The 110,105-nt window shown below is 37.4% G+C and carries 89 protein-coding genes, 1 rRNA gene, 2 pseudogenes and 1 riboswitch; of the genes and pseudogenes, 24 read left to right on the top strand and 68 right to left on the bottom strand.

The window, feature by feature from the left end; genetic code table 11:
- Positions 1 to 92, bottom strand: a 16S ribosomal RNA gene (locus D8M06_RS20050); the annotation flags it as partial.
- 908 nt (positions 93 to 1,000) lie between these two features.
- Here D8M06_RS20050 and D8M06_RS12415 point away from each other — a divergent pair.
- Positions 1,001 to 2,290, top strand: coding sequence for a C40 family peptidase (locus D8M06_RS12415; protein ID WP_241558944.1), 1,290 nt, complete (start codon positions 1,001 to 1,003; stop codon positions 2,288 to 2,290).
- Positions 2,291 to 2,662: 372 nt separating this feature from the next.
- Here the strand turns inward: D8M06_RS12415 and D8M06_RS12420 are convergent, their stop codons facing one another.
- A complete protein-coding gene (locus tag D8M06_RS12420; protein ID WP_121204734.1) occupies positions 2,663 to 3,619 on the bottom strand; it encodes a DMT family transporter in 957 nt (318 codons plus the stop codon).
- 239 nt (positions 3,620 to 3,858) lie between these two features.
- On the opposite strand from D8M06_RS12420, the gene D8M06_RS12425 reads away from it, so the two are divergent.
- A complete protein-coding gene (locus D8M06_RS12425) occupies positions 3,859 to 4,248 on the top strand; it encodes a host-nuclease inhibitor Gam family protein (protein WP_121204735.1) in 390 nt (129 codons plus the stop codon).
- 172 nt (positions 4,249 to 4,420) lie between these two features.
- Entirely contained in the window at positions 4,421 to 5,917 is a 1,497-nt protein-coding gene (locus tag D8M06_RS12430; protein WP_121204736.1) for a putative bifunctional diguanylate cyclase/phosphodiesterase, read from the top strand.
- A gap of 100 nt (positions 5,918 to 6,017) precedes the next feature.
- Here the strand turns inward: D8M06_RS12430 and D8M06_RS12435 are convergent, their stop codons facing one another.
- From D8M06_RS12435 to D8M06_RS12525, 19 genes are all read right to left on the bottom strand, one after another.
- The gene (locus D8M06_RS12435) at positions 6,018 to 7,064 is read right to left on the bottom strand and encodes an aldose epimerase family protein (protein ID WP_121204737.1); all 1,047 of its coding nucleotides are present in this window, start codon (positions 7,062 to 7,064) and stop codon (positions 6,018 to 6,020) included.
- Between the two features lie 225 nt (positions 7,065 to 7,289).
- Positions 7,290 to 8,729 carry a D-xylose transporter XylE gene (gene xylE / locus D8M06_RS12440; RefSeq protein ID WP_121204738.1) on the bottom strand — a complete coding sequence of 480 codons (1,440 nt, stop codon included), beginning with the start codon at positions 8,727 to 8,729 and terminating at the stop codon, positions 7,290 to 7,292.
- Positions 8,730 to 8,900: 171 nt separating this feature from the next.
- Positions 8,901 to 10,334 carry an MFS transporter gene (locus D8M06_RS12445; protein ID WP_241558945.1) on the bottom strand — a complete coding sequence of 478 codons (1,434 nt, stop codon included), beginning with the start codon at positions 10,332 to 10,334 and terminating at the stop codon, positions 8,901 to 8,903.
- Between the two features lie 188 nt (positions 10,335 to 10,522).
- Complete coding sequence (gene xylA / locus D8M06_RS12450; RefSeq protein ID WP_121204739.1) at positions 10,523 to 11,848, bottom strand: xylose isomerase; 1,326 nt, start codon at positions 11,846 to 11,848, stop codon at positions 10,523 to 10,525.
- A 173-nt stretch (positions 11,849 to 12,021) separates the two neighbouring features.
- On the bottom strand, positions 12,022 to 13,533 hold the full coding sequence (locus D8M06_RS12455) for an endo-1,4-beta-xylanase (protein WP_121204740.1): 1,512 nt from the start codon (positions 13,531 to 13,533) through the stop codon (positions 12,022 to 12,024).
- Between the two features lie 413 nt (positions 13,534 to 13,946).
- Positions 13,947 to 14,564 (bottom strand): polysaccharide deacetylase family protein, encoded by a 618-nt coding sequence (locus D8M06_RS12460; RefSeq protein ID WP_121204807.1) that lies wholly within the window; start codon positions 14,562 to 14,564, stop codon positions 13,947 to 13,949.
- A gap of 110 nt (positions 14,565 to 14,674) precedes the next feature.
- The gene (locus D8M06_RS12465; RefSeq protein ID WP_121204741.1) at positions 14,675 to 15,685 is read right to left on the bottom strand and encodes a Gfo/Idh/MocA family protein; all 1,011 of its coding nucleotides are present in this window, start codon (positions 15,683 to 15,685) and stop codon (positions 14,675 to 14,677) included.
- An 82-nt stretch (positions 15,686 to 15,767) separates the two neighbouring features.
- Positions 15,768 to 16,841, bottom strand: coding sequence for a Gfo/Idh/MocA family protein (locus D8M06_RS12470; RefSeq protein ID WP_121204742.1), 1,074 nt, complete (start codon positions 16,839 to 16,841; stop codon positions 15,768 to 15,770).
- 26 nt (positions 16,842 to 16,867) lie between these two features.
- Positions 16,868 to 18,016, bottom strand: a complete 1,149-nt coding sequence (locus D8M06_RS12475) for a Gfo/Idh/MocA family protein (RefSeq protein WP_121204743.1) — start codon at positions 18,014 to 18,016, stop codon at positions 16,868 to 16,870.
- An 84-nt stretch (positions 18,017 to 18,100) separates the two neighbouring features.
- Positions 18,101 to 18,766 (bottom strand): bifunctional 4-hydroxy-2-oxoglutarate aldolase/2-dehydro-3-deoxy-phosphogluconate aldolase, encoded by a 666-nt coding sequence (locus D8M06_RS12480; protein WP_121204744.1) that lies wholly within the window; start codon positions 18,764 to 18,766, stop codon positions 18,101 to 18,103.
- 52 nt (positions 18,767 to 18,818) lie between these two features.
- Entirely contained in the window at positions 18,819 to 19,763 is a 945-nt protein-coding gene (locus D8M06_RS12485; RefSeq protein ID WP_121204745.1) for a sugar kinase, read from the bottom strand.
- A gap of 20 nt (positions 19,764 to 19,783) precedes the next feature.
- Entirely contained in the window at positions 19,784 to 20,632 is an 849-nt protein-coding gene (locus tag D8M06_RS12490) for an SDR family oxidoreductase (protein ID WP_121204746.1), read from the bottom strand.
- Positions 20,616 to 21,707 carry a mannonate dehydratase gene (gene uxuA, locus D8M06_RS12495; RefSeq protein ID WP_121204747.1) on the bottom strand — a complete coding sequence of 364 codons (1,092 nt, stop codon included), beginning with the start codon at positions 21,705 to 21,707 and terminating at the stop codon, positions 20,616 to 20,618. Before uxuA ends, D8M06_RS12490 begins: the two co-directional genes overlap by 17 nt.
- Positions 21,708 to 22,017: 310 nt before the next feature.
- Entirely contained in the window at positions 22,018 to 22,926 is a 909-nt protein-coding gene (locus tag D8M06_RS12500; RefSeq protein WP_121204748.1) for an ABC transporter permease, read from the bottom strand.
- An 18-nt stretch (positions 22,927 to 22,944) separates the two neighbouring features.
- Positions 22,945 to 23,808, bottom strand: a complete 864-nt coding sequence (locus D8M06_RS12505; RefSeq protein WP_121204749.1) for an ABC transporter permease — start codon at positions 23,806 to 23,808, stop codon at positions 22,945 to 22,947.
- 5 nt (positions 23,809 to 23,813) lie between these two features.
- Entirely contained in the window at positions 23,814 to 24,929 is a 1,116-nt protein-coding gene (locus tag D8M06_RS12510; protein WP_121204750.1) for an ABC transporter ATP-binding protein, read from the bottom strand.
- A gap of 56 nt (positions 24,930 to 24,985) precedes the next feature.
- Complete coding sequence (locus D8M06_RS12515; RefSeq protein ID WP_121204751.1) at positions 24,986 to 26,152, bottom strand: extracellular solute-binding protein; 1,167 nt, start codon at positions 26,150 to 26,152, stop codon at positions 24,986 to 24,988.
- A gap of 443 nt (positions 26,153 to 26,595) precedes the next feature.
- Entirely contained in the window at positions 26,596 to 28,674 is a 2,079-nt protein-coding gene (locus D8M06_RS12520; RefSeq protein WP_121204752.1) for an alpha-glucuronidase family glycosyl hydrolase, read from the bottom strand.
- An 86-nt stretch (positions 28,675 to 28,760) separates the two neighbouring features.
- Complete coding sequence (locus D8M06_RS12525; protein ID WP_121204753.1) at positions 28,761 to 29,444, bottom strand: GntR family transcriptional regulator; 684 nt, start codon at positions 29,442 to 29,444, stop codon at positions 28,761 to 28,763.
- 215 nt (positions 29,445 to 29,659) lie between these two features.
- On the opposite strand from D8M06_RS12525, the gene D8M06_RS12530 reads away from it, so the two are divergent.
- A complete protein-coding gene (locus tag D8M06_RS12530) occupies positions 29,660 to 31,675 on the top strand; it encodes a glycoside hydrolase (RefSeq protein ID WP_121204754.1) in 2,016 nt (671 codons plus the stop codon).
- Between the two features lie 114 nt (positions 31,676 to 31,789).
- Here the strand turns inward: D8M06_RS12530 and D8M06_RS12535 are convergent, their stop codons facing one another.
- The 4 genes from D8M06_RS12535 to xylA (D8M06_RS12550) form a co-directional block, all read right to left on the bottom strand.
- Positions 31,790 to 32,188, bottom strand: a complete 399-nt coding sequence (locus D8M06_RS12535) for a VOC family protein (protein WP_121204755.1) — start codon at positions 32,186 to 32,188, stop codon at positions 31,790 to 31,792.
- Positions 32,189 to 32,306: 118 nt separating this feature from the next.
- Positions 32,307 to 33,290 carry an aldo/keto reductase gene (locus D8M06_RS12540; protein WP_121204756.1) on the bottom strand — a complete coding sequence of 328 codons (984 nt, stop codon included), beginning with the start codon at positions 33,288 to 33,290 and terminating at the stop codon, positions 32,307 to 32,309.
- A 214-nt stretch (positions 33,291 to 33,504) separates the two neighbouring features.
- Positions 33,505 to 35,004, bottom strand: coding sequence for a xylulokinase (gene xylB / locus D8M06_RS12545; RefSeq protein ID WP_121204757.1), 1,500 nt, complete (start codon positions 35,002 to 35,004; stop codon positions 33,505 to 33,507).
- A gap of 143 nt (positions 35,005 to 35,147) precedes the next feature.
- Positions 35,148 to 36,473 carry a xylose isomerase gene (gene xylA / locus D8M06_RS12550; RefSeq protein WP_121204758.1) on the bottom strand — a complete coding sequence of 442 codons (1,326 nt, stop codon included), beginning with the start codon at positions 36,471 to 36,473 and terminating at the stop codon, positions 35,148 to 35,150.
- Positions 36,474 to 36,790: 317 nt separating this feature from the next.
- Between xylA (D8M06_RS12550) and D8M06_RS12555 the strand changes: the two genes are divergently transcribed.
- Positions 36,791 to 37,405: a YesL family protein gene (locus D8M06_RS12555; RefSeq protein ID WP_121204759.1), complete on the top strand. Its 615-nt coding sequence runs from the start codon at positions 36,791 to 36,793 to the stop codon at positions 37,403 to 37,405.
- Positions 37,406 to 37,745: 340 nt separating this feature from the next.
- Here D8M06_RS12555 and D8M06_RS12560 read toward each other — a convergent pair whose 3' ends face one another.
- Positions 37,746 to 39,053: an extracellular solute-binding protein gene (locus D8M06_RS12560; protein WP_121204760.1), complete on the bottom strand. Its 1,308-nt coding sequence runs from the start codon at positions 39,051 to 39,053 to the stop codon at positions 37,746 to 37,748.
- A gap of 255 nt (positions 39,054 to 39,308) precedes the next feature.
- On the opposite strand from D8M06_RS12560, the gene D8M06_RS19725 reads away from it, so the two are divergent.
- Positions 39,309 to 39,548, top strand: coding sequence for a hypothetical protein (locus tag D8M06_RS19725; protein WP_147404975.1), 240 nt, complete (start codon positions 39,309 to 39,311; stop codon positions 39,546 to 39,548).
- 115 nt (positions 39,549 to 39,663) lie between these two features.
- On the opposite strand, the gene D8M06_RS12565 is transcribed toward D8M06_RS19725, so the two are convergent.
- From D8M06_RS12565 to D8M06_RS12585, 5 genes are all read right to left on the bottom strand, one after another.
- Positions 39,664 to 40,485: a carbohydrate ABC transporter permease gene (locus D8M06_RS12565; RefSeq protein ID WP_121204761.1), complete on the bottom strand. Its 822-nt coding sequence runs from the start codon at positions 40,483 to 40,485 to the stop codon at positions 39,664 to 39,666.
- A 15-nt stretch (positions 40,486 to 40,500) separates the two neighbouring features.
- Positions 40,501 to 41,379, bottom strand: coding sequence for a carbohydrate ABC transporter permease (locus tag D8M06_RS12570; protein WP_121204762.1), 879 nt, complete (start codon positions 41,377 to 41,379; stop codon positions 40,501 to 40,503).
- Positions 41,380 to 41,540: 161 nt separating this feature from the next.
- On the bottom strand, positions 41,541 to 42,857 hold the full coding sequence (locus D8M06_RS12575; protein ID WP_121204763.1) for an extracellular solute-binding protein: 1,317 nt from the start codon (positions 42,855 to 42,857) through the stop codon (positions 41,541 to 41,543).
- A 111-nt stretch (positions 42,858 to 42,968) separates the two neighbouring features.
- Entirely contained in the window at positions 42,969 to 43,754 is a 786-nt protein-coding gene (locus tag D8M06_RS12580; RefSeq protein ID WP_121204764.1) for a response regulator transcription factor, read from the bottom strand.
- Positions 43,755 to 43,756: 2 nt separating this feature from the next.
- On the bottom strand, positions 43,757 to 45,490 hold the full coding sequence (locus tag D8M06_RS12585) for a sensor histidine kinase (RefSeq protein WP_121204765.1): 1,734 nt from the start codon (positions 45,488 to 45,490) through the stop codon (positions 43,757 to 43,759).
- 343 nt (positions 45,491 to 45,833) lie between these two features.
- On the opposite strand from D8M06_RS12585, the gene D8M06_RS12590 reads away from it, so the two are divergent.
- Both D8M06_RS12590 and D8M06_RS12595 read left to right on the top strand, forming a co-directional pair.
- A complete protein-coding gene (locus D8M06_RS12590; RefSeq protein ID WP_121204766.1) occupies positions 45,834 to 47,036 on the top strand; it encodes an ROK family transcriptional regulator in 1,203 nt (400 codons plus the stop codon).
- A 93-nt stretch (positions 47,037 to 47,129) separates the two neighbouring features.
- Positions 47,130 to 48,740 carry a glycoside hydrolase family 43 protein gene (locus D8M06_RS12595; RefSeq protein WP_121204767.1) on the top strand — a complete coding sequence of 537 codons (1,611 nt, stop codon included), beginning with the start codon at positions 47,130 to 47,132 and terminating at the stop codon, positions 48,738 to 48,740.
- Positions 48,741 to 49,076: 336 nt separating this feature from the next.
- Here D8M06_RS12595 and D8M06_RS12600 read toward each other — a convergent pair whose 3' ends face one another.
- The 21 genes from D8M06_RS12600 to D8M06_RS12700 form a co-directional block, all read right to left on the bottom strand.
- Positions 49,077 to 49,838, bottom strand: coding sequence for a DeoR/GlpR family DNA-binding transcription regulator (locus D8M06_RS12600; protein ID WP_121204768.1), 762 nt, complete (start codon positions 49,836 to 49,838; stop codon positions 49,077 to 49,079).
- A gap of 140 nt (positions 49,839 to 49,978) precedes the next feature.
- Positions 49,979 to 50,815 carry a rhamnulose-1-phosphate aldolase gene (gene rhaD, locus D8M06_RS12605; protein WP_121204808.1) on the bottom strand — a complete coding sequence of 279 codons (837 nt, stop codon included), beginning with the start codon at positions 50,813 to 50,815 and terminating at the stop codon, positions 49,979 to 49,981.
- 206 nt (positions 50,816 to 51,021) lie between these two features.
- Positions 51,022 to 52,278 carry an L-rhamnose isomerase gene (gene rhaA, locus D8M06_RS12610; protein ID WP_121204769.1) on the bottom strand — a complete coding sequence of 419 codons (1,257 nt, stop codon included), beginning with the start codon at positions 52,276 to 52,278 and terminating at the stop codon, positions 51,022 to 51,024.
- Positions 52,279 to 52,280: 2 nt separating this feature from the next.
- Positions 52,281 to 53,699: a rhamnulokinase gene (rhaB, locus tag D8M06_RS12615; protein WP_121204770.1), complete on the bottom strand. Its 1,419-nt coding sequence runs from the start codon at positions 53,697 to 53,699 to the stop codon at positions 52,281 to 52,283.
- A 275-nt stretch (positions 53,700 to 53,974) separates the two neighbouring features.
- On the bottom strand, positions 53,975 to 55,291 hold the full coding sequence (locus D8M06_RS12620; protein WP_121204771.1) for an MFS transporter: 1,317 nt from the start codon (positions 55,289 to 55,291) through the stop codon (positions 53,975 to 53,977).
- 35 nt (positions 55,292 to 55,326) lie between these two features.
- A complete protein-coding gene (rhaM, locus tag D8M06_RS12625) occupies positions 55,327 to 55,641 on the bottom strand; it encodes an L-rhamnose mutarotase (RefSeq protein ID WP_121204772.1) in 315 nt (104 codons plus the stop codon).
- A 265-nt stretch (positions 55,642 to 55,906) separates the two neighbouring features.
- Positions 55,907 to 57,055: an iron-containing alcohol dehydrogenase gene (locus tag D8M06_RS12630; RefSeq protein ID WP_121204773.1), complete on the bottom strand. Its 1,149-nt coding sequence runs from the start codon at positions 57,053 to 57,055 to the stop codon at positions 55,907 to 55,909.
- Between the two features lie 379 nt (positions 57,056 to 57,434).
- A complete protein-coding gene (locus tag D8M06_RS12635) occupies positions 57,435 to 59,366 on the bottom strand; it encodes a fructose-1,6-bisphosphatase (protein WP_121204774.1) in 1,932 nt (643 codons plus the stop codon).
- A 401-nt stretch (positions 59,367 to 59,767) separates the two neighbouring features.
- Positions 59,768 to 61,261 carry an arabinosylfuranosidase ArfA gene (gene arfA / locus D8M06_RS12640; protein ID WP_121204809.1) on the bottom strand — a complete coding sequence of 498 codons (1,494 nt, stop codon included), beginning with the start codon at positions 61,259 to 61,261 and terminating at the stop codon, positions 59,768 to 59,770.
- 207 nt (positions 61,262 to 61,468) lie between these two features.
- Positions 61,469 to 63,157, bottom strand: coding sequence for a glycoside hydrolase family 13 protein (locus tag D8M06_RS12645; protein ID WP_121204775.1), 1,689 nt, complete (start codon positions 63,155 to 63,157; stop codon positions 61,469 to 61,471).
- 20 nt (positions 63,158 to 63,177) lie between these two features.
- On the bottom strand, positions 63,178 to 63,996 hold the full coding sequence (locus tag D8M06_RS12650) for a carbohydrate ABC transporter permease (protein WP_121204776.1): 819 nt from the start codon (positions 63,994 to 63,996) through the stop codon (positions 63,178 to 63,180).
- A 13-nt stretch (positions 63,997 to 64,009) separates the two neighbouring features.
- The gene (locus tag D8M06_RS12655; protein ID WP_194074633.1) at positions 64,010 to 65,323 is read right to left on the bottom strand and encodes a carbohydrate ABC transporter permease; all 1,314 of its coding nucleotides are present in this window, start codon (positions 65,321 to 65,323) and stop codon (positions 64,010 to 64,012) included.
- Positions 65,324 to 65,396: 73 nt separating this feature from the next.
- Positions 65,397 to 66,707 (bottom strand): extracellular solute-binding protein, encoded by a 1,311-nt coding sequence (locus D8M06_RS12660; RefSeq protein WP_121204778.1) that lies wholly within the window; start codon positions 66,705 to 66,707, stop codon positions 65,397 to 65,399.
- A 166-nt stretch (positions 66,708 to 66,873) separates the two neighbouring features.
- On the bottom strand, positions 66,874 to 67,881 hold the full coding sequence (locus tag D8M06_RS12665) for a LacI family DNA-binding transcriptional regulator (protein ID WP_121204779.1): 1,008 nt from the start codon (positions 67,879 to 67,881) through the stop codon (positions 66,874 to 66,876).
- 250 nt (positions 67,882 to 68,131) lie between these two features.
- Positions 68,132 to 70,375, bottom strand: a complete 2,244-nt coding sequence (locus tag D8M06_RS12670) for a glycoside hydrolase family 65 protein (protein WP_121204780.1) — start codon at positions 70,373 to 70,375, stop codon at positions 68,132 to 68,134.
- Between the two features lie 13 nt (positions 70,376 to 70,388).
- Positions 70,389 to 71,057: a beta-phosphoglucomutase gene (gene pgmB, locus D8M06_RS12675; RefSeq protein WP_121204781.1), complete on the bottom strand. Its 669-nt coding sequence runs from the start codon at positions 71,055 to 71,057 to the stop codon at positions 70,389 to 70,391.
- A gap of 387 nt (positions 71,058 to 71,444) precedes the next feature.
- Positions 71,445 to 73,127 (bottom strand): glycoside hydrolase family 13 protein, encoded by a 1,683-nt coding sequence (locus tag D8M06_RS12680; RefSeq protein WP_121204782.1) that lies wholly within the window; start codon positions 73,125 to 73,127, stop codon positions 71,445 to 71,447.
- Between the two features lie 133 nt (positions 73,128 to 73,260).
- Positions 73,261 to 74,082 carry a carbohydrate ABC transporter permease gene (locus D8M06_RS12685; RefSeq protein ID WP_194074634.1) on the bottom strand — a complete coding sequence of 274 codons (822 nt, stop codon included), beginning with the start codon at positions 74,080 to 74,082 and terminating at the stop codon, positions 73,261 to 73,263.
- 2 nt (positions 74,083 to 74,084) lie between these two features.
- Positions 74,085 to 74,945: a carbohydrate ABC transporter permease gene (locus tag D8M06_RS12690; RefSeq protein ID WP_206613291.1), complete on the bottom strand. Its 861-nt coding sequence runs from the start codon at positions 74,943 to 74,945 to the stop codon at positions 74,085 to 74,087.
- Between the two features lie 69 nt (positions 74,946 to 75,014).
- Complete coding sequence (locus D8M06_RS12695; protein ID WP_121204783.1) at positions 75,015 to 76,259, bottom strand: ABC transporter substrate-binding protein; 1,245 nt, start codon at positions 76,257 to 76,259, stop codon at positions 75,015 to 75,017.
- A 191-nt stretch (positions 76,260 to 76,450) separates the two neighbouring features.
- Positions 76,451 to 77,464 (bottom strand): LacI family DNA-binding transcriptional regulator, encoded by a 1,014-nt coding sequence (locus D8M06_RS12700; protein ID WP_121204784.1) that lies wholly within the window; start codon positions 77,462 to 77,464, stop codon positions 76,451 to 76,453.
- Between the two features lie 353 nt (positions 77,465 to 77,817).
- On the opposite strand from D8M06_RS12700, the gene D8M06_RS12705 reads away from it, so the two are divergent.
- A complete protein-coding gene (locus D8M06_RS12705) occupies positions 77,818 to 78,636 on the top strand; it encodes a polyphosphate polymerase domain-containing protein (protein ID WP_241558946.1) in 819 nt (272 codons plus the stop codon).
- A 1-nt stretch (position 78,637) separates the two neighbouring features.
- A complete protein-coding gene (locus tag D8M06_RS12710) occupies positions 78,638 to 79,315 on the top strand; it encodes a DUF4956 domain-containing protein (protein WP_121204785.1) in 678 nt (225 codons plus the stop codon).
- A gap of 239 nt (positions 79,316 to 79,554) precedes the next feature.
- Here D8M06_RS12710 and nagB read toward each other — a convergent pair whose 3' ends face one another.
- Both nagB and nagA read right to left on the bottom strand, forming a co-directional pair.
- Complete coding sequence (gene nagB, locus D8M06_RS12715) at positions 79,555 to 80,289, bottom strand: glucosamine-6-phosphate deaminase (protein WP_121204786.1); 735 nt, start codon at positions 80,287 to 80,289, stop codon at positions 79,555 to 79,557.
- Between the two features lie 4 nt (positions 80,290 to 80,293).
- Positions 80,294 to 81,463, bottom strand: a complete 1,170-nt coding sequence (gene nagA, locus D8M06_RS12720; RefSeq protein WP_121204787.1) for an N-acetylglucosamine-6-phosphate deacetylase — start codon at positions 81,461 to 81,463, stop codon at positions 80,294 to 80,296.
- A 179-nt stretch (positions 81,464 to 81,642) separates the two neighbouring features.
- Between nagA and D8M06_RS12725 the strand changes: the two genes are divergently transcribed.
- Positions 81,643 to 82,371 carry a GntR family transcriptional regulator gene (locus tag D8M06_RS12725; RefSeq protein WP_121204788.1) on the top strand — a complete coding sequence of 243 codons (729 nt, stop codon included), beginning with the start codon at positions 81,643 to 81,645 and terminating at the stop codon, positions 82,369 to 82,371.
- A gap of 175 nt (positions 82,372 to 82,546) precedes the next feature.
- Here the strand turns inward: D8M06_RS12725 and D8M06_RS12730 are convergent, their stop codons facing one another.
- The 11 genes from D8M06_RS12730 to D8M06_RS12780 all read right to left on the bottom strand — a co-directional run bounded on the left by D8M06_RS12730 (position 82,547) and on the right by D8M06_RS12780 (position 93,900).
- The gene (locus D8M06_RS12730) at positions 82,547 to 83,443 is read right to left on the bottom strand and encodes a DUF7916 family protein (RefSeq protein ID WP_121204789.1); all 897 of its coding nucleotides are present in this window, start codon (positions 83,441 to 83,443) and stop codon (positions 82,547 to 82,549) included.
- A 63-nt stretch (positions 83,444 to 83,506) separates the two neighbouring features.
- Positions 83,507 to 84,961, bottom strand: a complete 1,455-nt coding sequence (gene nagE, locus D8M06_RS12735; protein ID WP_121204790.1) for an N-acetylglucosamine-specific PTS transporter subunit IIBC — start codon at positions 84,959 to 84,961, stop codon at positions 83,507 to 83,509.
- Between the two features lie 192 nt (positions 84,962 to 85,153).
- Positions 85,154 to 85,882 (bottom strand): SIS domain-containing protein, encoded by a 729-nt coding sequence (locus D8M06_RS12740; RefSeq protein WP_121204791.1) that lies wholly within the window; start codon positions 85,880 to 85,882, stop codon positions 85,154 to 85,156.
- 50 nt (positions 85,883 to 85,932) lie between these two features.
- Positions 85,933 to 86,427 carry a PTS sugar transporter subunit IIA gene (locus D8M06_RS12745; protein WP_121204792.1) on the bottom strand — a complete coding sequence of 165 codons (495 nt, stop codon included), beginning with the start codon at positions 86,425 to 86,427 and terminating at the stop codon, positions 85,933 to 85,935.
- A 226-nt stretch (positions 86,428 to 86,653) separates the two neighbouring features.
- Positions 86,654 to 87,553 carry an N-acetylmuramic acid 6-phosphate etherase gene (murQ, locus tag D8M06_RS12750; RefSeq protein ID WP_121204813.1) on the bottom strand — a complete coding sequence of 300 codons (900 nt, stop codon included), beginning with the start codon at positions 87,551 to 87,553 and terminating at the stop codon, positions 86,654 to 86,656.
- Between the two features lie 84 nt (positions 87,554 to 87,637).
- A complete protein-coding gene (locus tag D8M06_RS12755; RefSeq protein WP_121204793.1) occupies positions 87,638 to 88,621 on the bottom strand; it encodes an N-acetylglucosamine kinase in 984 nt (327 codons plus the stop codon).
- The gene (locus tag D8M06_RS12760) at positions 88,614 to 89,696 is read right to left on the bottom strand and encodes a serine hydrolase domain-containing protein (protein WP_121204794.1); all 1,083 of its coding nucleotides are present in this window, start codon (positions 89,694 to 89,696) and stop codon (positions 88,614 to 88,616) included. The genes D8M06_RS12755 and D8M06_RS12760 overlap by 8 nt, the downstream gene beginning before the upstream one ends.
- Before the next feature lie 31 nt (positions 89,697 to 89,727).
- Positions 89,728 to 90,567 (bottom strand): carbohydrate ABC transporter permease, encoded by an 840-nt coding sequence (locus tag D8M06_RS12765; protein ID WP_121204795.1) that lies wholly within the window; start codon positions 90,565 to 90,567, stop codon positions 89,728 to 89,730.
- A gap of 12 nt (positions 90,568 to 90,579) precedes the next feature.
- On the bottom strand, positions 90,580 to 91,473 hold the full coding sequence (locus D8M06_RS12770; protein WP_121204796.1) for a carbohydrate ABC transporter permease: 894 nt from the start codon (positions 91,471 to 91,473) through the stop codon (positions 90,580 to 90,582).
- A 94-nt stretch (positions 91,474 to 91,567) separates the two neighbouring features.
- On the bottom strand, positions 91,568 to 92,968 hold the full coding sequence (locus D8M06_RS12775) for an extracellular solute-binding protein (protein ID WP_121204797.1): 1,401 nt from the start codon (positions 92,966 to 92,968) through the stop codon (positions 91,568 to 91,570).
- An 83-nt stretch (positions 92,969 to 93,051) separates the two neighbouring features.
- Positions 93,052 to 93,900, bottom strand: a complete 849-nt coding sequence (locus tag D8M06_RS12780; RefSeq protein WP_121204798.1) for a MurR/RpiR family transcriptional regulator — start codon at positions 93,898 to 93,900, stop codon at positions 93,052 to 93,054.
- A gap of 467 nt (positions 93,901 to 94,367) precedes the next feature.
- Positions 94,368 to 94,454: riboswitch (cyclic di-GMP riboswitch) on the top strand.
- Between the two features lie 79 nt (positions 94,455 to 94,533).
- Between D8M06_RS12780 and D8M06_RS12785 the strand changes: the two genes are divergently transcribed.
- The 5 genes and pseudogenes from D8M06_RS12785 (at position 94,534) to D8M06_RS12805 (ending at position 98,390) form a co-directional block, all read left to right on the top strand.
- Positions 94,534 to 94,995 carry a chemotaxis protein CheX gene (locus D8M06_RS12785; protein WP_121204799.1) on the top strand — a complete coding sequence of 154 codons (462 nt, stop codon included), beginning with the start codon at positions 94,534 to 94,536 and terminating at the stop codon, positions 94,993 to 94,995.
- A 20-nt stretch (positions 94,996 to 95,015) separates the two neighbouring features.
- Positions 95,016 to 95,462, top strand: a complete 447-nt coding sequence (locus D8M06_RS12790) for a chemotaxis protein CheW (RefSeq protein WP_121204800.1) — start codon at positions 95,016 to 95,018, stop codon at positions 95,460 to 95,462.
- Between the two features lie 12 nt (positions 95,463 to 95,474).
- Positions 95,475 to 95,832, top strand: a pseudogene (locus D8M06_RS12795) (response regulator).
- A 27-nt stretch (positions 95,833 to 95,859) separates the two neighbouring features.
- Positions 95,860 to 97,563 carry a methyl-accepting chemotaxis protein gene (locus tag D8M06_RS12800; RefSeq protein WP_121204801.1) on the top strand — a complete coding sequence of 568 codons (1,704 nt, stop codon included), beginning with the start codon at positions 95,860 to 95,862 and terminating at the stop codon, positions 97,561 to 97,563.
- An 86-nt stretch (positions 97,564 to 97,649) separates the two neighbouring features.
- Positions 97,650 to 98,390: an EAL domain-containing protein gene (locus tag D8M06_RS12805; RefSeq protein ID WP_158591790.1), complete on the top strand. Its 741-nt coding sequence runs from the start codon at positions 97,650 to 97,652 to the stop codon at positions 98,388 to 98,390.
- Positions 98,391 to 98,560: 170 nt separating this feature from the next.
- Here D8M06_RS12805 and D8M06_RS12810 read toward each other — a convergent pair whose 3' ends face one another.
- Entirely contained in the window at positions 98,561 to 98,794 is a 234-nt protein-coding gene (locus D8M06_RS12810; protein ID WP_121204803.1) for a hypothetical protein, read from the bottom strand.
- Positions 98,795 to 99,139: 345 nt separating this feature from the next.
- Between D8M06_RS12810 and D8M06_RS12815 the strand changes: the two genes are divergently transcribed.
- From D8M06_RS12815 to D8M06_RS12855, 8 genes are all read left to right on the top strand, one after another.
- The gene (locus D8M06_RS12815; protein WP_121204804.1) at positions 99,140 to 99,670 is read left to right on the top strand and encodes a hypothetical protein; all 531 of its coding nucleotides are present in this window, start codon (positions 99,140 to 99,142) and stop codon (positions 99,668 to 99,670) included.
- 104 nt (positions 99,671 to 99,774) lie between these two features.
- Positions 99,775 to 100,032, top strand: a complete 258-nt coding sequence (locus D8M06_RS12820; protein ID WP_241558947.1) for a hypothetical protein — start codon at positions 99,775 to 99,777, stop codon at positions 100,030 to 100,032.
- Positions 100,033 to 101,077: 1,045 nt separating this feature from the next.
- Positions 101,078 to 101,761, top strand: a complete 684-nt coding sequence (locus D8M06_RS12825) for a response regulator transcription factor (protein WP_176087387.1) — start codon at positions 101,078 to 101,080, stop codon at positions 101,759 to 101,761.
- Between the two features lie 31 nt (positions 101,762 to 101,792).
- The gene (locus D8M06_RS12830) at positions 101,793 to 102,827 is read left to right on the top strand and encodes a sensor histidine kinase (RefSeq protein ID WP_077706739.1); all 1,035 of its coding nucleotides are present in this window, start codon (positions 101,793 to 101,795) and stop codon (positions 102,825 to 102,827) included.
- 175 nt (positions 102,828 to 103,002) lie between these two features.
- Positions 103,003 to 103,788 (top strand): ABC transporter ATP-binding protein, encoded by a 786-nt coding sequence (locus tag D8M06_RS12835; RefSeq protein WP_077706738.1) that lies wholly within the window; start codon positions 103,003 to 103,005, stop codon positions 103,786 to 103,788.
- Entirely contained in the window at positions 103,772 to 105,694 is a 1,923-nt protein-coding gene (locus tag D8M06_RS12840; RefSeq protein WP_241558948.1) for an ABC transporter permease, read from the top strand. The genes D8M06_RS12835 and D8M06_RS12840 overlap by 17 nt, the downstream gene beginning before the upstream one ends.
- A gap of 947 nt (positions 105,695 to 106,641) precedes the next feature.
- Positions 106,642 to 107,481: a hypothetical protein gene (locus D8M06_RS12850; protein ID WP_077706737.1), complete on the top strand. Its 840-nt coding sequence runs from the start codon at positions 106,642 to 106,644 to the stop codon at positions 107,479 to 107,481.
- Between the two features lie 172 nt (positions 107,482 to 107,653).
- Entirely contained in the window at positions 107,654 to 108,223 is a 570-nt protein-coding gene (locus tag D8M06_RS12855; protein ID WP_147404976.1) for a hypothetical protein, read from the top strand.
- An 86-nt stretch (positions 108,224 to 108,309) separates the two neighbouring features.
- Here D8M06_RS12855 and D8M06_RS20345 read toward each other — a convergent pair.
- A pseudogene (locus tag D8M06_RS20345) lies at positions 108,310 to 109,625 on the bottom strand (ISL3 family transposase).
- A 1-nt stretch (position 109,626) separates the two neighbouring features.
- Entirely contained in the window at positions 109,627 to 109,776 is a 150-nt protein-coding gene (locus tag D8M06_RS19860) for a hypothetical protein (RefSeq protein ID WP_017186665.1), read from the bottom strand.
- Positions 109,777 to 110,105: the final 329 nt, after the last annotated feature.

The following is a 110,105-nucleotide window of genomic DNA, read 5'->3' on the forward strand; positions in this document are numbered from 1 at the left end:
CAAAGGAGATCAGTTAGCTTCCCGCGCTCGACTTGCATGTATTAGGCACGCCGCCAGCGTTCGTCCTGAGCCAAGATCAAACTCTCCAAAAAAGTTTGTTTTGTGATTAACACCAATCAATCACAAAGAGAATTCTTAGCTTCCAGAAGTGTTACCTTCTGTATTTTTAAAGAAAAAACGAGTTTTTCTTTTTCTTAACATACTGGTTGTTTTGTTCAGTTTTCAAAGAGCAATTCAGTTCGCCATTCTCAAGACAGCGACTTTATTAATATATCATACCGCGTTTATCTTTGTCAATAAATATTTTAATTTGTTGAGAAGATAATTTTGCGACAGAGATAAATTATATCGAAGTAGATTTAAAACGTCAATAACTTTTTTAATTTCAGTTCATCGCCTTACACATTACATAACCACATGTTTTTTTGCGACAAAAAATATAATAACATCCTCAGATAAAAAAGTAAACACATTTTTTAACGAACCATTTCTATCAACTTTTTAATAGATTTGCTATATATAATGTACATTTGCTGACACTGTATTAAACCTGATCCATTTTAGAATCATTTTATATATAATAAGGAAAAGGAGATGGTTTAAATGATCCATCAATCGATAGGACTAGGTTTAGTTGCTGGGTCCTGTGTCGGATTATTTATTAGTATACTTTTTCCTTAAATATTGGCCTAACCATTGAATTGGGTGCTGGTGTTGGTTTAGTAGTAGGAGTAATCATAGATTTGCTAAAGAGCCAATAAGCAACTGAATATGCTTATTTTTTTGGTTAGCATGAATGAAACCGATTAAGACTTTTACGGCTTTTATCTATCTATTGCTGATGACCTAATTGAGAGCCCTAATATCCTAAAATACGCTTCCCGATTTTTTTCATCACAATAATCTAACAAAATCTCTATTAATCTATCATTTTTTACCAAAAAAGGATATAATATCCATAAGTATATTTAGGCATCGTTAAATAAGGGGTGTTAAACAAGTGACCAATAAAAAAATGATTATGACTGTTACAGCAGGTGCAGCAATTGCATCAACAATGGTTGGTGCTGACGAAGCAGAAGCTGCAGCACACAAAGTTCAAAGTGGAGATTCATTATGGACCATTGCACAGAAATATAATACGAGCGTCCATGCATTAAAAGACATAAACAATTTAAAATCAGATATCATTTTTCCAAATCAAGTACTGCAAACCAATAAGTCGGATTCAAGTAGCAGTTCTTCCACTAGCTCTAAAACGGAATCTGAATCGAAACCATCATCTAATTCGAATACATATACGGTGAAACGCGGAGACACTTTAAGCGGTATTGCATCGAAGCATAATATTTCTCTCAGTAACCTAATGAAGTGGAATGGATTAGATACAACATTAATCTACCCTGGGAATGTTCTTTCTGTAAGTAAATCGACTTCTAACCGTTCGACAAAAACGGAGAATTCTTCTTCAAAATCAGATTCCACAAGCAATAAAAAAGAAGAAGCCTCTAGTGTTTACAAAGTTAAATCTGGGGATACACTTTCACACATTGCATCCAAATACAGTGTAACTGTTGCTAATCTTAAAAAATGGAATAAATTAAGCTCCGACATGATTTATGTTGGACAAAGCCTAAAAATTGGCTCAGCAAAGGATAGTTCCAAAGAGAGTTCCTCTAAAACTACTGAAAGTTCTAAGAGTGAACAAAAAGTAGGTTCTACTACGGTCTATGTGGTTAAATCTGGAGACAGTCTCTCTAAAATTGGAAAAGAGCATAAAGTTAGCGTTTCTGATATTAAAAAATGGAATAATCTAAAATCTGATATGATTTATATTGGACAAAAACTAAACATTGGGTCTGCAAAAAATAGTTCACCAGCTCCCGATAATAACTCTGGAAGCAAATCTAACGCTGATGTGGATTACAATGTCGACAAACTTATAAATGTAGCTAAAAGTTTATCAGGGACTCGTTACGTATGGGGTGGAACGACAACAAGCGGGTTTGATTGCAGCGGATATATTTATTATGTTTATAAACAAGCGGGAATGGATATCAGTCGTCTTTCCAGTGCTGGTTATTATGAACGTTCCTATTATGTAGATAACCCTCAAGTAGGAGATTTAGTATTTTTCGAAGGGACCTATAAATCTGGTATATCTCATATGGGGATATATTTAGGGGATAATAAGTTTATCCAAGCAGGCTCAAGCAACGGTGTTTCCATTGCTAGTCTAGATAACTCCTATTGGAAAAAACATTTTGATAGCTTTAAGCGATTCTATTAAAAGATATGATAGAGAAACTCCAGTTGTTGCTGGAGTTTTTTTGTTTCAATACATTAAAAAGACTCTTTTCTAAAGGTTTGTTGCTTTTTAACATGACTTTACATTGGATTTTGTATAGACTGTTGATATATTTAATTCAGAATAGTGTAGCTCTCGCTTACACTTATGTTTGATATGTACGATCATTCGCTCCGGCAGAATACTTGCGGTTCGCGGGCACGGCCTCAAGCCTCCTCGCGGAAAGCGTAGTGTATTTCCGTAGCGGTTGTGAAGCACTATTCTGAATTACATAAATCAGGAATCTCTATCAACTGTAAATATAAAAAAGGAATCTCATACTCAATCAGAGATTCCTTTCTTTCCCTAGCACAGCTAGTTCCGTTCTGTATTTAATTCCTGCTTGTCCACTGTCTGACTTTTCCCCTTATAATTTACTACAATAATACCAACTGCAACGAGTGCAATAGCAGCCATAATGAAGATATTGAGACTTTCCCCAGGAATAAACATTGCAGATAAGACAGATCCTGATACAGGAACAATAAATTTATACATGCTCATTTCGCCTGCATTATTATATTTCAATATAGAATACCATAAAGCAAATGCTACAGCTGAAAGAAGTGCGGAATAGATAAACAGTCCCCAGCCAAATGGTGTGAAGATCATTGCTCCTTCACTTAATTGCGGTACGCCAATTAATAGTAAAATAGCTGCTCCCAAACTTAACTGCCAGCCTGTGATGGCAAAAGGATGAATACCTGTTGCAAGTTCTTTTGCCATGATGGTTGCAATCGCACTGGTTAAACCAGCTAGGATCATATAACCTTCCCCTGTCAATGTAAAAACAAGTTGCAGTTCTTGTCCCCAGTTAGCAACTACAATTCCAGTAAATCCGGCAATCAATCCAACTGCTTTTTTCCAATTCATCCGATCATTTTTATAGTAATAATGGGCAAGAAGCACCGTGAAAAATGTTCCGCTTGAAGAAAGAATAGCACCTTGCATCCCTGTTACTTTTGCCAGTCCATTATAGAAGAAAAAGTATTGTAGCGCTGTTTGTACAACACCTAAAATGACAAGGACGATAAACTGCCTGCGTGTGACTAGAATACTTTTTGGATTACTAAATAATAAAAAAGCTAAAACAATTATTCCTGCAAGTAAAAATCGCATTCCAGCAAATACAATCTTGGCGATAGTATCATCAGGCGCCATTTGCAGTTCCTCATAACTCAGCTTCAATACCGGAAACGCACTGCCCCATAATATAGAACAGAAAACTGCAATTCCAATGACAGACCATTTATTTTGAAACATGCCTTTCATGTTGTCATCTCCTAATATAATCTTAATAAATGAGGGATAGCCAATCCATATGACCTTTCCCATAATAATGCACCGGAAATTAAACTTTCCAATGCAAATAAATATATCTTATTGTATTGTGCTAAGATAAGCAAATAATGTGTTTGTATAGAATCAATGATTGTATTTCTGAGTAATATTCCGTCCCCCTTGCAAATAAGTTTATAGAGACAAGCGTATTTCAAGGAGGATCTGTAACTATGGTAAAGTCGGAGATAACAAAGGAAATGATCGAACGGTATTATGATTTGAATAGCATGAAAAAAGAAATTGAGTCGGAAATGAACGAGTTAAAAAAAGCATTTCATACATATTTCGATGAAAATGTTGGTTCCAATCAGAAGGGCGAACTCATCAATGGGAACTATAAGGTGCAAAGACAAGTCCGAAAAACAGAGAAATTTAATGACAAAGAGACAATAAAAAGATTAGAAGAATTGAATATGGAAGATTTAATTCAAGTGGTTAAAAAGCCAGATGGTGATAAAATTGATGCTGCGGTTAATTTGGGACTTTTAAAAGAAGACGATTTAGAAGGATGCCGGATTTGCAACTTTTCAAAAGCCATTTCCGTGAAAGAAGTTAAATAAAAACTCCTCTTTTGAAAGGATAGATACAATCAATCGATGATTTGTATTTATCCTTTTTACATTTTCCATTAATTGTCACTAATTCTTTATTGCTAACATGGTAAGATGAAATAACCATATAACTATAAATTCCTCACCATGATAAGGGTGCTTGTTAGAAAGGAAGAATTAAATGTCATATAAGGGGAGAATTATTGGTTTCATTCTTATATTAATCAATGGAATAATTGTTTCCACGTATTCCTATACATCGACAGGGAGTATGGAGTTAAATAACGTTGTTGCTTCTCTCATACAACTCCCCCTCGGCTGGTTTATCGGAAAACAGTTTGATAAAGTGCACTACCTTAATAATAAACTGCAAAACATGGCATATCATGATTACTTAACTAATTTACCCAATCGATTATATTTGGCAAATGTTTTTAAAGAAACCATGGAAAATGCTGAAAATGAAAAAAAAGAGCTAGCAATTTTATATATGGATTTAGATAGATTTAAATCGATCAACGATACGATGGGTCATGATGTTGGCGATCAATTACTTGTTCAGGTTAGTAATCGCTTGGTTGCAAATGTCCGTAAACAGGATGTCGTGGCTCGCCAAGGTGGAGACGAATTTATTATTCTCTTAAATGATGTTGATAAAACACAGGTAAAAGAGGTAGCTGATCAAATTCTCCATAGTTTTGCTGCTCCATTCACACTAAATAAAGAAGATTTTTATACTTCCCCAAGCATTGGTATTAGTCTATTTCCAGAAGATGGCCAAGACATTAACTTACTTTCTAAAAATGCGGATGCTGCGATGTATCTTTCCAAGAAACGAGGAAGAAATAATTATCAATTCTACAACAATGAGGAAAAAGATATTCTTGATCGGAAATTTATTTTAGAACAGGGATTAACAAGGGCACTTCTTAACAACGAGTTTTTACTTTATTACCAACCTAAAGTCGATTTAGAAACGAATACTATCTATGGTGCTGAGGCCTTAATTCGCTGGGATCACCCAGAATATGGATTGATTTCTCCTTTCGAATTTATACCAATAGCAGAAGAAGCTGGTTACATAATTCCCATCGGTAAATGGGTGATAGAATCTGCATGCAAGCAAGCTGCATTATGGCAAAAACAAGGCATCTCCTTAAATATAGCCGTTAATGTATCTGCTAAACAGTTTCAAGATAAACGTTTCGTGAAAATTGTAGAAGATACTCTTAATAACTATCAATTAGCCCCAGGTTTACTAGAGTTAGAAATCACAGAAAGTGTAATGCAGGACGTAGAAGAATCCTATAGTATGTTACAGCAATTGAAATCCATTGGAGTGAAGACATCCATCGATGACTTTGGAACAGGATACTCCTCTTTAAATATTTTAAACTCCGTATCAATAGATTACGTTAAAATAGATAAGTCTTTTATTGATGACATGTTAACGAATTCCAGTACGGCTTCTTTAGTTAAAACCATTATCCAAATTGGTTCTAATTTGAACTTTGAACTAATTGCTGAAGGTATTGAACAGGAATCACAAACTAATTTCCTTATCCAACATGGTTGCCATTTGGGACAAGGATACCTTTATAGTCCACCACTTCCGTTGGAGGAAATGGATAAGGTCATTCAAAAGCAGCAGGAACGTTTATTGAGTTCGGCATTTTAATATTAAAACCCGCTCTATTTATTGGTATAGAGCGGGTTTTTCGTAGTATTTATTTACTCAAAGCTTCATTCTTCGACAAAAACCGGGGAGTGACAGGCACCTACTCTACTCCAAAAGTAAAGATTGTCTGTGTTTTATTTACTTCTCCTTCTTCCCGGATAATACTTGGGAATCCCTTATGATGCAGGGATGCTGGTGATCCTTGTGTTTCTAGGCAGAGGCCAAGATATTTTTCGGTTGTGCCTTCTGTTAATTCCAGTCCTTCATCCAGATTATTGGATGTATACATCACTACACCTGGTTGATTGGTTTCCATCGTTAATGTTCGTCCACTCATTTCATCTTTCACTATTGCCTTTTCATCTCTTTCATAATCAAAGATAAAGTAGTGATCATATCCATTTCCAGCTAGTTGATTTTGCTCAGATTCATTCGTAAATCCATCCTTCAGAAGTCGGCCTTTTCTAAAATCAAAGGCAGTACCTTCCACATCAAGTAACTTGCCAGTTGGAATTAACTCTTCGTCCAGTTCGACAAATTGATTGCTGTCGAGTGTCACCTCATGCGTGTGAAGGGTTCTTTTCGCATTACCGCTTAAATTAAAGTAAGTATGATTCGTTAACGTTAGTGGCGTCACTTTATCCGTTGAGGTCATGTAATTAATGATAAATTGATTATCATTATTAAGCGTATATGTTACCTCTGCCTCGACGTTTCCCGGAAAGCCGCCTTCTCCATCAGGACTATTATGTGATAATTTCACAAATGTTTCGTCTGTTAATTCAAACGTTTCCACTTCCCATAGAGCTGTATGAAAGCCAGCTGATCCCCCGTGCAGACAATGCGCTCCATCATTTGCTTCGAGTGTATAGGTTTCACTATTTAATGTGAAAGAAGAATCTTTAATTCTTCCACCCACCCGACCAATTAGTGCTCCAAGAAAACCAGGGTTGGTTAGGTATTGCTCATAATCTTTATATCCTAGAACTACATTTTCTAACTTCCCATCTTTATCGGGTACCATCATTTCCGTAATGATTCCCCCATAGTTTAAAAAGGAAACGGACATGTCATGATCATTTGTTAGCGTTATCTTTTTCCATTTTTTATGATCCTTTAGTTGTAATTCCTGTGTGTCTATTCTCATCGTATTCTCCTCACTATTCTATGTAATATAACAAAAAGGTATATTAATAGAATACACTCTTTCTATCCTATCATCCATTAAAATATCTTTCTTTTATGTGTAAAATTAAACATTTTAATTGTATTTCGTACAGTGCAGAAAATTGTTCACCGTTCATAATTCCTTGAAGAGTAACAGCCTGGAAGTGACTGTTACTCTGTTTCGTTATGAACTAGTTCATATACTTTATATATTAGAAACGTTTCTTAGTTTCTCCTCTTTATTTTTTCTATTTCCCCATAAATTTTCTAATTCCTCAAGGGATTTTCCTTTGGTTTCCGGTACCATCTTCCAAACAAATATGACAGAAATAGCACTCATTAATCCATAGAATCCATATGTTAAAGCCCCACTAAATTCCATCATGGATGGGTAGGTGGATGAAATAAAGAAATTTGCAGCCCATTGTGCCGCAACAGCAATAGCCATTGCTTGACCACGAATTTTATTTGGAAATATTTCAGAAAGTAATACCCAAGTAATCGGACCCCATGACATCATGTATGAAGCAGTATAGAAAATGATAAAGATCAAGGTACCGATTCCGATAATATTAAAGTTTGCTAGCGTTGCGACCCCAAACATACCTATTGCCATTCCAATAGAACCGAACATTAACAATGGTTTTCGTCCCCAATTATCAACTGTTCGAATAGCTACAATGGTGAAGACAACATTGACAACACCCATGACAACCGTTTGAATCATGGAGGCATTCTGACCTGCACCCATACTTTCAAAGATACGCGGTGCGTAATACAGCGCCACGTTAATACCAACGAATTGTTGGAAAACAGAGAGTAAAATCCCTACAACTACAACGGTTTTTCCAAAAGAGAATAGCTTACCAGAACTATTTGTATCCTGCTTAGATAATGAGACTTTTATTTCTGACAAAACCTCTTTTGCTTTCACTTTTGAACCATTAATTTTCGATAGAATAGTAAATGCTTCCTCTTCTTTGTTTTTTAATGCAAGGAATCTAGGTGTTTCAGGAACAAAGAATAGTAGTGAAAAGAATAATAGTGCTGGTATTGCTTCAGAAGCGAACATAAACCTCCAGCCAACATCATTAATCCATTCTGTCGTTTGCCCACTTGAAATCCCCCAGTTGACAAAATACACAATCAACATTCCAAAAATAATAGCAAATTGATAGAAGGATACAAGCTTCCCGCGAATTTCCTGTGGTGCAATTTCTCCAATATAAGTTGGTGAAATGGCAGATGCTAATCCAACACCAATACCACCAAGAACGCGGTAAATATTAAACATAACCAATAAGCCAATCGTTGGTTCGCCTGCTTCAAAGAATAATAACTCTGGGTATGATGAACCTAAAGCTGATAGTAGAAATAAGACGGCAGCTAAAATTAACGAATTTTTTCTTCCTAAATTATTGGAAAAGAATCCAGATATTAAACCACCGATAATACAGCCTATTAGCGCACTAGATACTGTAAATCCATGGAGTAAAGAACTTAATCCCAAACTATCAATCAAGTAAATTTCCAACGATTGTTCTGCACCTGATATAACAGCTGTATCGTACCCGAAAAGTAAACCACCAAGTGTTGCAATTAATGTAATAGCTAAGATATAGAAATTGTTTGATTTCGTTTTCATTTTTTCAAAGTAAGAATCACTAGGTCATAGAGATTCTCACTTCTATCCTCCTCTCATGACCAAATATTTTTATAAGTGCTCGTATAAGAATGAATATGTAATGATAGAAATAATAACAGGGCACTAATAATAGTACCCTGTTTTGTTTTCAGTAAAATGAATATCCAACTTTTACTTTCCTAATAAAGCTCTACTGCGATCTTCCCCAACTTTCCCATTTGCAATTTCTTCTCTAATTTTTGGCATGAATTTCTCATAGTTTAATAATGTTACGGTAATAAACATAAGAATAATCATGATTAATGGGAAATAGATAAACATAGACTTAATCGCAAAGATGGCGCTATCTGGCTGAACAGCTGAATTAGCAACATAACCACCTAATTGAAGAGCCCAACCTACTAATGCTGCTGTTAGACCTTGTCCAATTTTCATACCAGCACTTGTTAAACTAAACACAGATCCTTGAACTGGAACTCCTGATTGCCAATAGACGATATCCCCAACATCCGCAACAATGGCACTAAGACCAGCTTGAAGAAGAACCAAGCCTAAAGCATTAATAACGGTTGCAACTACTAACCATGTTAGGTTCTCAGAGAAGAATATCATAAGACCGGTACCCAGTATGGAAACAAGCAAACCAGCATTGACACTTTTTCGAAGTCCATAAAGGCCAACAATTTGTGGTGCAAAGAATAATCCGATAATAAGTGGAAGTAAGGATGCTGTACTTAAGATCCCCATCACATTTGGATTATCAAAAATATAGGTTGCATAATAGATTCTTGCACCTGTTTCTGTTTGTCTTAAATACCAAAGTAAATAAAGAACAATAGCTAGGTTGAAATATTTATTTGCAAATAAAACTTTAACAATAGGAATGAAAGACGTTTTTTGCTCTTTGTTTTTCTTTTCAGCTACATTTCGTTCTTTAACAAACCAACCTGTAATCATTAACGGTACCGCACAAAGTAATCCATAAATCGCTGCGGTCCACGTCCAACCTTGTTGCCCACCGCCAAACGCACTAACTAAAACCGTGGTAAAGGAACTAATAGACAATACGGCAACGTTTGCAAAAATGAAACGAATACTTCCTAGAGAAACACGATCCTTTTCATCTGTTGTCATAAACGAAGTCAGTGATGAATAAGCAACATTGTTTGCTGTATAGAAGATAACAGAAATTAAGAAATAAACGACAAATACATAAACAATTTTTCCTGTTTGACCAAATGCACTTGGTACATTAAATAAAGAGAATGTTAATAGCCCGAGAATTGGAGCTGTCATGAATACCCATGGTTTTGCTTTTCCCCATTTGGAATTGGTGTTATCGATGATAGTCCCCATAAAGATATCACTGAATCCGTCGAACACACGGGCTAGCAGAATAATCGTACCAATGATTCCTGCACTGATTCCTACCGTATCTGTCATATATATGGTGATAAAAGATGCAATAAACGTCCAACTATAGTTAGCACCAAAATCGCCAAGACCAAATGTTAGTTTTTCCATCATTTTAAGTTTTGGTGTTTTACCCGATTTGGTTCCTTGCGTTTGTTCTACTTCTTGAAAATCTTGTTTTAAGTTTTCCAATTTAAACCCACCTGTCTATGAATCGCTTTCACGAATTTATAAAAAACGGTTAAAAGATCACTGCTACTATTCAACTATCTTTCGCTTTCATTATATAGGTAAACGTTTTCGTTGTTAACAAGTAATTTTTGTAAAATCTTTTATTATATGGGGATTAACCATAATTATGGTGTAATCCCCGTATTTTATTACTCACCTGCAAATGTTGTTAATAGATATTGATTAATAGTAGCTTTAATGCTTTCTAGTTTACCAGATTCGTTGTTGATTTCTTTCAATCCTAGCGCATATTCTTCTAATTTATGAAGGTCTGTTTTTCCTTCTACAATATCCAGGCCGATTCCATCTTTGTAAGTCTTGTAGCGATCGTCAACGATGTTTTCAAGAACTTTATCATCGATTAAGCGTTGTGCTACTTTTAGTCCTACTGCATAACCATCCATTCCAGCGATATGTGCATGGAATAAATCTTCTGGAGCAAATGATCCACGGCGAACTTTCGCATCAAAGTTTAATCCACCACGGCCTAGGCCACCATTTTTCAAGATTTCATACATAGCTAGTACAGAAGTGTGTAAGTCTGTTGGGAACTCGTCTGTATCCCATCCTAGTAATGGATGTCCTTGGTTCGCATCCACAGAACCTAGCATGTCGTGAATTCTTGCATAGTGTAATTCATGCTCAAATGTATGACCAGCTAAGGTTGCATGGTTTGCTTCAATGTTGAATTTGAAAACATCTTGTAAACCATAATGTTGTAAGAATGCATAACCACTTGCTACATCAAAGTCATATTGATGAGACGTTGGCTCTTTTGGTTTTGGTTCGATTAGGAATTGTGCGTCAAAGCCAATTTCTTTCGCATAGTCATTTGCCATATGGAAGAAACGACCTAGGTTATCCATTTCTAATTTCATGTCTGTATTTAATAGAGTTTCATAACCTTCACGACCACCCCAGAATACATAGTTTTCTGCGCCTAGTTCTTTCCCAACTTCTAAGCCTTTTTTCACTTTTGCAGCTGCATAAGCGAATACATCTGCATTGCTGGATGAACCTGCACCATGAACAAAACGTGGATTACTGAAGTTATTTACCGTATTCCAAAGTAGTTTTGTTTTTGAATCTTTCATGTATTCTTTGATCATCGCAACGATCGTATCTAGATTTTTGTTAGATTCTGCTAGCGTGTCGCCTTCAGGTGCGATATCTACATCATGGAATGCAAAGAATGGAGCATTAATCTTTTCGAAGAATTCAAATGCAGCTTCTACGCGTGCTTTTGCCTGGTCCATTCCAGTGAATTTATCCCAAGGACGAATCGCAGTGCCTGCGCCAAATGGATCGGATAAATCTTCCGTGAATGTGTGCCAGTAAGCCACACCAAAGCGAAGAATTTCTTCCATTGTTTTGCCATTGATTTTTTCTTCTGGATTGTAGAATTTAAATGCTAGTGGATTGTTTGATTTAGCGCCTTCATATTTGATCTTGCTAATGTTATTAAAATAGCTCATATATTTTTCCTCCAAATTATACGTTTCTTGTAACTGTTTACATGGATATTATAACAAGTCATTCTTTGTTTGTCCATCGAATGAACTAAGTTTTTTTATTTTAGTCACTGAAAAAAGACAAAAAAGGTTCACTATTTGTGAACCTTTTCGTCTTATATTTCCTATTCAACTTATTATCTTAAATGTATTTGAGCCGTATCTAATGAGTAGCCGCCTACCTCTACACTAATTTGATATGTGCCTTGTGATAGTGATTTTGTATCCCAATTAAAGATGTACTTACCTGAACCTGTCGTGCGGAAAAGATTTTCTTGATTGGCTTTCCCACTGGATATAGCTTCTTGCTTAGAACCTAGTGTTCCATCAGCATTTACCTCTGTTACATAGAGTTCAGCTTTAGCATCTGTTGCAATATTCCCTTGTTCGTCCGTTAATTCAAATTTCACGGGAACGGTTCTTCCTTGTTTTATGCTATTTAACTCATCTGGATTAATGGGAGATAAGAAAGTGCTCGTATATTCTCTTGGATCTTTGATATCCATCATCGCATAATATGCAGGTTTCACATGGTATTGTGTATCAAATACAAATGGTGCATCTTTGCCTAAGCCATCATCACTATATTCCTCTGCACGATCATCTAACCAAGTATGGTTATCAGCAATACCCCAAAACGTTACATTACTGATTTCCTCATCCATTTCTTCATATAGATCAAACAGTTCCTCATAACGATTTGCCTGTTCTTCAAGAACGCTGTATGGGATTTCATCTTCTGTATTGTATTCACCACTTGGTGGCCAACCATATATACTAACATCCAATTCCGTAATTTGTACGTCTACCCCTAAGTCTGCATATTGCTGAATAGATTCTCTCGTTTCCTCAATCGTAGGCCAGCCAAGTTGAATATGTGACTGTAATCCCACGCCATCAATCGGTACTCCTTCATCTAATAGATCTTTTACTAGATTATAAAAGGTATCCCTTTTAGCCCCAGCTACTTCATTATTATAATCATTGATATATAGCATAGCATCCTCACCAGCAACTTCCCTTGCTGTCTCAAATGCTACTTTAATATAGTCTGTTCCAGTAATTTGATACCAAGGTGAATTGCGCATCTCCCCATTATCATCCACTACCTCATTCACAACATCCCATGCATCAACATCCTCTTTGTAACGCTCAACTATTGTTCGTACGTGAGTTTCCAATCGTTCTAATAAGAGTTCTTTGTTTTCTGCTCGTTTTTCAGGATCTGTTTCTTCTACCATTGGGTTGCCTTCTTCATCTAAAAAGAACCAATCAGCTGTTTGACTGTGCCAAATAAGTGTGTGATAACGCAGATACATATCATTCGCTTTAGCAAAGTCAACAATCTTGTCAGCATCCTCCCAGTAAAATTCTCCTTCTTCCGGTTGGATGTACATTGGTTTCATAGCATTTTCTGCAACGAGACTATTATAATGATATTTTAAAATCTCCGCTGATTCGCCTTCCAATTGAAATGGTTCAACTGCTGCACCAATTGCAAAGGAATCTTCAAACCTTTCATCTATCTGTTCAACCTCCAATGCATGAATCGCATCCGTTTCTTGAGCGGATACACTAGCAGCTCCAAATGGCAGCATCAGGGTTAAAGCCATACCAGAAATAACTGGTTTCTTCCAAACTTTTAGCATATGATAAATCTCCTTTTTTTGATAATGGTTTTAATCATACTCTTGGGATTACTATTCTTTTAAACTATTTAAATCAAGTAATACAAGTTTATAAAACACCTGATTTGTAACCCTTTTCAAAAAATGTGACTTTTATCCTACTTTGTTCGTTCGATGTTTATACTAAGTTGACTGAAGAGTTTACGTAACCTATCTCGTCTCATTCATTAGATGAAAGATTCATCAAGATACTATCCTACTATATTACCAGCCTCCCTCACACTAATGTTGAACGTAGAAAAAAATAGGTTTTTCACACTATATTTTTACTGAATAATTAAAACCTATCCATTTTTCTGATTTCAGTATACATGAAATCACTTAGTTTATCCACTGGTTAAAGGAAGTTTTTACAATTTTTAGTTAAGTGATTTCTATTGTTTGTTGCTATTTGAGAGAGTTAGCAATTCACTCACGGTTACTAGTTGAAAACCTTTTTCCGTCAGTTCAGGAACTAACTTACTTATCGCTTCTATTGTTTGAGAGCGATCTCCATAACCGTCATGAAAAATGAGAATACTACCTTCTTTTACATGTTTCCTTGATTCTTCTAAAATATGATTTACACCTGGCTGCTCCCAATCACGGGCATCCAAGTTCAATGCCCCAATCATCGGATAGCCGTTCTCCTCAGCAATCGCAACTGTCTCCTCATTAAACAACAGAAATGGCGGACGAAGAACATGGGGCATTTCCCCGGTTAGTTCCTGTATAAGTTCTTCTGTTCTTTTGATTTCTTCTTTTAATTCTTCCACGCTTAACTTCGATAAATCAGCATGTGTATAGGTATGATTGCCAATTTGATGCCCCTTCTCTTTTGCCATTCGGACAATTTCCGGGTATTTCTCCATTTTCTCTCCAATCATAAAAAAGGTTGCTTTTCCCCCAGCATTTGCAAAAATCTCCAGTACTTGTGGTGTATAGATTGGGTTCGGCCCATCATCGAACGTGATAGCTATTGCCTTATTATTTGTGGGTACTGTATTGGTTATGGTCAAGTGAATTCGCTCCCTTAGGCTTACAAGTTTATCTTTGATAATGCTATAGTGATTTCAATACAAAGAGCCACGAAAATAATCGCAGCTCTCTTACCCTGCATTCCTTAGATCGTATCTAACCTCACCTTATGCCCCGTTTTCATTGATTCAAAACAGGCATCGATAATTTTTGCAGTATTTATGGTTTGTTCAGGAGTTTGTTGCAATTGATGGACTTCTTTCTGCATCTGAATAGCTTCTGAGAAATGTTCTATTTCACCGCGATATATGTCCCCGTTGATTACTTCTTCACGGATCCCATCTTCTGTCTCCACTTTTACCAGGCCATCTCCTCCTTCTACATCTGGGCGGAATGCATTCGAAATCATCATCTTTCCCTTACTTCCAATTACTTCATATTCATTACGGAAAGTTAGACGAAAACTAGCATCTAACTTGGCCATTTTTCCACTTGGAAAAGTTAACTGTGCCACGACGTCTGTATCTACCTTATACGTTTCGTCAATAATCGCTTGAGCAAAAACTTCTTCCGGTTCTTCCCCGAAAATATTACAGATTGCATGGATGGGATAGCAGCCAACATCATAGAGACTTCCTCCACCTTTTTCCTGACTCATGCGTATATTTTCTTCTTTATTAGTCAGAAAGTAGGAAAACGCAGAATTCATTAAAGTTACTTCCCCAATCTCACCAGAAGCAATAATATCTTTCACACGCTGGTGTTGTGGATGAAATTGATACATGAATGCCTCCATAAACAATACATTCATTGCTCGACAAGCTGTGAGCATCTCTTTAACCTCTGTATAATCGAGTCCAGCCGGTTTTTCACATAAAATATGTTTTCCCTTCTCCGCTGCCCGCATGACCCATTCTTTATGTAAGTGATTTGGTAGTGGAATATAAACTGCTTGAATATCTGGATCCTCCAGTAATTTCTCGTAACTGTCATAAACCTTATTAATTTGAAAACGATCAGCTATCCCTTTGGCCTTTTGTACATTATTGCTCGCAATGGCTATGACTTCAGCATTCGTAGAACGCGTAAATGCTGGGAGTAAAGCTTCTTGTGCGATGTTTGCTGTACTTAGGATTCCCCATTTTACTTTTGTCATTGTTTAGCCTCCTTTTATCTTGTGAGCTTAAAAAGTAATGCAGTCCATTCAATTTTAACGGACTGCATTAGAAAAGTATAATTTATTCAACTCTAAAAGCTTGTTCCTGTGCTTCTACACAAAGGGCTGCAGCGGTAAATGCATGTTCCTGTGTCATAGCATTTTCCGTTCCATTCAAACAATCTAAGATAAAATCCCCAAAAAACGGAAAACCTACCTTACCAGTTAGTTCAAAATGTTTTTCTCCTTCACTATTTACTAAGTATAAATGGTTGCCATCATTGCTGCGGGCAATATCAATGTACTTACGAACTTCGATATACCCTTCTGTTCCTAAAATGAGGACACGTCCATCTCCCCATGTTCCGAGCCCGTCTGGGGTAAACCAGTCGACACGGAAATAGAAGGTGGCACCATTATCCGCAACCAATGTTGCATCCCCATAATCCTGAAAGTCCGGGTATTGCTTATAGTTATAATTTGCAACCTTACTATGGAGAACTTTAGCACTCTTAGCACCAGCATAATGTAAAAATTGCTCAATTTGGTGGCTGCCAATATCCGTCAGAATGCCACCGTATTGCTCAGGATCAAAGAACCAGTCTGGTCTGTTGTCTGCATTAGCACGATGCGGGCCAGTCCCAATCACCTGAATGACGCGACCGATCGTACCTTCCTCAATTAACTGCCCGGCGAAAACTGCACTTTCCACATGTAATCTTTCACTATAATAAATTCCCCAATTCAAGCCGGTTTCTTCCACTTTTTGTTTTGCTTGTTCAATTTGCTCCATGGTAGTAAAAGCTGGTTTATCAACAAAATAATGTTTTCCTGCATTTAAAACGCGCAACCCTAAAGGACCACGATGAACGGGAATGTTTGCACTTGCTACTAATTTGATCTTCGGATTTTGTAAGATTTCTTCCTCGGATGATGCAACGGTTCCTTCAGGATAAGCTTCAATAAATTTTTGTACCTTTTCAGAATCTGGGTCATAGACAGCAACTAAAGTACCGCCTGCTTCTATTAGACCGTTACACATACCGTATATATGACCATGATCCAGACCAATTACAGCAAATGGGAATTCTCCATTTTCTACTACTTTTCTTACTTCACCTTTTGGAGCATAGTTCATTCCATCATTCCTATCCAAATCTGTATCCTCCTATCAAGTAATCTTTAATTTCCACCTACAGTAATATCATTTTCGCTGAACTTTTCTATTGCTGTTTTCTTTTCATAGAAATAAGTTGCATTTTTTTGCGTGCCTTCCCTTGTGTAGAATAGATTTTCCTTCGTTAATGGCAGCTTAATTGTTTTTCCAGTGCTAGCAGATTCATAAATTGCCGATATCAATTCAAGTGTTTGTCTTCCTTGTTTGCCATCGACAAGAACAGTTGTCCCTTGTTCTAATGCAGTCAATACATCATATATTTGTCCTTTATGTCCTTCAAATTGTATTTCATCCAGTTCATTATAATAATTCTGAATTCTTGTTTCTAATTCTTCATCTAATTCAGGAAAGCCATTCTCCTTGGATTTCGATGCTTTCACTTTCCATGGCGATGATACTCTAGCATTTTTACCTTGGAAAATTAACTGTTGTTCTTCTCCATGATGGACAACAGAGCTGGTAATTTGGGCAAGACTACCATCATCATAGCGGCAAATAGCTACAGATACATCTTCTACCTCTGCATTATCATGAGAGGTATTGCTCATAACTGCAGTTACCTCGGATGGCATTCCATTCAACCATTTAAAAATATCAATGTGGTGTACAGCATGATTTAATGTGCAGCCACCACCTTCTTTTTCCCAGGTACCACGCCACCATAAATCATAATAGCTATGACCACGCCACCAGAAGGAATCAACTTGTGCGTGGACAATTGGTCCCATCATTTTAGTTTCTAGCACTTTTTTCAACTTCATCATAGGTGTACGGAAGCGATTTTGCGAGATAACTGAAAGCATTTTTTGGTTTCTTTCAGCCGCTTCATTCATAGCATTACACTCTTCAATGGAGGATGCCATCGGTTTTTCAACGAGAACATTTTTACCTGCATCCAAGAGATTTATCGTGATTTCTGAATGTGTGTATGGTGGAGTGCAAACTGAAACTAAGTCTATGTCATTGCGATCAAGCATTTGCTTGTGATCATCATAAACTTCTACATCAAGATTAAATTCTTTTGCCTGATGTCCTGCCTTTTCTGGGTAAATATCACACAAAGCAACAATTTTACAATGTTCAGGAAACTGTAAATAAGCTTCAATATGGGATGGCGAGATAGCTCCAGTACCAATAATTGCTACGTTTAACACAAAAATCTCTCCTCTTTAATAAAGCTATATTGCTGATTGACTTTACCTAATTTACTTATAAGGAATATACTGTTTTCTAATGGGCTAACGCACAACGAAATTGCTCTCCCTTGCCTGTCTAACTAACTCTACATACTGTTTAGCAATCTCTGTAAGCTTAGTGTAATTTCCCTCGGCGATCGCTTGGTTATCGACTAAATTACCACCAGCCCCAATAGCAATCGCACCAGCTTTTATAAAGTCTGCTCCATTCGTAAGATCTACGCCGCCCGTTGGAATAATCGATACTTGCGGTAATGGCCCTTTGACATTTTTAATGAAAGCTGGTCCTCCCACAGAAGCTGGGAATACCTTAACAACATCGGCTCCCCACTCTACTGCTTGCATCATTTCAGTAGGTGTCATAACCCCTGGAATACTTACTTTTCCATAGCGGATGGTTGTTTCAATAACATCTTTTTTCAAAATAGGACTAACAATAAATTCAGCCCCTGCCCTTATGGAAGCATCTGCTGATAATTCATCTAGTACAGTGCCTGCACCTATAATTGCTCTGTCAGCAAACTCTTTTTTTAATAACTCAATTGCAGACAAAGCTCCTTCACCTTCCACCGTCACTTCTAGAGCATTTACTCCACCCTTTAATAGGCTTTCGGCTACGAACAACGCCTTATCTTTCGGTATTTCTCGAATAACAGCAACTACACCATTTTCTGTTAATCGATTGATTGTTTTTATCTTTGTATTCACGTTACAATCTTTCCTTTCTACTAGAAGGACTTTATAATCCTTAACGTTTTCACTAACGTAAAATTAGCTTCTCTGAATTATCCGGATTAATCTCTGACCAATATGGATAACCTTCTGCATCTCCTAAGACGCTTAGTGCATAAGCACCAAGCTTATTTCCTAAAGCAACTGCTTGCTCATATTCCCAGCCACGAAGCATCCCAGAAATAAAACCAGCAGCAAAACCGTCCCCCGCCCCTACTGTATCAATAATTTTGCTAACCTTTTCTCCAGGCACATAAGCACTTGCAGAATCGGTCTGATAATAGGCACCACGTTCGCCTAATTTAATAACAACGGCTTTTGCATTTCCTTGTAACAGTTTTTCAGCAATTTTCTCTGGGTTTTTTCCTCCTGTTAACAACTCACCTTCTTTAAGTCCCGGCATCACAATATCACTTTTCATAGCTATATCGCTCAAAATTTCTGCCGCTTCCTCCTCAGGCCACAGCTTTAAGCGAACATTCGGGTCAAACACGATTGTCTGATTATTTTGCTTTGCTATATGGATTGTCCGATAAATTGTTTGTTTACAAGATTCACTTAATGCTGGTGTAATACCGGTTATATGAATCATCTTAGCCTTGGAAAGATAGACTTCATCTAATTCTTCAGGTGTCATGTTGCTGGCTGCTGAATTTCTTCTATAATAATAAATCTTTGGATCTTTGCCAGGGTTTGCTTCTTTAAAAAAAACGGCAGTTGGAGCATCCGTATCAAATCTTACTGCAGAAGTGTCTACCCCCTCCCCACGAATATAATTACGAAGATACAGACCAAATTCATCGTTTCCTAAGCGGCTAATCCATCCAGCCTGATGCCCTAGCCGGGATAAGGCAATGGCAACATTCGACTCAGCACCTCCTATCGTTCGGTGAAATGTATCAGAAAATCGCAGTGGTCCGGCAGTCTGTGGTGTAAAAAGGACCATGCTTTCCCCAATTGTCACGACATCCATTTGAACCCCTCCTTTATAGGCTAAACACCAGAATAGGACATAAATCCACCATCAACTGGCACGGTAATCCCAGTTACAAAACCTGATGCATTTTCATCTGCAAGCCAGACCATGGTTCCTAATAAATCATCTGGTACACCAAAACGTTTCATCGGGGTATGGGTAATTATCTTTTCTGATCGCTCCGTTAATGAACCATCTTCATTTCTTAATAACTTTTTATTTTGTGCTGTTTCAAAGAAACCTGGAGCGATAGCATTTACTCTAATACCAACATCTGCCATATGTACTGCTAACCATTGGGTAATATTTTCAATTCCTGCCTTTGCTGCACTGTACGCTGGTACCTTAGTCATAGGAGATGGAGCACTCATTGATGACATATTTATTACGACAGCACCTTTACGATTAATCATTTTTTTCGCAAAAACTTGGGTTGTTATAATAGTTCCTAGTAAATTCAAATCAAAGACAAACTGGAATCCCTCTGGAGCTAAATCAAAAAATGTCATTAAATCTTTATTTTCAAGATCCTCTGGCTTTAATGTTTCATTTGTCGTGCTTCCTTTTGGATGATTCCCACCAGCACCATTAATTAAAATGTCATATGGTCCTATCGTCTCGATAATCTTTTCTTCTGCTTTTTTCAAACTTTCTATATCTAATACATCACAGGAAATGGCAATGGCTTCTCCACCAGCATTATTAATATCCTGTGCGACAATGTTTGCTTTTTCTTCACTTCGCCCCAAAACAGCTACTTTAACTCCTTGTCGGCCAAGTTCTCTTGCCATCGCTCCGCATAATACACCACTTCCTCCCGTAACGACTGCTACTTTACCTTTTAAGTTCTCATTTATTGACAACATAATTATTAGTCTCCTTCCCAGAACTAACGAGAGAATCCCAGATTCCCCACAAATACATACTTCCTAATGCCCGGTCATAGAGTCCATACCCTGGTCTGCATTTTTCATCCCAAATATGTCGTCCATGATCTGGTCGTAAATAACCAGTGAAACCAGATTCATATAACGCTTTCATAATCCCATGAATATCAATCGATCCATCTGTTGTACGATGTGACGTTTCGATAAAATTACCATTTTCATATCTTTTTATATTTCGTATATGTGCAAATGGGATTCGATTTGCAAACACTCTTACCATTTCTGCGATATCATTATCCGGTTTTACTCCTAGTGCCCCACTGCATAATGTCACTCCATTGTATGGACTATCTATTAAATCCAGTACTCTTTGAATATTCTCTTTGCTGTTAATAATTCTTGGTAATCCAAATACTGAAAAAGGTGGGTCATCCGGGTGAATCGCCATCTTAATATCATGTTTTTCTGCAACCGGAATGATACGTTCTAAAAAGTACTGTAAATGATTCCATAAATCTTCTTCACTTACTTCTTTATACTGTTCAAATAAATCTGACAAATATTCAAGTCTTTCCGGCTCCCAGCCTGGCATTGTGAAATCATAATTACGCGAAATCGTATCAACTAGTTCCATTGGATCTATATCAACAATTTTACTGTTTTCATAAAATAGAGCAGTAGAACCGTCCTCAAGTTCTTTATATAAGTCTGTTCGTACCCAATCAAATACTGGCATAAAGTTATAACATATTACTTTAACCCCAACTTTTGCCAAGTTTTCAATCGTTTTGATGTAATTATCGATGTACTGATCTCTAGTAGGTAGCCCTAGTTTGATATCTTCATGGATATTCACACTTTCTACCACATCGATATGAAAACCTTGACGATTAGCTTGTTGCTTTACTTCGTTTATCTTCTCCAGTGGCCACACCTCACCTGCTGGAATATCATGAAGTGCCCAAACTAGTCCTTCTACACCTGGGATTTGTTTAACATATTCTAACGGAATAAAGTCATTCCCCTCTCCAAACCACCTGAATACCATTTTCATTCTGCATCATCCTTCAACTTTAGTGCTTATTTCAGTAATTTTGTCACTTTTTTTAAACTAGTTTCCTATCCTCTCAATTTGGTTTACATTTCCTCCTATTTAACCATTTCAATCAGCCACTTTTCCCATCTGTTTCGTTTTATGTGATTTCTTTTAAAATAAATATTCTAGTATAATTAGTATGGTAGTATAGGTTATAAAATACTAATAGGACAAAGTAATCTTATAAAATATGTTTTCTTCACTCATCTTCAACTATTTAAATACATTAATAATGAGTGAAGAAGTGATTTTTCATTAACATGTTTACCTATTTACCTAAACGCCTCTGCGTAAATGATGAAACCCAAAGACTTAGGAATGAGAAGAACAGCAATGGAATCATTAGAGTTAAAGCTAACGAGTTAAGCATTGCTGGCGGCTGTGAACCTGATCCCTGTAGTACACTAAATACCATAACATTTAAAGTTTGCGTTTTTGGACCAGAAATCAACAAGATAATGGTAAATGTATTAAACATTCTAATAAAAATGTTGATAGCTGATGCTGTTATTCCTGGAACAACTTGTGGAAGAACTATCCTTTGAAATAATTTAAATTTAGTTGCACCTAATGACGTTGCAGCATACTCCAATCTTGGATCTAACGATTCCATATATGGAAGCAAAATAAATACGGAAAAAGGAATACCTACAATCAAATTCACAATAATTAATCCAGGAATCGTTTCTGCTAGACCAATAGAATAGAAGATAGAAGCTACTGGTATTGCATATAGTAAATCCGGTAATGTAAATGGTAATTGGAAGAAACTAATTAATGCTTGTTTAAAAGGAAAGTCCCTTCTCGCTAATATATAAACCGTTGGAATACTTAATACTAATGAGATAACTGTTGCAGTCAACACAATTCCCATAGTAATTTTAAAATATTCGCCAACTTCGTATGCTTGCCATGCTTTAATAAACCATTCTATTGTATAACCCTGTGGTAGAAATGTTCCATACCATTCTTCTCCAAAGGCACTTAAAACAACGGCAATTGTCATTCCTAACACAATCGTTAAAAACAATAGAATTAAAGCCCAGGAAGAAGTTTTGTAGCCTTTCTGCAAGAATAACCCTTTTCTGCTGTTTCTTAGTGGCTTTCTATTTATATTTCCCTGTACAGTTTGACCATCTTCTTTTTCCAATTCTGGAAAAGATTTTTCTGCCTTCATTTTACTTCACCTCTTTCATTACTTAAATGTACTTGCTGAGCCAATATATCCTCGTTTTCGAATCGCAAACACAATACTTAAAACTAACAGCTGTGTAATTCCCATAACAATGGCTACTGTGTTTGCCATATTATAGTTAAAATTACGCATCGCTTCTTCAAAAGCTACTACAACAAATGTACGTGTTTCTGATGCAGGATTACCTACGATGACTGCTGTAGAGTAAACACCAATTTGCATAATCAAATTTAAGGCAAAAACAGTTAATACATTGGAGCGAATTAGAGGCCAAAACACCCTTTTGAAAGTCACCCATCGACTAGCCCCCAATGTACGAGCTGCCCTTTCTAGATTAGGGTCAATAGTCCCCATCATTCCAACTAAATTAGAAGCGATAAAAGCTGTACCCAAAATAACAAGAGCTATAAATGCACCTGCATAGTTATAAACTAAAGTAAATGGTTCATCAATTAGACCCATATTTATTAATGTTGTATTAAACCATCCAGTTGGTTTAAAGAATGCGATAACCGCCATATCAACAATAATAGAGCCTAAGGTAAGAGGGAATATAGTTAATCCAGCTATAATTCCGCCACCTCTCATCTTTTCTCTTATAAAATAAGTAATTCCAAAAGCAATAAATAGCTCTATTATAGAAGCTGGGACTACTAGATATAATGTGCGCCAAATCGTATCATAGTAATTTGAATTCGTGAAAAACTCTACGTAATTAGCTAATGTCAAGCCAGCAGTCTCTGGTTGCTGGAATGTCATAACAAATCCTTTTAATAGTGGATAAACGAATAGTAATAATAATGGAATCAGTGATGGAAGAAGCAGAAGATAATCCCTCTTCTTTGCAAAAACCTCTTGGTTCATTTCAATCACTCCTCATCAATAATTAATAGTTTTGCAGGGTCCAAATATAGTCTTACTTCTTCTCCCATCGCATATGGATTCAATCCTAATACGTTCACCTTAAATGTTCTTCCTTCTTTTGTTTCAACTTCATAACCTGTTGCACTTCCAATATAGTCACTTACGGTAATTTTTCCACTTAGCGTGTTCATTCCAATCTTGGGGTCCGTAATAATCTCGAGCATCTCTGGTTTTATTGTTAGAATTACTTCATCACCAACTTGGTGCTGTTTATCATGATTTACTACTAGTCGAACGGAATCTTTATCCGCTTCAAAAATAAATTGTCCATCCTGCTCATCAATAAGTTTTCCTCTTAAGAAATTACCGTATCCTATAAAATTAGCCACAAAATAGTTTTTCGGTTTCCCAAATATTTCTTTTGGCGTTCCAATTTGTTGGATAATTCCATTTGACATGACGGTTACCTTGGTTGATAAGGATAATGCTTCTTCTTGGTCATGCGTTACGTAAATTGTAGTAATCCCTAATTCATCATGCAGCTTTTTCAATTGTGTACGCATTTCTTTACGAAGTTTAGCATCTAAGTTACTTAATGGTTCATCAAGCAATAATACACGTGGTCTAATAACTATTGCGCGTGCCAGTGCAACCCTTTGCTGTTGTCCCCCACTCAGATCTTTAATAAAACGATTTCCTAAATCATTCAACTGAACCATTTCTATAGCTTCCTCAACCCGTTTTTTCTTTTCTGACTTACTTACTTTTCTCATATCTAATCCAAAAGCAATATTTTGTGCAACCGTCATATGAGGAAACAATGCATAGTTTTGGAAAACCATCCCTATATCCCTTCTGCTCATATCAATCTTATTGATTGGCTGTCCATTAAAAGTAATTTCTCCTGACGTAGGTTGCAAAGTACCAAGTATCATTGATAGGATGGTTGTTTTACCGCATCCACTTGGTCCGAGAAGTGTCATAAACTCTCCGTTTTCAATATCAAGACTAGCATTATGTACTGCGGTAGTAGAACCAAACTGTTTTGTTAAATTTCTAATTTCAACTCTAGTTGAATCTAGAATCGTAGTAGAATTCTTTTTCTTTACGGCTTGTGACATTCCCATTACTCCTTTAGTACCCCCGCCTTATAAGGCGGGGTTTTTTTCTTCATTTTTTATTTCGCTTGAATATTCTGTTCCCAAAGACTATAACTTTCATTCGTAGCTTCTAAGTTAGGGAATAACACCCAATTATCTTCTGGAACATAAATGGTTTCTCCGTCTTTAAATTCTGGCATAACACCTTCTTGATAGTGATTATAAGTTTCCACATATTCCTCTTCTAGAAGTTCCGGAGATGCTTCGCCATTAGCCGGTAAGAAGCCAACTGCATATCCTTGAGATTGAACCTCTTTTGAAGTTGCAAACTCTAGAAATTCTAATGCAGCTGCTTTACGATCGTCCGGTAAATCCTTTAACATAACATAGAAATGAGAGTCGATAATTTGTTTCGTATCTTCCAAAGCAACAGCTCCAATATTTGGTGGTACAGTATCTGTAGCTACTAAATTAGCAAACCAAAATGGAGTGTGTGGTATGATATCCACCGCTCCCTCGTAAAGCAAGTCAAAGCTATCAGAGGTTTTTGTTGGATAGTTATCGATCGTTTCTCCAATATCTTCTAGGTATGTCCAAGTCTCGTCCAACGACTGAGGGTCATTAAAATCTTCCCCTAAAGATTGAGCTAATCCAAAGAAAAATCCTCTTGCTGGACCACTGGATGGTACTGCTGGGTAAGTAAATTTACCTGGGTTTTCTGAAATCCAATCTTTCAGTTCTGCATAAGTAGTTGGTGGGTTATCAATTTTGTCTTTGTTATAAACTAGGATAGGCCCACCTGAACCAGTAGTTACTGGAGCACCATATCCATCAAAAGATTCTTTATAAGCGCTTCCAATTTCATTCCATTCATCCGCATGAACTTCTTCACTGTACTCTGGTAAAAGTTGTTCCCATAAACCATCATTTATTCCTAATGGAAGACCGTCTAATCCAGTAATAACAACGTCGATTGTTCCATTATCACCTTGTGTTTTTATTTTATTAATGATTTCCTGTGGGGTACCGCGACCATACTCTACGTTGTACTTTCCACCTGTTTCTTCTTCAAACATGGGTATAACAATATCATTGTAATATTCATCTCCACCAGCTACAGAATAAATAGTCAGTGTAGTGGGGTCATCAGAACCACCGCTTTCTTCAGCACCTCCACCACATGCAGCTAGTATAATTCCCATCATCAAAATAGTAGCTAATAAAATCCATTTTTGTTTTTTCATATATTTCCCTCCTCGTTATAGTAAATAATCTAAAACGATATCATCAATATCTTTCAATAGGCACCCTTTTTTCACAATCACCTCCTTTAGGATATTTCTTGTAATCGATTGCATTCATTCCAAAAAAATATGGCCAAGACACAATCTCTACTTTAAGTATTTTAATTATACTAGTATGGTAGATAAAAGCGCAGTTATACCAGAAAAAGATTATACTGATAATATTACCACTTTAATTATACTAGTATGTTAGTTATCTATATTCTATCTATAATTCTTTAAAATGGCAATAAGATTTGTATATATTTTTTTAAAATATCGAATGGTCAGAACCTATTGTTTTATTGATATTACGCTCTTGAGAAATAACTACGCATTCTAAAAGTGTGGAGAGAGACCTCTTCCAAATGGGCAGCCCATATGGAAGAGGTCTTGTTATTACGTTAATAAATCGGTCTACCTTGTTGATCCGGTATGCCAGACTTCCTATAAAAATAAGTGTTGATGCGATCACGCCACTCGATTGCATTCTCTAATTGTCTCTGCAATCTATCTTTCACATTTTCAAATACCCAATCCTCTACTTTACCTTTCAAACTGTTCCATCGTTGAATAAAGTCCTCGACTTCTTCTACACCTTGGTAATGAGTATTATAAATGTGTTGGATAACTGTTTCCCCTGACTGCAATTTATGTGTGTATGGGACATGATGGAAGAATAAAAGCAGTTCATCTGGGCAATTTTCTAATGAATTATAAACTTTTGCATTTGGTTCAAAATATTGACCAGCATACCCTGTTCCAGTTTCAATCGTTCGGTCAACACCAATACCATCACGATCTGCAAAATGATAGGTACCCCATTTCGAATACTCATACCCTTCAACATTCGGTCCATAATGATGATCTGGGTTAACCATCCAGCCTACACCAAGTGGTGCGGTATAATTCTCATAAGTTCTCCATGAATGAAGTAACATATATTCAATTTCCTCAACTACCTTTGGATCATTTCCGAATGTTAAATGAATCCAATCTTTTGTAATTTCGTCTGTTGTTAAATCAGGATTCCAAATCAGTCTCCCAAATCCATAAAAATTTGCTTGGGCTAATGTATTTCCTGTCCAGTTAATATCATCACCAATGTTGGATACCGCTGCAATACCACTATGTTTATAGCCATACAATGAACCATCAGCAATGGATTTAACAGTTGATCCTTCTCCTTTGGCATATGTATCAAAATTTAATACTTCTTTCCATTGAGGGATTAAATAACAAACATCTATTTGCTGACCGGTATATTCCTGTGCAATTTGAAATTCAAGTACTTGATTGGTATCTTTCATTGCACCTAATAACGGAGAGACTGGTTCTCTCACTTGGAAGTCCATTGGTCCATTTTTAATTTGCAAAATAACATTATCCAGAAATTGGCCATCAAGCGATTTGAAGTTATCGTACGCAGCTCTAGCTCGGTCTGTTTTCCTGTCTCGCCAATCTTGTAAACAATTGTAAACGAAGCAGCGCCATACTACCTTTCCATTAAAAGGTTTTAGTGCTCGTGCTAATACATTGGCACCTTCCACATGTCCTCTTCCATACGTGAATGGACCTGGTCTCCCTTCTGAATCTGCTTTGACAACGAAACCACCAAACTCAGGAATATAGCTATAAATCTCTTCTACCTTTTCAGCCCACCATTTTTCTACTTCTTCATTAAGCGGATCCGCGGATTCCAGGTTTCCTAATTCCATTGGACTAGCATAGTTTATGCTTAGGTACGTTGTTATCGCATAAGACTCCAGAATGTCTGCTACCTCTTTAACTTTGGGAAGGAATTTCTCAGATATTAAATTCGTCTCTATATCCCAAACATTTACATTATTGATAGAAATGGCATTTACTCCAACAGATGATAAAAGCCTTGCATAATCTCTTACTCTTGTTAAATCATTAGTGAAATCGTTATCATTAAAGAAGATAGAATTGCCAGAATAACCCCGTTCAATGGAACCATCGATATTATCCCATTGATTCATCATTCTTAACTGATTTTTTGGTGCTTCAATAATCTCTAAATCATCAATAGACTCTTCTCTTTGTAAAATCCTTAGGAAATGAAAAGTTGCATATAAAGTGCCTTGATCCGTTTTACCAATTAATAGTACCTGTTTTTGATTTTCAGCATATTTTAGAAGGTACCCTTCTTCATTTAAGTTAGAAAATAGTTCTCTAGCAATACCAAACTCTTCTAAGTCAACGCTTTCATATGTACCTAAAACAATAGAATATTCATTTGTTGGGAAAGGTTGAACAGATGGTGTTATATCGAACATTGAGTTCAGTGCATTCTTCAGTTCATTGACCGCAGAATTTATTACAACGGTATCATCAGCAACAGCGATTGTAGAAGCTATTTTGCTGTATTTTTCTGCATTCTCTAACTTCCGATACTGTAGCCAGCAGTGATAACTATTGGTTAATAGTTGATTGTTCTCGTTATTTAATATTTCCTGCATTTGCTTAACCTCCTATATTGTGAAGAAATACATTGATTTTATACCTTTACAAACAAGAATCAATGTATTTATTCAAATCTTGCGAATTAAAAATAATTCGGATATTTCTTCTTGAGTTCCTGTTTCTCAAAATTTACTAAGTTTAAATGTTGGACAATCAATTTCTCCGCGTCCTCTTCTTTTTTATCCTGAATAAAATTAAGGATAGCCTTATGTTGAGATACAAGAATATCCCATTCAAGATTAGAAGCTAAACGAAGAACTCGTAACCTATCAAAATGACTATTCATTTGTCTAATCATTTTCCAGGTCCTCAGTTTGTTGCATCCTTCAAATAACAATCGATGGAATTCATCATCTAATTCTAGCAATTGATGGTAAGATCCTTTATTCAAGCATAGTTCTTGCATGACAATATTGGATTCCAGTCTAAAAAACTGTTCTTCATCAAAATCCTGACAGGCTTCTCGTACAACTGCTTTCTCAATATTTTCTCGAATGAACCTTCCTTCTTCAACTAGATCCAAGTCAATCATAGAAACAATTGTACCAATCTGAGGATATATACCCAGCATATCTTCCTGTGAAAGTTTTAAAAATGCTTCCCTTACTGGTGTACGACTTACACTTAACTCTTTTGCAATTTCCTGCTCAGAAATTTTTTGACCAGGTTCCAAATCAAGTTCTATAATTCTCTTCTTTAATGTCTCATAAACAAAGTCCCTGGTTGAATAATTTTCTCTTTTAATGACCGGCGGAATTATTCTCACCTCTTTCCAATTCTTCTAATTTTTGATATTCTAATAGTACTAGTATGGTAGTTACATCTCCATTATAGAAGTTTCTTATCGTAATTTCAATTATTTTTTATTTAAATACATTTATTGGTTATTTCGGACTATTTTTAATATTATGAATTGACAACGTTTTCAACTTGTGGAAGAATTCTAATTGTGACTTTTAACAAAACTTAGGAGGGAAGATAATGAAAAGGAAAAAGATTACTATTTTCAGAACCTTTAATGTGCTTCTCAGTTTTCTACTGGTCTTTAGCACCTTTGGTTCCACTACCCCATTGCTAGCAGATTCTGCTGACCAACCAGCAAGCGTTATAGAATGGGATGAAGAATTACAAGAAATAGATGGTTTTGGAGGATCGTTTGCATTTCATAAGGGCGGATCCATTATGAGATTAGACGACCCAGTTCGAACTCAAATACTAGACCTATTGTTCAGCCAAGAGAAAGGTATCGGAATAAGTATTGTTCGGAACATGGTTGGCGATGGTGGAATTGATGACTGGGGAAACGAAGACTATGATGGACCTAGTGAAACCATCATGCCAAACCCAGGAGAATATGTTTGGGATGACCCAGATTGGAATAAAGATGAGTTTGACAAGTATCAAATCTGGATTATGAATGAAGCTAAAAAACGAGGAGTAGAGACCTTCTTAAGTACAGTTTGGAGCCCACCAGCATGGATGAAACAAAATAATAGCGTTATAGATAACGGGGAAGGTCCAAACAAATTAAGAGAAGATATGTATCAGCAATTTGCAGAGTACTTAGCAGATTATGTCAAAGGTTATAAAGAGCATTTTGATATAGATATCACGCATGTTTCTCCTGCAAATGAACCTGACTTAAATACAGGATATTCCAGTAACGTATGGACTCCAGATGAGTTAAATACTTTTGTTCGCGATTATATGGGACCTACTTTTGAAGATAGAGATATCGGTACTAACATTGTTTTAGGTGAGGCAATGAGATTTAGTGAAGAATATGCACTTCCAGCAATAAATGATCCTAAGACCAATAAATATGTAGATGTTGTTGCAGCTCATGCATACACAGGATTACAAGAAGGTGAAACTACACCTGACCCAGATGCCTTTAAACGGTCAAACGAATTAGGAAAAACTATTTGGCAAACAGAATACATGAATCAAGGTGACAACAAACAAACTTTTGAAAATAACACTATTACTGATGGATTGAGATATGCTAACCTTATCGGAAATATGTTCGAAGTGTCAGGTACAAATGCTTATTTCTGGTGGTGGCCAGCCGCAAATAACGGAGCGGACGGTTCTGATTTAATTCGTCTCGTGAATGATGGCAGTGATCAAGGAATAGATCCAACAGAAAATGGATTATACCGCGTCTTTAAACGTTTCTATACTTTTGGGAATTACAGTAGATTTATTCAGCCTGGCTATGTCATGCTAGAGGCAAATAATCCTGCAGATGATGTAAAGGTTACGGCATACAAAGACTCCGCTACTGATAACTTTACAATTGTTGCCGTGAATAATAGTGTAGAGGATCAAACGATAACATTTGATTTAGATAACTTCCCTGAAGATGTAAATGCTGTTGTTCCTTACCGAACCTCTGCTAGCGAAAATCTCAAAAAGCTAGATTCGGTAAATGTAAATGATAATAACTTTACTATGGAACTAAGAGGTTCCAGTGTAACAAGTTTTATTCCTGAACAATTTGAATTACCTGCCCTTCCTGATATGAAAGACGTGTTTTCTACCTATTTAGCTGCAGAAAATGATGGACAGACTTCTGGATTACGAGTAGACAATAATAAAAATGGGGATAAAGTAATAACGAATGTTAGGGATGGTTCCTATATTAAATATTCTAACGTAAACTTTGCAGATGGATCTGCTTCAGGTGAAGCTGATAAACGAGGAATATTAAGTATGAAAGCTAAAGTAGCTCCAATTGCAGGTGGTACGATTGAAGTTAGATTAGACGACCCTTATAACGGTAAAATCGTTGGAACCATGGATGTTCCAAGGAACGGAAATCCAAATGACCCGATAACTGTATCAACAATGATTGATACAAACTCAACTGATGGTGCCTATGGTTTCCATGACTTATACCTTGTTTTCACCACTGAAAACAATAGTAATAGGAAAATGTTTAATGTAAGTAAGTTTGAATTTAGTGATGAAGTAATTTCACCAATTGAAGAATAGAAAAACGAGGGCACTATATGATTCAAAGGTGCCCTCGTTTTTTCTATTTATTTTAGCTTTGCTTAATGCTTTCTTTTCTTCTTTTATTGCTAGATTATATAGTTATTTACCTCTTCACTGAGCTCGAATCGATGTTTGTTCCACGTTAAATTCTATAATGTTACCGTCAGGATCTTGGCAAAAGATTTGCGCAAAACCGCTTTTGCTATTTGGTTTTAATAGTATCTCAACACCTGCTTCTTGCAAATAACGAAGTGTTTGATAATAATTTTTAACACGAATCGCAAAGTGTCCTTCTTTGGATTCAATATTGCGACTCGTTCTTAAGGTTTCGGAATCATCATAAACAATTAGATGTAATTGTAAGTCGCCTATTTTGTACCAGGCCCCTGGAAAATCAAAATTAGGTCGGTCTAACTCTTCAAACCCAAGAATATTTCCGTAGAACTCCTTTGCCTTTTCCAAGTCAGTTACCGAAAGACTTACATGATGTAATCCTTCAATGTTAATCATATAGTTCAACCCCTTATTAAAAGCTTCTAAAAGCAGTTTAATATGATTAGCTTAGTCCATACAATTGAAAGCATGTGAGAAAATGTAATTTATTTCCTTTACCATGGATTAAAATTTCTTAATAAGCCCCGCGAATATGATCCTTCACTTTTTCCTCATAAAATCGCACCAAACGGCTCAATTCCTCTTCCGTATAATCCTTCACATCCAGTGCTCCTAGATTATCCTCCACCTGTTTCACATTACGGAAACCTGGAATCACACTCGTTACCGCTTCCTGTTCCAGAATCCATTTTAAAGCAGCTTTGGTCATATTTCCTCTTCCTTCTGCAATCCACTCGAGCTCACGGCTTAATTCCACACCTTTATTAAATTCAAGACCAGCAAAAGTTTCTCCTACATTAAAGGCTTGTCCGTCTTTGTTAAAACGGCGATGATCATCTTCTTCAAAAGTCGTATCTTTGCTGAATTTACCAGTTAACAAACCACTTGCAAGCGGAACTCTCGCAAGAATGCCAACTCCTTTTTCCATGGCTCTTGGGAATAATTCTTCCAGTGGTTTTTGACGGAACATATTAAAAATAACTTGTAAGGCACTTGCTCCAGAGTTTTCCAGGACATATAATCCTTCCTCTACCGTCTCTACACTTACACCATAGTAACGAATTTTTCCTTCTGCTTTTAATTTTTCCAGTACGTCAAATACACTGCCATCTTTTAAAATTTCAAGTGGTGGGCAGTGAATTTGATATAAATCCAAAGTGTCGCGGTTTAATCGTCTTAATGTGTTGTCAAGATAGGTGCGCACCTGTTCTTCGGAGTAATTTTTTGGATCGTTTATATCCCCTGCACGGCAAAACTTCGAAGCGATATGTATCTCAGATTCCTTTCCTTTCGTTGCTTTTGCTAAAAGCTCCTCCGCATGGCCATCCCCATACACATCTGCGGTGTCAAAGAAATTAACCCCTAACTCCATTGCACGGTCTAAGCCCTTCAATGATTCCGTATCATTAACTTTGCCCCATGCACCACCAATAGCCCAAGTACCAAAACTTAGATTGCTAATGTTTAAATCTGTATTTCCTAATTGTTTGTAATTCAAAGTAATTCCTCCTCTTTTTATGCTGTGTTGTGTTCTAAAAGATTGTTGTAAATAATCAGTGGATTAGCACAATATTTCCGGAGCTGTTAAAGCACCAACCCCATTTCATATTGTGTCGCATTTTATAACAATATGAAGGCTCTTCCACTAATATTCAAAACAGGCTATCCCCATAAGCAACATTTGCTCATATCATGAGATAGCCTTCTATAAACTAGTTACGATAATCCATTAACTGCTCATTTAAATCATTCGTTTTTCCATAAACCTCTTGATAAATCGCAAATAATCCTTTATATCTTTCCACATTTTCTGGAATTGGTGTATATACTTTATCTTCTTTCAAGAATTCATCTGCACATTCTTTCAAGGTGTCGAACCAACCACAACCAAACGCTGCAAGCATTGCTGCGCCCATTCCTGGTCCTTGCTCACTTTGCATTTTTACGATTGTTGCATTGAAAATATCAGCTTGCATTTGCAGCCATGATTCATTTTTTGCGCCTCCACCGATGGAAACTACCGTATCAATGTTTTTGCCATTTTCACGGAAAATTTCAACCGATTCATTTAGAGAGAAGGTGATTCCTTCCAGAACCGCACGAGCAAAATGTTTTCTCTCATGGGATGCATCCATGCCGATAAAGCTTCCGCGAATGTTCGCATCTACGTGCGGGGTTCTTTCTCCAACAATATAAGGAGTAAAGATTAGCCCATTGGATCCAACTGGAACGCTATCGATATCCGCTAATAGTTCGTTAAAGTCAATTTCTTTTGCAAACGTGTCTTTAAACCAAGATAGGCTATATCCTGCTGCAAGTGTTACCCCCATGGTATAGAACACTTCTGGTGCTCCATGGTTGAAGTAATGAACTTTACCTTCAAAGTCCTTATCTCCATTTGCTTCATAGGATAAAACCACTCCAGATGTACCGGTACTTGCTAATGTTTTTCCATCCTCTAAAATTCCAGAACCAATGGCACCACATGCATTATCAGCGCCACCTGCAAATACTTTTGTTGCAGGACTTAATCCTGTAGCTTCAGCGATTCCCGCAGTAATTGTACCAACCTCATCATGTGAACCAACTAATGGCGGACAAATTTCTGGATTAATATCCAATATTTCACAAATCTCTTTGCTCCATGTTTTTTCAGCAACATTTAACAGTAATGTCCCTGCTGCGTCTGAATACTCCATATGCAACTGCTCAGTTAATTTCAAGCGAACATAGTCTTTCGGTAATACAAAGGCTTTTGCTTGATTGAAAACTTCAGGTTCATGATTTTTCACCCATAGTATTTTTGGTAGGGTAAATCCTTCCAGTGCAGGGTTCTTCGTTATTTCTAGTAGGCGTTCTTTGCCCACTTTTTCATAAATCTCTTCACATTCTTTGGTCGTTCTTGTATCATTCCAAAGAATGGCATTACGTAAGACTTCGTTATTTTCATCTAATAGAACGAGTCCATGCATCTGTCCGGAAAAGCTAAGTCCTTCGATATCTTCTGGATTCCCTTTAAAATCTGCTAGTAATTCGGATAAGCCAGCAACCGTTTGTTCTACCCAGTCATTTGGATTTTGTTCACTGTAGCCTACTTTTTCCTGAATGAGTGGATAGGACTTAGAAACTTCCTGCGTCACTTCTCCCTGCTGATTCACTAATAATATTTTGACAGCACTTGTCCCTAAATCTACTCCAATTACGTATTTCATCATTAATCTCTCCTGCATTCTAATAAGATATAAAAGACGAAGACACAGATTGGAATGGTCTTCGTCTTTCTTTTGGCAGTTAGGAAGGGCGGACCTTCCTTCTGCATACGTGTCATTCCTAGATGAACTGATAAGATTATCTATTACTCACCTGCAAATGTTGTTAATAGATATTGATTGATTGTAGCATTAATGCTTTCCAGTTTACCAGATTCGTTGTTGATTTCTTTCAATCCTAGCGCATATTCTTCTAATTTATGAAGGTCTGTTTTTCCTTCTACAATATCAAGGCCAATTCCATCTTTGTAAGTCTTGTAGCGATCGTCAACGATGTTTTCAAGAACTTTATCATCGATTAAGCGTTGCGCTACTTTTAACCCAACGGCATAACCATCCATTCCAGCGATATGTGCATGGAATAAATCTTCTGGAGCAAATGATCCACGGCGAACTTTCGCATCAAAGTTCAATCCACCACGACCTAGTCCACCATTTTTCAAGATTTCATACATAGCTAGTACAGAAGTATGAAGATCTGTTGGGAATTCATCGGTATCCCAGCCTAGTAATGGATGTCCTTGGTTGGCATCCACAGAACCTAACATGTTGTGAATTCTTGCATAGTGTAATTCATGTTCAAATGTATGACCCGCTAAGGTTGCATGGTTTGCTTCGATGTTAAATTTGAAGACATCTTGTAAACCGTAATGTTGTAAGAATGCATAACCACTTGCTACATCAAAGTCATATTGATGAGAAGTTGGCTCTTTTGGTTTTGGTTCGATTAGGAATTGTGCATCAAAGCCAATTTCTTTCGCATAATCATTGGCCATATGGAAGAAACGTCCTAAGTTGTCCATTTCTAATTTCATATCTGTATTTAGAAGTGTTTCGTATCCTTCACGGCCACCCCAGAATACATAGTTTTCTGCTCCAAGTTCTTTCCCAACTTCTAAGCCTTTTTTCACTTTCGCAGCTGCATAAGCGAATACATCCGCATTGCTGGATGATCCTGCACCATGTACAAAACGTGGGTTACTGAAATTATTTACGGTGTTCCAAAGTAATTTTGTTTTCGAATCTTTCATGTATTCTTTGATCATCGCAACGATCGTATCTAGATTTTTGTTAGATTCAGCTAGCGTGTCGCCTTCAGGTGCGATATCAACATCATGGAATGCAAAGAATGGAGCATTAATCTTTTCGAAGAATTCAAATGCTGCTTCTACGCGTGCTTTTGCCTGGTCCATTCCCGTGAATTTATCCCAAGGGCGAATCGCAGTACCTGCACCAAATGGATCTGATAGGTCTTCGGTGAATGTGTGCCAGTATGCCACACCAAAGCGAAGAATTTCTTCCATTGATTTTCCATTAATTTTTTCTTCTGGATTGTAGAATTTAAATGCAAATGGATTCGTTGATTTTGGACCTTCATACTTGATATTGCTTACGTTGTTAAAATACGTCATGTGTTGTATCCTCCTAGAATTATATATTTAAATAATTTAATAATAATGTAAATGCTTTCACAAATTTATTATAGCATGGATTTGTTAGTTAGTCTATCGAATGAACAAAGTTTTTTTATTTTTTTTGATGTACGTCTGAAAGTAGCCTATTATTGGATTCTACTTTTCGCATATCCATAAAGCTATCGTGCGGCAATTTATTCCATCCATTAATTGTTCGATTAGGATAGGTAAAACAGCTAATTTATCGTATAATGAGTAGTACATGCTACTTAGTACATCGATTAAACAGACGTCATCTAAAGGAGGACACAGCATTGAACAGTACTACGAGTGCGATTTATAACATTTTGGAATGGATTACTAAATTTGCCTATGTCAATCTTTTATGGGTTATCTTTACATTGTTGGGCGGGGTTATTCTTGGCTTCTATCCTTCTACCATCGCCATGTTTGCAATGGTTCGAGATTGGTTAAGAGGAACAACGGATTTACCTGTCTTAAAAACGTTTTGGAAGTATTACAAACGTGATTTTCTTAAAAGCAACCTGTTGGGCTTATTCCTTAATATCATACTAGCTTTCATTGCCATTGATATTTATTACATTCAAATTAATATGAATGAGCAGCTAACCTGGACTTATATTCCATTATTTGCCTTTATGCTCATGGTTGCTTTATTCCTATTTTATCTGTTTCCAAGCTATGCGCACTTTGATTTAAAAGTAGGGCCACTTATGAAAAATGCATTTTTGATTATGTTGATCAGTCCGATTCAAAGCTTTCTCATTATTATTAGTCTTGTATCCGTAGTCTTCATTATGCGCGCGATCCCAGCATTGTTCTTTATTTTCGGCGGTACGACTTATGCATTCATCACCACTTGGCTAGCGTTACATGCCTTTAATAAGGTGGAGCAGAGACAGAAATAAGAGCTGCATCGACTATTAGCATGGGATATCAACGAATTATTGAAGTATATCTACCATTCAGGTGCATATATCTACAGGACTGAGGGCTATTTCAACGTTCACCTGTTGTATCAACCAAAGTAACACAGATATCAACAATTAAGGAAAATATTCACAAAGCAAGATTTGGGTGAGTACTATATTGACCTTCAATTGTTATATTGATGAAAAATAAACCTGCATAATAATCAAAAACCACCTCCCCATACCGTTTCTAAAAACTGTTGGACAAGGTGGTTTTTTATAAATATAGTAAAAGGACTTTCCAGAGTCTAGGAGAAGTCCTTTTCATTGTACTTTATTATTCTTCTGAAAGTGCCTCTTCATGTGCCTTTGCAAATTCTTCTGGTGTAACTTCCCCACCAAATAATGCTTGAATCATATCTAAATGCAATTGAGCATCTGCCGCTGTCATTTGTACGTCAGCAAATAGTGTAATGTTTTCAGCTTCATTCAGGTCATTTAAAATATCAACGTACAATGGAAGAAGATCCATGGATTCCGTATCAATTTTAGCTGCAGGTACCATTCCTACTTCAGTTACCGCTCTATCGCCCCATTGTTCCACAAGATAAGATGCAAATGCCATTGCATCTTCTTTCACATCAGAGTTTTCAGCGACGAACAACCCAACTCCAGGTCCACCAACATAATTATTCATGTTTCCCTTTCCATCAATGGAAGGGAATGGGAAGTACCCAACAGAATCTCTAAATTCCTGTGCAACATCTTCATTTGTTGTAAAGTTTGCTAAATCCCATGTAGCTGTTAAGTACATTGCTGCCTGTCCACTTAAAAACATACTTTTTGCCTCTTCATCAGCTAAACCATTCGGACCAGCAACAAATGTGTCATTCTCTACAAGTTTTTGAATTTCTTCACCTGCTTGAACAAATACCGGATCTTCAAAGGACATTTCCCGGTTAATCGCATCTGTTATAACATCCTGATCAGCACCAAGTCTTGTAGCTGCATACATATACCACATGGAACCAGTCCAAGCATCTTTGTTCCCAAGTGCAACAGGATTAACACCGTTTTCATTTAACGTTTTTACAATTTCATTCAGTTCTTCCATAGTCTCAGGCTCTTCCAATCCATATTCATCAAAAATAGCTTTGTTGTAATAGATACTTGCTATATTTAATTCTAATGGTAGTCCATATGTATTTCCATTCATAGAAAACGGATCTGTGGTTCCTGCTACAAAGTTATCTTTATTGTAAATGTCATCTAATGGAGCATATTTATTTCCTTCTACATAAGGCTTCATGTATCCTGCTGCCCATGTAATGCCAACATCCGGTAATTCATCCGAAGTAGATAATACTTTGATTTTATCTTTATATTGTTCATTACTTAAAACTTCTAATTCAATCGTAACGTCAGGATTATCTTCTTCAAATTCTGAGATAATCTCGTTTATTGTATTGTATTGCGGAGCTGTACTGCCTTCTGTGTAAGAGTGCATAAACCTAATTGTTTTATTTCCCGAATCTGATTCACCGGAAGAATCTACGCTCGCATCAGACCCTCCCCCACACGCAGCAAGCAATAAAGATAAAACAAATAAGACCACCACAGTTGTAATCGCTTTCTTTAAATACATTTAAAAACCCTCCTAGAAAAATATTTTTTTGATTATAAGCATATTTATATTACCATTAAAAACATTGTTTGTATACTGGATGAACGAACAATAATAAGAGATTAAGGATTTTTTCTAAAAGATAGTTTTTTTTTAACATTTTATAGAGACTATAGACATCTTCATATTCCGCCTCCTCTTACTCGAAATTGATTTATAGAGTAGGTATGATCTATGCTTCTTTTTAGATAATTACAGATAGAAATCACTTGGCGGTTGATAGAATCCAGAAGGCGGTTGATTGATGCCAATTGCCGGTTGATAGAACCAAGAAGGCGGTTGATTGACGTCACTTGCCGGTTGATAGAAACCAGCGGGCGGTTGATTGGTGCCTCTCGTCAGTTGATTGAATTCAGCAGGCGGTTGATTGGTGCCACTTGCCGGTTGATAGAATCCGGCAGGCGGTTGATTGATGCCACTTGCCGGTTGATAGAATCCAGCGAGGCGGTTGATTGATGCCAATTGCCGGTTGATAGATTTTCTACAAAGAAAGGAAAACCAGAAAAAACCACCGCACCTTACTGCTATTAACACAGAAGGATGAGGTGGTCTTTAAAACATCTTTAGAGAATTAACCTTTCACCGCACTAGCAGTAATACCTTCCATAATTTTATCACTGAAGAATAAGAAGGCAAGGATGATTGGTAGTACACTAATAACCAGTGTTGCACCAATTGCTCCCCAGTCGGTCATGTACTGTCCAATAAAGTTTTGAATACCTACTGTCAATGTTTTGAATTTGTCAGAGCTAATAAATGTATTAACAAACACAAATTCATTCCAGTTATAAATCATATTGATAATAACCGTTGTTGACATGATCGGTGCAGAAATTGGTAGAATGATTCGGAAAAATAAGCGATGAATCGAGCTTCCATCAATAATTGCAGCCTCTTCGATTTCACGCGGAATCGTGGTGTAGAATCCGAGTAATATCATGACCGTTATCGGTAAATTATACGTTGTATACGTAATCACAATCGATAAAGGATTATCAATTAAGTTAACATTTAAGAACATGTTATATAGTGGTATTAACGCAGAGTGAATTGGGATCATTAGACCAACCATAATAATTCCTAATACTAATCCACTGAATTTCCATTTCATTCTTGTAATGGCAAAGGTAGCCATACTTGCGATTAAAATAGTTATCACAGTTGCGACAACGGTAATCCAAATACTATTCCAGAAATACGTTCCAATTCCGCCTTCAAATACTTTGGCATAATTTTCCCATTTTGGATCTGTCGGCAGGGCAAATGGATTACCGGCAAAGATTTCCTGATTGGTTTTCAAAGAGAACATGAACAACCATATAATCGGGAAAATCTGGAACACAGCGACAATAGCTAAAGCAACATATAGTAAAATATAACCGATTCGTCTCATGTTAGGACCCTCCTATTAATATTGAATTTCATCTTTGGAAGCTGTTAATTTACGGATGATTACAGTAACAATTAGGGTAATAATTAATAGCAGGAACCCGATTGCACTACCGTATCCAAAGTCATAACTTGCAAAGGCTAATTTGTACATATAGGATGCCATAACTTCACTTGCTCCGTTTGGTCCTCCACCTGTCATTACATAGATCAAGTCAAAGTATTTCAAGGATCCAACGATGGATAATACGATGGTTACTTTAAATACATTCATAATGAGCGGAACTTTAATTTTTAGAGCAATTTGTAATGGTGTTGCTCCATCAATCTTCGCAGCTTCCACCAATGATTCTGGAATGTTCTTCAATGCTGCATAATAAATTAAGATATAAAAACCTGCATATTGCCAAATAATAGGAATAAAGATGGCATAAAGTACGATATTAGGATCTGCAAGCCATGCAGGTGGGTTGTCTATACCTAAACCCATTAGGATACTATTTAACATACCGTTAGATGGATTATAAATTTTCACCCATAGTTGCGCAATGGCAACAGAAGATAAAAGCATTGGGATCAAATAGATTTTTCTTAAAAAGTTTGCGCCTTTAATTTTCGAAGCTAGTATTAGTGCGACTGCCAAGTAAATAAGAAGACTTAGTGCAGAAAATATAGCTAATAAAAAGGAATGTAGAGCACTTTCCCAAAACTTTGTATCCTGGAGTGCGACAATATAGTTTTCCAAGCCAATGAATTCCATGGCGCCTATTCCGTCCCAATCCATTAGTCCAAAGTAACCAGAAAGAATAAGTGGAATAACGATGAGAACGGCGATTAAGAGGAGTGCTGGAAACGTATATAAGAAGATAATCCATTTATTGGACATTACTTTGTTCATAACATTCAACCCCATAGTCTTATTTAAATTTGTGTTCAAAAAGGAGGATAATAAGGGTTACCGGACTTTTTGAACAGCCTTTTTAAGTAAGAAAAGGACTTCCCAGAGTCTAGGATATGTCCTTTTCTTTGTACTGGATGAATACTTCATTTAAGATTCAATTATTCTTGTGAAAGTGCTTCTTCGTGTGCTTTCGCGAATTCTTCTGGAGTTACTTCTCCACCAAATAATGCTTGAATCATATCTAAGTGTACTTGTGCATCTTCTGCACTCATTTGTACGTCAGCATACAAGGTAATATTTTCTGCTGCGTTTAAGTCATTTAATACATCTGTGTACATTGGGTGAAGATCAACCGAATCTGTATCTACTTTTGTTGCAGGAATAATACCTACATCTGTTACCGCTCTTTCACCCCATTGTTCAGTAAGGTAAGCTGCGAATGCTTTTGCTTCTTCTTTAACATCAGAGTCTTCCGCAACGAAAAGTCCTACCCCTGGTCCACCTACAAAGTTATTCATGTTCCCTTTTCCATCCACTTTAGGGAATGGGAAGTATCCTACTGAATCTCTAAATTCTTGTGGAACATCTTCGTTTGTTGTGTAGTTTGGAAGATCCCAAGAAGCGATTAAGTACATTGCTGCTTGCTCTCCCATAAACATACTTTTTGCTTCTTCATCAGCAAGACCGTTAAAACCACTTACGAATGAATCTGCATCAACTAATTTTTGCACTTCTTCCGCTGCTTGTACTAATGCTGGATCTTCAAAGGAAATTTCACGAGAAATAGCTTCGGTTAGTACGTCTTGATCGCCACCTAGTCGGTTAGCAAAATACATGTACCACATAGAACCTGTCCATGCATCTTTGTTACCTAAAGCAATTGGGTTTACACCGTTTTCATTTAATGTTGCAACGATTTCGTTAAGCTCTTCAATCGTTTCAGGTTCTTCTAAACCATATTCATCAAAGATTGCTTTGTTATAGTAAATACTTGAGATATTTAATTCTAATGGAAGACCGTATGTTGTATCATCGATAGCGAATGCTTCCGTAGTACCTGCAACAAAATCATCTTTATTAATGACATCATCTAATGGAGCATACATGTTACCGTCAACATATGGCTCCATGTAACCAGCTGCCCAAGTCATCCCTACATCTGGTAATTCATTAGAAGTAGAAAGAACTTTAATTTTATCTTTGTATTGCTCATTACTTAGTACTTCCAAATCAATGGTTACGCCTTCATTTTCCGCTTCAAAGTCGGCAATAATTTCGTTTACCACTTTGTGATGCTGAGCCGAACTTCCTTCTGGCCATAAATGCATAAACTTGACAGTTGCTTCATCACTGCCTGAATCACTATTACTATCGCCTGAGCTTGTATCAGAATCATCTGATGATGCACAACCAGCCAGGACAAGAACTGCTAATACGAACATAATAAATACCGATAGCGCTTTCTTTTTAAACAATGAAAAAACCTCCTTAGTCGTATAGACTAGTTAATTTTGACTACAAATTCAGTTTAGCACCGACTTCGTTTCTAAAAAAGGTAACAGCGATTAGGTAAAATACCATTATTTTTAGAAAGCCCTTTCACCGCTGTTTTTTCGGTACTTACCAGGGGTCACTCCTTCCAAATCCTTGAAAATCTTATTGAAATATTTAGCTGTTTTATACCCGGATTTCTCGGCTATTTCTGCTATCGGCATATTGGTTGATATTAATAATTCTTTGGCATGCTGGATTCTTCGTCTAGTCACATATTCACTGAATGTAAGGTGTACCTGTTCTTTAAATAAAACACTTAAATAGCTAGGGTTTAAATGAACATGTTCAGCTACTTCCTTCTGAGAAAGTTCCCTGTCTAGATGCTTATCAATATAATGCATCGCATCACGAATGGCACTGCTGGAAGTGTTATTTTTATCATAGGCTTCTATAAGCTTTTCATCGACAACTTTCGAGATAATGCCTGTTCTTGTATTTTTATCATAAACTTTGATGGCTTCTTCTACAGCTTCCATCAATTTCTTCTTACTAATAGGCTTAAGCAAGTAATTGATGACTCCAAGACTTAGAGCTTCTTGCGCATACTCAAACTCTGGATAAGCAGAAATAACAATCGTAACTGGTAATCTATCTTTCTCTTTCAATATTTTTAGTAGTTCCAACCCAGATATCTCAGGCATCCGAATATCGGTTAAAAGTACATGCACTCTCTGCTCCTCTATAATTTCTAATGTTTCCGCACCATTGGAAGCCGTCAAAATTTGCAATGCACCTTCATAGCCTTTATCTAATGTTTTTTTTAGCCCCTCTCTTGTTCTTGGTTCATCATCAACAATTAAAATCGTTTTATCATACATGGTTATTCTCCTCTCGTAACAGGAATTTCAAAAGAGATTTCCGTACCTTTATTTACCTCACTTTGAATCTGCAATTCCTTTCTTAATCGATCTTTATAATATAATTGGAGGCGTTTGTATACATTGGAGATAGCCATTCCCTTCCCTCCTGCAGATGAAGTTACTCCACCTGATTTCAATGATTGATTAATAGATTGAAGATTGGCTTCATCCATACCAGGTCCATCATCTTGAACCAGTACTTGGATATATTCTTTATCCACTTGTTTAATCGAAACTTTAACGGTACATGTATCCACTTTGTTTCCGACTCCGTGCACCACGGCATTTTCCACAAATGGCTGGATAACTAATTTAGGAATCATAATATGTTCCAACTCTTTCGGTAAAGATAAATTCCATTTCAGCCGATCGCCAAAACGTAATTTACTGACTTCCAGGTAGTCCTCAATATGTTTAAATCCTGCTTTCAAAGTAACCCAGTCATCTTCATTATCCTTCGTGATGGTATAACGAAAGAGGTCCGACATCGCAATTACCGTTTCAGCAAGTTCCTCCTCATCCTTTTCCTCTAAAGACCAGCGCAGTGCATCGAGGGTATTATAAAGAAAATGAGGATTAATCTGGGCTTGTAACGCTTTTAATTCACTTTGACTGCGATTAATTTCCTTTTGGTAAACCATTTGGATCAAATGATTCGTTTCTTCTGCCAACCGGTTATACGTACTATTTAATTCCGTTATTTCACTAACTGCTAGCATTTGTGGATTAGTCGCCAGCAGTCCTTCATTTGCTCGCTGCATGGTGTTGGTTAAATTGATAATCGGTTTTGTAATAATTGTAGAAAGGAGCCACGAACAAATAAAATAAATGATGATACCTAAAATTCCAGAAAGTACAATTCCATTACGAATTCCATCGATTCCTTCCGTCAGCGCGCTTACTGGAGTGAGAATTAACACCATAAAGCCTGTCACATCAGAAGTCTCCTTCGTAACCATATAATCTTCCTCATTAATACGAATAGAAGTCTGATCCCCTTCTGCAATGGATTCTATCGAGCCATCGTAATTGGAATTGATTTGATCCTTATTATTATCTAGTAAAATAGAATACTGATTTATATTATCTTGATTCGCAAATGGAAAATAACTGTTATAAATGCTCATAACCAAATAACCAGCATTGGCAAATCCGTGATTCATCAAATTTATTCTTCTAATTACGAGTGAATGATTGGGATCTTGTGGATCACTACCTATCCAGACTAAACTTCCTTTCGCTTCATCTGCTCGTTCAATCCATTCTTGTCCAATTCTCCCGGACAAAAGCTTATTATCTAATGGTAGCAATCTCTCTTCTCTTTTGTTATATAATTCCATGGAAAACACCCCATCAGAATTAACTTGGATGTTATTCACGATACTTTGTAACTGTTGCCTATCCGAAAAAGACACATCTTGTCCCCGGAAGCTCCGATCCAGAACTTCTTGAACTTCATCATTTGTAATAACAAATTTGGAAGCAATATTAATTTGCTCATAGAGAGAATCCACCCTCCCACTTGCTTCAATAGCAACCTGCTGCGTTTGCTCCTCCGCATTTTTCTTCAGCATCGAAGAAACTTGGTTTAAGGTGAGATATCCTACTACAAATAAAACAATAACCATGACAAATAAGAATACGATAAGTATTTGGCTTCTTAAAGAATGCCATTTTCTTAGATGAGTAAACATATCACCATACCTTTCTGTTAGTAAACTTCATTCGCATTCGCTTGTGTACCATCATCGGAATGCGTTTTCATTAATTAACTTAAAAATCCTCGCCTTTTATTATTTTTTTATCTAATAGATTTTACTTCTCGGTAATTTCATATTATCCTAAATGTAAAGAGAAAGTCCTATAAACGTTTATATAATATGCCATTAAATCTTTTCTACATATTATGTCATAGAATTTATCCTTACATTTAGTATATGATGTAAAACTTTGTTTGTCTATCGGATGTACAAAGTGTTATAATAAATTTGACCAAACCATACAATTTCCAAATGGGAAGAAAGAGTTGAAATATAAATGAGGCAAAATAAGCGATGGAATCAGCAAGTTGTAAAAAAAGAGAATAAAACGCTCGTGTTAGATTCTATTAGAAATAATGCCCCTATTTCAAGAGCAGATATCGCTAGTTTGACTGGGTTAAACAAGGGCACGGTATCATCGTTAGTAAATGAATTATTAGGGGAAAAACTAATCTATGAATCTGGCCCTGGAAAATCAAGTGGTGGCAGAAGACCTGTGTTACTGTATTTTAATCAATTAGCAGGATATTCAATCGGAATTGATTTAGGCGTTAACTATTTACTCGGAATCTTAACAAACTTGGAAGGGAACATTTGCCATGAAAAGTATGTAGATTTTGATAACCTCACGTACGAAGAAATCCTTCAGGAAATGATCAAGATGGTTGATTACTTATCTGCTCAAACGGAGACCACTCCTTATGGAATTATCGGTATAGGAGTTGGCGTACCAGGTATTATAAGTAATGATAGTAAGATACTATTGGCTCCGAACCTTAATTGGCGAAATATTGATTTAAAAGAAGAACTAGAATCCAAGTTTGGTGTGCCAGTGACAATAGAAAACGAAGCAAATGCCGGGGCATACGGGGAAAAAACATTCGGTATTGGGAAAAATCACCATAATATCATCTATGTAAGTGTTGGAATTGGTATAGGTGTTGGTCTTATATTAAATGGGCGACTTTACAAAGGGAACAATGGTTTTTCAGGGGAATTCGGCCACATGACCATCGAGGTAGGTGGTACAAAATGCAGTTGTGGCAGTGAAGGCTGTTGGGAATTATATGCTTCCGAAAGAGCCTTAATAAAAAGTGCTCAACGAAACAACATCCATATCCCTGATTCAAAGGAAATATCCTTAGAAAAATTAATATCACTTGCTAAAAACGGAGACCATGACTCCATCCAATTGTTTGAGGAAATTGGCAAATATCTTGGGGTTGGTATCAACAATATCATTAATATATTTAATCCAGAACAAGTAATCATTGGTAACCGAATCGCAGCAGCTGAGACTTGGTTGAAAGAGCCTCTCCGTCAGTGGGTGGAAAACCAAACACTATGGTTTAGCCAAAAGGACTTAAAAGTAGACTTTTCTGCCCTACTAACACATTCCGCAGCTCTAGGAGTATCAGCCTTTGCCGTGGAGAAATTTTTACTGCAAGCAATAGAAACAAATGAAGGGGCAATCTCATAAACTAGGCCCTGGTGAATACTGTTTTTTTCGTTTAAAAGAAAGCGTATTCTTCATAACTTTATATTAAATAATTTTACTTCGAGGTGGATAAACATGACAACAATTCAAAACCCTATCTTAACTGGATTTAATCCTGATCCAAGCATTTGTCGTGCTGGAGAAGATTACTATATCGCCGTATCAACTTTTGAATGGTTCCCAGGCGTAGGAATCTACCATTCCAAGGATTTAAAAAACTGGCGTTTAGTTTCAAGACCTTTAAACCGCTTAAGTCAATTAAACATGATGGGTAACCCTGACTCTGGTGGTGTTTGGGCACCAGCACTTTCTTACAGTGATGGTAAATTCTGGCTTATTTATACCGATGTTAAAGTAACAGATGGACAATGGAAAGACTGCCATAACTACCTCGTTACTTGTGACACCATTGACGGAGAATGGTCCGAGCCAATTCACATGAACAGTTCTGGATTTGACCCTTCCCTATTCCATGATGAAGATGGAAAGAAATACTTCATGAACATGGTTTGGGACCCACGTGTTGGCAACCACAACTTCAATGGCATTGTCCTTCAAGAATTTGATGCAGAACAAGGAAAATTAGTAGGCAAAAAGGAAATTATATTTACAGGAACCGATGTCAAGCTAACAGAAGCACCACATATCTATAAGATCAATGGCTATTACTATCTGTTAACTGCTGAAGGTGGAACAAAATACGACCACCAAGCAACGATTGCACGTTCCAAAAACATTTGGGGACCATATGAAGTACATCCTGAAAATCCATTAATCTCATCATTTGCACATCCAAGAAATCCATTGCAAAAAGCTGGACATGCTTCGATTGTTAAAACACATACAGATGAGTGGTTCTTGGTACATCTAACTGGACGTCCTTTACCAAAAGAAGATCAACCTTTACTGGATCCACGTGGATTCTGCCCATTAGGTCGTGAAACAGCTATCCAACGTCTAGAATGGAAAAATGATTGGCCATATGTGGTCGGTGGAAACCAACCTTCTATGCAAATCGAAGGACCGGCTATTGATGAAGTAACCTGGGAAGCAGATTATCCGGAAAAAGACGATTTTGATGCAGAAACACTAAATGCTCATTTCCAAACACTACGTATTCCATTAGGTGAGCAAACTGTTTCCTTAAAAGAAAACCCAGGACATCTGCGCATTCATGGCAGAGAATCCTTAACATCTAAATTCACTCAAGCGTTTGTAGCAAGACGCTGGCAGCATTTTAACTTTACTGCAGAAACAAAAGTAGCATTCCAACCAGAAAATTTCCAGCAAGCTGCAGGCTTAGTTAATTACTACAACACAGAAAACTGGACAGCACTTCAAATCACTTGGAATGAAGAAAAAGGTAGAATCCTTGATTTAACCACTTGCGATAACTTTACATTTGATCAACCACTAAAAGGAAAAGAAATTGTCATTCCTGAAGATGTGGAATATGTTTACCTTCGTGTCAATGTAAAAACAAGTGTTTATACCTATTCTTATTCCTTTGATGGAACGACTTGGGAAGAGATTCCAGTTGAGTTTTATTCTTACAAATTGTCCGATGACTATATTCGCGGCGGCGGATTCTTTACTGGAGCATTTGTTGGTATGCAATGTCAGGATATATCTGGTGAGGGTAAAGCGGCTGATTTTGATTATTTTGTTTATAGGGTGGAGGAATAAGGATAAAAACAGGCCAGTTTTGTGGCCTGTTTTTTTATGGGAAATAGTTGTTTTAATATTGGAGTCTTTTAACATTTTTCTCCTTTTCTATTTCTATCATTCTAGGGAATAGCTGGTAATTTTGATAATTTATCTATAGTACGGCGAAATAATAGGGATGGATGCTGATTGATAGATTGTACTAGCCTGGTTTTTATTGATTTAGGGGATTAAATAGAGATATTAATATGAGAATTCCTCCATTAATACCTCCCTGTTTATGAACTTACCATAATTATAAGTTACCCTTACTTAGTAAGACTCTTATCATTTTTATTTCTTTTATTACTATAACCACTATACCTCCACAACACTTATCCCTCTATCTTCCAACCGTTCCACCATTCTCCTATCTACATTACTATCTATAATGACATAATCTACAACATCTAAATCACCAATTTTTGAAAATGCTTGTGCACCAAGCTTGCTATGATCCATCATTAAATATACAGTATCTGCTTTTTCAATCATTTTCATTTTTACTCTTGCTTGTTGTTCTTGTGACTCACTTATTCCTTGTTCCAAGTGAAGTCCTTTACAGGAAATGAAGGCCTTATTTAAGTAATAGCTATCCATAGAAGACTCTGCTAACGGGCCTGCATAGGAAAGCGACTCTGACAGTAATGTACCTCCTGTTGAGATAACAGTTATTTCATTTTTACTACTTAATTCCATTGCTACCTTAATAGAATTGGTCAAAACGGTTATAGATATATTAGGTAATGCTTTAGCCATATACCAAGCAGTTGTACTTGCATCTAAAATGACCTTATCTCCCACTGCTACGTGTTTTACTGCTTCCAATGCTATTTCCTTCTTTTCCTGGACATTCATGATTTCTCTCGTTGTATATGGTATCTCAAAGGAATCAGTGGATTGTATACTGACAGCACCACCATGACTTCGAGCTAATTTTTTCTCATTCTCTAGCTTTTCTAAGTCCCTGCGAATTGTTTCTTCGGTCACAGAAAACAATTTGCTAAGTTCAGATACACGTACACTCTTTCTCTCGTTTACAAGATTAACAATCTTACTCTGCCTCTCTGCTACTAACATAACGTACCCCTTCTTCCACTACAAAATAGCATCTATTAATTCTATATTTTCTCTATTTAGCATACCATTTTTTTGTGTATCTTTGAATATACAGTCTTATAAAAATAAGCAAAGGTTTCAACCCCTTTGCTTACAAATTTTTATAAAAAGTATCTTTTTGGTGGGTTCACATGAAACGCTTTTGCTAAATCAAGCAACTGCTGATCCGTAATGACTTGTTTTGCTCCACCTTGATGTGCATGAACCAAATTATAGACTTTAGCTGCTTTCTCCACCGTTTCAATTAAACCAAATGCTTCATCAATGGATTTTCCAGCACCGAAGATTCCATGATGTGGCCATACAGCCAAACGGAACTCATTCATTTTTTTCGCTGTTTCACGGCCAATTTCAGAAGTTCCTGGAACCATCCAAGGTAAGATTCCAACACCTTCAGGGAATACCACTAAACATTCTGTGCACATTTGCCAAAGTGTTCTTGTAAAGCTTACTTCATCTAAGTCATGCGTAAATGTCATCGCAATTAAATTCGTTGCATGTGTATGCATGATAACTCGATGATTCGGATCATGCTTTAGGCGCTCTATGTGGCTCATGAAGTGAGAAGCAAGTTCACTCGTCGGTCTTCCACCATCACTAAGTCCCCAAAACACTTCCACATTTTTACCATCTGCTGTTACACGGAGCAGTGCAAGACATTCTTCAGGATTTTCGATCACTTTTCTAAAATACTTTCCAGACCCTGTTACCAAGAAATACTTCCCAGCAAGTTCTACTACAGGAAAGTCTAATTCAATCGTACGCAAAACATAAGTAATATCTAAATACGGGCTGACTTCCTCTTCAGTTAATAGGGAGCTAATATTCCCACCATTTAATTCATCCCAACCTAGCTTCCACATATCGTATGTTGTATTCATCATGTTTTTAACAAATGGAGCATTTAAAACAGATTGTCTTTTTATTTCTTCCGCCATTTTCATGTCCCAACTTCCCTTCTATTATTCACCGTATATCCATGTATATCTGTATTTATCATACTTGTATTTGTTTGGAAACGCAACAAAATAATGTAGTTTTGTTTTTGTTTACGTTGTTTATCGGGCGTTTTCCAAAAACAAAGGCAAGTGATAACCAGTAGTAATTACATCCACCACTTGCCTTATTCTGTTACATATTCAAATTAGTTTCTCTTTGATAAAACAGTTTCTTCATAGCTCTTCACTTCATCTAACCAAGATTCCCCAACTGGAACTCCCATTTGTTCACAGTAGTAATCCCAAATGGCTCCAAATGGATAGGTTTTAAGTTCTTCCATCAATGCAAGTCTTTCTGTGAAGTTTCCATCTTCCTGTAATTGTTTTAAATAATCGTTTGGTGTGAGCATTGCATATAATAAAGCTTTAATCATATTGCGTGTACCGATTGTCCATGCAGCGATCCGATTAATACTTGCATCAAAGAAATCAAGGCCAATTCTTACTTTGTCTAAAGCATCATTTCGAACGATTTCCAACCCAATTTCACGTAATTCATCATCTAAAATAACAACATGATCACTGTCCCAACGTACTGGTCTGGATACGTGCAATGCTAATTCATCACTGTATAAAAGCATGGAAGAAATCTTATTGGAAATTACTTCTGTTGGATGATAGTGTCCGGAATCAAGTAATAGCAACTTGTTGTTCTTCAAAGCGTAGCCCATATAAAATTCGTGGGAACCAACTACATACGCTTCTGAACCAATACCAAATAGTTTACTTTCCACTGCATCTACATTGTATTTTTCATCAATTTCAACAGAGAAAATTTCATCTAGTGATTCTTTCAGCCTCTTTCTAGGTGTTAAACGATCACTTGGAATATCTTTATACCCATCTGGAATCCAAATATTAGTTAGAGTTGAGGTACCTAGTTCCTTCCCAAAGTATTCGGCAATTTTACGACTGGCAACTGTGTGGCGAATCCAGAAGTCTCGGATTTCCTTGTTAGGATGCGCCAATGTTAACCCATCGTCTGCTTTTGGATGAGAGAATAGAGTTGGATTAAAGTCTAAACCAAGTCCATTTTTCTTTGCCCAATTCACCCAGTTTTCAAAGTGCTGTGGTTTAATCGCATCTCTATCAACAACTTCTCCCTCTGTCTCTGCATAGATCGCATGCAAGTTTACACGATGTTTACCAGGAATAAGGGAGAGCGCCTTTTCTAAGTCACTTCTTAGCTCTTTAGGATTTGTTGCTTTTCCAGGGTAGTTACCTGTGACATCAATACCACCAGATAGTTCTTGCTGATTTACTTCAAAACCGCCAATATCGTCCCCTTGCCAGCAATGAATAGAGATAGGTACATTTTTTAATTTTTTCAATACATCCTCTACATTAATTCCCCATTTTTCATATTGTTGTTTTGCGTTTTCAAAATTCTCTTTAACTGTCATGTTTAGCCCTCCACTTTTTGTTTCTTCGTATATGTCTTCAAATCAAAGGATTTTTTTATAAGATTCCTGGCATCCTCTATATCATCAATCTTATTTAGCGCCATCAACTGTGCAGCCATATTACCGATTGCCGTTGCTTCAGATGGACCAGCTATGACTTCTTTGCCTGTCGTATCTGCGATTAATTGATTCAGCATTTCGTTTTTGGAACCTCCACCAATAACATTTATCTTTTGGAAATCCTTTTCATAAATTTCTTCAATCTGATCGATGGCACTTTGATAACTTATTGCCAAACTATCAAACACGCATTTGGCAATTTCTCCTGGTGATTCCGGTATTCTCTGATTAGTTTCCTTACAATATAGTTGAATTTCTTTGGTCATATTTTGTGGCTTTAAGAATCTATCATCATCTACATTAACTTGTGAGTGAAAATCAATTTCCTTATCTGCCATTTCTGCAAATTCCGCAAACGAGTATTGGTCATTAAAATTACGTTTTACTTCCTGAATCATCCAAAGCCCCATGATGTTTTTCAAGAAACGATAACGATAATTCACGCCACCCTCATTAGTAAAGTTATAGTCAAGTGCTTTCGTTACACAAATTGGAAAGCGATTTTCCACACCAATGAGTGACCATGTCCCTGAACTGATATAGATAGTGTCCTCTTGTTCAGGTACAGCTAAAACAGCGGAACCAGTATCATGTGTAGCAGGAAGTATAACTTCCATGTCAAACCCAAACTCATCTACTAGATCTGGCTTCAAAGTTCCAATTGATGATTTGGGCGGCAAAATTTCTTGGAACATTTCAGTGGGAATACCCAGTTGTTTCATTAATTCATTGTCCCATTTCTTGGTAAATGCGTTGACCAATTGAGTAGAAGTTGCATTCGTATATTCATTAACTTTTTTACCTGTAAGCAAATAGTTCAAGTAATCTGGAATCATGAGGAATGTTTTTGCTTCCTTTAACAATTCCGGATTATTTTTCTTTAAATAATATAATTGATAGATCGTATTAAACTTTTGGAATTGTATACCTGTTTCCAGATAAAGACGCTCTTTACTAATCTTAGAAAAAACTTCTTCCATCATCCCGTCTGTTCTGGAATCTCGATAAGCTACCGCGTCCGTTAACATTTCATCGTTTTCATCTAATAAAACGAAGTCCACAGCCCAAGTATCTATACCAATGCTTTCTGGGCTAAAACCCTGTTCCTTCGTCTTACGAATACCTGTTTTTATTTCAGTAAAAAGCCTCTTTATGTCCCAGCAAAAGTGGTTATTTTTTTCTATAAGTTTATTTTCGAAACGGTGGACTTCTTCTAATATCATCTTGCCATTTTGTAAATAACCGGCAATAAGTCTACCGCTTGAAGCACCAATATCTACTGCTAGGCTGCATTTTTGCATGACATCACCTTCCGCTAGAAAAAGAATTTCCTTTTTTATGGTTAACCATTTTCTTTCTCATCTTGTAGAACATCTACTAATTTAATAACACTATTCTTAACTACAACTCTATGATAACGCTATCCTATCCAAAAGTCAACATAAACAAAAATAAATACAACGTATAAATCTTTATTTAACTTTATTTACCTTTGTTAACCAAAAGTGTAAAAAGAAATAGGCATCGATTTTGCTCACGTAATCGCTGCCTATTTTGATTGATTATATACTAATTCTTATATTGCCTTCGATTTTTCATCTGTTACTAAATCACCATAACGTTCTTTTTCAATTTGCTGTAACGTTTTACCTCTGGTGTGTGGTGCCATCGCTATACCAATGATCATATGAATAACAAGGAAGGCAATCATTACTATACCTGCCACTTTAAATCCTAATGTTGCCATGATTGTAGGTAATACGAATGACCATATCGCAATACCTGTTCGTACAATAAAGTACATGAGTCCTTGAGCAGTTGCACGATAACGTGTAGGGAATAATTCACTTGTCCATAATGCGTAAAATGCTTGTGCCCCAATACCTGCTGCAGAACCCCAAAGGACAACGAATGAAATTAGTGTTGGCCAAGTCATTGGCATGAATGTTAAGATAATCCATGCAACTACACCCATTGCTGCACCAATACCGAATATTAATTTTCTACTAAACTTGTCTCCTAATTTCATAAAGATGAAATAGGTTGTTAATACGGTAAACATCCATAGGAATGATTGAAGCAAGTTAGCCTGCATGTTACTTAATCCACCAACATTTTCATAAATATATGGCATAAAGTAACCCATTGCCCCTGCAGTTAAATTCCAGAATAGATAAATTCCCATTAGTAAGAATAGTGCTTGACGATTGGGTCTTAAACTAAACAATTCTTTTAAAGCACTTTTTTGAACAATACCTTTTGCTTTATCTGATTTTTCCTGTGCTTGCTGTTCTTCCCAAATTTTAGATTCTGGTAATCCACGGCGGATATATAATGCAACCGCTGCTATAATTAGTAAATGTAAGAATATAAGTCTAGATCCTAGTAATCCAAGAGGTGCTACCAGCACTGCTAAAGCAAACGTAATCATTGGGCCTATCGACCATGCTAATTGGGCGGTTCCAACATGGGCGGCTCGTTTTTCTTTCGGAGACTCTTCTGCAATATATGTCCAAGACACTGGTACACCGGCACCAACCGCAATACCTGTTATAATGGTACCGATTAATAACATCGAGAAGTTCATGGATGCGGCAATTAACGCAACACCAATCATGTAAACCATTAAGTCATAACTAAAAATAATTCTCCTACCAAACTTATCTGTTAACGGGCCACCAATTAGTGCACCAATTGCGGCACCTAAAGCGTTTGCACTTAAGGCACTAAGCAAACCTACGCCTAAACTATCAATTCCTAAGTACGCTTGCCAAAGTGTTAAACTACTCGCAGCAGCGATAATGGAACCGGCTTCTATATAGTTTGCCATCGAAACAGCAATCGTAGCTTTCCAGCCTGTTACATTTTTTGCTGCAAATCTTTGTTTAGCCATCTATATTTCCTCCTTTTTATGTTTTTGATTGTGTTTTAATCCATGTGAAAGACTTCTTTCAAATCTACAGAGACCGGACTTTCATCTGGATGCGTTTCCATGACAGATTCCATAAAAGCCCACCATTTTTGATTTATTTCTGTTTTTGCCATTTGATTCCATTTTTTCTCATCTTCAATCTCTAAATATCCAAATAGTTTACTGGTTTCTTTATCTAAAAAAATGGAATAATTGCTGGCGCCATGACGATGAAGTTCTTCTACCATTTCTGGCCAGATTTCATTATGGCGTTTTTCATACTCTTCATGCATGTCAGGATAGACAGTCATAATAAATGCTTTCCTAATCATTTTTTCACCCTTTCTATATTTCTATCAATTTAAGTGAAAAGAATATAAATGTAAGTGATAACGATTACATTTACCTCACATCATTATAATAATACGCTTTCACAACAAAGTCAACATAAATCAACAAATTTATTTTTATTCATTTTTGATTTATGGTTTATGTTAGACAGTTTCCAACATAAACAGTATGCATTATATGGAGTTGTCTAAAAAACAGCACATCTACTGAATATATGAGTAAATGCGCTATTTATCTACACTGGAATTATATTATCTCTTTAAACATCTCTATCGTTTCTTCTTTCGTTGGCATAAATGGATTTCCCGGTGCACACGCATCTTTTAACGAGTTTTCTGCTAGTTTATCAAGATCTATTTCTTTGATTCCTAATTCAGAAAGTTTGCTTGGAATTCCAACTTCCTCTGACATTTTCTTAATTGCAACAATTACATCTTCTGCACATTGCTCATCTGTTTTTCCTTCTGTTTCAAGTCCTGCAGCTTTTGCTATCGCACGGAATTTTCTTGGATTCCGTTTTGCGTTTTCTCTTTCTACTATAGGAAGTAACATCGCATTACATACGCCATGCGGAAGGTCATAGACTCCACCTAATTGATGGGCCATGGAATGAACAAATCCAAGTCCTGCATTATTGAAGGCAACTCCAGCCAAGAACATTACATAAACCATTTGCTCGCGGGCTTCTATATCATGTCCATCTTTTACTGCACGAGGTAAATATTTAAATATATTCTCTACAGCTGCTAATGCTGTAGCATCGGTAATTGTGTAGGCTCCTGGTGTAACAATCGCTTCAATAGCATGGGTTAATGCATCCATTCCAGTTGCAGCAGTCAAACTAGCAGGCTTGTCTAGCATTAATTCTGGGTCATTGACCGAAATAGTAACCAAACTATTTTTATCCACCATTACCATCTTAACTTCTCTTTCTTCGTCGGTTATCACATAGTTAATTGTATATTCTGCCGAAGTTCCTGCAGTTGTATTTACTGCAACGGTTGGTACCGCTTTCCTTTTCGTTTGATTAACACCTTCATAATCTCGGACATTACCACCATTAGTAACTACCAAGCCGATTCCTTTTGCCGCATCCTGAGGAGATCCACCACCGATGGAGACGATAAAATCACAATCATTTTCTTTAAATACATCCACCCCATCATGTACATTTTTAACAGTTGGGTTTGGTTTTACTTCATCATAAATAACAAATTCTACTCCGGATTTATCTAACTGCTCAACGACTTTCGCAGCTACTCCACTCTCATTTAAAAACTTATCCGTAACTACTAAGGCTTTCTTAAATCCCAATTCTTCAATAAACGGTCCTACTTCTTTTAAACAACCTCTACCAATTAAATTTGTGCTTGGAACATAAAGTACATTAGACATATTTTTTCCTCCTCTTTATTTGCTCATTAGTTCACATATTATGATGTACTTAATGCTAATGAGTTTTGGATAGGTAACATTATAAACAACCAAATATGTTCGTTGATTAACAACCTAGGTTCTATTTTATTTTAGTTGAATCTACACCATAAATCAACATAAATAAATATTATTCACTAAAATTACACAAATAAACAAAGGAAAAACAACAAATTTATCGATTGCATTTTTTCTTTCTGTTTGTTTTTGCGTTTAGTGAAACTTTCTATTAAAAGGACTTATGAAAAGAAAGCGGGCTACCAAGAATTTATAGTAACCCATAAAAATATCAATGCACCGCTATCATTTCTCTTTTATATCAATCTCAACAAATCTTGCTTCATTCAATATACCGATATTCTAATAATCGATTCAACATATAAATCTCCTGCAACAGCTGCTTCCCAACATTCGTTTCCAAAACCTTTTTCCGCTCTAGCTCCTTATCTACCAATCTTTTAACCGATAAAACATCATTTCCATTTCGTAGAACGTCTTCCTTTGAAGTAAACTGTTGATGGGCGACAAGTTGCATATCGTAAGAATTATATAATAACGTATATCCAGCGATGCCGGTTGTTGATTGATAAGCCTTAGAAAAACCTCCATCAATGACAATCATTTTTCCATTTGCTTTAATCGGATTTTCTCCATCAATCTCTTTAACCGGTGTATGACCATTGATAATATGACCTTGATCAGGATTAAGATCAAATTCTATTAAAATGTTTCGGCAGATTTCTTCCTTTTCTCGTAAATAATAATAGGGATTCTTTGTCTCTTTATGGGTTTCCTTATCTTTTATAAAATATCTTTCAAAGGTGGTCATTTCTCTTTTCCCAAAAAGGGAGGAATATTCTCCTGTCCATAAATACCAGACCATATCTGTTGCAAGGTCATTTGACTCTTCCGGATTTGCAAATGCATGTCGTAAATAATGTTCAAAAATATCCAGCAGTTCACGGCCTTTATAGGTTTTATTTTCAATCTCCATCTTTTCCATATTTCCTTTTTCATCGATAGGTATACAGCCATGAATTAATAGATTCCCATTATACTTCAAATACAGATTGCCTTTCTTCATAAGGAATTTCATATGTCTGGCTAACTTTTCCGAATGCTGTACGGAAAATAACAGTCTGTCGATCACTTGCTCTTCTTCCTCTAATAACTGATCAGGCTGTTCGGGATTAACGGTTGCAAAGCAAGCATTCTCTAGTGAATAGGTTTTTCCATCCATTGTTATTTCATTTCTGTCATAATCCACCTTTTCAAGCAGAAGTCGTTGGGACATATTAAAGTATGTGCGTCTCTTGATGATAGGCATTTCCAATTTAAATTGGATCATCGCAATGGCTTGGTGAATTTTAGTGATTTGTACTTGTTCATGTTCCGATAGTTTTTTATTCGAATGTCGCTTAGGTCGAAATGCCGGGTTGTCCTCATAATATTTCTCTGCCAGGTTCAGAAGGGGTCTTAGATTTATCCCATATGCGTCTTCAATAATATCTAAATTATCGTAACGAGCACAGATACGGATAATATTTGCTAGGCAAACCTTTGATCCGGAAAAGGCACCTAACCAAAGTACGTCATGATTTCCCCACTGAATATCAACCGAATGATATTGGATGAGCGTATCCATAATTTTATCCGGTTCAGGTCCACGGTCATAAATATCCCCAACTACATGAAGATGATCAACGACCAGTCTCTGCGTAGTATTAGCAAGTCCAATAATGAGCTTGTCCGCTTGATCGAGGGATATAACTTTCTGGACAATTTTGTTATAATAATGCTTTTTATTGGTAAATTCATCCGTTTTGTACAGTAACTCTTCGATAATATAAACAAATTGTTTCGGTAATGCTTTACGTAATTTCGACCGTGTGTATTTGGAAGAAGCATATGAAATGAGCCTAATCATATAATCTATTATTTCTGTGTACCATTCGTTTAAATCTTGTTCATTGTCAAAATTATTCTTCATGAGTTGTAATTTTTCTTCTGGATAATAGACTAGTGTCGCAAATTCATTCATTTCCTCTTCGGAAAACTCATGTGTAAAAAGGTCTCTTATTTTCTCTTTCACTTTGCCCGAACCATTTCTTAACACATGTTGAAATGCTTGATATTCTCCATGTAAATCACTGACGAAGTGCTCTGTCCCCTTTGGCAAATCGAGGATGGCTTCCAGATTAATAATTTCAGTAACTACTTTTTCTTCACTATCATATCTTTCTGCCAATAAATCTAAATATTTGGTTTCCACAATCACGGCATCCCCTTTTACTATTAATCATTATGTAGCATACAGAAATTTTGATAATACGTACATTATAACTGAAAACACATTTTTATCACAATGACGCTTTGATTGGTGCCTGGCACTTCCCGGATTTTGTCGAATAATGGAAGTGAGCAAGCAGTAAAGCTTACTAGCATCATCAGGCTAACCTAAGAGTTTCAGAGTAACAAAAGACAGTAGAATTCGAGGAATAGAACTCTACTGCCTTTTCATTCTATGCATTTTTGACCTGTATCATTTAATAAATCAGCATTTATTAGATTCGACAAAATATAACAAGATTCGGGGAGTGACAGGCACCATCTGCTTTATATTAAAAATACCACAGCGAGAATCACTGTGGTTAGGGTTTCAATACGCTTCTTTTACTGGGCATATTTTTTCAAGCGGATCATATTCCAAGACATTTTTGGCAGTATTGCTGAAAGCTTCCCATTATCTACATTCGATACCCCTCTTTTGTGTGGCATAACCTGTTCTTTTTCAATGGTATTTACTGCTTTTGCATTCTCATTTTCTAGTACAACATGTTCCATTACTTTATAACTTTCAAACGATCGAATATCAACATCTACTTCCATTGTATTTTCCAGATGACGATTCACAACAAAAATGACCAGTTCATCATTTTCTTCATTATAAATAACTGAGCTATCAAGATATGGTACATCTGTAAAATCTTTACTATCGTATTTTGGTGATTTAATAATTGGATTTAGTGCTTTTCCTCTACCATAAACAGATGTGTAATAATAAGGATAGAATATAGTCTGTTTCCAAATTCCGCCACCAGTTTCTGTCATTATAGGAGCGATTACATTCACAAGCTGTGCCATACATGCTATTTTAACCCGGTCAGAATGTTTTAATAGCGTATTAAGCATGGTCCCAACTAACAGAGCATCCTCGAATGTATAAACATCTTCCAATTGAGGTGGCGCTATAGACCAAGGCTCCATTTTTTCGTCTTGGTCATTAGAGTGAAACCAGACGTTCCATTCGTCAAAACTTAAGTACATTGTTTTTTTGCTGCGTTTTTTAGCTTTGATATAATCACAGGTTGCAATAACTGTATGGATAAAGTTTTCCATATCCAAAGAACTTGCTAAATAGTTTGCCGTGTCATTTTCTCGATTTCCATAATATTGATGTAAAGAGATATAATCAGCAAATTCATACGTGTGTTCGAGAGTGGTTGCTTCCCATTCAGGAAATGTCGGCATCCCTGAACCGGAGCTACCACAACTTACCAATTCGATGGTTGGGTCGACTTGCCTCATTGCTTTACCTGTCTCAGCAGCTAGGCGACCATACTCATATGCTGTCTTCTGACCAATTTGCCATGGTCCATCCATCTCATTTCCTAAACACCATGTTTTAATGTTATGTGGCTGTTCATATCCATGCTGCTTACGAAGCTCACTCCAATAGGTTCCACCTGGGTGATTACAGTATTCCAGTAAACTCCTAGCAGCATCAATACCTCTTGTTCCTAAATTCACAGCCATCATAGCTTCTGCTCCAACTTCTTTAGACCAATCGATAAATTCATTAGTCCCAACCTGGTTCGTCTCAGTAACACGCCATGCCAATTCCAAACGGCGTGGGCGATCCTCTTTTGGCCCTACTCCATCTTCCCAGTTATATGCTGACACCATATTCCCGCCTGGGTAGCGGATAATTGGTACTTGTAATTGTTTAACTAGATTGATCACATCTTTACGAAAACCATTCTCATCTGAAGTAGGATGACCTGGTTCGTAAATACCACCGTAAACCGCTCTACCTAACTGCTCAATGAAAGAACCATAGATTCTCGGATCTACTTCTGAAATTACAAAATCTTTATCTACTACCATATCGGCTTTAATAGTTTCTTTTGACAATGTATTCCTTCCTTTCCTGCTATAAATCTACACTACGTCTAGTTTTTTAAATTATCCTTTTTTCATGTTAACGCGTTCTCATTGTTATATCTACTTTTAAATTCAACACAAAGAAGGGCTACCATAATTATGGTAACCCCAATTATAACCATACCCAGACATACCCATCGTAAAACTCTTCTATATATCTAACTTATAAACCCTAACTTCATATGGTTTAAGTACAAATGACTCAATCGATTCACCTTCATCCACATCATAGTTTGCTATAAACAATTGATACGACTTATAAGGAAAACCTTCTGGTAGTTTAAAGATTGGTTTTTCAGATGTGAAGTTCGCTACAACTAATAGCTTTTCATTTCCTAAAGTTCTTGTATAAGCATAAATCTTTTCATCATCTTTTAAGATTAAATCATATGTCCCATAAACTATAATTGGATTGTCTTTACGTAGTCGAATTAATTTTCGATAGTAATTAAATATAGAATTTGGGTCGTTTACTGCTTGTTTTGCATTAATTTCTTTATAATTCGGATTTACCATGATCCATGGCGTTCCTTCTGTAAAACCTGCATTTTCGGAGTCATCCCACTGCATGGGAGTACGTGCATTATCACGGCTTTTTGCATAGATGGACGGCATGATTTCTTCCGGATCTTTTCCTAAGTTCTTTGTAGCATCCTCATACATACCCAGTGTTTCGCGACAATGGTAGTCCTCAATGGAAGGGAATTTCACGTTTGTCATTCCTAGCTCTTCCCCCTGGTAAACATACGGTGTTCCCTGCATCATATGCAGCCAAGTTCCCAGCATCTTCGCTGATTCGATGCGATACTCTTTATCATTTCCAAATCTGGATACAGGTCGTGCCTGGTCATGATTGCTTAAATAGAGGCTATTCCATCCTTTGCCCTCTAGTTCCTTTTGCCAAGTTGTCATTACCTCTTTTAATTCTATTAAATCAAAAGGCTTCAAATCCCACTTATTTCCATTTCTAGCATCGATACGCATATGTTGAAAATGGAATACCATGTTTAATGTTCCATCCTCACTATTCACATATTTTACCGCTTCTTCTGGAATAATTTCTTGCATTTCTCCGACCGTCATGATGTCGTAATTCGACAGGACTTTTTCTTTCATTTCTTGTAAATATTCATGTATTTTGGGACCGTTAACGAAATGCTTACTAGCCCATTGATAGTTCCCTTCCCGATTTTTACGAGTGATATCTGGGAAATCCTTATTTTTGGAAATGACATTAATCATATCCATTCGGAATCCATCAATGTCCTTTTCCAGCCACCAAGTCATCATGTCATACACTTCCTGGCGAACTTTTGGATTTTCCCAATTTAAATCTGGTTGTTTTTTGCTGAATAAGTGCAAATAATATTCATCTGTTGTTTTATCATACTCCCAGGTCGATCCACTAAAGTATGATTGCCAATTGCTTGGTTCTTTTCCGTCTTTCCCTGGCCTCCAAATATAATAATCGCGATAAGGATTATCCTTGGACTTTCTTGATTCAACAAACCAATTATGCTCGTCCGATGTATGATTTACAACTAGATCCATGACAATTTTCATACCGCGCTTATGGATTTCAGCCACCATTCGCTCATAGTCTTCCATTGTTCCAAATTCATCCATGATTTTCTGATAATCACTGATATCATAGCCATTGTCATCATTTGGTGATTCATACATTGGAGACATCCAAATGACATCTATCCCAAGTTCTTTTAAATAATCTAGTTTTTCGATAATTCCATTGATATCGCCTATTCCATCTCCATTGCTATCTTTAAAACTTCTTGGGTAAATTTGATAGACGACACTTTCCTTCCACCACTTCTTTTCCATTATATTGTCCTCCTAAAATACTACTCTTTAACCGATCCCGATGTTAAACCTGATACAATTCTTCGTTGGAAAATTAGTACTAAAACAACAATCGGTATCGTTACAATAACCGTTGCGGCAGTAATGTCACCCCATGGAACAGCATATTGACTTTGATACATGGAAATTCCGACTGGGATTGTTCGCATGCTATCCTCTGTGTTAATCGTCAAAGCAAATAAATATTCATTCCATGCACCAATAAACGTTAATATAGCCGTTGTAAATATACCTGGTGTTGCAAGTGGAAAAATAATCTTCCGAAACGTTTGAAACGGTGTTGCACCATCGAGTTTCGCTGATTCTTCCAGTTCTTTCGGAATCTTTTGGAAAAAGGTTGACAAAATCCAGATTGATAACGGCAAACTTATTGTAATATATGGAATTACTAATCCAAGATAGGAATTTCGTAATCCAAAATCTGACACAAAGTTAAAGATTGGAGATATGATTGCAATTTGCGGGAACATAGAAGAGGCTAAAATAAGCCCTAGAATGGTTCCTTTAAAACGTATTGGCAATCTTGTTACTGCATAAGACGTAAAGGATGCGAATGTCAATGCAATTAGGGTTGTTACAGATGCTACAATAAAGCTGTTTAACATGTATTTAAATAATGGTCTAGATGTGATCGCAGACTCATAGGATTCTAATGTTGGATTTGAAGTGAACCAATTAAAGGATGAGAAAATTTCTCCTACTGGTTTAATTGATGTTAGAAAAACCCAAATAAATGGAAACATGACGATGAATATAAACAATGCAAGGAAAAAGTAAAATCCGAATCCCGTTTTTTTCATATTTGTTCACTCCCTACTTCTTCACTCGTCCGGCAAATAAGTCGGAACCGATAAATTTAATAAAGATAATACTGATTATTGCTACAAAGATAAACACCATGACAGAAAGTACCGAACCTTCTCCAAAGTTCTGCTGAGAGAATAAGGTCTTATATGCATAAATCGAAATGGATTCTGTTCCATTTGCAGGACCACCGCCTGTTAATACATAAATAAGGTCGAATACTCGGAAGGCATCTAGTGTACGGAATAATAACGCAACTAAAATACTTCCTTTAATCATTGGTAATGTAATTTTCCAAAATTGTTGCCATTTATTCGCACCGTCAACTTGTGCTGCTTCATACATGGAATCTGGAATCGTCTGTAACCCGGCTAGAATAAGTAACGCCATATACGGCATGGTTTTCCAAATATCAGCTAAAATAACTGAAAACATTGCTCCACCGGCTGTTGAAAGCAGAACACTTGAATCAGAAATGAGACCTATCTGTTCAAAGAAATGAGCCACTATACCTGATTGGCCGTCATATAAGTAACTCCACATCATAGCAGAAACTGCTGTTGGTATGGCCCAAGGAACAAGAATAGATGCACGAATTAATCCTCTTCCCTTAAAGGAACGATTAATCAGCAATGCTACCATTAACCCTATAATAAGTTCTACTCCAACTGATACTATGGTAAAAATGAGTGTATTAGATAGCGATTTCCACATGCGGCTGTCCTGAAGATATTTCCAGTAGTTTGCTAGACCAACAAAGTTAGATTCAAGGATTGATTGATCTAAGGTATCCAACTGACTGGAAATTGACAGAATCTCTTCCGCAGCTTCTCCATCCAGTGTCGCTGTAATTTCATTAAGTTCTTCTTGCGCATTTCCTAAAAGCTGTTTATATTCGGTTGCAAATTCATCTTTTATTTTTATATATTTCAAATCATCATCTGTAACGGGACGATAACTTGCAATAATTTCATTTACCTGATCATATTTTTCACTTACTTCAGTATCACTTAGTAAATTATCATGTTGCGCTGTAACTTTACCATGTATTTCTGTCAAGTCTTCTTGTACGTCTGGTGAATACGGCTCAACCTCACTAAGTGACCTATCTAGGTAGTAATAATTATCAGCATAACGTTCCAAGTCGATGGTGGTACTTAACATTTTTTGTGAATGCGCAGGATCATTTAGCCGGTAGTCAAATAGACTATTGTAAAAAGAAGATGCAATTGGCCAAAGTATAATGACTGCAATCAAGATTAGTGATGGAAGTACCATTGCATATCCAAGCTGCTTTTCGTTTAAAGAAAATCGCCGCTTCATTTTATTCACCTCAATATATTCTGTTAAATGAGGAAGGAGATGTTTAACATCTCCTTCGTGTCCTTCAGATTAATTATTCATTTGTAGCTGCAGTCATTTTTGCTTGCATATTTTGAACTGCTTCTTCTGCTGTTATTTCGCCAGCAAGTGCTTTTGATAATTCAATTTGCATAATGTCAGATAACTCTGGGTAAATTGGAGAGACAGGACGAGACACTGCATTTTGCAAGGAAGCTACGAATTCTTCCATGGCAAACAAAGGAGCTGCTTCTTTTACTTCATCTAAATCATATAATGCTTCTAATGTTGGTGCTCGTGCACCTTCAACCGCAGAAATGATTTGTCCTTCTTCACCAGTCATGAATTGAAGGAATTCCCATGCTTCTGCTGGGTGCTCGGAGTAACGACTAATCATTGCTGTCCAACCACCAAGTGTTGATGCTGAACCATCATCACCTGCAGGAAGTACGGCATATCCAACATTACCAGCAACTTTTGAACGTTCTTCATCTTCTGCTGTGTTAGACATATATGGCCAGTTTCTAGCAAATACCGTTTTTCCTTCTAGAAATGCTGTCTCTGTTTCTGTTTCAGAAAAGTTTAATACGTTATTTGGAGTAATATCTGATTGTGCAATTTCAACCATTTTTTCCAAGCCTTTTACTGACTCTGGGCTGTCAATAACAACTTCCCCGTTTTCATCTAAGATTTGTCCACCATACGCGCTGATGTATTCTAATGCGTTTACAACTAAACCTTCATATTGGTTTGCTTGCATAGCAAATCCAAATTCAGTCCCTTCTTTCCCTGCAGCTTCTTCAGCCATTGCGATCATGTCATCCCAAGTTTCTGGTGCATTTTCAACTAGATCGGTACGATAGTAAAGTAATCCTGCATCACTAAACTTTGGCATAGCCCAGATACGATTGTTATAGGTTACTGCATCAACCGGACCTGGAAAATACTCATCCATGTTTACTTCAGATTCTTCAATGAAACGGTCCAATTCCATTACATAATCTGCTTGGGCAAACTCAGCTGTCCAAACAACATCAGCATCAAATACGTCAATCTCAGAGCTTTGCGAACTAAAAATTGTTACATATTGATCATGAGATTCGCTTGTACTTGAAGGCATTTCACGTAATTCAATAGTGATATTTGGATGTGTTTCTTCAAATTTTTCAATTAGTTTTTCTGTACTAGGTGTAACATCATTACTTCTAGCATAGGTAATAGTCACTTGCTCTTCCGTGTCACTTGCACCATCTCCTGAAGTGGATTCAGATGAACTATCATCTCCTGATTCACTACCACATGCAGCTAATGCAACTATTAACCCGATGAACATTGCAGTAAATAATAATTTTTTTATAGACTTCATTATAAGCCCTCCATGTATGTTGTATTTTTTCTTTCCCGTCATTCGTGGGAACGTTCTCAGAAACAACGGACCAGAATAGCGTATTTTATCATTGCACAGGAACAAAACCAATCTATATGAGAACGTTCTCATAGATGATAGAATAAAGTAATCACACAACGATTTACTATTCTAACACAGTGGATTGACGTACTATTAATTTCACTGGGAATTCGTAAATTTCTTTTATATTAGATGGTTTATCTGATTCCAATTTTTGTATCATCACTTCCATTGTTTTGCTCGCTACTTCTTCTATCGGCTGATTAATGGTTGTGATGGATGGATTAATCAACTCGGATATGACTTGATTATCAAACCCAATGACTGCTAGTTGTTCCGGTATCTTCACGCGATTTTCCCTAGCTTCAAAGATTATTCCAACAGCCACTTCATCCCCTCCAGTAAAAACTGCAGTAATATCTTCCGGAAGTTCATGAAAGATTCGTTTACCATCTTCAATACTGAATGCATTAGTCAACACGACGTCATTCACAGACGAAAGGTTATATTCCTTTAACGCTTTATTAAATCCTTCTCTTCTCTTTTTACCTATATTACTTTTTGTTCCACCCTTACAATACGCGATTTTCTTATGTCCTTGTTCAATTAAGTGCTTTGTTCCCAAATAACTTCCATCCATTTGATTAACACGGATAGAGGGAATTGTAGCTTGATCATCAAACTCATTGCACATAACAATCGGTCCATATTGTAAATAAGTTTCGATGTCCTTCCAATCATTTTGAATGGATGTTAAAATCACACCATCTACTTTTCTGGAACGCAGCATATCCAAATAGTCTACTTCTCTCTCTTTCGAATACCGTGTTTGACAGATGATAATTTGATATCCTAAAAGGGAAGCCTCCGTTTCCATTTTTTCAATTAAACGACTATAAAACGGATTCGTAATTCGAGGAACTAAAACAGCTATTGCATGAGTCTTGTTGCTACGTAGCTGTTGTGCAACCGAATTTGGTTTATAACCTAATTCTTCCATTGCTTTTAATACAGCTTCTTTTTTCTCCTTCGCTACATAAGGATGGTTGTTAATAACCCTGGACACGGTACTTCTTGAAAGTCCGCATTTACGAGCAACATCATTAATGGTTAATCCTTTACTCTCTGTCATGTCTCCCTCCTCCCATGCACTGAAATCGTTCTCATACATATAATTTAACATAGACTGTAATCGATTTCAATAGTTTACCTTATGTTAATGAAAAAAATTAATGGTTCATTAGATTTAGGGAAGGGAGCGTTTTTTACTCTTGACGGTCTTATATACTCATGAAGCTTACTGCAATAACAATAGTAGAATCAGACCTATCTAGCTGGTCTGATTCAATTAATAAGACTGTGTTTAGGTGGAATTATTGTCTTTATTTCTGTACTTCTTTACTCTTTTCCAGCACAACATCCTCCCCCTTATGCCGAATCCCAATCTCATCTCCTTCAACCAACGTATAACTCACTCCTCTTTTCTCCATTTTCACCCGTATCAGCCTCCCCCGATACTGTAAACAAAACTCCAACGAATCCCATTCCTCAGGCAAGTTCGGATTCAAGGAAAGTCCATCTTCTTTCACGCGCACACCGGCAAAGCCATAAACAATCGCAAGCCATGCTCCGCCCATGTTTGCCATGTGTAGACCATCTTTTGTATTGCCATGGGTGTTGTTTAAGTCAAGACGTGCGGTTTCATTGAAATAGCTATAGGCTTTATCTTGGTAGCCAAGTTTGGATGCCATAATACTAAATACACAGTAAGATAAAGAAGAATCATGGGTTGTGATGCCTTCATAGTAATCATAGGAATTCTTAATGGTTTCTTCATCTGCTTCATTTTCTAATAAAAAGTGAGCAAGTACCGTGTCTGCTTGTTTACATACTTGGTAACGGTATAGTGTTAATGGATGATAGTTCAGCAGTAATGGGAAGTCTTTTTTTGGTGTGTTCTCCAAATCCCAGCGCTGTTTTTGCAGGAATGTATCATCTTGGGCATTGATTTTGAGATCTTCATCATACGGAAGATACATCTTCTCACCGGCTTCTTGCCATTCTGCAACTTCCGCTTCCGTAACACCTAGCTTTTTAGCAATTTCAGCTTTTTCGAGCATTTTATACACTTTCGCTGCCCAAAGTAAATTGTTTTTCGCCATCACATTCGTATAGTAGTTATTATTCACGATACATGTATACTCATCTGGTCCTGTCACATCATCAATTCGGAATTTGCCATCTTTGAAATGCCCCGTGTCTACCCACAGGCGGGCTGTTTCAAAGAGGACTTCTGCCATATAGTCTTTCAAAAATTCCTCATCTTTCGTTACCAAGTAATATTGGATATAGCTATAGGCGATATCGGCACTAATATGATATTGCGCCGTTCCTGCTGGGAAGAAGGCTGAACTTTCCCCGCCTGTGATGGTCCGCCATGGGAATAGTGCTCCTTTTCTATGTCCCATTTCACGAGCACGCTCTCTTGCACTATCCAATATAGAGTAACGGTGAAGTAGGAGGTTCTTCGCTATTTCTGGGTTGGTCATGAGGAATACTGGGAACATATAAATTTCCGTATCCCAGAAATAATGTCCTTCATACCCTTCACCAGAAAGACCTTTTGCTGCGATATTGCTGACAGGGTCTTTTCCAACTGATTGGAGTAACTGATAAAGGTTAAAGCGAATGCCTTCCTGAAGGTGTGCATCTCCACCAATCTTGATGTCTGTCGTCTTCCAAAATTCATTTAAGTATTGCTCTTGTTCGTTCAATAGTTCTTCAAAGGATTTATCCCCGATTTCTTCTTGGATGGCTTCCCCTGTTTCGGAGACATTTTCTCCATGTCTTAAGGTGTCTGTATAGATGTTAAATTTGGTAAAATGGGAGGCACCTTCTTGTGTATATACTTCCTCTATCCCTTCATCCAGGACACGATGTTCATAGGCGTTCATTCCAGTTACATTCGTTCTTGTCACACACGCAACATCGAGCTTGGTTTCATACGTCGTATTTTGCACGACGTTATACGAACCTGCTTTTCGGACATCCACACAAACTAATCGTTTCGCATGTCCAGATGCAACCCTGGGATCATCTTTGTCCACAAAATTAGAAACATCTCCGTTCACCGTCGAGACAAATTTAACCTCTTTCGTGCCATTCAGCGGTTCTACTTTAATATCAATCGCAAATAATTCCTTGGTGACAAAGGAAACGAGGCGACGAAAATGCATTTTCGCTTCTTTTCCATTGGCTGATTTCCAGTGAATCACTCTTTCTGCGTACCCTTTATCCAGATGCAAGTTTCTTTCAAACGCTAGAACTTCTCCTTCAAAAAGGGAAAAACGTTCTCCATCCAAATAAATGTGTACGGTTTGCGCATCAATAATATTGACAAGCTTTTGCTGTTTATCCGGAAAAGCATGCAATTTTTCTCCATAAGAAATTTCTGTTTCGTCATGGAAAGCATTGATATATGTTCCACGGATTGATTTAAATGCGTCAGCATAGCCTTCTTCAAAATTCCCACGTACACCTAGATAGCCGTTTCCAAGTGAAAGTAGGCTTTCGTTAATTAATAAGTTTTGATTATCTAATTCTGATTTTGTTAGTTTCCAAGTCATGTTCGTACAACTCCTAACTGCTCCATTTCGAGTACTGTTCTAAAATGTTCTCCAACTTTAAATCGGCGGTTTTTTCCACCAAATAGTCAGCCTCCGTAAGCTCATTTCCTACACCAACAGAAAACATTCCTGCATCATTTAATGCCTGCACACCACTTTCTGCATCTTCTACGCCCACACAGTCTTTATAATCGATGTTAAAGTAATCTGCGGCCGTAGTGAATGTTTCCGGATGCGGCTTTCCCTTGCTCACTTTTGCTGCATCAACCAGGTAGTCAAAATAGTGCGTGAGTTCTAACCGTTCCAGTACCATGGGGGCATTTTTGCTGGCAGAACCTAGGGCGATTTTTATCTGTTGGTTTTGTAAGTCTTTTAATAAATCCTTAATACCTGGCAAAATATCCTGAGGTGTTAATTTTTGAATGAGATCTTTGTAATGATCATTTTTTTTCGTAGCCAGACGCTCTTTTTCCTCCACTGGCAAATCTTTTAACGAAGGATTTAATGCTAAGATTTTTTCCAGAGAATCCATGCGGCTAATACCTTTTAATTGTTCGTTAAACTCTCTGTCAAAAGTAACTCCCAGCTCTTTCGCCAGTTGCTTCCAAGCCAGGTAATGAAATTCTGCTGTATCCGTAATGACACCGTCCAAATCGAAAAGAAATGCTTTTGGGTATTTCATGCTCAGTCGTTCTCCTTTATATGTAGTAGCAGACCCCCAGCCATGATTGGGTGGGGGTAGCTGTGATTTATGTGTTATGGGGCTGATGTATACGGTGTGGGAGTCGATATTTTGTGCGTGAAGTTGAGATGTTCCGCGCGGGTAGTGAAATTTTCCGTGCAGGAGAATGATATTTCGCGCGGGAACCTGTCATTTTCGTGCGGGAACCTATCATATTCGCGCAGGAACCTTATAATTTCGTGCATCAGCCAATATATTCGCGCGACAATCAATTACTCGCACGAACTCCGCATTCCCTCGCACGAAAACCAACTACCCCCGCACGATTCTATCCCACGCTCGCGCGTAATCCTAAAGCGACCGCTCGATATCAACTACTAATTCCTATTACACTCCCTTGTACACTCGTGCCTCATAAGGTCTTAACGTAAATGCTTGATAATTATCATCCGCATCTGGATAATTGCTGATTAGTTTTTCTTTTGCTTCAAAGTCTACGTTTTCTGGAAGGTTGAATTCTACTTCTTCTTCACTAAAGTTTGTGACAACTAATAATTTTTCGCCTTCAAAGGAACGGGTGTAAGCATAAATCTTATCATGTTCTGGTAAAATTAATTCATAATCTCCGTATACGATAAGTTCATGTTTTTTACGCAACTGGATTAACTGACGATAGTAATGATAAATGGAATCCTCATCCGCAACTGCTTGTTCTGCGTTAATTTCTTTGTAGTTTGGATTCACTTTAATCCATGGTTCGCCAGTGGTGAAGCCCGCATTTTCAGATGCATCCCATTGTATAGGTGTTCTTGCATTGTCGCGGCCTTTCACGTAGATGGATTCCATTACCTTAGCTGGGTCCTCATTGCCTTCTTCTACTTTTTCTTTGTACATATTCAAGATTTCAATGTCCTTGTAGTCATCAATGGAATCGAACTTGATATTCGTCATACCAATTTCTTCGCCTTGGTAGATATAAGGTGTTCCTTGCAGCATGTGTAGGAACGTACCTAGCATTTTCGCGGAAATCACGCGATATTCTTTGTCATTTCCAAAACGAGAGACAATACGTGGTTGGTCATGATTATTCAAATACAAGCTATTCCAGCCAACACCATGGAGGCCAGTTTGCCATCTCGAAATGCTTGTTTTCAAATCTCTTAAATCAAGAGGTTTTAAGTCCCATTTACCATTTGGTCCGGAATCTAGATCCATATGTTCAAATTGGAAGACCATTTGTAATTCTTTTCGTTCTGGATCGGTATATTTCTTCGCTTCTTCTACGTTCACACCAGGCATTTCTCCAACGGTCATAACATCGTAATCAGCAAGTGCCTCTTCGTACATTTCATGTAGAAACTCATGAATACGTGGTCCGTTCATAAAGTATTTGCTGCCGCTCGCATATTTCTTGCCTTCTGGATTAGGAGCATCTGGCAGTCCTGGTACTTTGGAAATAAAGTTAATAACGTCCATACGGAATCCGTCAATCCCTTTATCCAACCACCATTTCATCATGTCATAAACTTCTTGACGAAGCTTTGGATTTTCCCAATTTAAATCAGGTTGTTTTTTACTGAATAGGTGTAAATAATATTCGTCTGTGTTTTCATCATATTCCCAAGCAGAACCGCTAAAAGTTGATCCCCAATTGTTTGGCTCTTTGCCGTCTTTTCCTGGGCGCCATATGTAGTAATCACGGTATGGATTATCTTTTGATTTTCTGGATTCCTCAAACCATTTATGCTCATCAGAAGAATGGTTAACGACAAGGTCCATAATTAATTTCAAGTCACGTTTATGCATTTCATCCAGCAGTTCTTCCCAGTCTTCCATCGTTCCGAACTCGTCCATAATCGCTTGATAATCAGAAATATCATAACCATTATCATCATTTGGCGATTGGTAAACCGGGGACAACCAAATAACATCCACGCCTAAATCTTTTAAGTAATCCAGCTTTTCGATGATCCCTTGAATATCACCAATTCCATCCCCATTGCTGTCATTAAAACTCCTCGGATAGATTTGATATACTACACTTTCTTTCCACCATGCTTTATGTGTCATTTGAATTCCTCCAATTTATATTCTTCGTTGTCTTATGGTAATAAGAGCACAGGTATTGGAATTTAGCATATGTCTCATTCTAAAAGCTTATCTAAAGTCTCAGCAGGGCCAAACCAATACCCGTCCTCTAAACTTATTTAATCGACCCGCGCATAACTCCGCCAATGATCCATTTCTGTGCAAAGATATAAATGATAATCATCGGCAACATGGCCATGAGATACGACGCAAAGGCTAGGTTATAATCTGTACTAAACTGGCCTTGGAATGCGTACTGTACCAGTGGCAAGGTGTATTGACTCGAATCACTCAAGATAACGAGTGGCAGCATAAAGTCATTCCATGCAGCAAGTGCGGTTAGAATCGCAACGGTTGCGTGCATTGGTTTCATTAATGGGAAGATAATTCTCCAGAACACTTGCCATGTGTTCGCGCCATCAATAATCGCTGCTTCTTCCAGTTCTTTTGGAATGGTTTTGACAAAGCCAACATAGATAAATACATTAAATGCTAACTGCATCACCGCATTCAAGATAGCAAGTCCAATGATGTTGTCCATTCCCCACATACTCGTTTGTTTGACTAAAGGTAGCATGATGATAGGAAACGGGATGAACATTGCACTAATAAAGTAGAAATATAGGAATTTATAAAACTTCTTGTGTAAATTTCTTGCAATCGCATAAGCAACAAGGGAATGGGTTAACAGCACTAAAATTACCGTTATTAGTGTAACAAACACACTATTCCCTAAAGCCTGGAAGAAGTTCGTCATCTCAATGGCATTCAGGAAATTTGCAATTGACCAAGATTCTGGTAAAGCAAACAGGTTACCGGTCATTTCTTGTGGCGTTTTGAATGCGATTGTAATCGTTAGATATAGTGGAAGCAGAATGAATAATCCACCAAGCATTAATAATATTGTTATTTTCCAATTTGGCTTATTTCCTATCATCGTTATTTCACCTCTCTTCGTTCAAGAACACGTAGTTGAATGATGGAAATTGCAACAATCACAATGAAATAGATAACGGCGTTCGCTGATTGATAAGCAAATTCTCCACCTTGGAACCCACCACGGTAGATGAGCAAGGATATTGATTCGGTTACTTGACCCGGTCCACCACCAGTTAAGGCAACGATTTGGTCAAATGCCATGAGGAAGTTCTTCATCGCAACAACCATGTTAATCGTGAAGAACGGTGCAACAAGTGGAAATGTGATTTTCCAGAATTTCGCCCAAGATCCAGCACCATCAATGTCAGCTGCTTCATACACTTGTTGGTCAATCGTAGACAGACCTGCTAGATAGAGAAGCGTATTAAATGCGGTTGATTGCCAGACCGCCACAATAACAATCCCAATCCATGCTAAATCCGGATTCCCTAAGATATTGGATGATAAAAAGCCAATCCCTAAGGCGTCACCGATTTGTGGAAGCAAGTGGGTGAACATAAATTTGAAGATATAACCAACAATTAACACACTTAAAATATATGGTAAGAAATAGGTTGCTCGTAACGTTTTACGGAATTTAATATTAGCGTTCAAACCAATCGCGATTAATAAACTAATAATATTTACTAAAACAGTAGAAACAATCGCAAATTGAAAGGTAAATCCATATGCACTCAATGCACGACCATCCTGGAATACATTTAGGTAATTTTTTAATCCTACGAAATCCCAAACTCCATATCCTTTATAATCAGTAAAACTATAAAAAATCCCCTGTATAGCTGGATATGTATGAAAGGTAAAAAATAACACTAAGGCGGGAACAACCATTAGTAAAAATGTAAATCTCTTCCTGTTCACCACAGTAATCTCTCCTTTAACAATGGATGGGGGGCCAAATATAGCGCCCCCAGTCCACGGTGTTGTAGCCTATCGGTCGTTAACTTTATCCCACTCAGAATCTAATGTTTCAAGAGCAGCATCTTTATCTTTTTTAATTAAAAAGTCTTGTACTAAGTTTTCTGTTCCCATTCCAGCTGGATAATAGTGATCCACGAAACTCGTTAACGTTCCTTCTTCAAAGTGTTCTCTAATTCCTTCAAATACAGGGTCTTCTTGGAATACATTTTCTACAGCAGAGAATGCTTTTTGTTCATCAATATAGGTTTGTGCTGTTTCTTCACTAAGCATAAATTCGATAAATTTCAATGCTTCTTCTTTATGTTCCGTTGTTTCACTTACTGCTAGCGCCACGTCAACACCTGAAACTAAGTTGTTTTCTTCTGCATTGTCATGAGATGGGAGAGCAAATGTACCTAACTCTATATCTGGATTTGTTTTTAAAATCTCTGGAATCGCCCAGTTCCCTTGAATATAGAACACACCTTCACCTGATGCGAATGCATTGTTTCCATCTCCATAACCAATACCAAAGTTATCTTTATGGCCATAGTCAAGCAGCTCTAACATCTTGTCGGCTACTTCATCATACTCTTCCGCAAAAGTTGCTTCTCCAGCATTTTTTCTTTCTGCAAAGTCGTCTGCAACTAAGTTACCAGCTACACCGTTCCATACAGACATTGCCGTCCATGCTTCTTGTAATGTGAAGTAAATAGGAGTTTCTCCAGCTTCTTTTGCTGTTTCAAGTGCTTGAGTAAACTCATCCCAGTTAGTTGGGATTTCAATTCCTAACTCTTCTACTTTTTCTTTGTTATAAATAACTGTGTTGGCATTTGTCGCATATGGCAGACCATAAGTACCCTCTTCATCAGGACCAACTAGTTTTCCAAGCATTTCTACATAGGATGGCTGAACTTTACCTACTAGTTCGGAATCAGAGAAATCATGAAATACACCTGCTCTAGCTAATTCGCCATATGTTGCATTTCCACCAATAGACATGATGTCTGGCAAGTCATCTTTGGTTAGTCTCGTTTTTAATACGGTTTCCGCTTCAGGTGGTGCTTCTAATTTAATATCGATATTAGGATTTTCTTCTTCAAATTTTTCGATTAATCCTTTGTACGTGTCTATGCTTTCCGATTTATTAGAGAAAAGTTCTAGGGAAACTTGTCCATCGGCGTTTCCACCATCCCCATCTCCACCACCGCAACCAGCTAGTAGTAAGGATGTTCCTAATGTTACTGTTAAGAGTCCTTTTGCTATTTTATTCATTATTAGCCCTCCATTTTAAATTTCAATTTTTATCTTCTATCTAAATAGATAAAATATACATCGTTTAGTTACGTAAACGTTTACGTAAACCGCATAAAATCAGGATAAGTATCAAAGTTCATTCTTGTTCTAAAATAGGTGAGTAACTGTAATTTTGCTCGTAAACGTTTACTCAAAAATCATAAAGAGATTTACTCTTTATTTAGGTCTTTTACACTTTTTCTTTCGACAACTTGATGCGAGAAAATCCGGCTTTCCACCGTTTGATTTTTTTCAATCATTTCAAAAATCATTTCCGTTGCCTTCTCCCCCATATCATATAATGGCTGTGCAACAGTAGTTAGCGGCGGGATACTCATTTGCGCAATATTTATGTTGTCATACCCAATAACAGATAGTTGATCAGGAACCTTGATATTCATTTCATAAGCTGCGGAGATAACACCTAGAGCGATTTCGTCACTTGCTGCAAAAATAGCAGTCAAATCAGGATGCTGACGAATCAATCTAGGAAAAGCTTTTAAACCATCTTCAAAACTAAAGCCATCTTCAGAAACAACATGTTCATGGGAAACTGGAATCTGATAGTTATTCATCGCTTGCAAGAACCCATTTATTCTCGGTTGACCTGCAACCTGATCCTCCGGGTTGCCACTTATCATGCCAATATTCCGGTGACCTTTTTTAATCAGATATTCCGTTGCCGTATATGCTGCATGCTGGTCATTTACTTTTACAAATGGAATCGAAAAATCATACGATTCTGTTGATAGAAGCACCATCGGCTTTTCCATTTTCTTTACAAATTGATAGTACTCTTCTTTCAACCGCTCACTTGTAAAAATAATACCATCAACCTGTTTGTCTTTAAGTAATTGAAGATACTGCATCGTTTTTTGACCATTGGATTCGGTATGGCAGACGATAACACTGGAGCCATTCTGGTGGGTGGTATCCTCAATCCCACGAATAACCTCATTCATCAGCATACTCGATATTTTCGGCAATAGAACCCCTATTGTATGTGTCCGTTTGCTAATTAAGCCGCGTGCAATACTATTGGGATGATAACCTAATTCATCTATTACCTCTAATACCTTTTTTTCCGTCTCTTTGGAATAGCCCGGTTTATTATTTAATATCCTGGAAACCGTCGCAATCGAGACATTCGCTTTTTTCGCAACATCTTTAATCGTAATAGTCATTTTCAGTTACTCCTTTTAAGAAAAAGCGTAAACGTTTACGTTCCTAATAATAGCACGAACTGCAATCGTTTGCAATAGTTTTCTTGAAAGAAATAGGAAACCTGCTTTTTTGGTGCCTTTTTGGTGCCTTTTTGGTGCCTGTCACTTCCCGGATTTTGTCGAACTGGAGAGTAGTTGCGGATAGCGGGGGTTGGGGTTTGACATATGTCGGGTGGTGCCTGGCACTCCCCGATTTATGTCGAATTCGATGAAGGGGTTTTTACGTTCATTTTACTCTATCTTAACAAATTCACATTATTTTCTAATCAAATTCTCATTTTCTTCACATTGGAATCTTATGCCATAAAGGTAGGATGAAGTCAGACTTACATTTGTTAACGTCTGCAGCAACATGGAAAGGATTTGAGAATATGGCAATTGAGATTTTCAGAAGAAAGGAACAGAAATATTTAATTACAACTGAACAATATCGTGAGTTGATTTATCAACTTTCTCCATTCATGCGGCCGGATAAATTTGGGGTCGATGGAAGATACACGGTGACGAGTCTGTACTTTGAAAGTCCAGATCGTAAAATTTATTACGAAACAAAGAATAAACTAAGGTTTCGACAAAAACTCCGATTGCGGGTTTATAACGATACGGATAGAGAAGGAACTGCTTTTTTTGAGATAAAACAAAAACATAAAAAAGTAGTAAACAAACGGAGAATGCTTCTTCCATTATCCGAAGCCTATCGTTACCTGGAGGAATCAGAGCTATATCCGCTAGATTCTTTTGAGTCATCGAATCCACAAGTATTGCGGGAAGTCGATTATTTTCGAAAACTGTATAATCTAGAACCAGAAATGGTCGTTAGTTATGACAGACATGCGCTGCACTGTGTGGATGATGCGGATTTAAGAATTACGTTTGACTTGAATCTTCGCTGTAGGAATCATGATTTACTGCTGGAACACGGATCTTATGGGGAAAATTTTATTGATAAAAACCTGGTTGTACTCGAAGTAAAAGTCAATGATAGTGTCCCACTTTGGTTAACTCGCATCTTACAGCGAATACACTGTGAACAACGAAGTGCTTCTAAATTCTGCACTAGCCTGGAATTATTAGAAACTGCAAAACTACCAAATGGAATAGAAAAAGAACATGTATCCATAGGAGGAATGTAACATGGAAATTATCGATCAAATCTTTGTGAATAGTGAGTCAGAGCCAACTATCTGGATGAGTTTACTTGCGATGGCCCTTGCAACCATCCTTAGTTTACTTATCACGAAAGTGTATCAAATTACGTTTAGTGGGGAAAAGTATTCCCAGAACTTTGTCCATACAATTGTGATGATGAGTGTGGTGGTATCCGTCGTTATGACTGTCGTTAGTGGGAATGCGGGTGTCGCGTTTGGATTATTTGCCGTCTTTTCATTAATCCGCTTCCGAAGTGCTGTCACTGATGCCAAAGATATTGCTTATATCTTTTTTGGACTCGTTGTGGGAATGACTTGCGGGCTTTACCAATTTAATCTAGCAATGCTATTAACTGTGTTTGCGAGTTTACTATTCTACTTCCTTTATAAGTTTGAGTATGGAAAAGGAAAAGATACACAAATCCTAAAAGTAACTGTTCCAGAAAATTTAAATCACGAAAACTTGCTGGATGACGTGTTTCAAACCTATACCATCAGTAACAACCTTCGTCAGGTAGAAACGACGAACCTTGGAACCATGATTTTATATACGTATGCAATCCGATGTAAGGAAAACACAAAAGACAAAGAACTGCTTGATCGAATCCGTGAGAAAAATGCTAATCTGAAAGTTTCCTTAAGTTATGTGGAAAGAGCAGAGTAATATGCGTTAGAAGTGCTAGCTGGGTGCCTTGGGTGCCTGCCCTAAGTGCCTGGCACTCCCCGATATTTGTCGAATATTATTAACTCCTCCAGTCCTTGTGATGTAAGGGTTGGAGGAGTTTTTGATATAGGGAGATATTCGACAAGTGCCTGGCACCTATTAGGGGCACTCCCAAATGACTGATAATTACGTAAAAAAAAGCTGTCAAGCTCTTCTGCATCGACAACTTTTTTCATTCATTATTTATTCACTTTCGCCATTGCTGCTTCATCAGCTATTATCGTGACATTTTCGTGTTTTCTGAGAACAGATGCTGGAAAATCTTCACTGGTTTCTTCATTTTCTATCAAACGGGCAAGTGCATCTGCCTTTTTCTCACCAGAAATAAGCAAGATAATTTCTTTGCTTTCCATGATGGTTTCTATTCCCATGGTGATTGCTTGCTTAGGAACTTCTTCCATTGAGTTAAAGAATCGTGCATTCGCTTCTCGTGTGGACTCATCTAAATCAATCACATGTGTTCTGCTCGAAAAAGGAGTTCCTGGTTCATTAAAGGCGATATGCCCATTTCCACCGATTCCTAACACCTGTACATCAACATACCCTGCATCACTAATGAGCTTTTCGTAATCACGGCATTCTTTTTCCAAATCATCCGCTGCTCCATTTGGAAGATGGACATTGGCTTTTGGTACATCAATATGGTTGAAAAATTTATCCATCATGTAAAAATAATAACTGTTTGGATCTTCCTTTTCTAATCCAACATATTCATCCAAATTAAAGGTCGTCACGTCTTTAAAAGACAGCTCACCTTTGTTATTTTTTTCAATTAGATTTTGGTACATACCTTCAGGTGTGGAACCTGTTGCGAGCCCAATAACTGGTTTATCCAGCTTTTGAATCTTCTCTGCTAAATGCATACTCGCACGGTTACTCATTTCTTGATAATCTTTCACTTTAATAATATTCACGCTATTACTCTCCTTCCCATGTAATAATACCACGACAGATGGTGTATTTGATATTAAAATTATCATCCACAAGTAAAATATCGGCATCTTTTCCTTCCGTTATGCTTCCTTTGCGATTGTATACACCAATCTGTTTTGCGGGATTAACAGATGCCATTTTTATTACATCCTTTATGGTTGCGCCATTTAATCCAAGTAATCTCCGAGCACCGTCATCCATTTTTAAAATACTGCCAGCGAGGGTACCGTCTTCTAGCACTGCTCGGTCTTCATTCACTTTTACTGGTTGACCGCCTAGCTCATAATCGCCCGCAGGTAACCCTTTCGCCCGCATGGCATCGGTAATTAGGATGAGCCGATCACTTCCGACATTATCGTAAATAAGCTGTAGCATTCCAGGCACAACGTGGACACCATCCGCAATTAACTCCGCTCGCAGGTCTTCCAATTGGAAAGCGGCACCGACTGCCCCGATATCCCGGTGATGAATCCCATTCATTGCATTACATAAATGCGTTAATTGTCCGACACCTTGCTCTACCGCTTTTTTAATACCTTCATACCCTAAATCCGTATGTCCGGCAGACACATTTATACCATTTTTATTCAAGGTGCTTATAAAAGTACCGTCTTGATCATGTTCCGGTGCCATCGTAACGGTTCGAATCGCATTCCCTGAAATTTCCTGCCACTTCATGAATCGATCGAGATCTGGTTCCATTATATATTCTAGAGGCTGTGCTCCAGCTTTTGATTTTTCTACAAATGGCCCTTCCAAATGTACACCAATCATTTCCGCTTGAGCCTCTTTATTTGTATAGTTTGCTACATTTTGAAGCGCCTTATCAATATTTTCTGGTGATTGTGTGATGGTGGTAGCAAGAAAGCTTGTTGTTCCCTCTTTCGGTAGTAACGTTGCCATCTGATCCAATGCTTCCTCGGTAGCATCCATCGTATCCGCTCCATTCGCACCATGGATGTGACCGTCAATAAATCCGGGAATCGCGGTTAAATTGGTTGCGTCAATTACTTGGACATTTTCTTGCACTTCCTGTGACTGGGGCCCCTTATGAATGGTTTTAATTTTACCATCCTGCAAGTACATATCCCCTTTTATTTCTTTTCCGTCTTCTAAGAAAATAATTGCATTTTTAATGTATAAACCAGCGTGCATAAACAATCATTCCTTTCCTCATACTAAAAATAGCATATAAATATATAGTTGTCTATACATTTATAACTGTGTACATGTTGGCCGCAATTTGTTACAATTTAAGTAAGAATAGACTGATTTCTTTCATTTTATCTGAAAAATTCTTTATCATATTCACACCACCAGAAAGGAGCTTTCTCATGATCGATAAAAACTCACCAATCCCGATTTATTATCAATTAGAAGAAGAAATAAAACGCATGATACAAGAAGAACTAAATCCAGGCGATTTGCTCCCTTCTGAACGAGAATATGCCGAAAAATACGACATTAGCAGAATGACAGTGAGGCAAGCGATCACGAACCTTGTAAAAGAAGGAATGATTTACCGACAAAAAGGTCGAGGAAGCTTCGTTGCAGATAAAAAGTTCGAACAAGATTTATCTGGTTTATCCAGTTTCAGTGAAGATATGGAACGGCGTGGAATGACGCCATCGAATAAACTACTTAGCTTCAACATAATTAAAAATGAACCACATATCGCTTCTATTTTAAAAATCGAGCGGAATGAACCGATTTACGAAATTCAAAGAATAAGAATGGCAAACAATGAACCAGTTGCTCTGGAAACCATTTATACACCAAAAAGCCATGTGGGTGATATAACAAAAGAAGACATTTCTATTTCCTTTTATGACTATATAGAAAAACATTTAAATTTGAACATTGCCTATGGAGAGCAAACCATTGAGGCTTCTCTTGCCAACAAGGAAGAAACACACTACCTTCATATCAGACTCGGCGATCCGGTATTGGTCATGCACCGAACCAGTTACTTAAAAAATGATCAAGAAACACCAATAGAATACGTCAAATCCATCTACCGATCAGACAAATATAAATTCAAAATGCAAATGAAACGAGATTAATGCTTTCAGGTGCCTGGCACTTCCCGGAATTTGTCGAATAAAAGCGCACCCCTCTATCCCTTCTATACATAGGGCTACAGGTTTTTGGTTTTGGAACAAAATTCGGGTGGTGCCTGGCACTTCCGAGATTGGCACTTCCTAGATGGATTCCAGATCTGCCCACTTCCCGATCCTGTTATCTTCGTACGGAGGCTGCCATGCGGGTGTAGGTGTGTCTTTTGCCTCGGATGGTGATGGAGTAGTCCATGATGCGTTCTGGGATGGCGATGCCGTTCATTCCTGCGTCGCCAATATGATGGATGTCTGCGCCTGCCATTTTGTTGTAAAGTGCGATTTGTTGAATGGTTTCTTTTTCTGCACCTTCCTGGCTTGTCCCGATAGTGGTTAGGGCGATGGCTCCTGCATCATGTACGGTGTCTATTAATGCTTGAGTCTTTTCCAATGTCACTCCAGGTACTGTTCCAACACCAGGCAGTAATACGATATCAGCTCCAGCATACACAAAGCCCTTAACTGTATCATTTGCAGCCAAGCCCTCTTTTACACCAGCACCATGCATTTTACCGGCAATTACGAGCAAATCTAATTCCTTAGCAGCTTTAATGCTTTTCTTGATTGCTTTGTTGGTTACTCCTGTCTTAGGATTCCCTGTCAAGCAAATAAAATCCACTCCTAATTCTTTTGCCTTTTTCAGCGATGAAGGGATTGCTTTCCTTCCCTCAGGCAGATCATTCAAAGTCTCCAACGATTCAGCTTCTGTATCTACTGGCTCCAGGTTCATTCCAACCGGCCTGCCGACTAACTTCTTCATTTCATGGATCGTTTGATCTGGATGGACATTCTCTAATCCTTCTATATTCGGTACATACACATCCAGATAATTCAACAAAATCAGATCAGCACCAAATGCAGAAGCATATTCTGCATTCGTCAGCCCTGGATAAACTGGAGTAGCCTGGCAAACCACTTCTGCAATCAACGTTCTTCCTTCCGATGCCTTGATGGATTGAAGCAAGTCTTCTTTTCCCATCTTTTCAAAATCCGATGCGGTACAGTCTAGTATTCGTTTCATCCGAAAAACCTCCATCTTATTTTAAAAGGCCAGTATCTTTATGATACCGGCCATTTGAAAATTTTATTCTTTTCGTAACCTGCTTACTTCATCGGCTACAGCTTGCACTTGGGTTCCGACAATAACTTGGATACTATGTTTTCCAACGACATTGACTCCTGGAACTCCAGTAGACTTAATTTTCTTCTGGTCAACGGCATTCATGTCTTTAACTTCCAGACGTAAACGTGTTGCACAGTTATCAACAGATGTGACGTTTTCGTCTCCACCTAATGCATCATAGATGGTTGAAGCCATCACAGCATATTTATCTTTTCCGGATGGAGCTGGTTCACTGTCCACTACTTCGTCATCCGAATCTTCATCTTCACGACCAGGTGTTTTGAAGTTGAACTTCACAATTAAGAAACGGAATAAGAAGTAATAAATCGCTGCCATCACGAGCCCAAGAACGATCAGCATCCATGGATTATTAGCTAATGGAAGCTGCGAACTTAGGATAAAGTCAATTAAACCAGCACTAAAACTAAATCCTGCTGTCCATCCAAAGGAAGCGGCAATGAATAAGGAAATACCAGTTAATAATGCGTGTACGACATAAAGTGCTGGTGCTAAGAACATGAACGCGAACTCAAGAGGTTCTGTTACACCGGTTAAGAATGCTGCAAGTGCCCCCGCCATTAATAGAGATGCAGCCTGTTTTTTACGTTTTGTTTTAGCTGTATGGAACATAGCGAGTGCTGCTGCTGGAAGACCAAACATCATAATTGGGAAGAACCCTGCTTGATACATACCAGTGACACCTTTTGTCCCTTCTCCAGACCAGAAGTTACCGATGTCATTAATACCAGCTACATCAAACCAGAACACATTATTTAATGCGTGGTGAAGACCGGTTGGAATTAAAATACGGTTAAAGAATCCGTATAGACCAGCACCAAGTGCGCCTAGACCACTAATTGCTTCCCCGAATGAAACTAATCCACTATAAACGATAGGCCAAATGAAGAGTAAAATAAGAGATACAATCAACATTGTTGCGGCTGTAAGGATTGGCACCAATCGTTTTCCACTAAAGAATGCCAAGGCATCCGGTAATTTCACATGACTAAAGCGGTTGTATAAAGCTGCCGCAATTAAACCTGAAATAATACCAATAAATACGTTCTCAACGGCACCAAAAGCTATATTTACATTTTCCACTTCAATCTGTAATAAGTTAGCAACATTATCTGTTGCAAGCACCGTGGTAACAACCAGGTAACCAACTAAACCACTTAATGCAGCTGGGCCATCCTTGGCTTTCGTCATCCCAATTGCGACACCGACAGCAAATAGAATCGGGATAAAATCTAATATTGCACTACCCGCACTGATTAAAAATGCCGCAATAGCATTTCCAGAACCCCAACCGTCCGAATCAATGGCATAACCAATACCCATCAGGATCGCCGCTGCAGGTAACACGGCTACCGGAAGCATTAACGATTTACCAAGATTTTGCAAGTATTTCATCATGGGTAAAAACCTCCTTCATTTTTTATAAAATAGATAAGTTCTCGTATGAAAAAAGCCTATTATCCCTCAAGTGTAATCGTTACCAAAGGTTGGACGACCTCCTTATAATAAACCCCTTCCATACAATTAAAATTATACCACCTCTAAATATAGTTGTCTATACCACTATACTTTTTATCATTTCCATACTAGTTAAAAGGAAATTCTATCCCGATAGTTTTCAATTAATTGGTGATTATGCTGTTCTGCACCATCCACATTTCCACTCAAAAGGACTGGTGGTGCTTCGCCATTCTTTGCCATTCCAGAAATAACTTCTGCCATTACTGCATTCATAATCGAAGCCCCTATTACCGTTGAACCTGGAGCAAAATTGACGTTCACATTTTCATCCGAAAGCAATGCATCCCCAACAGGAATATGATTGTCCAACGCTAAATCTGCTGTCTCATGCAAAAAATTGCCGCTTGGATGTCTGGAAGTCTGTTCCTTGGCATAAACAATCGAGGACAGACTAAGGACGAATGCTCCTTTTTCTTTCGCGATTAGTGCTGCATCAATTGGAACAGGATTTCTTCCCGAAGTAGAGATCACGATCATGATGTCGCCTTTCTTTATATCCTGCTCGTCCATGAATGTTTTTGCATAATCTGCTTTTTTTTCCAAAGTTGAGGAACGTACCGCACCCTCATGCAACATTAATGGCTCATGAAGAATCGGATGAATCGGTACCAGCCCACCTGCACGATAATACACTTCTTCTGCCAGCATATGGGAATGTCCACAACCAAACAGGTGCACCACACCGCCATTTCGCAATGACTCTGCTATCTTATTGGCTGCCTCTTTAATTGTGCTAGCCTCTTTTTCTTCCACGATATCTAAAATATGCTTCACTTGTTGAAAATATTGATGAATCATCTACTGCACCATCCTCCGCTTAACCTGTGTAATTCCGATTAATCTTATACTTATTTACCAGAAATCGTGAGTAAAACTGTCTCTCCTGCTTTCGCTGCTTTCTCTTCGGTTTGGGTAATGTCTTTATTTAAATCTCCACTGTTCGTAATAATCATTGGCGTGATGACACTGCTAGCATTTTCACGAATATATTCCAGGTCAAATGACATTAAGGGTTGTCCAACCGTTACTTTATCCCCAGCACGAACTTTCGGTGTAAAGCCTTCCCCGTTTAATGCTACTGTTTCCAGGCCAATATGAATGAGAATTTCGGTTCCGTTTTCTGTCTCCAGTCCAATCGCATGTTTCGAATCAGGGATTTGTACTATTTTTCCAGCTACCGGTGAAACGACCTCTCCTTCACTTGAGTTGATGGCCACCCCTTCGCCCATCATCTTTTGACTAAAAACTGGATCTGGAACCTCTTCCAATGGCACTACTTCCCCGTTGATAGGTGCATATATCTCTTCTGCTTCTTTTGATTTTTTGAATAGTTTTTTTAGCATGGTGATACTTCCTTTCTCTGATAGGTTGAGCTACATCTTAGTTTTAATTTATATAGTAAAATTATTCCTTTTACATTTGTATGATAACAAATGTATTGTATATATGTCTATACCAGTTGTGTTAGAATAATCTCTTACCCTTTAAAAAATATATTTAATGACTGATAAACCTACCTCTTTTCAGCTCAAAAAAGACAACCAGATTTCCTGATTGCCTCTTCCCGTCTCACACCAAATATTCAATTGCTTTCCTGACATATCCCTTACTTTTATCCAGTGCATCCTTTGCTTTCTCAAAATCTACACCCGCTTCAATCATAACAATAGCAGGTTTTACTTCATTATTTGTTGCATCAAGCACCGCACCTGCTTTCTCATAGGGTACATCTGTTATTTCCATGATGATTGATTTCGCGCGTTCTTTCAACTTATAGTTGCTTGCATGTAAATCCACCATAAGATTTTCATAAACTTTTCCTAATTTCACCATTGTGCTGGTACTAATCATATTCAGAATCATCTTATGTGCTGTTGCTGCCTTCATTCTAGTGGAGCCGGTCAAAACTTCAGGGCCAACTACTACTTCAATACCAGTATCTGCATAACGAGAAATCTCTGAATTCTTGTTACATGTTAAGCTGACAGCATATGCACCAACACTTTGCGCATATTTCAAGGCTCCAATCGGGTATGGCGTTCTACCACTTGCTGTAATTCCAATTACGACATCCTTTTTGGTCAAGCCACGAGTTTTCAAGTCCACTGCGCCTTGCTGTTCATTATCCTCCGCACCTTCAACCGCCTGGAAAAAAGCAGTGTTTCCACCGGCCATGACGGTTTGTATCATTTCAGGGTCTGTCATGAATGTTGGTGGGCATTCCGAAGCATCCGTGATACCGATTCGCCCACTAGTTCCAGCTCCAACATAAAATAGTCTGCCACCATTGCTAAGAGCCTCCATCACCTTCTCCACAACAATTGCAACTTCCGGTAAAACCATTTCCACTTTATTGGCCACTTTTTTGTCTTCATTGTTTATTACTTGAAGTAATTTTATTGTGGAGATTTGATCTATATTAACACTGCCTGGATTTCTTTTTTCTGTGGTTAGTTTTGATAAGTTCATTTCCATCATATAATACCCCTCACTAGACGAAGATGTCTTTCATATATTGTGTTCTTACAACTTTAAAGCTTTCACATGAACATACTAATTCAGTAAGTTCCAACTCCATGTAACATTGCTTTGAACCTCATCATCTATCAAGATATCCTTACTGCGTAAAGCCATAATATACGCTCCTATAACTGGTGGGAGATTGGGCTGAATAAGTGTTACATCTCCCATAGAGGATTTCAGTTTCGACATAAATTGTTCCCTGAAAAAGGAATTTGAGAAGAGCCCACCATGAATAACAATCGGCCATTTATCTCTTGATTGCATACGCTGTTTCGTACTATCCACCAAATTTATTAAATTTTCCATTGCCTCATGAATAATATTCTTTGCAACAGGATCGCTTCTTTCAGCTGCATTCAAAACCAAAGGCGCTGCACTAGCAATCTTTAATCGGGGATTTGGGTCTCCATGAATTACTGATATAAGTTCTGGGACCTCTTTTATACGGAAGTAGTCTTTAATTATATGGCTTAATTCAGTAACATCTCCTCTACCATCGTAAGCCTTTAATACTGATTGAATCGCCCTTTTTCCAATCCAATAACCACTACCTTCATCTCCAAACAAGTATCCCCAACCGCCAACGCGAATAGCATCCATTTTCGAGGGATTAATGCCATAAGCAATCGACCCAGTACCAGCAATTATTACAATTCCCGGTTCTCCCCATGTCCCAGCTGCAAGGGCTGCAATGGCATCATTTTCTATAGAGAGAATATTTTCATAGATCGTTCCTTTAAAAAAATCTTCTATTGTTTCTCTATCCTTCGCTCTACCACTTCCAGATAAGCATAAATATAGAGTTTCGATATGACTTTCATTCGAATCAGATTCTCGAATCACTTCATCTATCAGCCGAAATAGTACTGCTTTAACATGGGTATGGGAATTGGACTGGATATTAGTGGATTCACCAATCGACATCGCTAATATTTGTCCTTTTTCATCTCCAATAACACATTGTGTTTTTGTTCCGCCTCCATCCATTCCTATCCATCTTTTTCCGTTAATCATTTTGGTCTACCTCTTGGAACTCTTCCATGGCTAAGGAAATCAGATTATGTGTGATTCTTCTAAATCTTGCTATATCTGTTTGTCTGCCAAAATGTACGCGATTGGTAAGTAGGATAATGGCAAAATTCTTATCTGCATCAAACCAAAGGGAAGTTCCGGTAAATCCTGTATGCCCAAATCCATTTTGTAAAAACTGTCCAGAGAAGGAAGGAGTATCATATAATTGCCAGCCGAGTCCTCTGCTTAATTTCAATCCTTCTGTCTGGATTTCCCTACTTAAATCAAGTGTTTGTTTGGATAAAATCCTTTGGCCGTTATATCTCCCATCATTTAATATCATTCTCGAAAACTTGACTAAATCATGTAAGGTAGTAAAGAGTCCGGCGTGCCCGCTTACTCCACCAAAATGATTGGCATTTTCATCATGGACTTTTCCCCATTGATAATCTTGAATGGACTCCATGAATTCTGTTGCTGCAATCTGATTCAGTCTCTTACTGGATGGATTAAAGCAGGTATCCTTCATTCCCAGTGGTTGATAGATAATCTCTTCTACATATTGATCCAGGGACATTCCTGTTATTTTTTCAACAATATATCCAAGTGTTATAAAATTGAGGTCACTATAGATAACTTCTGAATCAACTTCCTTTTTGTCTTTCCGTTCACTTATCCTTATAATAGCCTCATCCATAGAAGTTCCATCCAAATAAAAGTTAATTCCTGGCTGAAATCCACTTGTATGACATAATAAATGTCTAATTGTTACATCACTCTGATATTCCTTGAATGCTGGTACATATACATATACGGGATCATCTAAGTCTAGCTCCCCATCCTCCAATAATTTCAAAATCGCAGGGAGGGTTGTCGCAACTTTCGTTAGTGATGCCACATCAAAAATTGTATTTTCCTTCATATATATTCTTTTCTTAAAATGGGCATAACCCGAATAATGTACATATGGCATCTCATTCGGTGTAACCACTCCAGCAACAGCTCCTGGTAAAAGCCCATCTTGTACTGCTTTATCGATAAAGGTCGTAACTTTAGTAAAATACTTTTTATGATTCATCACCTGTACCACCCTTTTATTCATGTAATACCTAGCCTTTTACTGCTCCTTCTGTCATGCCTTTTGTGATATGGCGTTGGAATAACGCATAGAAAATAATAACAGGAACTACTGCAATCGTTAGGCCAGCAAACAGCACTCCCCATGCACTGCTGTACTGCGCATTAGTTGCAAGAAGATCCATTTGCACACCTAATGTATTTTTACTGTCGGTTTGAATAAGAATTAACGCCATGAAGTATTCATTCCAAAATGATACAGCATTAAGGATCGATGCTGTAATAATCCCTGATTTCACTAATGGAGTAACAATTTTTAATAGAACCCCATAGGGAGACATCCCGTCTATGGCGGCTGCTTCCTCTAACTCCCGAGGGACATTTCCCATAAAACTAGTTAAAATAAAAATCGTAAATGGAACTTGCGATATTGCATAAACTAGGGATAGCGCCAATAAATTATCCAGCAGGTTCATTCGCATTAATAAAAAGAACAAAGGAATCCACCCAAGAACAGCTGGAATCATCATGGAAGAGATGTAGGTGTTGAATAAGATGTCACTTCCTTTAAAACGCAGCTTCTCTAAGGCATAAGAGGTTGGAATAGCTAGGACCAAGCATAAAAAAGTTCCCACTACGGTAACCGTCATACTGTTTAAAAATGCCGTGCCAATATTAAAATCTGTCCAGGCTAAGAAAAAATTTTCGATGTTAAATGTTTCTGGAAGCGACCATGGAGAAGCATAAATTTCTGCATTTGTTCTAAATGAACCAATCGCCATCCAAAGAATCGGGTAGATAACCACAACCGACCAAAGGAGCAACGGAATTCGTATAGCAATCTTTGATAAGAATCGAACAAAACTGAACATAATCTCCCCCCCTTAATGTTCCACTTTTTCTCTTTTTAAGATAAACTGCAAGATCAGAACAGTTACTAAAGAAACAACTAAAATTAAGACACCGATTGCCGCACCATAACCAAATTGAAAGTCTTCAAATGCCTTTTCATATAAATAGGAACCCATTACTTCCGTTGCATTACCAGGTCCACCATTGGTCATGACTTGAACCAATACAAATGAACCGTTCAAAGATGTAATTACAATATAAATAATCGACGTTTTAATTTGCGGCCAAATGAGTGGAACGGTTATTTTCCAAAATTGCTGCCATTCACTTGCTCCATCAATTTCGGCAGATTCATAAAGACTTTTAGATACGTTCATGATTCCACCCATAAGTAATAGCATGAACAATCCGATACCAGCCCAAATAGCAGGTAGCACTAGACTTGGCAGTGCCCATTCCATGGAACCCAGCCACGGTCTGGTCCAGCTTTCCAGGCCGATTGACGTTAGCAAACCATTAATAATCCCTATATCTGGATCAAAGATAAACTGCCATAAGATCCCAATCACAACAATAGACATGATATTTGGAAAGAAGAAAACCACTCGATAAAAGGGGGCTTCTTTAATCCGTAGCTGGGTTAAAGCAACCGCAAAGAATAGAGCTAAAAGCATGATCCCGATTACTTTGGTAAATACAAAGAAATAATCATTAAAGATTGTTTTCGGAATAACGGAGTCATTAAACAATTTCTTATAATTATCAAGTCCTATAAAATCCTTCACCGCACTCGAACCCGACCATTCAAAAAAAGATAAATAAAGTCCATTTACCATAGGGTAGACAGTGAACACAAGAAACAAGATAAAGGTAGGTAACAAACAGAATGCCAGAAATAAGTATTTTTGTTTTTTCGACTGTACCATCCCATCACTCTTTTCTATGAAACTAAAATATGTAAATTAATAGCTTATAAGAGAGAATGTAAAGCCCTATAGACTTTACATTCTTCCCCTTTCTTTAATTACGTAATTCCTCTGCTTTTTCTCGCATAACTTGAACAAATTCTTCTGCATCAATGTTCCCCATTAAAATTTCAACAATCTGCAGGTGCAATTCATCTGTCATATCAATTGCAATCTTTTGGTCATCGCCCTCTGGTGTATTTCGATTAAACACTTCGATTGTACCTGGATTATTTATCATTTCATTGATACCTTTTAAGAATTCTGGAACATTTTCATTACCAGAAAGATCCACGTTCTTCAGATTCATAATAGCACCTGTAGACTCGGCAAATTTCTGTGCATTTTCTTCTGTAAAGACATATTCCAAAAATGCTTTAGCAGCTTCAGGATTCTCTGCCTCTTTCGCAATAGCTACAGGACGAATATCGGGAACAAGTGCCATCGCATCTCCAGAATCATTGAAAGGTGTTGGCATAAAGCCATATTCGAAGTCATCTGGTGTATCCGCTGCCATTTCTGTTGGTAACCAGAAACCAACTGGAATATAGGCAGTCTCATGCATAATGAAATTCATTTGTGTCTGGGTATGACTTCTTGCAGCAAATCCTTCATCAACAAGGCCAGCCTCTACCATCGCTTCCACCTTCTTCATGACTTCCAATGCTTCATCACTTTCCCAAGCTTCTACCACACCGTCAGACAAGTTATTTAACAATTCTTCTCCACCAGCTGCTGCAAATGCTGGGTATAAAACACCACGCTGGAAGTATTGTGGATATTGACCAGTAGTAATAAATGGTGCAATTCCAGTGTCTTCTTTAATTTGTTCCATGGAAGCTAACCAAGTATCAAAGTCTTCAGGAACCTCCCATCCATTCTCCTGGAACCAGGCATTGTCATACCAAACTCCCCAAGTATCAAAAACAAGTGGCAGACTGTAGATTTCTCCACCGCTTAACTCTTCAGCTGGTGAAATAAAATTATCCAATAATGGCGTTCCATCTTCTAACGTAATGTCCCCCACCCAATCACTAAGATCCATCAACTGTCCATCACTAATCATTTGGGTTTCACTTGCACCGTTTCCGTCAATATAAACAACATCTGGTGGATCATTGGAAATCCAACGCGTTTTCATTTCAGTATTAATATCAGGCCCTGCATGTTCAATTATTTCGACGTTTGGATATTTCTCTTTAAATCCTTCCATCACGTTTTTCCACCATTCGTCTCCATAACCACCGACAAAGTATTGGATTTCCAGCTCTCCGGAGATTTCCCCGTCAGCGCCTGCTGATGCACCATCATCTGTCGTTTCTGATTCTTCTCCTAGATCTGCTTGATCATCTTCTGAGGAACTATCAGATGAACATGCTGCTAACATTCCTACTAGCAGAATAAGTGAGATTAGTAGAAACAGTAATCTGCTTTGCTTAAAAACTTTCTCTTTCATTCTTTTAACACCCCTTTAATATGTTTATATAAACCAATGCATGTGCACTGGGTAAACCCATGAATATTTCTCTGCCCCGTAAATTATTTAAATCTGTCCTGAATTGCTTTTCTCGTCTTATCTAAATAATCAACAGATTGCTTATAATTGATAGATGCCAATCCTGTAAATAAGATATCAATGACATTTAATTGAGCTATCCTGGAAGCGGTTGCTCCACTGCGAATACTCTTTTCAATCGGTGAAGCAAACAAATTCACATCCGCCATTTTTTGTACAGTGTTCGTACCATAGCCTGTTAACGAAATAACTTTCGCATGATTAGCTGTGACAATTTTTAACGTATCAATGATTTCCTTTGTTTCCCCCGAATACGAAACTGCTAACACCAAATCGTTTGCTTGAAGATGGACTGCTGATGTTAACTGAGTATGACTATCCGTTAAAGCCTCACACCATTTATTGATCCGCTTTAGTTTCTGTTCAAAATCGAGCGCAACAATAGCGGATGCACCAACACCTATAGCAATAATCCGTCTTGCTTTATTTAATAAATCGACAGCTTCGTCCATCGCTTTAGGATCCATAATAGCAAGTGTACTATTAATAGCATGCATGTTATTATTCGAAATTGATTCAATAATTTCTGAAAGTGTTGCATCTGCTGATATATCTTGGTATTTATTAACTTCCAGATTCCCCTGATTAATGGATGCAGAAATACTTAACTTCAATTCTCGAAATCCTTTAAAGTGCAGAGATCGACACATTCGAATAATCGTTGCCTCACTTGTATTTGTCTTTTTTGATAATTTGGCAATCGGCATCTCCAATATTTCCTGTGGATTATGAAAAATAAATTCTGCTACTTTTCTCTCCGAAGGGTTTAATATCTTAATCCCCTGTCGAATACGCTCCATTCCATTTTGCATTATTTTCTCCTTTTGACTTCAACGTAGTAAAACTTCGTATGTGTTATTAACTTTATGTAGCTTAACTACATCTTATTTTAATGTTATACAGATGTCAATATAATTATGATAATTTTCTGATAAGAGAGTAGTCTTGTTTTTGTTTTCACTTACAAATGGAAGAGGCCTTCCCGAAATTGGAAAGGCCTCTGCTTGAAAATACAATAGTAACTTTTAACTATAAAATATAAGGTACAGTCATGTTAAAGAGCAACAATCTTTTAGAAAAAAGCCTACTAATAAGTAAATCCATTATTCCTATTATTCTATAAGCTCCACAAATTATCATTTGTCAATAAATAGTAGAAATGATGGTTCTATTTATATTGCATAAAATTGGAAAAAGGCATAATATAGAAATTGCGCCTTTTTTATATAGGCAAAAAGAACCGTTAAATATTAACTAGTTACATGTTACTTTTTTGACATAATGTTAAAGGCAAACTATCTGAAAAGATAGGACGCAAAGCTCTAGGGTCTAAAGCTTTTTAAGCTACGATCGCCTAGCTACCAAGATATACGTATTTACTTGGCCGTTCTATGTTAGGAGCGGCCTTTTTTATATCCACGTTTACAACAAAGGAGAATCTCATTTTGCCCACCATAACTAAAGAAAAAAGCAAACATATCACTTTACTTTTAAATGGAACCATCCAATCGATTAAACATGTTATTCCTATGGAACATCAAATTTTAAAACTTCAACTTTTAGAACATCCATTACAACTTCAATACGGCGTGCTGATTGGATTAACGGGAGATGTGAAAGGAAAATTAGTGTTATCAGGTGATGCAACTATTTTCTCTGCTATTGGAGAGAAAATGTTCGGAATGGCTATTGAACAGGAAATGCTTGCTTCCTTTAGCGGGGAGCTAGGAAACATGCTTGGCGGTGGACTGTCAACAAATATTGTGGAGGATGGCTTGAAAACAGAAATAACGGCTCCTACCATTCTTGAAGGTAACACAAAGTTATCGGGTTATGAGAAAGCCATCCATCTGCCTTTACAACTTAAGCAAATAGGGGACTTATCCATATATCTTCTCCTTGATTAAATAGAAAGAGGTGTAGATCATTGCAAGACTATATAAAACTGATCATTTTTGAACTAAATCAACAACGGTATGCGTTAGATGTACAGCAGGTTCTCTCCATTGAAAAACTACAAAAAATCACAATGGTACCTGGCAGTTCCGAGTATGTTAAAGGCGTTATGAACCTTCGTGGGGAAGTAATTCCAGTAATGGATTTAAAGATGCGTCTACATATCGCAAAAACAAACGAAACAGAAAGCAAACAAATTTTGATTGTTAACATAAATGGTATTCAGGCAGGGCTAATGGTGGACGTTGCAACCGATGTACTTAATATAAATTTAGAAGGAATTGAGAACCATATCGAAAAGAACGGAATTATTGATGATAGCTTTTTCCAAGGTCTAGTCAAAGGAGATAATGATTTAATTATCTTATTAGATTTGGAAAAAGTATTGGCCATAAAAGAACTGGAAGATGTGAAGTAAAGGAGAAAAGCAATGGCAACTATATTAATCACAGATGATGCTGCGTTTATGAGAATGCAATTACGAAATATGATTTCAAAATTAGGACATGAAATAATTGGTGAAGCAGAAAATGGTCTCGCAGCAATCCAAAAAGCAAGAGAGTTAAAGCCAGATTTGATAACCATGGACATCACGATGCCAGAAATGAATGGAATAAGATGCAGTAAAAAAGATAAGAGAGGAAAATCCTCATGCAAAGATTATTATGTGCTCTGCTATGGGACAACAAGGCATGGTAGTTGATGCCATTAAAGCAGGAGCAAATGATTTTATCGTGAAGCCTTTTCAAGCCGAACGAATACAGGAAGCATTAAATAAAGTTTTATAAAATAATCGAAAGAGTTAGGTGAAACCAATGAAGAAGTTAGGGAATCTACTAAATTTCAAAAGTGTACGAGCAAAAATACTTTTTGGTTTTGGCATTGTCATTGTTTTAGCTATTTTGTTAAGTACATATACAATCTTTTCAATTCATAAAATAAATAGTGATTTAAGTGAAATGATGGATCGGGAACTATCATTATTAATTACGGATGAGCAGTTAGCGAATAACATGGCACATCGTTCCAGTTTAATTAGAGGGTATCTATTATTTGAGAGTCAAACCTATAAAGAGGAATTTCAAGCTGGTACAGAAAATAGTATCGAGTTAGAAAACCAGGCGCTTGAACTAAGTGACTCGGATGAATTAGCAAGATTGCTAGAAAAAAAGATAGAGTGGGGCACATTAACGGATGAAGTTTTTGCGGAGTACGACCAAGGCAACGAAGAAAAAGCCATTGAACTAATGGAAACGATGGTCCAACCTCTAGGGAATGAATTACTGGAAGGTTTTAATAATTTAGCTTTAGAAAGAGAACAGGAAATCAAAGAGCTAGGGGAAAACATTGAATCAAGTGGCGAAACCATCTTTCTATTTGGAATCATAATCTCCATACTCGTTGTGGTATTAGGTATCATTGTTTCAGGAATTACATCCTTCTCTATTACCAGACCAATACGTACGGTCATGGAACAAATGAAGTCCATCGCAAGCGGAAACTTAAATAATGAAGCACTGCACACAAAATCCAGAGACGAAATTGGACAACTAGTTCATGCTACCAACGAGATGAATGATAGCATGCGAGAAATTATGATAAAAATCAACGATGTCTCCACCACAGTGTCTACACACAGTGAAGAACTTACACAATCTGCAAACGAAATACGTTCAGGAACCGAACAAATTTCTACGACGATGGAAGAATTAGCTTCTGGTTCTGAAACACAAGCGAACAATACAAGTGATTTGTCATCCATGATGGGAACCTATTCACAGAAAATGGAAGAAGCAAACACAAATGGAGAGCGCGTCCAAGAAGAATCTCATCAAGTGCTGGAGATGACGATGGAAGGCTCGCAATTAATGGATTCATCCATGAAACAAATGGAGAATATCGATAAAATCGTGAAAGAATCTGCTCAAAAAGTGCAAGGTTTAGATAACCAATCGCAAGAAATATCGAAGTTAGTCTATGTTATTAAAGATGTCGCAGACCAAACCAATTTATTAGCATTAAACGCTGCTATTGAAGCTGCAAGAGCTGGTGAACAAGGCCGAGGCTTCGCCGTTGTAGCCGATGAAGTAAGAAAACTCGCAGAACAAGTAGCAGATTCTGTTACTGATATCTCGACCATAGTTGGTAATATTCAAAACGAATTTAACGTAGTAACAGACTACCTGAACAATGGTTACCAGGAAGTGGATCAAGGAACCAATCAAATCAGATTAACCGGTGAGAAATTTAATGGTATCCGAAACTCTGTAACAGATATGGCCGAAAACATCAAAATGATTACAGACAATATTTCTGATATAACATCTGGCACGCAAGAAATGAATAGTTCCATTCAGGAAATTGCTGCTGTATCCGAAGAATCTGCAGCTGGAGTGGAGGAAACTGCGGCCGCTTCTCAACAAACGACAAGCTCCATGGAAGAAGTTGCGGGAAGCGCGGATGAATTAGCCAAATTAGCAGAAGAGCTAAATGGATTAGTACGGCAATTTAAGCTTTAAAAGGTTTAGCTAATTAGAAAATAGGATAGTTCTTGAAGGGAAGGTACTATCCTATTTTTTATTTTGGTAGATTAGGGGGATTTTATTTGATAAATAGCAAACAAAACTTTTTTCTAAACCATGGTAATTTATATCATGTCATTCAGCCGATAGTGGATTTACATGCGAATAAAGCAATGGGTTATGAATTCTTAGTACGTTCACCTCAATTTCAAAATCCAGAATCGCTCTTCCGTTACGCATCAGAAGTCAATCAATTATTCCAATTGGATATGCACTCCATTTCCCAGATATTTAAAACCTACCATAAAGAACAAGATGGCATGCTTGGAAAATATCTGTTTATTAATATACTGCCATCTACATTCATGCACCCTTCTTTTCAAAAGGAGTTACAAAAGATAGTAGAGTCCTTGAATATTCAACCTAATAACATTGTATTTGAAATCACCGAAGTGGAACGTGGAACCAATCTAGCCACTCTCCGCTCCAGTGTTGCGGATTTAAAAAAACAGGGGTTTATGATAGCTTTAGATGACATAGGACAAGGAGAATCTTCTATTGTAACTATATTGGAAATAGAACCGGATATTGGTAAATTGGATCGATATTTTGCAATGGGTTTAAGTACTTCCATTAAGAAACAAAAGGTAATCAAACAAATCTTAAAAACCTTTGGGGATGAAACCAAATTTATTTTAGAAGGATTAGAGAAAGAAGAAGATTTGCTAGCTGCAAAAAGACTTGGGATTCCTTATGGACAAGGATTTCATTTGGGGAAGCCGAAACCTGTTGGAACTTATTTGGGGGTAGTGGAAACGAGTTAATATATGGATGGATAAATTTCTTATACAGCCCGGTTGATTGGAATGGAAATCAACGAAGCACTTTCCGTCGGTCTCTATAATAGTAAGTGAAGTAAAAAGCCCTTTTTAGGAATGGGCTTTTTTTACTTCTTCTGCTTTCATCTCATAGTTTGACAGATACTAAACGCTTATTACAATGGAATTCGTTTATATCTTCTTTCTACACTTATAGCACTGCGATTCATCATTTCTCCGATTTTTTTATAGGTTAATCCTTCTTCTCTTAACCGTACTAGTTCTCTATCTTCTTTCGTTGTCCAGGTTTTATATTTCTTTTTCTTGGTCAAGGATTGATCCATTTCTCTCCGTCTTTCCTGATTCACCCATGCTGGTTCTGGTGCCAACACATGAGGTTCAATAGCCATAAATTGCACGTTGTCCTGATGACTTTCCGCCCATTCCCAAAAAGCCTCCGGACTAATTAGAAAAAAAGCCTGTTTTTCCTTCTAATAAGTTCGGTTTTGGAGTGCAAAGAGTAAATAAACATCAATAAAGGGGTGCTATATAGCATCCCTTTTCGCATTGGAAATAACAATATAATCGCAACCTATTTGGTAATAAAATCATAGAAAAGTGAAATTATTTAGTTATTCGTGTTAGAATAAATATAGAGTTTGTGAAGGATTGTACTTAAACTAACGGGCAGGATTGTTTAACAAGGATTTAATTATTTAATGGTAAAATAATATTAGAAAAGTGGAGATATTTAGATGACTTTACATCATTTCATCGGTGCTAATATTGAACTTCCTACTGGTAGTTTTGGTAGGAATCCAACATATAAACCTCTTTCGGAGTTGAAGTTAAAAGGAATGAGCGAAGACAAGCAAAATAAAAAGAATAACGGTTCTAAGCTCGTTAAGGCTTACGAAACAGAAGAAGATGCAAGTGGGATTGATGTTCTTAACTTGGTTTCTGGATACGAACTGGTAAGAGATAAATTCACAACGCCTTTTGTATATGAAGTGCAAGGATACCTAGACTCAAACATTACATCATTTCATCGTAAATCAATCAAATCACTTTTTAGTTATATTGATGAGCACTTATTAAAAGGGGATTTTATAGAAATATACTCTTGTTGGGATGGACAAGAAGAAAAAGAGAAAGATGACAGTAAGGATGTAGTTATTAACCTCACTACGTTACAATTCGGAAACCATATAAGATTAAATGACATCAATCATCTTTGCGAAACATTCTTTTTAGATGATCAGCAATATGTTTTGGTAAAGAAATAAAGGACAGTGCACTCTTCAAGTAACGGGTGCTTTTGTGGCAAAAGCTAACAATTAATAAATAGGTAGTGCTTGTTTAATAAATATCTATTATAATAATGATAGAGGTGATAAAATTGGATAAGCAAATTCTTGATCTACTTACAGAAATGAGTAAAGAAATGAAAAGCATGAAATCAGATATTCATTCTTTAAAATCAGAAATGCATAACCGATTTGATACTATTGAAGCAAAACTAGAAGGTGTTGGTGGGCAGTTCGAATTAACAAATGAATCAAGAATTAATGAAGTGGATTTTATTGCTGATAAGGTAAATAAACTGGAGAAGGACCTTTACATTTTAAAGAATAAGAGTAGTAACTAAGAGTGCTAAATACGCACTCTTTTTTCATGTAAGTTTACTCTTTTATGAGCTGGAATGTAACAGCTTTGTGTTAGTAACTGGTGCGTTTGTTTTGCAAAAAAGTCCAGATAAAAAAACAGAGGCATTTAAAATGTTTAATGAACAATTTCCAACCTTTTTCGTTGAACCAGTGTTAAGCTGATTATTGCGGATGAATTGAGCCACTTGTGCGTAGTTTTGAGCCACCGATTGCGGAAAATAGAGCCACCATAGAGCCACTAATGTAAAACCGGTCTTTAAAGTATAGATTCGGAGCCACAGGGGAGCTGCTTGCCATTGACTGTAGCTCCCGGTTCTTTGCACATTTGCTGGAAGGGGTCGGGGTTGAGGCTTTGAAATAAAGTTTGATAATTTCTTAAAAGTGGCTTTCAGGATTATCTAATGGATACTATGCTTGATTTAATATCAAATTATATATGGATTGTGAAAATATTCACTTAAACTCCCTCAGATAGATTCAATTTACTCGTAAATGCTCGCTTATTCGCAGGATTTCAAACCACTTTTCAGTACAATAACGGATAAATGGAATGAGTGTTGATAATAAAGGCTACATGAAGGCATGCGGGAATAAGGGAGTCATAAATAAATTTAACGTTCTACAGGAATGCTAACGGGCAGTTTATTGTCATAAGAAGAAAGGTTATGGGTTTTTATAAACAACCCATACTATTCTTTATGAATCGTATCTGATATCTTAAAGAAAAGAGGAAAATGAAATGAGAAATTTTGGTGCACATTCGGCCTTGCCAATTTAGAAGAAGCAACACCTATTTGGTTACAGATACAAGAAAAAGTTGAAAATGGTATGGGTAAGGAAAAATAAAAAGATTTGTTAGAAACGTTAAAATCCTTACAGACATTGAATTATATGTGAACTATAGGGCCTTTCCGCAATCCATAGGTGAAACATTAATCTGTGATATATTAATGAGGAGTAATTCTTTGTTACCTCAAATTATTTTATTTAGAACAGTCAAATTTGCGAGACTAGGAGGCTAGCTTGATGAAGATAAACATATTTGTTGTTGAAGATGATGATGCTTTGTTTGCTGCGTTGAAGAAAGGTCTAGAGGCTTGGTCGTTCCGGGTCACGAGACCAGATGATTTTGAAGGTGTGATGCGTTCATTTCTTGAACAACAGCCTCAGCTCGTCATCATGGATGTAACACTCCCGAAATTTGACGGTTTTCATTGGTGTCGCGAGATTCGCGCTGTATCCAAAGTACCCATTGTTTTTCTTTCCTCCCGCGATCATCCAATGGATATGGTCATGGCGCTAAGCATGGGGGCGGACGATTTCATCCAGAAGCCGTTTCATACAGACGTGCTTTATGCTAAAATTCAAGCCATTCTCCGGAGGACCTATGCTTATGGCGAAGAGCAAGTGAATATTCTTGAATGGAACGGTGCCTTGATTGATTTGAATCGAGGTGTCATTCGAAACGCTGAGAAAGAAGTGGATTTAACAAAAAATGAATTTTTTATCCTGATCACGCTCGTGAAATCGAACAATGTCATTATCTCGCGCTATGACTTGATACGAAAGCTGTGGGAGGATGAACAGTTCGTGAACGACAATACCCTCACGGCGAATATAACCCGTTTGCGGCAGAAGCTGGAAACGATCGATTTGGCAGACGCGATTGTGACAAAAAAAGGGCTCGGTTATATGGCCATCACTTTATAGAGAACTTGTACTAAAAAGGAGGAACTGTGCCATGTTTATTCGTTACGTTGGTGCAAGGAAAAGCTGGATTTTACTGTTTGTCGGCTTACTCGGCTTTGCCGATGCTCTGATCCTTCTTGATCAAGGCTTCCAGGTTACATTGACTTCTCTCCTTTATTTTAACGCCGCATTTATTCTGTTCTTTCTCCTGTTTTTTTTATGGCGCTTCAAAAGAGAGACAAAATATACCGCCGCGTTGGCTGCTTTGCAGGAAAACATGGCCTTAGACTGGATTGAGACACTTCCTGAACCTGGTGACGGCCTAGAACAGATGACCGACGACATTCTACGGGAGGCCACCCTTCAGTTCAAACGAAAGCTTTCTGACTATAAAGAAAATCAACTGATTGCGAAAGAATTTACGGCCTCATGGATTCATGAGGTGAAGACTCCTCTCACCGTCATTAAGCTAATCCTAGATGCCCTGCCAAGTGATCCGGAAATACGTAAAATTGAAGCGGAATGGTTACGGGTGTATTTGTTGGTCGATCGTCAGCTGCATATGACTCGATTGCCTGCGCTCGAAGCAGACTATGTTCTTGAATCTGCCTCCGTCCAGCACCTTGCCGCAGAAGAAATACGGGAACTGGCACCGTGGTGTATGGAAAAAAATCTAGCGGTTAGTATCGAAGGAACGGATGTAAAGGCGATTACAGACCAAAAATGGTGCCGCTTTATCCTTCGGCAATTGTTAACGAATGCCGTGAAATATACTCCTGCGAATACAGCAATAATGATTGTGACAGATGTAACGGAGACAGGCCAAGTCTTTTTGGATGTCATCGATGAAGGACCGGGAATACAGCCGCACGAATTGCCACGTATCTTCGATAAAGGCTTCACGGGTGAAAACGGTAGGATTCAAAACGCAGCGACCGGAATGGGGCTCTATCTTGCAAATACCGTTGCAGATAAATTAGGAATTACCCTCGAGGTGCAACCCAGTCAAACGAAAGGTTCGGTGATGCGAATGATTTTTGTCAATCCCAACGCATTCGAAGCTGTCCGAAGAGGGGCGGGCGAGTAATAGCAGCTATGAAGCAGTCAGGATGATTCCTGGCTGTTTTTTGGTGTAGAATAGTGAACCTGACAATATTGTCACATTACCTTGCCAGATTATCATGTAAAACGTACGACAAGCAAAAAATCCAACCGTATAATAAAGCTATCATCAAGCCACACTTATCATTTGGAGGTACGTTATGGATCAGTTAAATATAGAAGAAACTGTTTTACAAGCACGAAATGTTCACAAAACATATGGTACGAAAGGAAACACACAGCATGTATTAAAAGGAATCGATTTACGCGTCACCCGCGGTGAATTTGTCGGCATTATGGGACCTTCCGGCTCAGGCAAGACGACATTGCTTAACGTTTTAGCCACGATTGATCATCAAACAGATGGAACTATTTTAATCGATGATGAAGATATCTCTAAGCTGAGTAATTCCGCGCTCTCCGCCTTTCGTCGCAACAAGCTGGGATTCATCTTCCAGGATTATAATCTACTGGACACGCTGACAGTGAAGGAAAATATCCTGTTGCCCATCTCCCTTAGCAAAATGAGCAAGAAAAAGGCGGAAAGCGAGTTCACAGCCCTCGCAGATGTGTTTGATATTAAAGTACTGGCACACAAATATCCACATGAATTATCAGGAGGCCAGAAACAACGGACAGCTGCCGGGCGCGCTCTAATCCACCAGCCTTCGATCATGTTTGCGGACGAACCGACCGGTGCACTGGATTCCAAATCCGCTTCCTCGTTACTGGACGTATTGGAGAAGGTCAATCAGCAGCGAGGCGTCACTGTTGTCATGGTAACCCATGATCCGGTAGCCTCCAGCTACTGCAGCCGTGTTGTGTTTTTAAGAGACGGGAAGATATATTCCGAGCTGTACCGCGGCGATAAAACAAGACATGCCTTCTTTAATGAAATTTTGGACGTACAAGCTGTACTAGGGGGTGACCATGTTGACCGTATTTGAATTAGCTCTTCGCAGCATGCGACAAAATATGAAGCATTATTATTTGTACTTCTTTGCGTTGACCTTTAGTATGAGCCTGTACTTTGTCTTCACCTCCCTACAGCACGATCAGGCTGTTCAAAATATGACACATCCGAGCGTTGACTTCTCTGGCGGCTTGCAAATTGCGGGAGTCATGCTAATTGTCATCATTGGGATTTTTACCCTCTCGGCGAACGGCATATTCCTGCGTCGCCGTAGTCGAGAAATCGGATTATTCCAGCTGATTGGTCTTTCCAAAGGCTGGGTAGCCCGATATCTCATGATCGAGAATATCCTGATTGGCTTAGGTGCACTACTTGCTGCGATCATTTGCGGGCCGATAATTTCAAGGATGTTCGTCCTGATTTTGTTGAATCTGCTCGACTTAGAAGGGATTGTCGGCATCAGCTTCTCCGTAACCGCGGCTTTTAAAACGGTGATGGTCTATTTTCTCATCAACGTCATCACTTCCATTCAGATGATCCAGAAGGTTTATCGCAGCACCCTTCTGGATCTGTTTCAAGCCGATAAGCGACCTGATCTCACTAAGCCGCCTAAAGCAGTGGCATCTGCTATTTTCGCCCTGCTCGGTCTGGCATTGATTGGATACGGCTATGAATTATCAGGTCATATCAATAAACAGTTATTCGTCAACGCATTATTGATGCTCGGATCCATCGTTGCAGGGACATACTTATTGTTTCGCGTTACGATCAGATGGTGCTTTTACCTGTTCCGCAAACGTAAAGATGGACACCTAGGCTTAACAAACAGCCTGTCGATGGCTCCGCTGATGCACCATACGAAAGCAAATGCCAACTCACTTACTTTGATTACGTTGTTATCGGCGATGACGATCACGATGATTTCTATGGCTTACTCCTTCTACTACTCCGTAGAGCAAGAGACCCGCCGTGATCTCCCTTATGATTTTATGTTTGAAAACGAGCAGCAGGAGGCGCTGTCGTTCCAGAGCGAGCTGGAGGAGGAAGGCATCGATGTGAAACACCACGTCGTTGAAGCGGTTCTGACGCAAGGCGTCATCCTTGATCCGAATGACGAATCCTACAAGTTTGAAGAAAGTTTGTTATGGCTTCCGGCTGAACAGCTTAAACAAACAGGCGCAGATGTCGACATGCCGCCAGATGGAGAAGCCATTTTGTACAATGCTGGTGCCTCACTTTCTGGGGACTTAGATAAGCGATATCCAACCGAAATAGAGCTAGAGCAGCATGGACAGACCATTAAATATACATTGAGGACAGTGATGGAAAGGAACATCATGAATTTAGATGCTTCCGGCACTCAACTACTGGTGTCAGAAGCGACGATGGACAAGATCGCAGAACAAATGGCCGGTACCCCCGATTATCAAAAAATTCACTTTGATACGTATCAAGTTCGGGACAAGGAAGAGCTCGCCATCGCTTCCGCTCTATACGCAAAATCCGTCAGTCTTGATCGATTAACGGAGGATTTCTATTCGCAGTACAAAGAAGTGCTGCAAATGACAGGTATGCTCATTTTCATCGCAGCTTTCCTTGGACTTGTCTTTTTAATCTCAACTGGTAGCATCTTGTACTTCAAGCAAATGACCGAAGCCGAGCAGGAAAAGCAAAGCTTTAAGACGTTGCGTCAGCTCGGATTTGACGTGAATATGATCATGAAAGGCATTATCCGAAAGCAGGCCATCGTATTTCTACTCCCTCTCTCAATCGGTTTGCTGCATTCAATCTTTGCTATCAAGGCATCTTCATTTATGATCCGGTCGGACACCATGATCCCGGCATCCATCGCCATGTCGATTTACACGGTTATCTATTTTGTATTCGCTCTGTTTACTATAGGCTACTACCGCAACATTGTAAAAAACGCTATATCATAACCATCACTTAAAAGGGGATAAGCTATATGGGGTACCGCCAACATTTTGGACATTTTATACGCTAAGCATATTTCCAACCTAAAAAAATCGATTCCTTATCGTACAGGGAGTCGATTTTTTTGTTTTACAATCGCGCTCGTTGAATAGAGCTTTGTACCAAATCTATTTGGTGGAGGCATTAGTTCCGTTGGTGAATATCTCCATTTGTTTGTACTATCAGTACCTGTGTATCTGTATAGTTTTCCAGTTATCTTACTATACGGTACAATAACCTCTACAATAACCAACTATATAACCAATCTTTGTTCAAAATATACAAATGAGAATTTAAAAATATACTATTCAATAACATCTGTTATAGAATGCTAGTAAATAGCAGAAAGAGCTTATTCAATCATCGGGCGCTTTTCTTGAATAAGAAGGCGTCTTTTTGATATGCCTTACACATTAAGGGGTGAGATTTTATGGGTCTTCGGAATATATAGTGGAAAAGGGCTTATAATTCACCCTTCTTCAATTTCTTTAGAAATATGGAAAAACGAATACCAAAGTTAACTAAATTCCATAAAGATGCTCTTTCGTTATAGATGAATTATGAAAAAAATATCCAATATACTTTAGAAGTTAAAAAACTATAAAAAAAGCATTTAATTTACTTTTCTATTCATCTACCCATATAGTTATAGTAAAGTTTTAGTTCAAAAGCCTTCTGTTGCAATACCTAATGCAATGTATAATTAGTGCGAATCTAAATATAAATTGAAAATTTGAATAAAAATTAAATAAAAAATAGTACATTATATCTATTAAATTAATGGGATTTTTTCCGATATTAAAAATAATATCTTTTTAAGGAGGGATATTACTTATAACTTTATAATGACTATTATATTTGTTGTAGTTGTAAGTTAATCAATTCCCAAAATTTTTGAAAGGTGGTACTCAAAATGAAAAAGTTTATTTTAATATTTCTTGTAACTTTATTAATGTCCCCAATTGCTATTAGTGCGGATACGAGCACCCCGGATCAAGTAGAAGATGCCATAGAATTGCCTAGAAACGATAAGACCGATAGAACAATGCCGGAGAAGAATCACCTAACTGAAATCAACTCAGATACTGACAGTAGAGTTTATAAAATTGAGTTAGGAATGAACCCTACAGAGAAATTAACTATTGTATCACAAAAAACCTATGACATAGTGATAACTGATTCGAATGGTAATACTATTATACAAAGAAATGAAATTGGCGAGGAAGGTAGTAGACAAGTAGAATTCCCAACTGACAATTATGGTGACTATTACTTATTCATCACACCTTCAGATGATGGGAGAACCCAATATCCCTATAGTTTAAGAGTCATAGTTGGGGAACCTATTTATTTATATTATGGAAATGAGTACCAAATCAATCTTCTGAATTCGTCTTTAACACCTACTAACACTACCAGTAGGATACAATACTTTGATTTATCAGACATAGATTCTATACCTGAAGGCTCGATATTAACAGGCTTTACAGTGGGGGGTACTGAAGTTAACCGATCTTCTCTTAGCCTTTATAGTATAAAAAGAAGTTTGAGACCTAATTCTAGCTTAAATTGGATAGATGCAACCTATCCTTTATATAGCCCTAGTGATTTAGATGTTGCACCTAAGAGTGATCAAATCTTGGTAAAGCAGGGTTGGGCATTTAGGCATTCTGCCGACTTTTATCCAGGCGAAACTGCTACCTATACTTTAACTCCAAATATTACTTTAGATTATAAAATAGAGATGAAGTGAGGTTTGAAAAGGTCAAATGGTCTCTAGTATTCAAAGATTACTAAATAATTATTTTGATAAAAGTAATGTCCAACAACAAAATTTCCGTAACACAGTTTCACAATCAATAGAGAGAACTGATGGTGTTCATTCTAATAAGAATGTAGAAATATATAATCCCAAAACTAATAAAGTGAAATACAATGATAAATCTATTTCACCACGGTTACAGGTTGACAGAAATTACAATTTAACTATTGAAGAAAACAAAGTATACAGTGTGGATACAGATTATGGATTGATAAACTATCAATTTAATAATGATTCAAATTCAAGTTACGTTCAAACACTGCATTACGATAATCAAATTAGTGATGAGAAACGTGTCCATCTAGAGAAAAACAGGCAATTTTTAACTCATTTACAGACGTTTGCAGAGACTGGAAGAATTAATATTATGTATACTGCAAGAGAAGCTAGTGAAGTACTAGAAGGATTTAATAGATTGGGAATCAATACCGAAGAGCCTTTCACTATAAATAATAAACCGACAAGATATAGGATCGATCCTTCTGGTGTTATTCATGAAGTTGATCTTGAGAGTAGAGGAATGAAAGAGAAGGACTGGAGAAAGTTTGGACATGATGAAAATACTATATTTATAATTCAAGGTAAAGAGTACAAAATGGACGAGAATGGTCAACTTCCTTTACCAGAAGATTATGTCCATAAACATGAGCAAGTACAAATTATTAATAAATAATGTTCAGTAACATAATATTTCTAGCACCCTGAAATTTATATAGGGTGCTTTTTTCTTGGATTTTCGGATTTATGGTGGAACGGAACTTATAGCTCTCCCTTTTCCAACTCCTTAATAAATGTGGTGAAGTCGATACCAAAGTTATCTGAAACGTTGTGATCTGTAACGTGGTCAAACATATTTGGTAAAGCATCGTAAAAAGCATTTTTATTAAAACGAGGTTTCCGCTTTTTATGAAGCTTTTCGTTGAATAAAATTTTTGCCCTTAAAGAATCAAAAGAATATCCTTTTCCCAGTCGTTCAACATGACGTATAATGCTATTTTATAGACTCTGTATATGCGTTAGTAAGTCTTTTATCAAAGTGATTGAATATTTCTTCATTCCAATTGTCTACGGCTCTAACAAGGTCTTTATAAGCATCTTTAACATTACTGGATACACAACGCTGACGCCAATTTATATATCGTTTTTCACCTTCTTGTGAACTTGGCGTATCCCATATCTTATAGAATTCTTCTTTGAGTTCATAGGCTTCCTTCAAATCAGGAATATTTCCAAGCCAAGTTTCTAAAAGTAGCAATTCACGGTCGATTAGATCGTGCCTGCGTTTGAGAAGTATAAACCTATCACGCATAAGTGTTCTTCTTCCTTTTGGTGTCATATTAGTTCTTAAAGATTTCCTAACACTATCCAAGGCTTGATTTGCCATACGGACTACATGAAACTTATCTACCACCACTTTAGCGTGTGGAAGGACGATATTCACTGCATCTTTGTAAGGTTTCCACATATCCATTGTGACGTATTCGATATAAGACCTATCTTCAATCTCTAAAAGGCGTTTAATGACTGTATCCTTGTTACGATCCTTTTTGATGTCATAGATAGTTCTCCGTTCGACGTTGGTAAGTACCAGACGAGGTTTACGAATGATGTGTATTTCATCTATCCCAGGCCATTTAGGAGTCTCAAATTGGTATTCTCTTTCTTTAAATGCCGCATAGTCCTTAAAGACGTTCCTAACGGTCTTCTCGTCAACACCAACGCTTTCTGCGACTTCTAACAAAGGTCTTAGACATTGATTGCTCTTCAATGGATTCTAACAGCCTTCTGGTCATACTACGCTTTTCGTCAATGGATATAAGACGTTCCCAAAAGGTCGAGTCACACTCACGACACTTATAACGTCTACGGTTCAATTGTAAGCCAACTCGCTTTAAACGAATGGGCAAATCCATAATCAATTGTTTTCGTGAGCTGTGCTTATATAACTTGTCAAAACCACATTCTGGACAACGTTCTGGAGGATAGATTGCTTCCACTTTAAACATCATATCGGTTTCATTCTCTTGTGGTGGTTCGATTGCTGTAAGATCTGGGAGGAATAATAAGTCGTTCATATTACACCTGAACCAACTCTGGATTTTGATAGATATTACCAATAATTTTTAAATTGCATTCAAGTGTCTTATCATCCACATATTGTACTTCATTTGTCATATGCCAATGTGAGTACAAATTTATCCAAGCACGAAACTTAAACTCTCTCATTACCATCACTCCTATCATTTGATAGGTTAATTATACCAATAAAGGATAATGATATTCCACTAAATAATCCGATTTATGATTAAATTGTTGTTAAACTATTAAACTGGGTTTTCCACTATATATTCCGAAGACCCGATTTTATAAAGGGAAAACATTGTGAGTTTTTCACTTAAACTGCCCATTTCTTCAAGGCACCTTTTTTGAAGTATAGGGGCAGGTTATTTTAAGTGGATGTTTTAATAAGTCGTAGGAAATTTATTTTGGGGGAATTTTATGTTGAAAAAGGTCTTGTTATTATTGCTTATATTTGTAATTTTAGGTGCATGTTC

Source organism: Oceanobacillus halophilus (assembly GCF_003628505.1).
Classification (GTDB): Bacteria; Bacillota; Bacilli; order Bacillales; family Amphibacillaceae; genus Oceanobacillus; species Oceanobacillus halophilus.

Bases quoted from the DNA above. Each gene is read 5' to 3' on its own strand.
- D8M06_RS12420 (WP_121204734.1), bottom strand. From the start codon at position 3,619: ATGAAAGGCATGTTTCAAAATAAATGGTCTGTCATTGGAATTGCAGTT.
- D8M06_RS12425 (WP_121204735.1), top strand. From the start codon at position 3,859: ATGGTAAAGTCGGAGATAACAAAGGAAATGATCGAACGGTATTATGAT.
- D8M06_RS12430 (WP_121204736.1), top strand. From the start codon at position 4,421: ATGTCATATAAGGGGAGAATTATTGGTTTCATTCTTATATTAATCAAT.
- D8M06_RS12435 (WP_121204737.1), bottom strand. From the start codon at position 7,064: ATGAGAATAGACACACAGGAATTACAACTAAAGGATCATAAAAAATGG.
- xylE (WP_121204738.1), bottom strand. From the start codon at position 8,729: ATGAAAACGAAATCAAACAATTTCTATATCTTAGCTATTACATTAATT.
- xylA (WP_121204739.1), bottom strand. From the start codon at position 11,848: ATGAGCTATTTTAATAACATTAGCAAGATCAAATATGAAGGCGCTAAA.
- D8M06_RS12455 (WP_121204740.1), bottom strand. From the start codon at position 13,533: ATGCTAAAAGTTTGGAAGAAACCAGTTATTTCTGGTATGGCTTTAACC.
- D8M06_RS12465 (WP_121204741.1), bottom strand. From the start codon at position 15,685: ATGACAAAAGTAAAATGGGGAATCCTAAGTACAGCAAACATCGCACAA.
- D8M06_RS12485 (WP_121204745.1), bottom strand. From the start codon at position 19,763: ATGGATGTCGTGACAATTGGGGAAAGCATGGTCCTTTTTACACCACAG.
- D8M06_RS12490 (WP_121204746.1), bottom strand. From the start codon at position 20,632: ATGTTGTCAATAAATGAGAACTTAAAAGGTAAAGTAGCAGTCGTTACG.
- uxuA (WP_121204747.1), bottom strand. From the start codon at position 21,707: ATGAAAATGGTATTCAGGTGGTTTGGAGAGGGGAATGACTTTATTCCG.
- D8M06_RS12500 (WP_121204748.1), bottom strand. From the start codon at position 22,926: ATGAAGGCAGAAAAATCTTTTCCAGAATTGGAAAAAGAAGATGGTCAA.
- D8M06_RS12505 (WP_121204749.1), bottom strand. From the start codon at position 23,808: ATGAACCAAGAGGTTTTTGCAAAGAAGAGGGATTATCTTCTGCTTCTT.
- D8M06_RS12510 (WP_121204750.1), bottom strand. From the start codon at position 24,929: ATGTCACAAGCCGTAAAGAAAAAGAATTCTACTACGATTCTAGATTCA.
- D8M06_RS12515 (WP_121204751.1), bottom strand. From the start codon at position 26,152: ATGAAAAAACAAAAATGGATTTTATTAGCTACTATTTTGATGATGGGA.
- D8M06_RS12520 (WP_121204752.1), bottom strand. From the start codon at position 28,674: ATGCAGGAAATATTAAATAACGAGAACAATCAACTATTAACCAATAGT.
- D8M06_RS12530 (WP_121204754.1), top strand. From the start codon at position 29,660: ATGAAAAGGAAAAAGATTACTATTTTCAGAACCTTTAATGTGCTTCTC.
- D8M06_RS12535 (WP_121204755.1), bottom strand. From the start codon at position 32,188: ATGATTAACATTGAAGGATTACATCATGTAAGTCTTTCGGTAACTGAC.
- xylB (WP_121204757.1), bottom strand. From the start codon at position 35,004: ATGAAATACGTAATTGGAGTAGATTTAGGGACAAGTGCTGTCAAAATA.
- xylA (WP_121204758.1), bottom strand. From the start codon at position 36,473: ATGACGTATTTTAACAACGTAAGCAATATCAAGTATGAAGGTCCAAAA.
- D8M06_RS12560 (WP_121204760.1), bottom strand. From the start codon at position 39,053: ATGTATTTAAAGAAAGCGATTACAACTGTGGTGGTCTTATTTGTTTTA.
- D8M06_RS12565 (WP_121204761.1), bottom strand. From the start codon at position 40,485: ATGAGACGAATCGGTTATATTTTACTATATGTTGCTTTAGCTATTGTC.
- D8M06_RS12570 (WP_121204762.1), bottom strand. From the start codon at position 41,379: ATGAACAAAGTAATGTCCAATAAATGGATTATCTTCTTATATACGTTT.
- D8M06_RS12580 (WP_121204764.1), bottom strand. From the start codon at position 43,754: ATGTATGATAAAACGATTTTAATTGTTGATGATGAACCAAGAACAAGA.
- D8M06_RS12585 (WP_121204765.1), bottom strand. From the start codon at position 45,490: ATGTTTACTCATCTAAGAAAATGGCATTCTTTAAGAAGCCAAATACTT.
- D8M06_RS12590 (WP_121204766.1), top strand. From the start codon at position 45,834: ATGAGGCAAAATAAGCGATGGAATCAGCAAGTTGTAAAAAAAGAGAAT.
- D8M06_RS12595 (WP_121204767.1), top strand. From the start codon at position 47,130: ATGACAACAATTCAAAACCCTATCTTAACTGGATTTAATCCTGATCCA.
- D8M06_RS12600 (WP_121204768.1), bottom strand. From the start codon at position 49,838: ATGTTAGTAGCAGAGAGGCAGAGTAAGATTGTTAATCTTGTAAACGAG.
- rhaD (WP_121204808.1), bottom strand. From the start codon at position 50,815: ATGGCGGAAGAAATAAAAAGACAATCTGTTTTAAATGCTCCATTTGTT.
- rhaA (WP_121204769.1), bottom strand. From the start codon at position 52,278: ATGACAGTTAAAGAGAATTTTGAAAACGCAAAACAACAATATGAAAAA.
- rhaB (WP_121204770.1), bottom strand. From the start codon at position 53,699: ATGCAAAAATGCAGCCTAGCAGTAGATATTGGTGCTTCAAGCGGTAGA.
- D8M06_RS12620 (WP_121204771.1), bottom strand. From the start codon at position 55,291: ATGGCTAAACAAAGATTTGCAGCAAAAAATGTAACAGGCTGGAAAGCT.
- rhaM (WP_121204772.1), bottom strand. From the start codon at position 55,641: ATGATTAGGAAAGCATTTATTATGACTGTCTATCCTGACATGCATGAA.
- D8M06_RS12630 (WP_121204773.1), bottom strand. From the start codon at position 57,055: ATGTCTAATGTACTTTATGTTCCAAGCACAAATTTAATTGGTAGAGGT.
- arfA (WP_121204809.1), bottom strand. From the start codon at position 61,261: ATGGTAGTAGATAAAGATTTTGTAATTTCAGAAGTAGATCCGAGAATC.
- D8M06_RS12645 (WP_121204775.1), bottom strand. From the start codon at position 63,157: ATGGAAAAGAAGTGGTGGAAGGAAAGTGTCGTCTATCAAATTTACCCA.
- D8M06_RS12650 (WP_121204776.1), bottom strand. From the start codon at position 63,996: ATGAAAAAAACGGGATTCGGATTTTACTTTTTCCTTGCATTGTTTATA.
- D8M06_RS12655 (WP_194074633.1), bottom strand. From the start codon at position 65,323: ATGAAGCGGCGATTTTCTTTAAACGAAAAGCAGCTTGGATATGCAATG.
- D8M06_RS12660 (WP_121204778.1), bottom strand. From the start codon at position 66,707: ATGAAGTCTATAAAAAAATTATTATTTACTGCAATGTTCATCGGGTTA.
- D8M06_RS12665 (WP_121204779.1), bottom strand. From the start codon at position 67,881: ATGACAGAGAGTAAAGGATTAACCATTAATGATGTTGCTCGTAAATGC.
- D8M06_RS12670 (WP_121204780.1), bottom strand. From the start codon at position 70,375: ATGACTTGGAAACTAACAAAATCAGAATTAGATAATCAAAACTTATTA.
- pgmB (WP_121204781.1), bottom strand. From the start codon at position 71,057: ATGAAATACCCAAAAGCATTTCTTTTCGATTTGGACGGTGTCATTACG.
- D8M06_RS12680 (WP_121204782.1), bottom strand. From the start codon at position 73,127: ATGACACATAAAGCATGGTGGAAAGAAAGTGTAGTATATCAAATCTAT.
- D8M06_RS12685 (WP_194074634.1), bottom strand. From the start codon at position 74,082: ATGATAGGAAATAAGCCAAATTGGAAAATAACAATATTATTAATGCTT.
- D8M06_RS12695 (WP_121204783.1), bottom strand. From the start codon at position 76,259: ATGAATAAAATAGCAAAAGGACTCTTAACAGTAACATTAGGAACATCC.
- D8M06_RS12700 (WP_121204784.1), bottom strand. From the start codon at position 77,464: ATGACTATTACGATTAAAGATGTTGCGAAAAAAGCGAATGTCTCGATT.
- D8M06_RS12705 (WP_241558946.1), top strand. From the start codon at position 77,818: ATGAAGTCAGACTTACATTTGTTAACGTCTGCAGCAACATGGAAAGGA.
- D8M06_RS12710 (WP_121204785.1), top strand. From the start codon at position 78,638: ATGGAAATTATCGATCAAATCTTTGTGAATAGTGAGTCAGAGCCAACT.
- nagA (WP_121204787.1), bottom strand. From the start codon at position 81,463: ATGCACGCTGGTTTATACATTAAAAATGCAATTATTTTCTTAGAAGAC.
- D8M06_RS12725 (WP_121204788.1), top strand. From the start codon at position 81,643: ATGATCGATAAAAACTCACCAATCCCGATTTATTATCAATTAGAAGAA.
- D8M06_RS12730 (WP_121204789.1), bottom strand. From the start codon at position 83,443: ATGAAACGAATACTAGACTGTACCGCATCGGATTTTGAAAAGATGGGA.
- nagE (WP_121204790.1), bottom strand. From the start codon at position 84,961: ATGATGAAATACTTGCAAAATCTTGGTAAATCGTTAATGCTTCCGGTA.
- D8M06_RS12740 (WP_121204791.1), bottom strand. From the start codon at position 85,882: ATGATTCATCAATATTTTCAACAAGTGAAGCATATTTTAGATATCGTG.
- D8M06_RS12745 (WP_121204792.1), bottom strand. From the start codon at position 86,427: ATGCTAAAAAAACTATTCAAAAAATCAAAAGAAGCAGAAGAGATATAT.
- murQ (WP_121204813.1), bottom strand. From the start codon at position 87,553: ATGAACTTATCAAAACTAACCACAGAAAAAAGAAATCCAGGCAGTGTT.
- D8M06_RS12755 (WP_121204793.1), bottom strand. From the start codon at position 88,621: ATGATTAACGGAAAAAGATGGATAGGAATGGATGGAGGCGGAACAAAA.
- D8M06_RS12760 (WP_121204794.1), bottom strand. From the start codon at position 89,696: ATGAATCATAAAAAGTATTTTACTAAAGTTACGACCTTTATCGATAAA.
- D8M06_RS12765 (WP_121204795.1), bottom strand. From the start codon at position 90,567: ATGTTCAGTTTTGTTCGATTCTTATCAAAGATTGCTATACGAATTCCG.
- D8M06_RS12770 (WP_121204796.1), bottom strand. From the start codon at position 91,473: ATGGTACAGTCGAAAAAACAAAAATACTTATTTCTGGCATTCTGTTTG.
- D8M06_RS12775 (WP_121204797.1), bottom strand. From the start codon at position 92,968: ATGAAAGAGAAAGTTTTTAAGCAAAGCAGATTACTGTTTCTACTAATC.
- D8M06_RS12780 (WP_121204798.1), bottom strand. From the start codon at position 93,900: ATGCAAAATGGAATGGAGCGTATTCGACAGGGGATTAAGATATTAAAC.
- D8M06_RS12800 (WP_121204801.1), top strand. From the start codon at position 95,860: ATGAAGAAGTTAGGGAATCTACTAAATTTCAAAAGTGTACGAGCAAAA.
- D8M06_RS12810 (WP_121204803.1), bottom strand. From the start codon at position 98,794: ATGGCTATTGAACCTCATGTGTTGGCACCAGAACCAGCATGGGTGAAT.
- D8M06_RS12815 (WP_121204804.1), top strand. From the start codon at position 99,140: ATGACTTTACATCATTTCATCGGTGCTAATATTGAACTTCCTACTGGT.
- D8M06_RS12825 (WP_176087387.1), top strand. From the start codon at position 101,078: ATGAAGATAAACATATTTGTTGTTGAAGATGATGATGCTTTGTTTGCT.
- D8M06_RS12830 (WP_077706739.1), top strand. From the start codon at position 101,793: ATGTTTATTCGTTACGTTGGTGCAAGGAAAAGCTGGATTTTACTGTTT.
- D8M06_RS12835 (WP_077706738.1), top strand. From the start codon at position 103,003: ATGGATCAGTTAAATATAGAAGAAACTGTTTTACAAGCACGAAATGTT.
- D8M06_RS12840 (WP_241558948.1), top strand. From the start codon at position 103,772: ATGTTGACCGTATTTGAATTAGCTCTTCGCAGCATGCGACAAAATATG.
- D8M06_RS12850 (WP_077706737.1), top strand. From the start codon at position 106,642: ATGAAAAAGTTTATTTTAATATTTCTTGTAACTTTATTAATGTCCCCA.
- D8M06_RS19860 (WP_017186665.1), bottom strand. From the start codon at position 109,776: ATGAGAGAGTTTAAGTTTCGTGCTTGGATAAATTTGTACTCACATTGG.